This is a genomic window from Butyrivibrio sp. FCS006 (genome assembly GCF_000424525.1).
Taxonomy (GTDB): Bacteria; Bacillota; Clostridia; order Lachnospirales; family Lachnospiraceae; genus Butyrivibrio.
The window spans coordinates 115,343-230,685 of sequence record NZ_AUKB01000008.1 but is presented as its reverse complement, the minus strand read 5'-3'; the positions used below and the strand labels follow the sequence as shown (position 1 = coordinate 230,685).

Sequence of the window (115,343 nt, the reverse complement as noted above, 5' to 3'; positions counted from 1 at the left end):
ATGTCTGTGGATCCAAAGAGCTGCCATGCCATCTCTTCATCAATGACAATGCCATCCTTCATCAGGTCATCTCCTGAGAAATAGGATCCGGACACAAAGGTCATGGGATGGAACAAAAAGAAATCTCCTCCCACTCCGATTGCAGAAGCTCTGTCAGCTGTTCTGTTCTCAAACTTCAGGTTCACCTTGCCCTGGGCGCAGTACGCGATGTCGTAAAGCTCTTGAAGAGGTGTCTTTTGAGGCATACTCTGCTCTTCTTCCTCTTCTTTGTTCATATCATCGATATTTATTGTATCAATGATCTGAGGATTTTTACCTTGCTCTGCATCTTCGTCCTCTTCACTCACAACACCGGATTCCACGAGCTTTTTTTCAAGAAGATAGGTGAATTTCTTCAGGTCTTCTTCCTTAACAAGCTGATCTTGTGTCACAAAGATACTAACCTGAGCCATATTCATCTCATCCGACCATCTATCTGCAAGTTGCTGTTCAGGAAGACCATTTATTATATGAGTTGAAACAAGTCCCATGAGCATGTATATGACAAGCAATACAGCACTCAGTATTATGATGAAAGCTTTTTTCTTTATAAAGTTAACTGTTTGTTCTTTTAATCCGTCAAAACTCATTACTCGTTTGAAAGCCTCACCTGATCTCCGGCCTTTATAAGTGTTGTAGCAGTTGTGATGACATACTCATCTCCTTCTACCGCAGCAGCAATGGCTGTATTGTTGTCATCAGAAGCTTTGACTGTGACGTCAACTCTTGATGCCATGTATCTGTTGCCCAAAGGGCTTGATTTGCTCTTTACTACAAGAATGAACTTACCATTACTGTCTGTCTTGATCGCACTGTTTGGAACGATGAGATCGTACTCAACAGCTCTTTCGCCGATGGCAAGTGATATGCTCTGTCCGGGAGCAATGTCCTTACTCTCAAGCTTGAAGGTAAGAAGCTTCTTATTTCCCGGATCTGTTTTATCATTTCTGATGGAAGTGAGAGTTGCCTTAAAGTCATCCCCGTACTGCCAGATATTCTGAGGCTTCGCAGCATCACCGACCTTAAGCTTCTGAGCCTGGGCATTGGTAACTGAAAAGCTTGTTGTCATGTCTTTTCCGTCAACCTGGACAACTGCTATTGTCTCATCAGCTGAAGTTGACTCACCGGAAACCTTTGAAAGACTTGATACAGTTCCGGCAACAGGAGTCTTAACGGATGCTCCGACTGACTCAGCTTCAAGCTTTGCAACCAGGTCTCTTTGCTCACTGATCTTGTCTCTCATCTGGCAGAGACTTATCTCGGTATTGATGCTCTTTAAAAGATTTGTTTTCTCCAGTTCAGCAGCCTTAAGCTCTGCTGCGGTCTTAGCCTTTGTCTGGAAAAGCTGGGCAAGCTTCTGATCATAGCTAAGATTCTGCTGTGTTCCGTAGTTTTGAAGCTGTGAGCTGTCTTTTGTCAGCTCTGCGATCTGATTCTCAAGTTCCTGTACTCTGTCGTCATTTCCTTCGTTCTGAGCCTTTGTAAGCTCATAGTTGAGCTGCGCAATGCTGTAGCCCGGTGTTGCAGCATTATAAGAATTGCCGGCTGAATCATAGTTATCCTTCTGGGTAACATAATCTATGTCTGCCTGAGCAGCATTGTCCGCATTTAAGGCATTGTTGTATCTGTCTGTTGCAGCTGCAAGCTCAGCCTGATATGTATCATAAGTGGTTTTCCTGCCACTTCTTACGTTTGTGATGACATCATTTGGAACATCACCGGAGAACAGCGACTGCTCATATGAAAGCTCGAGTTCATCGAGTTTGTCCTTGGCATCCATAAGCTCCTGTGACTCCTTGTCCTCAAGATAGTAGATGACATCTCCCATCTCCACGTGAGCACCTTCCTTGACCGCCACTCCCGATATTTTTCTTGTCTCTTTTACCGTGATATTATAAGGATCCTCGGCAGATACGGTTCCTGTACCTCTGATCTGAGGAGAAATGGTTCCGCTTGTTATCTGCTGGGTCGCCACCTGAGGCAGCGAATAATTCATGATGGTGTTGGAGAAAAATGTAAGGATAAGCATGATTGACAAAAAAGCTATGGCAAAGTTCTTCACCATGTCCTTTCTGTTTCTGCCGGAATCCTTTTTATCATCTCCGGACTCACCCATATTTTCTCTTATTACAAATTCTTCTGACATAACAAAACTCTCCCGTAAACTAAATTAACCCTTGATTCCTCCCTGGTAAGAAATTCCCTCTACCAGATAATCTTCTCCATATAAAAATATCAGAAGCGGCGGAATGAGATATATCACCGCCACAGCAAATGCCAGGCTTATCTCCCCTGTGTTTATCCTGGACAAAAATACCGAGAGCGGATGCATATCCGAATCCGGTAAAAGAACCAGTGGCTGTTCCACCATATTCCAATAATCAAAAAATATCAGAATGGCTATGGATGCCAGACCTCCCTTACACAGCGGAAGGCATATCCTGGAAAAGATCATCCACTCGCCTGCACCGTCGACCCTTGCTGCCTCCATAACTTCAGTAGGTATCCTTCTCATGAATTTCGTAAGAAGGTAGACAGCGAAGGGACTAAAGAATCCCGGAAGCAGTATAGCCCATTTGGTGCCGTAAAGCCCCAAAGATTTTGATACCAGAAAGTTTGGTACCAGTGTAACCTGATAAGGCATGAGCATGATAATGATATAAGCAAAAAATATCGCTCTTTTAGCCTTAGAGTCGTACCTTGAAAAGCCGTAGGCAGAAAGCGCTGCAATAGCCAGCTGCACTACTACAATGGGAAGTGTGTAGAACACTGAATTCCAAAACTTTAAAAGATACTGTGGACTCTTGAAAAGAACTGAAATGTACTGCGCAAAGGTTATCATGTCGGGTATGAGCTTTAGGTTTACTTTGTTTGACACAAATACTTTCCCGCCCTTTTCAGTAGTCGCAAATATACTTCCATAGTTTGAAGCTATCTCCGATGCCGACATAAAGGAGTTTGTAACAGTGAGTATGATTGGCATCAGGAAAATGATAGCAAAAACTATTGCAGCCGTAGTTACAATAACTGTTTTAAGATCATTTATTCTCTTTTTTCGTTTATAGGCTCTAAGTAATGGCCTTGTCAGCTGTCTCATCAGCCTTCAACATCCCTTCCATACAAGTTTTCTACCTTTAACATCACAAAGACCAGGGCTGAGACCACAATAAACATTATGATCGCTGCAGCTGAAAGCTTCTGATAGTCCAGCGAAGCGAAGGTATTATTCATGAAATGCTGAAGCATATATAGCGTTTCGTAAGGGTGATCTCCCGTCATAAGATACACTTCCCTGAATACCTTAAAGGAATTAATAAGGGACATGATGGCCACAAATAAGATCGTGGAGGACATGTATCTCACCTTTATATACCAGAAAATCTGGTATTTATTGGCATGCTCCAAGGCCGCCACCTCCAAAAGGTCCTTGGGGATACTGGCCAGAGCTGCCATAAACAGGATCATGTTATATCCAAGATTCTTCCACAGGAAAAGAGCTAAGATAACGTACATAGCTTTGTCCGACTTAAGGAAATCTGTCTTGGCTATTCCGAATTTCCCGAGGAAATCATTGACCAGTCCGTTATAGTTAAACAGCACCTGCCAGATAAGTACTACCGATGCGATAGGAACCATAAGAGGGCTTAAGAAGCTCGTTCTGAAATAGCTCTTTCCCGGTATTCTTGATTCCATCACCGCCGCCAAAAACAGTGATAGCACAACTGCCAAAGGCACTGCCACTACAGAAAACTGCAACGTGTTCAGTCCTGCCTGTTTAAATGCTGCATTGTTCCATACATTGACGTAGTTCTTAAGTCCCACAAAGTTCATCCTGATCGGGTTATCTATCACCGAATAAAAGATGACCACTATGAAGGGAGCTACAAAAAACAGAAGTACTCCAAGCAGGGATGGCAACAAGAATGCCCATGAAACCAGTCTTCTTTTCCTGTTTGCGGAAAGGCTTTTAAATTTAGTTGGTATCTTCTTTAACAAACTGCGGAACCTTCCCTTTTAGAATTGAGCAATACAAGCTCGAATACTGGTAATTACCGTCTCTTAGTATTTCAACCGAATACTGATCATTAAACAGACGATAGTCAAACCAGGGATTATATGTATTACTGTACACCGATGCCTCCAAAAGCTCTTTTATCTGCTCAGGATCCGTATAGGTCGCGTGAGAAGTCTCAACGTTTGGATCCGGGTCGCTGATTGATTCGGTTTCCAGGTCATATCCCGGGTAGTAGTTGTTAACCTTGATCTCTCTTATATCTGAGGCATCAATCTTATAGTCGATATAAATGCCAAGCTTTTTAAGATAAGCTATTGTATTGGTATAAGTCTCAAACACATCCATGCTTCCGTATACGTAATTCTCGCTGTTGCCTTCATAGTTCACGCATCCTATAGGCATGTTCTTACTTGCGTATTCAAAACTGTAGTTGTCCAGAATGTCTTTTCTATAAGCTTCACTAAACTCTTCATAAGAGAAATTCTTGGTGCTCTCTGATGCGCCCATAGAATCGTATACAAGATTATGGAGAGAAGGAACATCAAGCTCTCTTACAAGTCCATCGTTAAAGATATCAAAATATCCTCTCTTAAACTCTTCACTGTCAACTATCCTTGCCAGTTCTTCGTTTACTGTGTCATAGGGAACGGTAATGTATCTGTAAACCTTTCTGCCGTTCTTCAATCTATAAAGGATTTCAAGCTCATAGCCCATGGAATCGTAAATATTGTCATCATAATTCTTTTTCTGAAGCTTTCTGTTTTCCATTCCGGCGGATGCGATCTTTACGAAATCTTCCGTATTGGTTATGGTCATCAGTTCTTCATCATAAATACTGCCGTTAGCCAATACATTTAAAAGATTAAATGACCTTGCATTGTTTACGATAGCGCAGCTCTCAATCTTGTCAGCAGCAGGTACATAGCTGTCAAATCCAAGAAGGTCTCCTCTGTAGATAGTGAATATCAAAAGAACTATTGCCAAAGCCATAATAGTCTGGGCCTTGCCCTTAAATACTCTCCTGATATTTCCCTCAAGGATTACTTCAGCAATGCATCCGGTAACGATTGTAGTCAGAGCCATGATCAGACACATCTGAGTAAAGAGCCTCTGTGACCATACAGTCTCATAGACAAGATATACGATGTAGCCCACTCCAAGACCTGCTGCAACACAGACTACGATCTTAACAAGCCATCTGAAGGGCCTTATAACAATACCCTTTCCTGCCCACTCTGCCTGTCTCATTTTTGCAAAGATAAGAGCAAAAACAAATGCAATAAGTCCGGTTACAAGGGTGTCGATCTCCTTAGGAAGTATCCTGGCAATAACACCGCTTATATACTCATGACTAATAAGCGCATATGATGATCGTTGTTCATCAACAAGAGTCAGATAAATTCCGAATCTGTCATACAAAGGAGAAAACCATGCTTTAAATGGCTGCATTGAGCTATGAGTAGCAAAAAACATGCCGTTAAAGAAGTAAAGCTCTCCTGCAAAAAGTATTGATATAAAAGCAAAGCATCCGGTAAGCAGAATTGCGATCGGAAGGCTTCCACTTAACATCACTGCCAGAACTGTTATGTTGTAAAAGGCAAAGAACAGATTAAATGCTCTTATAGTCTCAATAAGAACCGACAGATACAGGTACTTACCTACTGCTCCCATACATGCTGCGATAACAAGCGCAATGATCTCGCATCCAACATACATTATCAGGAATGATGTGATCGCATTGAAATAATTCTTGGCAATCCTCTGTGCCTTGGTAGTAGGCTGGCTTAAGTAAAAGTCCAGCTTGCTGGTATCAAAGACATATGAAAAGCCCTGAAGAGCGAACATAACAGCTATACCGATGACAATAACAAATCCAAACTGTTCAACGCCGAGTACTCTTGATACTGCTCTTAGCTTCTCCTGATACAGCACAGCATCACTCTGGTTATATCTTGCTGCATAATTGATGGTCCTTGAGATCATCATGATAACACCAAGAATAAAATATGCTGCCAAAAAAGGAAGCGCAATATATCCGGACCAAAGGGTCCTGTTTAAATATGTTCTGTGATTCTTAAGTTTCTCATCCAAGGACAAATTTGCGGATGTCATACCCAACTACCTCCGTTTCACTGATAAAGATTTCTTCCAATGAAAGTGCCAGAACTTCAAAGAAGATTGGATTACCTCTGCCAAAGGCCCTCTCTATCTCTTCTCTCTCACCTCTTATTGTGATGGTGTGAAGTCTTCCCCTGGTCTCATGAAGAAGAACGTTGAGGCCTTCAAGTGCTTTCTTTTCATCTTCCTCTGAAGCAAATACACACTGTACCTTCTGCATCTTGATCTTCATATCCTCAATGTCTTCCGAGAGGATCACTCCGCCCTGATGAAGAAGACCTATGTGATCGCAGATATCTTCAAGCTCTCTTAAGTTGTGGGAAGCGATAACCGGTGTCAGTCCTCTATCTGCCATCTCTCCTGCAAAAAGACTCTTAACCCCCTGCCTTACAACCGGATCAAGGCCATCAAAGGTCTCATCGCACAAAAGATACTTTGTACCCGCACAGATTCCAAGAAGAATTGAAACCTGCTTCTTCATACCCTTTGAGAAAGTGTTTATCCTTCTCTTTACATCCAGTCCAAAGCCGCTGCAGAGCTTGTAAAATCTCAGCTTATCAAAGCTCCGGTAGATATTCTCGTAATATACTGCCATCTCTTCGGGCGTTGAATTCGGAAGAAAGTACTGATCGTCTGATATGTAAAAGACATCTCTCTTAACCTCAGGGTTATCGTAAACAGGTCTCTTATCCACCAGCACAATTCCTTCATCAGGCTTTATGACTCCTGATATGATCCTGAGTATTGTACTCTTTCCTGCCCCGTTGGTTCCGACCAGCCCAAAGACCTCGCCGTCTAAGATGTTTAGTGAAACACGATTGACAGCTTTTATGTCGTCAAATGATTTTTCAAGATTCAGTAATTCAATCATGCTTACCCTCCCCAAGCTTATCCAAATGCTTTTTTATCTCCTCAACAAGCTCATCCAATGAAAGCCCTATCTCATGGGCTTCTGTAAAGAGCTCAACTATCTCTTTAACCAGTTCAGACTTCTTGCCTTCTAAAAGAATGTCCCCTCCTTTGACAAAGTTACCCCTGCCTTTCACTGTATAGATAAATCCCTGTCTCTCAAGCTCAGCATAGGCTTTCTGGACCGTGTTGGGATTGGTGGAAAGCTCCACAGCAAGGTTTCTTACTGAGGGCATCTGGTCCCCCTCCTGAAGGATTCCTTTGTAGATCTGCATTTTGAAGTTTTCAACAATTTGTTCGTAGATAGGCCTGCTATCCTGGTAGTCGATCAAATTCATGGTAACCTCCACGTTTTGCTTATCCCCGACATGAGCTCTGCTTGTGCTCTGCACAAAAAAATACAAGGTGTACTATCTGAACTAGTACACCTTGTATTCTATTCCTATCACATAAAAGTTGCAATAGCTTTTTTTAAATTGCTTCTACATTTCTTGTAGCAACTACGTCAACGCCTGTTCCGGCAACATCTTTTATAAGAACATCACCGATGTGGGCAGGAGCCTTAGCCTCTGCTGCATCAATGTCTTTCATTACCTCAAAGATCTTGCTCTTTGGAATGTCGTTTGCAGTCTTAACAGAAACTCTTTCCTTGTCACCGCCTACGATCTTAACAGTGCTGGTAACAATTCTTGTGGGATTGACCACTTCTTTTCTGGCGTAAATATCGCCCTTGGCACATGTGTTACCTGTTACCTCTTTAACTTCTCCATTATCCAAAGTAACTGTAACAAGGCACCCCATAGGACATCCGATACATGTTAATTCTCTGGTTTCCATAAGCCTTACTCCTTTTCTATCTTTACAGTTATCTTCTTAAGATTTGGATACTCATCGAGTTTCTTTTTCTGAAGAATGATCTGCTCCATCTCACCGGGTGCCAGGATTCTCTTTTCGTTGTGCATTACTCTCTCATCATCGAAGTATACACTTACGAAGGAATTCTTATAAACATCACCTACTCTGAATCTTACTGTGAGAAGGTCATCCATTCTGTCTTTGTTGATGGTGCTTGGTACTGTATATCTTGCGCCGTCTGTTGCACACAGCTCAATAACATTTGCACCCTCAGCTTCCTTACATCCGTCTGCGATGTACTTAACAGCATTCTGTCCGGCTCTCTTAGCTTCCTCAGATACGTAGTCAACAAGGTCATGTACATGAAGAACGTTACCGCAGGCAAATACACCGGGGATGTTGGTCTCAAGAGACTCGTTAACAACAGGTCCTGATGTAACAGGGTTCATTGTTACGCCGGCTGATCTTGAGAGCTCATTCTCAGGAATAAGTCCGCAGGAAAGAAGGAGTGTATCACAGGTATATCTCTCTTCTGTTCCGGGGATAGGCTTTCTGTCAGGTCCGACCTCAGCGATTGTAACGGCTGTTACATGGTCTTTTCCCTCTATATCAACAACGGTATGTGAAAGCTTAAGAGGAATTCCGTAATCATCAAGACACTGAACGATGTTTCTCTTAAGTCCGCCTGAGTAAGGCATAAGCTCTGCTACAACCTTAACCTTGGCGCCTTCGAAGGTCATTCTGCGGGCCATGATAAGTCCGATATCACCGGATCCAAGGATTACAACCTCACGACCGGGCATGTAGCCTTCTATATTTACAAGTCTCTGTGCAGTACCTGCTGAGAAAATACCTGCAGGACGATATCCCGGAATGTTCAGGGCTCCACGAGGTCTTTCTCTGCAGCCCATTGCAAGGATAACTGCCTTGGCAGGAATCTGGAACATTCCGTCTTCTCTGTTCATGGCTGTTACAGTCTTGTCTGCAGCGATGTCCATAACCATGGTATTTAGCTTATACTCAATACCAAGATCAAGAACCTGCTTGATAAAACGATATGCATACTCGGGACCTGTGAGCTCTTCCTTAAAGGTATGAAGTCCGAATCCGTTGTGGATACACTGATTTAAGATTCCACCAAGCTCATGGTCTCTCTCGAGAATAAGGATGCTGTCATTGCCGGCTTCCTTGGCTGCTACAGCTGCTGCGAGTCCGGCAGGGCCGCCGCCTACTATTACGATATCATATGTCTTCATGACCCGCTTACCTCCCCTTTTGTTCTCTCAAGGACAATGTTTGACTTACCGCCGCTCTTTGTGATCTTCTCATAAGGAATACCCAGTTCGCGGTGAAGGATTTCCATTGTTCTCGGTGAGCAGAAACCAGCTTGGCATCTTCCCATGCCCGCTCTTGTTCTGCGCTTTACGCCATCAAGGCTTCTTGCGCCAAGTGGTCTGTGGATCGCATCAAGGATCTCACCCTCTGTGATGGATTCGCATCTGCAGATGATGGTACCATATGCGGGATTCTCTTTAATAAGAGCATTTCTCTCTTCTACTGAGAGGCCTTCAGTCTTCTTAACACCCTTACGAGTGCTGATCCAGTTAGCCTTCTCCTTAAGTCCCATCATATCCTTCATCATGTTGCCGACCATCTCGCCGATAGCAGGGCTACTTGTAAGTCCGGGAGACTCAATGCCTGCGCAGTCAATAAAGTGTGGCGCATCGTCAACTTCCTTGATGATGAACTCGTGATGTGATTCGTGGGCACGAAGTCCAGCAAAGGATGTGATGACATTTCTGATAGGAAGATTTCTTACATGATCACCGGCCTTAGCAATAAGATCATCGATGCCGGCTGCTGTTGTGTTGTTGCCTTCCTTGTTCTCAATATCCACAGCTGTAGGTCCAACAATAAGGTTGCCATGGATTGTAGGTGAAACAAGAACACCCTTACCAAGATTTGTGGGCTGAGGGAAGATCGTGTGTTTAACATGTCCGCCAACAGTCTTATCAAGAAGACAATAGTCTCCTCTTCTTGGTGTAATATGGATCTTGTCTGCACTTACCATATTATGTATTGTATCAGCATATACACCTGCAGCATTAACAACGTATCTTGCAACATACTCGCCGTTGTTAGTCCTTAAGTGCCAATTGCCGTCTTCACCTTTTTTAATATCTTCAACTTCTGTATTGAAACGGAAATCAACGCCATTCATGTTGGCATTCTCTGCCATAGCAATATTGAGCTCGAAAGGACAGATGATTCCGCTTGTAGGAGCCCAGAGTGCTCCCTCAACGTTCTCAGAAAGGTTTGGCTCCATCTCAAGAGCTTCCTCTCTGTTAAGGATCTTAAGTTCCTTAACTCCGTTGGCAATACCTCTGTTATAGAGGTCTTTAAGTCCATCAAGAGCTTCCTTGTGGATACATACGACCATTGCTCCGTTTCTCTTAAACGGAATATCAAGGTCTTTTGCAAGATCACCCATCATTTCATTGCCTCTGACATTGAGCTTGGCCATAAGCGAGCCTTCAGCTGCATCAAATCCGGCATGAACGATAGCGGAATTGGCTTTTGATGTTCCCTCACAAACATCTTCGCATTTCTCCAGTACGCAGACATTTGTCTCATAACGGGACAGCTCTCTTGCGACTGCAGACCCGGTAACACCGGCTCCGATTACGATCACATCGTACAACATAATAATCTCCTTTTTTCATTGGGCATGGGATACACCCTAAACTTGAAAAAGGCGAGAGAAAGCAAACTGTGTTCCCCACAGTATATGTGCTCACTCTCGCCTCCCGTTCAATATAAAGTTAATTCTATGATACTACTATTTGGTCTTTGTTCAAGCACAAATCCTATTCGATTAGCATTTAAATCAGCCAAACATTCCAGCGCCTGCAAGAACGTTGTAAAGAAGAGATGCAACGATACCGCCGCAGATAGGAGCTACTGCAGGGATCCAGCCATAACCCCAGTTGCCGTTCTTCTTGCCGAAGTTAGGAGCAAGGAGCTGATAAGCAATACGAGGAGCTGTATCTCTTGCTGCGTTCATAGCGTATCCTGTAAGTCCACCGAAGGAAGCGCCGCATGCAACGATTACGCCGTATACGAGAACCCATACAGTGCGGTCTGAGCCAGCAGGGATCAGAGCCAGTGTGAATACAAGGATGAATGTAGCGCAGAACTCTGAAAGGAAGTTCAGAACCTGGTTAGGAATTGAAGGTGCTGTGCAGAAGCATCCGCGAACAACATCATCATTAGCTGTAGCCTTGATGTGATCTCCGTAGAGAACCATAAGGATAGCTGCGCCGCAGAAGCCGCCGAGCATCTGAGCAATAATCTGTCCTGCAACTGTTGACCAGTCACCGCTTCTGATAGCGATACCAATTGTAACTGCAGGGTTGAATGCTGAAGGGCATCCTGTGAAGTTGCTCATTGCAAATGCCGGAACCATAACTGCCATTCCCCATCCGATAAGGATGTGAACAGCTCCGCCGCCCTTAAATCCTGACTTCTCAAGTGATACGTTACAGCAAACGCCATCTCCGAGGAGTACCAGAATAAGTGTTCCGATAAACTCGCCTAAATAAATGCTCATAATAAATACCCCCTTTTATATGTGATTTTTTCCTCACTTAAGTTAATATGTATCAGCCCTTAGCCCATCCAAGAGTTGCTTTAACAGCCTGCTTCCAGCCTTTAAGCTTCTCAGCACGAGCCTCTTCTGTCATTGAAGGCTCAAACTCTCTGTCGATAGCCCAGTTCTTGATAACATCTTCCTTGCTTGACCAGAAGCCAACTGCAAGACCTGCCAGGTAAGATGCGCCCATAGCTGTTGTCTCAACACATACAGGACGATGTACAGGAGCATTGATAATATCTGACTGGAACTGCATAAGGAAGTTATTCTTGCAGGCACCACCGTCAACCTTAAGAGCTGCAAGCTTGATTCCTGAACCCTCTTCCATTGCTCCGAGAACGTCGTTGGTCTGAAGAGCAAGTGACTCAAGAGTTGCACGAATAATATGTTTCTTGTTAACACCACGTGTAAGTCCTGTGATAGCTCCACGTGCGTAAGGATCCCAATAAGGAGCACCAAGTCCTGTAAATGCAGGAACTACGTAGCATCCGTTTGTATCTGGAACCTGAGTTGCGAAGTACTCAGAATCAGGTGATGTATCAACGAGCTTAACCTCATCACGAAGCCACTGGATAGCTGCGCCTGCTACGAAGATTGAACCCTCGAGAGCGTACTCAACCTTTCCGTCGAGACCCCAAGCGATAGTAGTAAGAAGTCCGTTGTTAGGGAACTGAGGCTTTGTGCCGATGTTCATCAACATGAAGCATCCTGTTCCGTATGTGTTCTTAGCCATTCCTGACTCGAAGCAGGTCTGTCCGAACAGAGCTGCCTGCTGGTCACCTGCTACACCGGCGATCTTGATAGGTCCGCCGAAGAACTCAGGATCTGACTCACCATACTCTGTGCTGCTGGAAGGAAGTGCCTTTGGAAGCATGCTCATAGGAACTTCGAGCTGGTCGCAAAGTTCTTTATCCCAGTCAACAGTGTTGATGTTGAACATCATTGTTCTTGATGCGTTTGAGTAATCAGTAGCGTGTACTTTACCCTTTGTAAGTTTGAAGATAAGCCAGGAATCAACAGTACCGAAGCACAGCTCACCCTTTTCAGCCTTCTCACGAACACCTTCTACGTTGTTAAGGATCCAACGAAGCTTTGTTCCTGAGAAATAAGGATCGAATACAAGACCTGTCTTGTTGTAAGCTGCATTGTCGATTCCGGGATACTTTCCATAAGTTCCTGCTTCATATCAGCTGTTCTACGGCACTGCCATACGATAGCATGATATACAGGCTTACCTGTAGCTCTTTCCCAAACGATTGTTGTTTCACGCTGGTTTGTGATACCGATTGCTGCGATGTCTGTGTAGGTTGCCCCAACCTTAGCCATAGCCTCACGAGCAACTGAAAGCTGTGTCTGCCAGATTTCATTAGCATCATGCTCTACCCAACCGGGCTGAGGATAATACTGTGTGAATTCCTTCTGAGCAACAGAGCACATCTCACCCTTCTCGTTGAACAGGATACATCTGTTACTTGTTGTACCTGCATCCAGCGCCATAACGTACTTTGCCATTACTTAACCCTCCTTTTTCTTGTGAAAGAAATAATATTATTAAAGCCCCTTCGCTTTAACTTCTCTTTAAAGCTCCCACACATCATGATTGGTTGTGGAAATTGCAAGTGCCCCGGCATCCAGTGCGTTCATCACATCTTCCTTGTCCGCTATTAACCCCCCGGCTATAATCGGAACTCTGCTGACCTTGTTGATCCGCTTTATCATCTTCGGAAGAACTATGCCCGGTAAAAACTCGATAATATCAGGTTTTATTCCGGGGCTTCTTGCTTGCTTTTCTATGTTCTGCAGTGCCAGAGAATCCAGTATGAAGTATCTCAGCACTGTATTTAGCTCAAGTTCTCTTGCATGTTGGATGAGATTGCTCTTTGTGGTGATGATCCCATCTGCTTTTGTGTTGTTCTTAATAAAGTCAAGGCATACGTCCTTGGAGTTATTAAGTCCTGTTATCAGATCCACATGTACCATTGCAACCTTACCGGCTTTCTTGATCTTGTCGACTATGGTAGGTATGCTGCATATGTCTCCGTATAATACAAATATGATCTCTATGTCTTCTGTCAGAGCCACTTCAAGGCCGTCATCATCTTTAACTGCCGCGATGATAGGGTTGGACTCTATTTTGTTAATAAATTCTCGGTTTTTCATTTCTATTTTGATAAATAAAAAAAGAGCAAACAAAGTAAAATGAGGTTCCCCCTCATTTAACCCTTACTCTTTTCTCAAGGCTCTCTATAAATTTTAATGTACACCAGGATGTCTCGTTCATTCTGTCACCGTTTCAAACAATACCAAAAATCAAAACTCTTCGAATCGACTGTCGGTCAGTTCTTTACGACAAAATCATCATATCTCTTATTTGTGCAAATTGCAATAGCCCTATTTATACTTTTTTTATTTTTTGTACTATTTAACAAATATATTGTACAATTTTCGGCATAATACAATACAAAAAGTATAAATTATGCACAACACGCTTTAAAGCATTAAAGCATTTAGTTGACAAAATGCGCATAAGCGTCAATAATTGACACTATTGTCAGAAATATCGACAGGCAAAATAAAAACCTCAGGTATTAAACCTGAGGTCTGTCTGCTGATGTATTTGTGTTATCAACCATCATATTTATGGCTTCAACTGCCACTTCATAGAGCATAGCCATTTCCTTGGCTCCCTCGTCATCTTTTTCAGCGATCTTTCTATATTGATTTGTAAAATATACCTTAGCCTGCTCTATGGTTCCTCTGGGAATCGCATGACCGTTGGCATACATTGCACCTGTTTCAGTGTTGAACTTATTGGAAGTATACTTCGCTTTCTGTGCATCCCCCACTCCCATAGATTTCGCCAGTGAGTGTATCAGATCTTCTCTTTCCTGTGCCATAGTCTCCTCCTGATGGTCATCGTAATAATATCTAGGTTTATTATAGTATAACGAGCAGTATATTTAAATCTTTTATTCTCCTACAGCCTCATAAGCCGTATAAAACGTCTCTACATGATCAAACCTGTAATAGGCATCACCTTTAATGGAAGCTGCACTTCCCGGCTCAAGGCACACTTCATCGGTGTTCTGGGGAATCATCCACATGCAGTCCACAAGCTCTTTTCCATCAAAGAAAAGAACATAAGCATCCACTTTGACCTTTTTGTCAGACTTATTCTCCGCCGTAAGAATTGCAGAGTTGCCTTCTACCGCGGTATAGACTGCCACGTCTGTCGACATGTCTTTTTCATAAGGATCACGTTTTGATATAGAGAACTCAAAGGCATCGGGAATGCCTCCGCCAAGGTCCTTTTTGTCAAATCTTCCCTCGAAGACAAAGACACTTCCGTTCCTTACAACCTCCACGGTCTTCTCGGAGATTGCCATCTCATTTCCATCCTTGTCTCTGGCCGTAAAGATACACTCATATCTGCACAAATCTCCTGATTTGTTCTGCAAAACCAGGATCGGATTGGCATTGTGATCATCCTCCCTGAAATACTGGGCTACTATAAGGGTACCCACCGGAAGTCCGCCGTAGGATGGCATGTCATCATCAGATGGCGCGATGGAGATTATTCCTCCTTTATTCCTTTCAGCAGGAGCAATACTGTCAAGACTTTCAAATATCTCCGGAAGCTTTTCGGAAGATGCTAAAGCGCCGGCACTATTTGCCGCCTCTTCGCTGTGAGTCTTGGGAGTATTGGTGTAATAGGTCATCTCCTCGCCGGCAGAATCACTTACGTTTCCTTCTGCAAGAAGCGTATTCTCTTCCTTAATGATCCCCAGGCCTTTGGCAAGATTTGAATAATTGTTTATCATTATCTGCTGATAAAAATTTCTGCCGCCCTCATCCGGTGTCGGAAGATGCAGTCCAAAGGTGTTCAGATACATGACAATTGGAAGCAGAATTCCCGCAAAGGAAATCGCCAGGATCCTTACTATATCTATGGACTTTTCCTCAATGATCAGTCTTATGCCCATAATAAATGACACCAGTGACGGAATTATCCCCACCAGAAAAAACGAGCTGATAAGCCCAATAATTGAGGTTATAAGTGCAATTGTAGTTATATGCATGAAAGTCCCCTCAAGTTTCTGTGCATATTTTACAAAAGTAACTCAAATCTAAATGTCAATACTTGTATATAGAATATTTTATACTACAATATATGGTAGTTAAAGTGTTATGTAAAAGTATTGTGAGGAGGTAGAGATATGACAACAGCTGCGACATTGGAAGCGCTTGATCTTAGTGTCATCCGCAACATTCTTCGTTCGATGATTAATGAGCACTGGTCAGTTACAGAGGCTCTTGATGAATATGATATTCCTGAATCTCTTCGTGAGGAGTATGAAGCTCTTATCGAGAAGTGCTTTATTGATTAAGAGTTTTTAAGAAGGTCAAGTCCCACATCATAGACTTTTCCTTCAACTGCATCTTTAAGCCAGTCAGCCATAGAGATCCCGTTTTGAGTAAACAGCGTAAAATGAGGTTCTCTCACACTGCAATGTACAGTCCCGCCCATGGTAATGAGCGGGATTTTCCATTCATTCAAGAAAATCCCAAAATGAGGTGTTATCTCTTTTAACTGGCGAACCATCTCACAGAGCTGATCGTAATATTCCTTCTGCACATCAGCATCCGTCTCGTACTTCTTGTTTATTATGTCGTTATAATAAGCACTCAGAAGATAGTCATGAATTGAGCTCGAATACAAAAGAGTAAATCTATCGCCGTATTTGCTGTAGAGGTCCTTATACCATTCCAGAGTGATATTGTCCCCATGGATAGGCTTCCAGAAGCTCTCTTTTGCCTGCCATATATTTTTGGCCGTAGAGCGCCATTTCTTGTAAAGGAGCTGTCCACTGTCTGAAAAGAGTGTGATGTTTCTTGCGTTCGGATAATAGTTATCCACCACTTCTCCCGCAAGAGCAGGTACAGCAAAAGCACCGGCGGAATTGCCGGCTATAAGAAGGTGTGATGGCGCAGGAAAAAGCTCTTTTGCCACCTTCATGCTCTCAAGGAAATTCATATAGCCATGGAAATGGAGTATCTCATCGCTTCCGTCCTCTGCCTTATATGGGTAGTCGTGGTTACCGATGTGGAAGTCTCCCGTTGCATAGGTTATGACAACAAAGCTCCAGTCCCTGAAGGGATTGGCCTCGTTCTTAATATCGGTGATACCGACATTTATATTCATAAGCTGGGTAAAAGGCCTTAGATTGTTCCAGTAAAAGTTCGGCTGTCTTGCTGCCACTTTTCCGCCGGTAACAGGTCTTGCAGCGGTATATTCATTCCAGGCCACACCTCCACCCGAGAAAAAAACGCACAGCTTGTCAGGATCAGCCAGTTTTACATAGATGTAATACTCTGACCCATCCCCCGAAAGTCCTTTTTCAAGCGGTACTCTGTACCATGTCATCTTTTCGGGATCCTTTGGAAGATCCTCTGCCTTTCTTCCGGAATTCTCAATGGCTCTGCTTATGGAATTCTCTACAAAATCCCCGGCTCTGGAGGCAAATACAAGACCTCTTTTGATGTTGTTTTTATTAAGTCTGTTCTTGATGCTCATATATTAAACATCTTCTCCGATGCGTTCTTAAGATCTCTGAATCTGAAAATTATCAGGGCCGCGATGAGTATCATATAGGTGATAATACTTGCTACTGCCGGCCATGGGAAAGTATTCATGCCGTTTCTGATAAAAATGATCTGAACAAGTGCCATTACAAAATCAAGGACAATGTACAGGATATACTCGTCAAGACGAAGTTTAAGCACCCACGCAATGATGTTGGTTGCGATGGCAAGTCCTATCAGTGTCATTGGGATCATCCAATTGACACTCCAGCCATGGAAGCCGGTCTTTATATCGATATAGAGATCAACTACAATTGCGACGACAACCTCAAAAGTTATGACCTTGATAAGGTTATTTCTGAGGTACATGGTTGCAATGACATCAATCCAGGCAACAAAAAGCCCCAACATAACAGGGCCTATAAAAGAGAACTCTCCTTTTGTCATTATGTTGATAGCCCCAAAGATTATCTCCGATGCTATAAACAAAAAAGTACACATCTTAAGGAAAGTGATATTGCTGATCTTTCTCTTTTCAAGAATTGGGAATGATGGGTTGTCATCTCCCTCGACTTCCTTAAGTCTTCCCTGGCACAGAGGGCAGCATTCCTTTCTGCCTCTTATTTTCACATTACATTTCTGACAAATCTGCATTTACTCTTTTTCCTCGTACATATCGTAATCATTGGTTCCAAGCTCAATTTCAATTCCCTCCTCAGAGAGACATCTGAAGAAATTAAGCATGGTCTTATGAGTCTTGAAGGGCGAAACCTCGCCGAATACCATCTTGTCCTTGAAGGTGCATACACACACCTGCTGAGACGAAGCAGTCATAAAGGCGCTGAACCTGTCGATATAATCGGCAACTTCCGGAGGCATCTTGATCTGTCCAAGGTTAGACATTGATGTTGTAACACCTCTCTTGGCGGCTCTGTCGAATCTTCCGATGGTGAAGTCCTTGATCGGAAGCGGAACCATCTTGATTGCCAGGTTGTGCTCCAAAGAGGAGTAGGAATTCATGGTCTTTTCTATATTTTCAGTTGAGAGCTTCTCCTTAAAGTCCTTGGCAACAGGCTCTATTATGCTCTTAAGTTCACCATCATAATTCTTCGGATCATAGTCAATATTGATGACACCAAAGAAGTTTCTTGCTGTTCCGCTCTTATAGAACTGACGTAGGTTAACAGGTACGCTGACTACGATATGTCTTCTCATCTGATGTCTGTTCATGCCCTGTATTACGGCCTTTATGTACAGCGCGACACACAAAACGCCTACCGTTGACTCATACTTGTGGGCAAGATCAAGGAACTTGGACGCAGATACAGTGCCCTCAAGAAGGTGTGGCAAAAGATTGTCATCCACTTCTCCCGTTACCTGATAAGCCTTAACGGATCTCATCTCTCCCAGCTGCTTAAGACCTTTTTGCTTGGAGTAGTTGTCCGTGAAGGCATCCACATTCTTCTCTTCCACAGAAAAATCATCGGAGGGTTTAATATCCTCGCTGAGGTTGTGCTTTATCTGGAGGTACCTTGTAACAAGGTTTTTGAAAAACATGAAAGCTCCGGTACCGTCTGCCAGTACGTGGAACATCTCAAGATTTATCCTCTTGTTAAAGTAGTTGACCCTATATAAAAGATTCTTTTTACCGGGAATGTAAAGAGGAAGGCAGGCAGGAGTATGTTCCTGTTCCACCTTGGCCATCAAATTGCTGTCCTCGAGATAATACCAGAAAATCCCCCTGTGAAGAACACAGTTAAAGAACGGGAATTCCTCTATCGTATCATCCAGCGCCTGCTGAAGGATTTCGGGATTAACCTCCTCCTTCAGCTCGCATGTAAGTCTGAATACTCTGGTATTGGCTCCCTTTGCAGTTGAAGGTACAATCTTCGCAGCATTGTCGAGCTTATACCAGTTTGCTCTTCTCTCCATAAACGTTAATTACCTTTTTTCTTTATTCTGATCAGAGTTTTTCAAGTCTCTCTGTGACTATATCCATATTGCCCTTGCTCATCCTGTAGATAACATCCTCCAGGGATATGAACTTCTTGTTCCTGATGAACTTCAAGTACTTAGGGGTAAAGCGCATCTTGATACCTTTACTCTCAATTCCGGAGTTGACCTTATCCTGAATTGTAGCACAGGTATCTGCAGGGTCATGGGCCATGCTCTTATTCAGGATGCAAAGGAGCGTTCCGGCTGTGCGAACAAAGCCTTCACAGTTAGGGTCATCCGATACATCGATGGACTGCAGAGCACCCACAGACCACTTCTTTAAAGTATGATAAATTCCGTACTCACAGTCAAGCTCTACCAGCTTATCATTTACGCCGTCGTACAGCCAGACTTCATTGCCCTTAACAAACATATCTCTTACCTGGAACAGGCTTCCTTCGAAGGGAAAAGAGATCCCGGCGCCATCGCACCCTGTGAGCATAATGTTGGAATTGATCTCCTCGACAAAGGACTCGGGTTCAGGAATGTCTTCTCTCTCCGTTTCTGTCTCAGGCACTTCTTCAGAAACTGCAGGCTCTACATCTTCCCTCAGCTCCTCATCCTCTCTGACATCTTCAAATTCATCTTTTTTGCCTTCGATCCTGGGTCTTTCGGCATGTTTGATCCTGTATGGTCCAAAGCCTGATGTCTGAACGGTAAACCTGTCGGTATTGCACTCCTCAAAAGGTCCTGCAACAGGGAATCTTCCGCGCTTTCTTCCGAAGTAGTCCATATCAAACATAATGGCACTGCCATCGGGATTTTCAAATCTCTGCTCAGGCTCAAAAGCTATTCCAAGAGCCTCGGTGTTCATTGGCATAGTAAAGGATCTTGGCAGATACTCGTAGAGGTTTGTGTGAAGAGTATATCTTCCATCCTCCTCATCAAGGTATAAGCTGATCTTGTGATCCTTATCAACGTGGGCAGCAAGCTCGCCATCGCAGGGTCTTGCACCGTTGTAGTAGGCATTGCCTCCGGTATATACCGGCAGATATGAATAGTAGATATCATTTCCTACTTCCCAGGCCGGTATCTTAGTGAATTTGGCAAAATACTCTGATGCCGTCGGGAACTTATTGTACGGGCAGGTTCCGCAGATAAAGTTGTGCTGGTCCATGGTATCGCTGTTTTCTGAAATGCAGAAATCCAAAAGATCCTGCCTGACCTTCTGCTGAATAAAGATATTGTTGTAGAACCTTGCATCTCCGTGCTGGATTGTCATAAATCCTGCAATCTTTGTGGAGTGAGGAACATGGTAAGGCGTAAACCTTGATGTGGTCATCTTTCTGGTTCCATCATCAGTTCCCTGTCCAACATAAGAAAATGATCCGGCGATCAGGTTGTGTATAAACGCAAGGCCCTGTGTGCTCAGTCTGCAGGAAATCTGTGACAGAAGCAGGTTATGATCTATAAGTGTAGGGCCGTGTGAAACCTCAACAAAAATATCCTCGCCAAGTGAGAGGCTGTTATCAATGATAGCACCCTCCGGAGGAACATTGTCATGCATAAAGTTCTGAGTGACCCTTGTGCCCTGAGCCTGCCAGTCAAGCCAGAGTCCTCTGGTACAATGGTCAATGTGGTTGCGCCTTATTATGGTGTCAATGGCTGCATGAAGCTTGATACCACCTATCTCAGCACCTGCGAGATTATGCTTATTGTTAATATGATGGATATGGTTGTCCTCAATGATACTGAAAACACCGCCAAGATGTCCTACAATACCTGTCTGACCACAGTCATGGATATCGCAGCGTCTAACGATATGCGAGCCGACACTCTCTTTATCCCATCCTTCATTTACAGCCTGACATATGCAATCTCTCTCAGTCTGGCTTCCGATCTTTACAAAGGTAGTGGACCACTTGTTGTTATTGCCTCTCTGGAAGTACTTGCCAAGAGATATTCCGCTGCACTTTGATTCATAGATCTCGCAGTCCTCGATGATCCATCCCTTGGACCAGTGAGGACCTACCATACCTTCCTGGTAAGCAGTCGGCGGAGCCCACTGGGTGGCAGCACATCTTACGGTAAATCCGCATAGTGTTATATAGTTTATACCTGTCTTTTCCGGATAGAAGCATGCCTTCCTGACAGAGAGCTCTACATTTTCTTCATTCGGGTCTTTTCCCTGGAAGTTAGCGTAGATTACGGTATTACCGTCCTCCTGGGCTGTAAACCATACATAAGTTGAAAAATCGGGATCCCAGGACCTCTTATCCTTATGTGGATGCATGCAAAGAGAGAGGTCAAAGACCTCGTACATAGACTTTCCGTCTAAATATATATCGCCTGTGTGTGGATTGTGTTCAAAAGGGAAGAACCAGTCCCCTCTGACTTCATCGATATAGGGATTGTAATCCCCAAAGAAGCTGTTTGGAATCCTGACACGCCATACATTCTCAAAGCTCTCCCACCCCGAAAGGCGCTCAGCGCCGGTGATGATTGCTTCCCCACGTGACGTGCTGATATATTGTATCCTGTCCTTCTCAGTTCCTGAGTTTACAGGTTTTACCCATTCTCTGTATATACCGGGAGCCACAAATACAGTATCTCCCGCTTTAGCTGCCTGAGCGGCCTCCTGTATTGTTTTGAAAGGATGATCAATGGAACCGTCACCGCTTCTAAGTACACTGCCGGATACATAAATCTGCATACCTATGCCCCTCCAATCTGATATACTATTATAAGTATATCACGTTTTAACATAACCATCTAAGGAGAAGACCTATGGGACGCATGAAATTCATCTATGCCATTTCAATACTTGCAGCATTTATTCTTACAGGAGTCATAATAAGTCTGATAAGCTCTTTATTTTAAGCATTGTTCATCTTTTTGTTCTGATACAGATCAGAATCAGCCCTGGCAATAAAGGCCTGGAGTGAAACAGGAGCCTTGTAGTCATACTGTGCTATTCCTATGCTTACGCTTACATCATAGGGTGCTCCTTCAATATCAGATAATCTTCTGATATTGTTTTTTATCTGCTCCGCAAGATATGTAGCTTCTGCCCTATAAGCCATCTCAGCCACGATCACAAATTCATCTCCGCCGTATCTGGACACAAACATTCTTCCTCTCGGGCCCTGACAGGCGTCCTTAATAGCACTTGCAACTCTGATGAGTGCTCTGTCACCCTCAGTGTGTCCAAAGGCGTCATTTATTGTTCTAAGCTTATCCACATCAACCATGAGAAGGAACAGACTCATTCCGCTCTCTTCATTTCTCATTTTCTTAATCAGGAATTTATACATCTGATTTCTGTTATTGGTCTGAGTCAGCGGATCAATGGAAATCATATTGTCCTGGATAGTTGTATATACATAAAGCACTGCAACTACCGCTCCATAGCAAAGGAAGGGCACTCTCCAGAAACTAGCCTGAAGGATTCCACATACAATAGGAGCAAATGGGAAGATACCTATCATCAGATAGATTCCTCTCTCGGCGTACTTATCCTTATTGGCAAATCTGGAAAAAGCTTTTATGGATGATGCGATCATATATCCAAAAGGAATGATGACCAGAATCACATAAAATCTTCCGTTTACCAGTGTTCCACTGTCATCGACATAATAAAGAAGCCCTGTCCAAAATGCTGTTATGCAGAGAACTGCAGATATGATAACAGGTATAAAGACAAGACGCCTCTTTTTCCTGTCCTCTACAATACCGTCTCCCTGAAGCGACTCGGAGACAATAAACCAGTTGTAAGTTACCATCGTTATTAAAATGTAAGTGAAAACATTGGACAAATATGTCAGTGTTATCGAATATTTTATGACCCGTCCATCAACCAGCACCCAGAATATCTCCGCTAAAAAGTAAAGCATCAGTATTCCGATAAGTCTGGCTATATAGATAGAAGATGCCTGTTTATTAACTGCTTTTACGATCTTATAGTAGATCAGAGCAAGAATGAAAAAACAGGCAAGATGTGCTTCTATATAATAAAAAACGTAATCCAAAATTTATGCCTCCAGAAAAGACGTAGTAGTATTATCAGGCTCCACCGGCAATTGCCTTAAGAGCTTCAAATTCAGAGTCGTATACTCCGCCCATAGCCTCAACTTCTTCCCATGTATACCATGAGCCCGAGAGCTGGACGCCCCTGATTGATATGTCGGTTGCTATAACCATAAACGGCTTATGATTCACAACAATATAACAGGTCCTGTTTAGTCCAAAAGGAGTGACAAAAACATGCCCTGTATCTATCAGATGATTCAATTGATCAATTGATAATGCCTTAGATAAAGGAACTGTTCTGAGCATAGATGCCTTCCTGATTAACTGCAAATAAAAAGCCAAAACGTATACAAATTTATTATACTATCTGGCTTTTTTAGTGTAAATTCGTTTATATTTATTTAATAATATGTGTATAGTCCCTCTCTCCGAAAATTCCTGTTCCAACCCTGACAAATGTGGCTCCTTCCTCGATTGCCACCTGGTAATCTCCTGTCATTCCCATTGAGAGAGTATCCATTTTTACACCCGGGATATTCATTTCGTTAATTCTGTCTTTTAACTCTCTAAGGCCCTTAAAATATACTCTGTTACTCTCAGCATCCTCAGTGTATGGTGCTATTGTCATAAGGCCTCTTATGTTAAGGTGAGGGTACTGTGAAATCTCTTTTACAAAATCAGGCACTTCCTCTGCAGATAAACCGAACTTGCTCTCCTCCTGCGCCATGTTTACTTCGATCAGAACATCAATTACCTCATCAGTCTTTGCAAACTGCTTCTCTATCTCGGCAGCCAGCTTAACATTGTCAACCGAGTGGATCATGCACACTCTGCCGGGAAGATATTTTACCTTGTTGGCCTGAAGATGGCCTATCATATGCCAGGAAAGCGGCTCTTTTATCTCCTCTGTCTTGTCCTTGATCTCCTGGACCTTATTCTCGCCAAAAACTGTAATACCACAGTCCATTGCCTGTCTTATGTCACTTACGGGCTTGGTCTTACTTACAGCGATCAGTGTCACTTCACTCCTGTCTCTGCCGGCTTTCTCGCAGGCAGATACTATATTTTTCTCGACTAATTCAAGATTCTCTTTGATCATAATCGCTCCTGATGCTAGATTTTTTACTCTGTTCAGTATATCATAATCTTAGATTCATGTAATGGGGGTTGTTCCAATGAAAGTCAGTGAAATTTCCAACGGTTCAGAAGTAAAGATCCACGCAGCCATCAACGGGCACAGCATAGTTCTTATGACTGAGGCTATTTTTGGCGTGGCTGCAGGACTTTTGGTTAAGCCCATGGAATACTTTGGAAAATACATGCAGTTTTTGGAGCCATCAAGCGTAGAGATCAGGAATAAGCGCGACGGACGTGTTTACAAATTCATGTCCACCACCATTACTCCTGTAAAGACCAGATATGGTAACTTCCATCTCATAAAGAGTTCTTCCAAATTAGAGCCTGAGAACTCCAGAAAAGCTGAGAGATTCTATATTGATAAGCTGGGTCTTATCTCAATTAACGGCAACAATATGGATCTGAAGAACTGCATTGTACACGATATCTCAATGCGAGGAATTTCTATTCTTGTTGATGATTCAACCATTCTTAAGATTGGTGACAATATAGATGTAATGTTCAGATACGGTGATACTCTCCACAACTATGAAATCTCCACCAAGGTAGTAAGGAACTTCGAGATTGGAGGCAAAAGAGCTGTCGGCTGCAGCATTTCAAATCTGAATGTGGATCTTATTGGTCTTTTGGTGTCCAAGAAGAGTGAAGGTCATCCTGTACTTGATAATGTACCCGAGACCAACCTCAATCCTGAGATTTCCGAGAAACAGCAGATCAAGGAAGTTGACGAGGATATTGCAAAAGAGCTTATCCCGGAGAGACCAAAAACTCTCACAATATCATCCGGTGGCACAAATCCCTTTGATCCAAAGAATCTTGAACACATAACCGACAAGACGCTGCGCCAGGCCAAACAGGAAGAGAGGCTGGCCAAACAGGCCAAGGATATTGAAAATCTGTTAGACCTTAGAGACATCTAAACACATAAATAATAAAAGCCCTGAGTCGTATGACCCGGGGCTTATTTGTTTGCTATCAGAATCTCATCTGCTTCTCAACCATTCTTACAAACTCAACATTGTTGCGAGTCTTGGAGAAGAGGTTGATGCACTGATCTACTGCCTCATCAGCCTTCATGCTGTTAAAGCCTTTTCTAAGGCTGTTGATAGCTGTGAGCTCTTCCTGTGTAAGAAGAAGATCCTCTCTTCTTGTACTGGACTTAGGAATATTGATGGCAGGGAAGATTCTCTTTTCCTGAAGCTTTCTGTCGAGAACCATTTCCATGTTACCTGTACCCTTGAACTCCTCGTAGATAACGTCGTCCATCTTGGAACCTGTCTCAATAAGAGCTGTTGCAAGGATTGTAAGGCTTCCGCCCTCTCTCATGTTTCTGGCTGCACCAAAGAATCTCTTAGGCATATGAAGAGCTGCCGGATCAAGACCACCGGAAAGAGTTCTTCCTGAAGGTGGAACTACGATGTTATAAGCTCTTGTAAGTCTTGTGATGGAATCAAGAAGGATAACCACATCCTTGCCGTGCTCAACAAGTCTCTTGGCTCTCTCCATAACCATCTCAGCAACTCTCTTGTGGTGCTCGGGAAGCTCATCGAAGGTTGAATAGATAACCTCTGCATTAGGTCCCTCGATAGACTCCTTGATATCTGTAACTTCCTCAGGTCTCTCATCGATAAGAAGGATGATGAGATGAATATCTCTGCTGCTCTTTAAGATTGACTTGGCAACATCCTTAAGAAGTGTTGTCTTACCTGCCTTAGGGGGTGATACGATCATACCTCTCTGTCCCTTACCGATTGGGCTGATAAGATCCATAATTCTCATGGCTACGCTGCATCCGGGCTGCTCAAGAGGAATCTTGACATTGGGGAATATAGGAGTCATCTTCTCAAAATCCCATCTGCCCATAGCAACTTCAGGTTTGTATCCGTTTACTGTATCAAGACGAAGAAGAGCTGCGAACTTATCGTTCTCTTTCTTGGCTCTGCAAATACCCTTTAAGATATCTCCCGTCTTAAGATTAAATTTCCTTATAAGGCTTGGCGCAACATAAACGTCGTTCTCACCCGGAAGGTAATTCTCGCATCTGATGAATCCATATCCATCCTGCATTACCTCGAGGATTCCATCTGCACTGTCGCCATCTTCAACCTCCTGAGGCTGCTGCTCTTCTTCCTTGGCAGGCTCCTCAGCAGATGTATTTGTTTTGTTAGTTGTTACAACTACCTTTTTCTTGTGAACAGGTGCCTTCTCTTTAGGCTGTTCATTTTCAGTCTTCTCAGCCTTCTTGGCAGGAGCTGCCTTAGCTGCTTCCTTCTCATCAAGTTCGCACATAAGATCAATTATCTCAGACTTCTTCATTCCGGATGCGCCCTTGATTCCACGCTTCTTCGCAATATCACGAAGATCACCGAGTTTTAATGTCTCATATTTTTCTCTCAAAATAACTCCATTTCTGCGCTATATGCGCCTATTATTACATATATCTTGTCATTACAATTACTAGTCACTGGGATTTGTAAACGACTGCATCAAAATGCGTTTGTTTAAAGAATTGCTAATAAATCTGAAATTCATAAGATAAAATACATCATCTCGAGGAAAAAATCAACACCTTTTATGAAAAAATAATAAAAGGCCCGCTGCTACACACAGCGGGCCTATAAAAAACTAAATTCGAATTACTGGAAATTTGTTACCAGAGCTGCAATTCTGAGAACAAACAAAACAAATACGCACCACATAACAGGGCTAACGTCCTTAGCTTTCTTAGTGCAAACCTTAAGGATTACCCATGCAATAACTGCGAACATGATACCTGTAGCGATTGAGTATGCAAGAGGCATCATAACGATTGCAAGGTAAGCACCTACTGAATCAGCGATGTCGCCGTCAAATTTGATCTTAGCAGCACTCATGAGCATGAGCATTCCTACATAGATAAGTGCAGGAGCTGTAGCAAATGAAGGGATTGCAAGGAAGATAGGGCTAAGTACAAGTGATACAAGGAAGAGTACACCTGTTGTAAGAGCTGTAAGACCTGTTCTTCCGCCTGCTGCTACACCGGCACTTGACTCAACAAAGCTTGTGATTGTTGATGTACCAAGGAGTGAACCTGCTGTTGTACCAACAGCATCTGCAAGGAATACCTTACCAACTCTTGGAAGGTTTCCGTCCTTGTCAAGGAGTCCTGCCTTATCAGCAACACCTACTACTGTTCCTACTGTATCAAAGAGGTCAACATAGAGGAAGCTGAATGTGATTGCCAGGAACTGAATAAGATGGCTTGCTGCCCATCCGAAGTTAAGCTTAAATGCTGTATCCTTGATTGCTCCAAGCTGAAGGCCGTTTGAGAAATCAGGGAATACATTAGCGCCTGTGTAGATACCGGCTGCCTGAAGGATCATGCCTACGATCCAGATAGCGATGATTCCGATAAGAACACCACCGGTTATGTTGTAGTGAACCAGAATTGCAATAACAATAAGTCCGATAAGTGCAAGGACCATATCAAGGTCTGAGAAGCTTCCGAGGCCTACTACTGTTGCATCGTTAGCAACGATGATACGGGCATTCTGCATTCCGATAAAAGCAATGAACAGACCGATTCCGGCTGAAATACCATATTTAAGGTTCTGTGGAATACTGTTGATGATCTGCTCACGGAACTTGAAGAATGAAAGTACAATAAAGAGAATACCTTCTACAAATACCGCTGTAAGAGCGATTCTGAAAGGATCTTCCTCAGCTGCAAGTTCTCCAAGACATACTGTATATGCGAAATACGCATTCAGTCCAAGTCCTGCAGAAAGACCGATAGGGTAATTGGCAAGAAATGCCATAATGAATGTAGCAATTGCAGACGCAAGGGCTGTTGCTACAAAGACACCGTTAGCATTCATAACTGTTCCCAAAATGTTAGGGTTAACAGCAAGAATGTAGGCCATGGTCAGGAACGTGGTAGCACCGGCAATGATCTCCTTTTTGACGGTAGTATCATGCTCCTTTAGTTTGAATAACTTCTCCAACATACGTTTCTCCTCTTTTCTCCTCTTGTGAAAGTTATTAGGGGCTTATTTTTACATAAATTGCAAGGTTATCTGTTAAATATCCTGGCAATAGTGTAAACAACTGAATATATGTTGTCATAGAACTCAAAAAGGACATGTGCCATCAGGGAAATATAGATATTCCTTGTAGCGACATATGCTATGGTAACAGGCAGCGCCATAAGTACCCACTCTGCTATCCCCAAAAGTCCGTGGGCACGTGTCAGTGCACACAGTAGCAGAGAAAGAACCGTAAAGGCGAATACCTTTTTCTTGCTTCCAAACTTGATAAGAGCCTTTCTGAAAAAGAGCTCTTCAGCAACGGGCTTAAGTACGATCATCATGATGGCATACATCAGTGTCGGCAAAAGCTCATTGTGATAGATTATCTGGACCACACCGGGCTTGGCTGTAGGAAACAGCTCCGGTACGACGTCAGTCTTAAGATAATCAGCAATGTAGAGGCCGATAAATGTAAGCACAACAGGAATCCAGAAAGTGATTATCCTGCCGAAATTCTTATGTAATTTTCTAAATGAAAACTGCTTATAAAAATAATAAAAATAATAAAGAATACCCAGGTAGAATACAAAGAACAGGTACAGCGTCTGCTTGGGCAAGAATGCAGTGGAAACAATGAGCAGCAGCTCCCATAACAATGGAATATATAACTGATTCAACGCTATCTCCTTAGTTTAAACCAAATCAAATTTATTATATATTCGCTGGGATATGAGGTCAATCGGAAATTGTGCATCAGAGAGAGAGCTCTTCCCATTCATCGTAGAGTCTTTGAAGGTTTTGTTGTAAATCGCTCTGCTCATCCGAGAGTTTACGGAGCCTTCCCAGATCTGTTCCAATTGAAGGATCCGATAAAAGCTCAGTGATCTCGGCATCTCTTGCCTCCAGCTTTTCTATTTCCTCTTCACACTTTTTAAGAGCAGCTTCCTGCTTTCTCTTTCTGGCCTGAGCCTCCTTCTGGGCTTTCCAGTCGTCAGCTCCCGATGATAGCTTTGCTTCATCTGTGCTTTCAGCCTCGCTTGCTGCAGCAGAGTCTTCATACTTATAAGCGCTGTCTGCAAATCCCGGTCCGGAAAGGTTCTTTTCACCAAAGAGTCTCTCCATACGCTCATCTACATGCTCAAGGTAATAGTCGTAATTTCCTATGTATCCCACCAGTTTTCCTCTGGTGAGGTCCAAAATCCTGGTGGCTGTCTTGTTGATAAAATATCTGTCGTGGCTTACATACAAAACAGTACCCTCGTAGCCGGAAATAGCCGACTCCAGGATCTCTTTGCTGGTGATGTCAAGGTGGTTTGTAGGCTCATCCAGGATAAGGAAGTTGGCATCAGAGAGCATGAGCTTAGCAAGACTCACTCTTCCCTTCTCGCCGCCGGATAAATCTCCGATTCTCTTAAACACATCATCTCCTGTAAAAAGAAATGCAGCCAGAGTGTTCCTTATCTGAGTATTGTTAAGTGTCGGATAAGCGTCTGATATTTCTTCAAAAAGAGTCTTCTCATCATGAAGTACATGGTGCTCCTGGTCGTAGTAGCCCACGTGAACCTTGACGCCGTAGGTAATCTTGCCGGCATCAATGGGTTCTGCCTGATTTATCATCTTAAGCAGTGTTGTCTTACCGGTTCCGTTGTCGCCGATGATTGCCACATGCTCACCCTTCTTGATCTCAAAATCCAGTCCTTCAAATAGCTTCTCGTTACCAAAGGACTTAGAGAGCCCTTCTACAGTAAGGACATCTCCTCCGCTCTCGCAATTGGGCTTTAGCGTGATCTTCATGCTGTCGTTAACGTCCACAGGTTTGTCGAGGACTTCGATCTTATCCAGCATCTTTTCCCTGCTCTCAGCTCTTTTTATGGATTTCTCCCTGTTAAAGGACTTAAGCTTGGCAATAACTTCTTCCTGATGCTTAATCTCCGCCTGCTGTTTGATGTAGGCGTTCCATTCGATAGCTCTTTTCTGCTCTTTCTTGATGGCATAATCGGAGTAGTTTCCCGTAAATGAGGAAACTCTGCAATTCTCCACTTCTATCACCTTATCTGCTATCTTATCAAGGAAATATCTGTCATGGGATACGATGATGACCGCTCCCTTATAGTTGAGCAAATAGTTTTCAAGCCATCTGATTGAATTCATATCCAGATGGTTGGTGGGCTCATCCAGGATAATGAGATCGGGATTTTGTAAAAGAAGCTTACCCAGAGCCACTCTCGTCTTCTGACCTCCGGAGAGAGTGCTTATCTTTTTATCAAACTCCTCCTCCAAAAAGCCAAGACCTCTTGCAACGCCTGTGACTTCACTCTTCCAGGCATAGCCTGACTTTCTCTGGAACTCCTCATTCATCTTGGTGTATCTGTCAAGAAGCGCAGTAAGCTCATCACCTTCAAGGTGCTTCATCTGCTCCTCAGCGTTTCTGATGCTATCCTCAAGCTCCCAAACCTCTCTCTTTACCTCTTTGAATTCCTCATAGATGGTATTTTCCGTGTCGATGTTCTGATTTTGGGCAAGGTAACCGACGGTCACGTCCTTTGCAAAAGTAACGTCACCGTCATCGGGAGACAGCTCCCCAAGTATAAGCTTAAGAAGGGTTGTCTTGCCGGCTCCGTTAATACCGACAATGGCAACCTTCTCATTGTTTTCCACATGAAAAGAGGCATCCCTAAGGATGTCCTTTCCATCAAAGCTCTTATATAATCCGTGTACCGAAAGAATCATCTTAAAACTCCAAAACTATGTCAAGTCATTTACGTCTCAAAGTATAGCATATTCTTCCGCAATTGCATCTAAAAATTCTTCACTTCCGAGTTTTTCAGGATTTGGAAGTGACGTGATGAGGGCAAGATCTCCTGTCATACGTCCTGACTCAATAACAGAAAGTGTTGCCTTCTCCATCTTGTCTGCCCAGTCGCAAAGCTCTTTTATTCCGTCGAGCTCTCCCCTCTTTCTGAGTGCTCCTGTCCAGGCAAATATTGTTGCTACAGGGTTTGTTGATGTAGGCTCACCCTTTAAGTACTTGTAGTAATGTCTCTGAACGGTTCCGTGAGCAGCCTCGTACTCATAAACACCTGTGGGTGATACCAGTACAGAAGTCATCATGGCAAGTGAACCAAAGGCTGATGAAACCATGTCACTCATAACGTCTCCGTCATAGTTCTTGCAAGCCCAGATAAATCCGCCCTTTGACTTCATAACGCGGGCAACAGCGTCATCAATAAGTGTGTAGAAATATGTGATTCCTGCTTCCTCGAAATCCTTCTTGAACTCAGTCTCATATACTTCATCAAAGATCTCTCTGAATCTTCTGTCGTAGGTCTTGCTGATGGTATCCTTTGTTCCGAGCCAGAGCTCTTTCTTCTCAGCCAGAGCATATTTAAAGCATGCTCTTGCGAAGCTCCTGATTGAAGCGTCCTTGTTGTGGATACCCTGAATGATTCCGGGCTCCTTGAACTCCTCGATGGTCTCTCTTATTACTTTTCCGTCATCGCCAGTAAATACAAGCTCTGCTTTACCCGGTCCGGGGACTCTGATCTCTACATTCTTGTAAACATCGCCGTAAGCGTGTCTTGCAAGAGTAATAGGCTTCTCCCAGGTTCTTACATTGGGCTCTATTCCCTTAACCATGATAGGTGTGCGGAAAACAGTACCGTCAAGGATTGCCCTTATGGTTCCGTTAGGGCTCTTCCACATCTTCTTAAGGTCGTATTCCTTAACTCTCTCGTTATTTGGAGTAATGGTTGCGCATTTAACAGCAACTCCGTATTTGAGGGTTGCATTGGCTGAATCTACCGTAACCTGGTCATCAGTCTCATCTCTGTGCTTAAGACCAAGGTCGTAGTACTCGCTCTTTAAATCAATGTGTGGGAGAATAAGCTTGTCCTTGATCATCTGCCAAAGGACTCTTGTCATCTCATCTCCATCCATCTCAACAATGGGTGTTGTCATCTGAATCTTGCTCATTAGGCTAATCTCCTTTTTGTTTTATTCATACATATCAAGAAGCCCGTGATCAACCATGTTGTCATAGGCGTTGATCATGTGCTGGTTTGCAAGCTCCTCTGCCTTATCGGGATTTTTCTCCCTGATAGCTTCCATTATATACTTGTGCTCGACATTAGAAACTGCACCACGGCTGCTGGAAAGGGTCTTTTGCCTTACTCTCCAGACATACTGATGGTAGTCCTTAAGGAGGTGCTCAAGCATCTTAGAGCCTGATGCCTCGTAGAGGATTGTGTGGAATCTGTTATCGAGCTCTGCCATCTGCTCCATGTGGCCTCTGGCAGCATGGAATTCAGCAAGATAGATGTTCTCCTCCATCTCCTCAAGCTGTTCCTTGGTTATGTTCTCACATGCCCATCTTGCACATAATCCCTCAAGCTTGGACCTGATCATATAGATGTCCTGGATGTCTTTTACCTTGATACCGGTAACGTAGGCTCCTCTGTTGGGGATGATCGTGATGAGTCCCTCAAGCTCAAGCTGTCTGAAGGCCTCTCTTACAGGAGTTCTTGATACACCAAGCTCCTGACCGATGGCAACTTCCTTAAGTTCCTCATGATCCTTGTATTTACCGTTTAAGATATCTTCCCTGATCCTGTGAAATACACGGCCTCTAAGTGAGTACTTATCCGTGACTTCCTGCTTTAAATCATGATTCTCCATATCTTTTTGTGATCACGCTTTTGCGACCACTTCTCCTTCCTTAACAACTATACCGAGCTCATTTCCAACTTCTTCTATCTTCTTTACAAGCTCACCATCAGTCATAACAGTTACTCTTCCGCCTGCATACTCTGCATCAACCCATTCCTTGACCTTCAGAACAAGTGGTGACTGCTTATTAAGAGCATGGTCATCCTTGAGCTTGTAGTGAATGTTGATCCAGTGGGCGATTCCTGCAAGACCGGAAGTATTGGAAACAGCACTTACAGGAGGTCTTCTGAGGAACTTCTCGGTATCGAATATGTTGTAGATCTCCTCGTTCTTTAAAAGACCGTCTGCATGAATTCCGGCTCTTGTAACATTGAAGTTCTTGCCTACAAAAGGAGTGTTGGCAGGAACTGTAAAGCCTATCTCTTTCTCATAATACTCAGCAAGGTCTGTGATGACCTGAGTGTTCATACCATTTAAGTGACCCTTGAGCTGTGCATACTCAAATACCATAGCCTCAAGAGGTGTGTTACCTGTTCTCTCACCGATACCAAACAGTGAAGTGTTGACTGAGCAGCAGCCATAGAGCCAGGCTGTTGTGGAGTTTGTAACGGCCTTATAGAAGTCGTTGTGTCCGTGCCACTCGATGAGCTCACTTGGAACCGAAGCGTTGGTATTGATGGCATAGATGATACCCTGTACGCTTCTTGGAATAACAGCACCGGGATAGTTTACGCCATAGCCCATGGTATCGCAGGCTCTTACCTTGATAGGAATCTGATACTCATCCTTGAGCTTCATAAGCTCGATACAGAAAGGCACAACAAAGCCGTAGATATCAGCTCTTGTGATATCCTCCAGATGGCATCTTGGGCTTATACCCTCTTCAAGACAGCTCTTTACAATACTAAGATAATGGTCTAGCGCCTGTCTTCTAGTCATTTTAAGTTTAAGGAAAATGTGATAGTCAGAGCAGGATACCAGGATTCCTGTTTCCTTCATGCCGATCTCTTTTACCAGCTTGAAGTCCTCCTGGCTGGCACGGATCCAGCTGGTTACCTCAGGGAACTTATATCCCCTCTCCATACACTTAACAGCTGCATCTCTGTCGCTCTTACTATATAAAAAGAACTCGCTCTGCCTTATCATTCCGTTAGGGCCGCCCAGTTCATGAAAATAGTCATATATTCTTACAATCTGCTCAGTGGTATAAGGAGCTCTTGACTGCTGTCCATCACGGAAAGTAGTGTCTGTGATCCATATATCCTTGGGCATATTATGGGGAACAATTCTGTCGTTGAAAGGAATCTTCGGAACTTCCTCATAAGGGAACATGTTTCTGAAAACATTCGGCTTTGCTACATCGTCAAGAATATACATGTGCTCCTCGATCTGAAGCAGATTATTCTTGTCATTCATAGTTACCGGCCGATTTTGGAAAGTACTCTGATCACTCATAACAAAACCTCACATGCAAATTGTCTTTTGCGTATAATTGTATACAATCATACCATCCATGTCAAGATTTCGTACACTGCAATAAAAAAGCGGCTTCCATATGGAAACCGCTTGAATTCTGATAATTTTAAAATGCATTCTTTCTGGCAAAGTACTTTTTGAGATCCTCGATAGGGCCGGGTTTAGCGTAGTGATAGCCCTGTATATACTCAAAACCTCTGTTAACGGAATATTGATTCTGCGACTCGTCTTCTACACCCTCTATCAGTGTGATAAAGCCATTTTTTTTGAGAACTTCTATCATATAAGAAAGAATATCATCCATTCTGTCATCATCAAGTGACTTGTAGAGAATTGTCTTATCGAATTTAATGGTCTTAACCGGGCAGTTCATGATTCTCTCAAGAGATGAATAGCCTGTTCCAAAGTCGTCAAGATAGAGCTGGATTCCTTCCTGATTGAGTATCCTCATGTTGTCATTTGCCTTTTCGTAATTCTCGAACATGGCCGTCTCGGTGATTTCCATCCTGATCTTTGAGGTATCAATGTCGTATCTTTCAATAATCTCCAGGTAGTCCTGATACATTGTACTGTGAGAAAGCTCTTTTGACGAAACATTGATGGAAATGGCATCGAAATCGTAGTACTCGGAGAGACTCTCAATCACCTTGCAGACCTTGTTAAGGATAATACAGGTCAAGGCATGTACACATCCGCCGTTCTCGGCAATCGGAATGAACTTATCAGGTGTGTATATCTTATCGCCGACTTTAAGCCTCATTAGAGCTTCAGCTACTCTGAATGCCCCATCTTCAACACTGTAAATGGGCTGCGCATATACCATTACTCTCTCATCATCCAGATCAAACCTGTTTCTGATATCCTTAAGAGCACTGGTTACCTGATATACTTCCTCAAAGTTGAGGAAATCCTCAGGTTTAACTACATAGAAGTAGCTGTTGTTCTGCTCATGGAATTTCACATTTATAATGTGCTCATTCATCTCCCTGATCTTCATTGGACTATCAAATTCAGGCGAAATTTCCTCAGTGATCAGTATGTAATTAAATGGCACCTTGATCTCAGCCTTTACACCATCATAGACCCCACGGATCTGATCAGCATATTTTAAGGCCTGCTTTTCATCGCTGCAGTCGATGACGTTTACGAACTTTTCATTTTCAAGCCTGTACATTGTCACTTTAGGACTTATTCCCTCAATAGCTCTGCATGCATTAAGCCCTATGTACATGATCTCATCGTCATCCTCGTTGATGAAATTATCGGCAGTAGGCATTCTGAATTCTGCGTACATGAGGTAGAACTTCTTTCTACCGATATTCTTCTTAAGGAATTCATCAAGAGCATTTACACTGTTGCATCCACTCTGCTCGTCATAAGGAATGTTATGGAACAAGAGAAATGCCAGGGTAAATACAGGAACATAAGTCAGTCCGCTGAATACCGTATGGTTAGTACTTATGCAGAATATCTGTGCGCACAGAATAATGATCTCCACCGGCACGATAATACATACCGTGTGCCAGATAACCCTCGAAATATGACTCCTGTTAGTTACCGAAGCATAAAAGCAGATGATACATGTTACCATTCCGGCCACACAGTAAAACCTTGTGAAATGCGAAATATCAACGCCTTCAAGTGTCATTTCATAAAGTCCGCTAGCGACAATATCAACAATAAGAGCAATGACATAAACAGCAGACAGAGCCGTATACATCAGTATAAACTCTTTACGCTGCCTACGCCTTAGGATAGACATCATATTTACATATGAAAAGATATGATACAAAACCCCGTTATATATCAGCGTAAATAGAATGAGAAGCGACATAAAAAGCGTTGGGTTAAAAGATTCTCCCGCTTTATTTGCCAATCTCAGGATAGTTATCTGCAGAATAATAGCAACGATTGACCAGATATTGCCCCTGAAAATATACCTGTAAACATAGGTTTTTCTGGGCTTGGTATAGAGCATGACAAACAAAAGAAGGCCTGCCAGAAGCAGACTTGCATATTCACCTATTGCATTATAGATAATGATCGAATCCGTATACATGTTATAATTTTATCACAAATTCGTATATCGTTTAATTAAACTATTATTAAATATAAGAAAAAACTCCTCCGGAAATCCGGAGGAGTTTAATAGTTTTATGCTTATTACTCTTCTGAGTTTGCTGCTGCAACCTTATCTGCTCTGTCGGCAACTTCCTTAGCCTGAACATCTGAAGGAGCCTGCTCATATCTTGCGAATTCATACTCGAAATCGCCTGCGCCACCGGTCATGGAGCGGAGCTGTGTGCAGTATCCGTAGAGTTCCATCATAGGAACCTCAGCCTCGATAACCTGCTTGCCTGTAAGGGAAGGATTCATTCCAAGAACTCTTCCTCTTCTCTTGTTGAGGTCACCCATAACGTCGCCGGTGAAGCTGTCAGGTACTGTAACCTTAAGAGAAACGATAGGCTCAAGGAGAACAGGTGATGCTTCCATGAAGCCCTTCTTGAAGGCACCTGAAGCTGCAACCTTAAATGCCATTTCGGAAGAATCTACAGGGTGATATGATCCGTCGTAGAGAACAGCCTTAACGCCTACTACAGGGTAAGCTGCCAGAGGTCCTCTAAGAACTGACTCTGCAAGACCTTTCTCAACTGCAGGGAAGTAGTTCTTCGGAACTGCTCCACCTACAACTTCCTGCTCGAATACATAAGGTGTAAGCGGATCGCCTGATGGCTCAAAGCGCATCTTAACGTGTCCGTACTGTCCGTGTCCACCGGTCTGCTTCTTGTACTTGTACTCTACGTCAGAGTTCTTGCGGATAGTCTCTCTGAAAGCTACCTTAGGCTTGGTGAGGTCGATGTTAACCTTGTATACATTAGCCAGCTTGGACTGGATAACTTCCAGGTGCATATCGCCCATACCATAAAGGAGAGTCTGACGGTTCTCAGCATCGTTGACAACCTTAAGTGTCTGATCCTCAGCTGAAAGCTTAGCCAGTGACTGTGCGATCTTGTCGATATCAGCCTTGTTCTGAGCGTGGTATCTCATGTATGTGTAAGGCTGTGAAATATCCATCTTAGCGTACTGAATAGGATTTGCTTTTGTTGAAAGAGTATCACCTGTTGCAATATCAAGCTTCTGGAGAGCTCCGAGGTCACCTGCGTGAAGCTCTGAAACTTCAGTTGCCTTGTTGCCCTGAAGCACATAGAGCTTACCAAGCTTAACATCTACGTCCTTGCCTGCGATGAACATCTGATCATCGGGCTTAAGGACACCTGAACGAACCTTGATAAGTGAGTACTTACCGATGAAAGGATCGATCATGGTCTTGAATACGAAGGCTGTCTTAGGCTTACTGAAGTCGAAGTCAGCTTCGAAAATCTCATTTGTATTGGTATTGATGCCGGCCATCTTGCGGTTCTCAGGGCTAGGCATGTACTTAACGATATCATCAAGGACTGTGTAGATACCCTGGCAGAGAGTGGAGGATCCCATCTCGATAGGAACGATTGATCCGTCGCAAACGTTACTTCTTGCTGCTGCTCTGATCTCAGCCTCAGAGAATGTATCTCCGTTGAAGTATCTGTCCATGAATTCCTCAGATGTCTCAGCAACGGTCTCAATAAGAGTATCTCTAAAGAGCTTAAGGTTAGCCTCGTTGTACTCGGGAACAGGACACTCAACAACTTCCTTACCTTCCCATCTAAAGCCCTTCTCCTGTATTACGTTAACATATCCGACAAATTTCTCGTTCTCACGGATAGGGAGATTGAAAGGAGCCATCTTCTTGCCATACTTGTCAGTGAGGTCCTGTACAACCTGTCTGTAAGAAACATCGTCGATATCCATATCTGCTACAAAGAACATACGCGGAATCTTATACTTCTCACAAAGATCCCATGCTCTCTCTGTTCCAACTTCTATTCCGGCCTTACCTGATACAACGATGATAGCTGCATCGGCAACGCTGATAGCCTCTTCTACTTCACCAACGAAGTCGAAGAATCCGGGAGTATCCAGCAAATTGATCTTGTGTCCGTCCCACTCCAGAGGAATGGTTGTTGTGCTGATAGAAAAATGTCTCTTCTGCTCTTCCTTATCAAAGTCGCTTAAGGTGTTTCCGTCCTCAACCTTTCCCATACGGGAAGTGATTCCTGCAAGATAAGCCATTGCTTCTGCGAGTGTGGTCTTACCTGCACCGCCATGCCCCAACAGCACCACGTTACGAATCTTGTCAGTAGTGTAAACGTTCATATCTAATCCTCCAGTCTGGATATTTTGGGTAAAATGTATGAGATATGATACAGGTCCCCAAGAAAATCATATAACCATTTTACTAAAAAAGTGTTTCCAAAACAAGTATAATAGGCAGTTTTGCACAAATATAATTGAGTTGATTTTCTCGCTTTAAAGTGATATAGTGTTAAGCGAACTCTATTTATAATAGGAGGACTTTTTTCATGGACTTTAAGACCTATGGATTCATAGGACTGGGCCTTATAGGCGGTTCAATCGCACGTGCAATTAAGGCTAACACTCCGGAATCCAGGATCATGGCATATACACCCCACAGGGCAACTGTGGATGCAGCTTTTGATGAAGGCATCGTGGATCTTCCACTGGATGCCATAGGAGAAGACTTCCGCAGCTGCGATTACATCTTTTTATGCGCTCCCGTCGAAGTAAATAACTGGAATCTCGAATCTCTTTTACCCTATATTGACCCTAAGACTACCATCACAGATATTGGAAGCGTCAAGACCAGTATTCATGAGAAGGTAAAAGAGCTCTCGCTGGAGGCTCAGTTTATCGGCGGACATCCCATGGCCGGAACAGAGCGAATAGGCTACGGCAATTCAAAGGCATCTCTTTTGGAAAATGCCTACTACATTCTTACAAAAACTGATAAGACAGATGAAAAGAGATTATCCGACTACGTTGAGCTTGTAAGGACAATCGGTGCCATTCCGCTGGTAGTGCCCTATCTTCAGCACGACTACGCAACAGCTGCGATCAGCCACGTTCCGCATGTCATCTCAGCGTCACTTGTCAATCTGGTAAAAGACAACGACACTGAGGATCACCTGCTTAAGACCATAGCAGCCGGAGGATTTAAGGATATTACAAGAATATCCTCATCATCTCCTGTCATGTGGAATCAGATCTGTACCACCAACAAGGAGAATATTTCATCACTGCTTAGCAGCTATATTGATGCCCTCTGCGATATCAAGCTTGCCATAGATGAAAAGGACGAGGACAAGATCCTTGACTTCTTTACATCCGCAAGAGAATACAGAGAGTCCTTCAGTGACCTATCATCAGGTCCTATCAAGAAGGTATATCGCATCAAGGTGGAAATCGACGATAAGCCCGGTAACCTTGCCCGGGTTGCTACTCTTTTGTCCGATAACAACATCAATATTAAGAACATCGGTATCGTACACAACAGAGAATATGAACGCGGTACTCTTCGCATAGAGTTCCACGATGAAGCCGGCCTTGATAAAGCCCAGGAAATACTTGCAAAAGGCGGCTATACCATTTACACCAAGTAGAGAGCACACTTACACGGAGAGAACAGACTATGATAGCATTGGAAAAAGCTACAAAGCCCTTAAAAGGTGATATTTTCGTTCCCGGGGACAAATCCATTTCCCACAGGAGCATCATGTTTGGTGCCATATCAAAAGGCACAACTGAGGTAACAGGCTTTCTTGAAAGCGCTGACTGCCTCTCAACAATCGATTGTTTTAAAAAGCTGGGTGTCGAGATTGAGCATACCGTAAGGCCTACCCACGGAGTTCCTACCATAACCGTTCACGGAAAAGGACTTCACGGTCTTAAGAAGCCCGACTCCACTCTCTATACAGGAAACAGCGGAACCACAACAAGACTCATGTCAGGAATTTTAGCTGCTCAGCCCTTCGACTCCATGATCACCGGAGATATGTCCATAGAGAAAAGACCTATGGCCAGGATCATGAAGCCTTTGACCAGCATGGGCGCTGAAGTTGTTTCCGTCATGGGAAACGGCTGCGCTCCTCTTGCCTTCACAGGCGGGAAAACGCTGCGCGGTATAAACTACCACAGCCCCGTTGCTTCAGCCCAGATCAAATCCTGCATCATGCTTGCAGGTCTTTACGCTGAGGGCGACAGTGTCGTATATGAGCCTGCTCTTTCCAGAAACCACACGGAAATAATGCTCGCTTCCTTCGGTGCAGACATCCACAACGAAGTCGCAAGAGACGGAAGTGCTGTAGCAATACTCCACCCCGGAATGCCACTTGTCGGACGAAAGGTAAACGTACCGGGAGATATTTCCTCCGCTGCTTACTTTATCGTTGCAGCTCTTATGGTTCCCGGATCAGAAATCCTCATTAGAAATGTTGGAATAAACAAGACAAGGGCAGGTATTCTGAATGTCCTTGATCAGATGGGTGCTGATATTACTCTTCTCAATGTGGATGAGTCCTCAGAGCCCAAGGCAGATATCCTTATCAAATACTCGGAGCTCCATGGCAATGAGAACAATCAGTTCATCATCAGTGGAAAAGAGATCCCGACCATGATAGACGAACTTCCTATAGTCGCAGTACTTGCTGCTACCGGAAACTTCGACACCATAATAAAAGATGCTGCCGAGCTTAAGGTTAAGGAATCAAACAGAATTGACACTGTGGTAGAGGGACTTCGTAGCATGGGATGTGACATAGAAGCCACAGATGACGGAATGATAATCCACGGAGGTAAGCCACTTAAGGGAGCAGATATAAACTGTCACAGCGACCACAGGATTGCAATGAGTTTTGCCATCGCATCTCTTGCAGCAACCGGAACCACCAGGATATTGGATGATGAATGCGTCGGCATTTCTTATCCGACCTTCTTTAAAGACTTACAGGGACTGCTTTAAAAGCAGCCCCTGTTTTTTATTACTGTATTTATGTCTATCAATGATTCATGTAGAACATTCTTGCAAGCTCTGAGTTCTTATCAAGGATAATGGTCTTTTCACCATTTCCGAGAGACTCCTTGAATGCATCAAGTGATCTTACATAGTTGTAGAACTCTGACTTCTCGGGTGTGTTGTATGCCTCGGAGAGAGTCTTCATATACTCAGCTTCTCCTTCACCGGCAAGCTTAGCTGCGCTCTTCTCGGCATCTGCCTTAAGGATTGCAACCTTCTTGTCTGTCTCGTTCTTGATCTTCTGAGCTTCAGCTGCACCTTCAGCCTGATAGGAAGCTGCGATGTTGTTACGCTCTGAGATCATTCTTTCGTATACTGCTGCCCTGTTATCATCAGGAAGGTCAAGTGCCTTGATCTCAGCCTTTACGATCTCGATACCATATCCTGACATATCTGAATTGGCATCAGCTGTAATAAGGTTTGTAAGAACCTCACCTCTTGACTCAATAACTTCGTCCTGAGTCATGGATGAAATAGCAGTCTTGGTTGCGTTGTAAACTGCTGCCTCAATTCTCTCCTGAGCTCTTGCATCAAGAGCATTTAGTGACTGAATGTACTTAACCGGGTCAACAACCTTCCAAAGTACATATGTATCTGTGATCATGGACTTTTTGTCCTTGGTGATAACATCGGATGCAGGAATATCATAGATCTTGGTAGCAGCACTGATGCGCTGTGTTGTCTGTACAAACGGTGTTATCATGTTAAGTCCGGGCTGTGATTCAACCTTTACGATCTTACCGAACTGTCTTACTGCAACATATTCTTTCTGGTGAACTGTGTATAATGAGTTGCCCAGAATGATAAGTGCAGCAATTATTATAATAGTAATAATTGTTCCTGTTACTTTCTTCTTCATAGTCTTTTCCCTCAACTTTCACATGCTCTATCAGTTACCGGTGCTCTCTGAACTATCAGCTGTTACTGTAGTCGTTGTTCCTGCTACACCTGTGGTAAAACTCTCAAGCGGAAGCATCTGCTGAGTGCTGCCGTCTGTAATGATTACCTTGGCGCCCGGAAGAACATTTTCCATAGCCTCATAGAACATTCTCTGTTTGGTGATCAGAGGGTATTTGCTGTATTCTTCAAAAATGCTGTTAAACTTGGCTGCCTCACCTTCTGCTTCTGCAATTCTGGCTGCCTTCTGTGCTTCTGCATTCTGAATGATCCTGTCCGCCTCAGCCTCTGCTGCCGGAACCTGCTCACTCTGGTACTTCTTGGCATTGTTAACAGCTGTCTCTTTTCCCTGCTTAGCAGTCTCAACGGCCTTGAAAGCCTGCTTGATCTCATCTGTCGGAGGCTCAGCATCCTGTACTGTAAGGTTTACTACAGTAAGTCCGACCTCTTCTTCCTGAAGAGCCTTGGCAAGTCTTTCTTTTGCCTCTGCCTGGATCTGGCCTTTGGCTGTTGTAATGACTTCATCTACAGGATAGTCAATTACGGTTGAACGAATGCTTGCAAGAGCAATGTTCTTCATAATGCTCTCAGGACTGTTGGTGTTGTAGATATATGCCACAGGATCGCTGACTTTGTATTCGAGATAGAAATCAATATCAACGAAGTTAAAGTCCGATGTGATCATTATTCCCTCATCGTCGATAGTGATGTTCTGTCCGTTTCCATCCAGCGCATATCCGATTCCGATACCGTGGGTTGTCATATCAACCTTGTGTACTTTCTGGATAAACGGAATCTTGAAGTAGAGTCCTGCGGAGTTGGTCTGTACAACCTTGCCGAACTGTGTGACAACAGCCTGCTCCTGCTCACTTACGTTGTAGAAAGAACCCATAACTACCGAAAGAATAAATATTATCAGTATTCCCAGTAATATGTTCTTTCCAAGTTTGGATGCATCAAATTCTCTTTTTGGTTTAAGATTCATAACACTTCCTCCTCTATATAAAACATCCATCTGAATATAGCATAATGATAGCACCCGTGCCAAGCCTGATACAGAACGTTGTTGGCGAATTAGTATGTGCTATCTTGCAGTTTTGTTATTTATTTCGCAATCCTTTTTTGATATACTAAGTCCTGAAAATAAGTATTTCGAAAGGGGATTAATTATGTTTAATGGACTTGGTCTTATTACAGGACTTATTGTTGGAGCAATCGCAGGATGGCTTGCAGGCAAAATCATGAATAACGAGGGCAGCCTTCTCAGAAACATCATTCTTGGTGTTGTGGGTGGTTTTGTAGGAAACCTCGTACTTGGTCTTCTGAATATTCATGGATCAGGAATCCTTGCAGGTTTAATATTCGCTGTTATCGGATCCTGCATCGTTATCTTTGCCGGTTCTAAGCTCCTTAAGTAAAAAACATAAAGCAGCCCGGAAGTCACTTGGCTTTCGGGCTGTTTTTTATGTTATCTGATCGTATTTATCATGTAGTTAAATCTTCTTCCCTTCATACATTTCGCCTCTTTTATCCCTTAAAGTTGGGGCCAAGCCATATACGGCAGATCAGATCCACAATAAACAGCGCAAATACCGCAATAAAGATAATATTATGGATGCGATTGTCTTTGTACTTGTTCTGAAACTTTACAATAGCCGGATGTATAACGCATATTGCCAGGCAGATGAGCAGGCCAAACATCAGACTTGGAACCAGCGCAACCCTTCCTTTATAATTCATGAAGTATGTGGAATAGTTCCAGGTGAATCCGCCAACAGTCTTGTCCATGATGTAGCTTGCGATCAATTCTGCTATCGTAGCTATCAGGCCTCCGACAATAAATACCGTCCAGGGCTTTTTGATCTTAAGCAGTCTGAATATGCCAAGGATAATGAAGAATCCGATTCCGTAAATAGGAAGCCACGGCCCAAATAATGTTCCTCTGTTCAGGAATCCTCTGCGATGATATATCACATCGCACCATATAGACTCATACAGCCATCCTCCGAAGCAATATATCAGAAAGTATTCAATATAGTCCCGAATAACATACCGGTTTCTGATCCAGTCCTTCATATCTTCCTCACCCCCGACTATTAGCCATTACACATTCTACTATGATAGCATTTTCTACGCCCATCGAGTACTTTTTCTGATATATATAGAAAATCGCATGCATAACATTTCTCAGACATAACAACTACCTGTCAATGCGTCTTTTGTGATGCCCCCCAACCCCCAGGGGCGATGGCTGATTACAGGATATCTATATACTCTCCGGCAAGCGCCTTGTTCATGCTTCGTACAGCGCAGAACTTACCGCACATGCTGCAGGTATCGCTGTGGTCATCCTCAGGCGCTCTGCTATCTCTTATAGCCTTGGCTGTAGCTGGGTCAAGTGCCTCCAGCCACTGTGCATCCCAGTCAAGGTTTCTTCTGGCCTTAGCCATGCGATCATCTCTGTCTCTTGCTCCGGGGATTCCTTTTGCAATATCCGCTGCGTGGGCTGCAATCTTACTGGCTATGATTCCCTGATGTACGTCATCCACGTTAGGCAGAGCAAGGTGCTCTGCGGGAGTTACATAGCACAAAAATGCTGCTCCGGAAGCAGCTGCGATAGCTCCGCCAATTGCTGCCGTGATGTGATCATATCCCGGTGCTATGTCTGTCACAAGAGGTCCAAGAACATAGAAAGGAGCTCCCTTGCAGATAGTCTGCTGTATCTTCATGTTAGCTTCTATTTGATCCATAGGCACATGTCCCGGACCTTCCACCATAACCTGAACATCTCTTGCCCATGCCCTCTCTGTAAGTTCGCCAAGCCTTATAAGTTCCTCTATCTGACATCTGTCTGTTGCATCGGCAAGACATCCCGGACGGCATGCATCGCCAAGGCTTATGGTCACATCGTGTTCTCTGCATATCTCAAGAATCTCATCATAATACTCGTAGAATGGATTCTCCTGTCCTGTCATTGCCATCCATGCAAATACAAGACTTCCTCCACGGCTTACAATGTTCATCTCTCTCTTGCCGTTTTTTATCTGCTCTATGGTATTTCTGCTTATTCCGCAGTGAAGGGTAACAAAATCTACACCATCCTCTGCATGGAGTCTGACAACGTCCACAAAATCCTTTGCTGTCAGGGTTGCAAGATCTCTTTTGTAATGTATGACTGAATCATAGATAGGCACAGTACCTATCATCGCAGGGCATGATGAACAAAGCTTTTGTCTAAATGGCTGTGTGTCGCCGTGGCTTGAGAGATCCATGATAGCCTCAGCCCCCATGTCTACTGCCTTCATTACCTTCTTCATCTCTACGTCCAAGTCCTTACAGTCTCTGCTCACGCCAAGATTTACGTTGATCTTGGTCTTTAGCATACTTCCGACTCCGTTGGGATCAAGGCCTTTATGATTCGGATTTGCGGGGATAACTACTTTCCCCTCCGCAACCATCTGCCTGATAAATTCAGTATCTCTGTTTTCCTTTTCTGCCACCACCTTCATTTCAGGCGTCACTATGCCTTTTCTGGCAGCCTCCATCTGTGTGGAATAAGGTCTTTCATTAACTAAGTTCATACGCTCTCTCCTGATTGTTTTTTATACAAATACATGCCAAAGCGGCCCATGACCGGTTCCTAGATCAAGCCCCTCTCTTATGGATTTATCAAGGTACTGCTTGGCATTTTTTATGCTGCCACAAATGTCACAGCCAAATGCCAGGTAAGAAGCAATCGCACTGGATAATGTACAGCCTGTTCCGTGGGTGTTTGGATTATCAACCCTCTCAGACTCGTACCAATAAAGCTTCCCTCCTGTTGTTGCAAGCACGTCACAGGACAACCTTTCGCTTACCATATGACCGCCTTTAACAAGGCAGTTGCAGCCATAAATCTCAGCAATCTTCACGGCTGCTCTTTCCATATCTTCCCTGCTTTTTATCTCTCCTGCCCCCAGAAGAACTTCTGCCTCAGGGATATTCGGTGTAATAAGATCTGCAAGCGGAATAAGTTTCTTGCAGAGCGCAGTTATCCCGTCTTCTTCCATGAGCCTTGCTCCGCTGGTTGCGACCATAACGGGATCAAGAACGATGTTTTTTGCATTATAGAACTCAAGCCTGTCGGCGATAGACTCTATAAGGTCACTCTGAAAGGTCATTCCGATCTTGACCGCATCCGGGAAGATATCAGAAAATACCATATCCAGCTGATCCGAGAGCACCTCTTTACTAACCTTCATGATACTCTTTACTCCGGTGGTATTCTGGGCCGTAACGGCTGTAATGGCACTCATTCCATATACTCCGCAGCCGTGCATGGTCTTAAGGTCGGCCTGGATTCCTGCTCCGCCGCTTGAATCACTTCCTGCTATCGTAAGCGCACACTTCTTTTTCATCTTGCTATCCTGCCCTCTTTTACCAGTGTCTGCAGTTTCTCAAGGACATGATTCTGCTTGAGTACCGTGATAAGGACTGCTGCAATCAGCGTTCCGCCTACCGTGCTCACAAGGAAAGGTACTACATATACGAAAAGAGCTACCTCTTTTCCCATAACAAAAGCAGCAACCGGGTAAGCAAGTAAGCCTCCGATGATACCCGTTCCTATGATCTCAGCTACATATGTGAATGTGAGCTTACCTGTGTATTTGTAAACAAGTCCGCAGCAAAGAGCTCCGATCATGCTCCCCGGGAAAGCAAGAAGTGTTCCTGTCCCCAACAAATTTCTGATAAGTGAGGTGCAGAAGGCAATTCCAACGCCATACCATGGTCCTAAGAATACCGCAGAGAGAACATTTACCATGTGCTGGATTGGAAAGCACTTTGAGCCTCCAACCGGTATCGAAAATGTCGAGAGTACAACCGCCAGTGCCACAAACATTCCCGATAATACAAGCTTAACTACTGATTCTTTCTTCATCCTAAAATCTCCTCCTTAGCCTTTTCCTTAAGGCTTTTTGTGTTTTCTTTTATATCAGAAGCACCAAAGATGCTTGATATCACTGCAATTCCGGAAAGACCAAGTCCCGACAAATGATGCAGGTTTTCACCTGTTATTCCGCCGATGGCGACCACCGGAATCGACATACTTGATGTGATGTCCCTATAGGTTTCAAGGTTCATCATAGGCTTTGCGTCCTTCTTTGTGTCTGACCCAAAGGCTGCACCAACGCCAAGATAGTCAGCTCCTTGTAAAAGAGCTCTTTTTGCCTCTCCAAGATTGTGGGCCGTTGCACCGATTATGAAGTCCCTTCCAAGAACCTCCCTTGCCTTTTCTATCGACTCATCTTCAAGCCCTAAATGGACGCCTGCTGCCCCTACCACTCGGCATACTTCCACGTTGTCATTGATGATAAGAGGAATATCATAGTTCTCACATATCTGATTGACCTTGACCGCCGTTTTTATGTATTCAGTTGTGGTCATGTTTTTCTCCCGGAGCTGTATCATTGTTGCTCCGCCCAGAATAGCCTGTTCAACAGCCTCCGACAGACTTATTTCCCCCTGTAGGATATCTCTGTTAGTTATTGCATACAGAAACGTATCAAGTCTTCTAAAACGCCCTCTCCTGCTAAGCCTTGTAAGACTCAGCTGATCGATGAGAGCATTCTTGTACTCCATAGTCCCGAGTCTTTTTTCTTTTTGGCAAAAGAGCTCTGCCCTGGCGGCGTTTATCTGATAAAGTAAAACACCTTCCCTGATGGCATTTACATAATCATCTGTCTCATCTTCTTTTTTTGCAGCACCAAGGTATGAGCCGATTATGGCGCTCATCATACATCCTGCTCCGGTAAAGAGCTTTTGCATGCTGCTGCCACCGGGTAGTTTATAGATCAGATTTGAAGAAGCATCTGCTATCAACACGTTTTCTCCGCTTACAACGACCACAGCCTTTGTTGCTTTGGAGAGACTTAGCAAATCTTTTTTAGGCAAACGGCTCCCAATATCTTCCACACCGGCAAATACCTGCGTAACTTTCTCTCCTTTAGAGATGCCGAGTATTTCGCATATCGCCTTAATTTCCGATGCATTTCCTCTGATGCAGGCAAAGCGAACTTTTGCCAAAAGCTCTTTTAACATATCTCTTCGAAAGTCAGTTGCACCGGCGCCTACCGGATCCAGCACGACCGGTATATCCAGTTCGTTAGCTCTTTTGCCTGATGCTAAAAAGACCTTTAGCCTCTCAGGTGATGGAGTTCCTGTGTTGATGACAAGGCCATCGCAGTTCTCTGTTATCTGCGCACACTCGCACAGGGCATCTCCTCCTATTGCCGTAGCTCCTACGGAAAGACATGCATTTACCACGTCACAAGCAGTAATGTAGTTGGTTAAGATGTGTATTTGTGGGTGAATATCCCAAAGATCATAAGTCATATCAATTACGTTTGATCATGACTGAGAGAGTTTTAGCACATTCTGTCAGATGGACATAAAAAAGCGCCATCTGATACAGATGACGCTAATTACGCATACTAATTGACGATTCCTACGTTGGCATTATCCAAATCAGGTTTAGGGTCGTGCTCATGCACCTCTCAGCCATTATCAGCTCCCCTTGTCCGGTATTTTGTTGTGTTTGCAGGTCTTTGCGACCTTCAGTTATAGAATATATCACGCATTGTCGGCATATGCAATAGCGCTTTCACAGATATTCAGCAATATCTCTACATTTTTTACCATAGACTGTATTGGTACATACTCAAATCTTCCGTGGGCGTTTTCATAACCTGCTGAGAGATTCGGGCACGGAAGGCCTCTGAATGAGAGGGCTGCTCCGTCGGTTCCTCCCCTGAAGGGTTCGCAGACAGGCTCTATACCTGCTTTCTTTATCGCATCCTTTAAGATGTCTATCATGAACGGAACATCTTTCAGAACTTCCTTCATGTTGCTGTACTGATGGATGATCGTAAGCTTCACACGCTCATCACCATAGTCTGCTCTCAGCTTATCTGCACACTCCTTAAGGAAGTCTTCGCGCCTTTTGAAGTTGTCGTGGTCAAAGTCACGAATGAGCAGCCTTATCCTTGCATGCTCACAGTCGCTCTCGCAGGAGATCAGATGATAAAAGCCTTCCACTCCTTCGGTATACTGGGGCTTTTCTTTCTTTGGCAACATAGCCATTAACTCAGCTGCCATATCCACTGCATTTATCATGATGCCTTTGGCTGTGCCTGTATGTACGCTTCTGCCCGTAAAGTCAAACACCGCTTCCGATGCATTGAAGGTCTCATCCTCATACCAGCCGAGGTGGTCGCCGTCCAAAGTGTAGGCCACCTTTGCTCCAAACCTCTCAAAATCCAGGTCCCTTGCAAGTCCTCCCACTTCCTCATCGGGAGTAAAGGCAATGCAAATGTCTCCATGCTTTACATCGCCGTGGTCAACCAGATACTGGGCAAAAGACATGATGGCTGCAATCGAAGCCTTGTCATCCCCTCCAAGCAGTGTTGTTCCGTCCGTCAGTATAAGGTCCTGTCCTATGTACATACTAAGGTTTGAATAGTCTGAAGCCTTCATTACGATGTTCTTCTCTTTATTAAGAACTATGTCTCCGCCATCGTAGTTTTCCAAAACCCAGGGCTTAACATTTGTTCCGCTGGCATCGGGAGCTGTATCAATATGGGCAATGAATCCTATAGGCATTACCTGACTATCCTGCACATTTGAAGGAATTCTGCCATATACAACGCATCCTTTTTCATCCATATAAACATCGGATACGCCTATGCTTATAAGCTCATCCTTAAGCACACGTGCAAGGTCTTTTTGCTTCTCTGTTGTTGGCCAGTGCCCGGTATATTCCGCCGACTGAGTATCGATCTTTGCATATCTGATCAGTCTTTCTTTTACCTGCTCATAAACTTCATTATTGTTCATATGTTACGCCATTTCTCCTGCTACATTTATAGAATAATTATCACGTATTTCTTTTACATCCTCAGTCAGTCCAAGTATCCACATGAGCTTTGTAAGGGCTGCTTCTGTTGTCATGTCGTGAGCTTCAAGTGCACCGATTTCAAGAGCTCTTTTACCTGTTTCATAGACATCCATCTTGGTGCCTTCGTACCGGCACTGGGTTCCGACAACCACTGTGATTCCGCTCTGAATAAGCTTGTCCAATGCTCCTATGAAGTCATGCTTGATAAAAGGCATTCCTCCGATTCCATAGGCTTCGATATATATTCCCTTATATCCCTGATCAGCAATTGATTCGATGAAGCTCCTGTGTATTCCGGGGAACATTTTGATCATGCAGACCTTGTCTGAATAGGTATCTGTAAGTTTGAAAATCCCTGTTCTCTCCGGAACTGCCGACGTATCAATCTTCATTCCAAGTGAGCTTATAGTAGCGATGTTAGGATAATTGATACTTTCAAACGCATCGAAACTAAGTGACCTTACTTTTGAAGCCCTGCATCCGAGCATTACTTTTCTGTTAAATGCCACAAAAACACCCGGTATCTGGCTGGCTGCCATATGAATGGCGCATCTGCAATTTTCCATCGCATCAGCAACAGGATTAGTGATAGAAAGCTGCGAGCCCGTTATTACAACGGGAATATTTATGTTCCTCAGCATATATGAGAGCATAGACGAGGTATATGCCAGTGTATCCGTGCCATGGATCACTACAATTCCATCATAGTCGTTACGGCACTGGCTTATTCTTTTTGCCAGCAAGCTCCAGTCTTCCGGGAAAATATTTGCACTGTCCACTGAGCAAAAGTCCTCAATCTCAATATCAGTATCTCCCGATACCATCTGAAGCTCTTTTTGCATGTCATGGATTGAAAGTCCCGGTATAAGGCCGTTACTCTTCATTACGGCAGACAATGTTCCGCCTGTATTTATGATCAATATTTTTCTACTCATTTTTACTCCTCAGCATTACTCTAAATATGCGCCTTTCATTGGACTTACGGCGTGATTGGCAAAGAGCTTTAATACGCCTTTGGTGTATCTTCTCTTTCGTGGCATCCAGCTCTCTCTGCGCTTTTTAAGGATTTCTTCTATCTCTTCAGGAGTTTTTCTCTCTCCCTTGATGCCAACGATATTTAGCTTTCGCTCCATCACATCAAGTTCTATGAGATCTCCCTCCTCGACAAGAGCAATAGGTCCACCCGATGCTGCTTCCGGAGAACAGTGACCAATTACAGGGCCTGTAGATGCTCCGGAGAATCTTCCGTCAGTTATAAGCGCTATGGACCTTCCCAGCTCTTTATCCGAGCTGATGGCTTCAGATGTATAGAACATCTCAGGCATTCCGCTGCCTTTAGGTCCTTCATATCTTATAAATACCGCATCATTTTTCTGCACCTTGTGGTGAAGCACTGCATCAAGACATTCCTCTTCAGAATCAAAAGGTCTGGCATAAAGAACAGCCTTCATCATCTCTCTTGGACATGCTGTATGCTTTATTACGGCGCCTTCGGGTGCGAGATTTCCTTTGAGAATCACGATGCTTCCATCCGTACCTATGGGATCAGTATATGGTCTTATTATATCTTCTCTTGAAACTGTAATGCCATAACGTCTACAAAAGTCTGAAAGGCCAAGTTCGCACTTCTCATAATAGCCGTTTTTCTTTAGTTCTTCCAGATTTTCTAAAAGAGTCTTACCTGAAATGGTCATTACATCAAGATGAAGTTGGTCTTTGATTTCCTCCATGATCCTCGGAACACCGCCTGCATAGTGGAAGCACTCAGCCGGCCAATGGCCTGCAGGTCTTATATTCAATATGTAATGGGCTCCCCTGTGAAGCCTGTCAAAAGTATCACCGTCTATCTCAATACCAAGTTCATGTGCAATTGCCGGCAGATGCATCAGAGCGTTTGTGGATCCTGAAATAGCAGCATGGACCAGAATAGCATTTTCAAAGCTCTTTAGGCTTAAGATATTCGATGGACGCATATCATTAGAGCCTGCCATTTCTACTGCTCGCTGTCCTGATCTGTAAGCGCAGCTTCTTATCTCTTCTCCGTCCGCAGGTAAAAGTGCACTTCCCGGAAGAGCAAGTCCAAGCGCTTCTGCCATTATCTGCATGGTTGATGCTGTTCCTATAAAAGAGCATGCTCCGCACCCGGGACATGCATTTAATTTAGCCCAGTCAAGCTCATCCCTTCCTATCTCGCCTCTCTCAAACTTTGCACTGTACATACCGAGCTGTTCCAGAGTCAGCATCTTAGGTCCGGCCTTCATTACACCTCCCGGTACAAAAACCGAAGGTATATCAACTCTGAGCATACCCATCAGATTTCCCGGAACCGACTTATCACAGCTTGCCAGAAAAACTCCTGCATCAAAGGGCGTAGCATTTGCTTGGATCTCAATCATGTTTGCCATCATCTCCCTGCTGGCAAGGCTGTAATTGATCCCGTCCGTACCCTGGCTCTCTCCGTCACACATATCGGTGCAGAAATACCTGGCTCCATGGCCGCCTTTGCTCTCAATTCCCTTAATAACTTCAGCAGTGAGATTGTTAAGATGTACACTGCCCGGATGACTATCTCCGAAGCTGCTCTCTACATATATCTGAGGCTTTGAAAGATCCTCCGTTTTCCATCCCGTTCCAATACGCAGCGGATCAAGCTCCGGCGCAAGTTCTCTCATTTTCTGGCTCTGAAGATTCATTTTTTTCATCTCCTGTCGTCCTTATGTCTATCGATGTAAGTTCCATGCATTAAAAAAGATTTTCCATATATGGCTTTAGCATATCCATAAGAAGATCTGTAGCTTCCTCAGGAGAAGTGTCCGGATAGCTTCTTATCCACAGGTCCATTACTCCAAGAAAACCTGACACCAGAAATCTTATCAGGATATCTGCTTCTTTTCCTTTCTTAGCAGATGTATGATCAACTGCAATCTTAACCTGTTCCTCAACAGCAGACTCCATCTTTTTTAGGAAAGCCCCGTTCTTATCGTTTTCCAGAAGCAGTTTATATATCTCTTTATTCTCTCCAAGATAATTAAAGATCATCTGAAGAGAGTCTCTTTTTATCTTTATCTCTTCGCTTCCACTGCACTGTGTAAGCATCTCATCCACATAACTGTCGATGCAATAGTCCATCAGGTGATACTTATCCTCAAAGTGCAGATACACTGTGCCTCTGTTAATATCCGCTTCATCAGCTATATCCTGAATTGTGATCTTCTCGAAACCTTTTTCCTTAAGCAGCTTTAGAAACGCATTTAATATGAGCTTTCTTGTCTTTGCAACTCTTCTGTCCATATTTCCTCTTTCTGAACAATTTGACTCTATCTGTTGATTATCCAACATTTACAGGAACAATAGCTATTGCAGGTGCTATTTATCAGCTATATGATGACGATAACACACAGATGTCTATAAATCAACAAATGTTCACAAAAGGAGTTTTAGTTATGAAAATACTTATTTTAGGAAGAGGCGTGATCGGTAGTCAATATGGCTGGGCGTTTCAAAATGCAGGAAACACGGTAGATTTCTTTGTAAGAAAAAGCAGCCGTCACACTTACGCTGACTATATAGAGCTGCACAACTATGATGGCAGAACCAAAAAGAATATAGATACAAAATGGAATATCAATTTAAAGTATGAAATATCTCCGGATGAGAAGTATGATCTGATCCTCATCAGCGTAAATCCTGAACAGGTGACGAATGCTGTAGAGAGCGTAAAAGACTTTGCAGGTGATTCCACAATCCTTCTTATGGGAAACCATGGCGGAAATCCTGTGGATAATATCGATATTCTCCCCAAAGATCAGTTCGTTATCAGCTTCCCCAGTGCCGGCGGCGGAATCACTGATAATGTCCTGAACGGAATCTTATATGGGTCCGTGCAGATAGGAGCTTCTTCTGATACCCTCTCAAGTAGGGAGCAGATGGTAAAAGAGCTCTTTGAGTCCGCAGGTTTTAAGGTATCTGTCCACAAGGATATAAATGCATTTCTCTGGAATCACTACGTGCTCAACGCCGCCATGGAAACAGAGGTTTTAAAGCGCGGCAGTTTTGAAGCTGTGATCACATCTAAAGTTGGCCTTGCAAGTATGCTGTAGGCTACAGTGTAAGAGAGATCTGCGAAGATGCCCGTAAACTGGGAGTTTCACTTCCTCGCATAGAAAGTGCGCTGTAAGTCATTTATGAGAATTCATATTTCTCTCATAGCACCATCTTGATAAGTCTTTTATAAGATCAAGCGGCAGTTCTTTATTATTAGGCAATTGTATAGCGCCCTTACTTGTTTTATAGTCCTGCAATCGATCAGCAAAAAACTCAATAGCTTCAGGCCCTGGATACAATCCAATATGCTTTTTGGCAGCGGCAAAATGGATAATATTTCTTCCTTCCCAAAAAGTTGGCATCCCCCACGATATGCGTTCTTCTGCATTTGGCATTGCATCACTGATTACTTTGTAAACGTCTTCCAAACGAGGACGAATCGTTTCATCTTGTTCAGCTATATATTTCTTTATTGGATTCATATTTGTATGTATATCCTTTTGATCGTTAGTTTGAACAGCCATAGAATTGATACCTTCGCTTTGCTTCATAACTAATTTCAGCTATGCCCTGTGTTCCCATATGTTCTACAACAACAGATGATACAGCACATCCATACTTGCAACAATCCTGCAGGCTAAGTCCTTTTGAAAGGCCATGGATGAATCCGGCAACAAAGCTGTCTCCTGCGCCAGTAGTATCGACAACTTTTACATCTGGGCAAGCGGGGATGTGTCCTTCCTCAAAAGAATTTTTGTAGATACATCCCTCTTTCCCGCATTTGATGATCACAGTGTTTGCTCCGTGTTCAATAAAAATCCCTGCGCTTTTTACAGGGTCACTCTCACCGGTTAAGATCGCTGCTTCCTTCTCATTTGGAATTATATAATCGATATTCTTAAGGATCGGTTCAAGGTCTTTTATCGTCTCACCATTCTTGGCTGTTGTCATGTCCGCAACGAGGACACGGCCGGGAGTTCCTTTAATTTGTCTAAAGACCTCTTCCATATCACTTACAGTTAGCCTTGGAGATACAAATATGCTGGCAAAACTTACAATATCTCCGGCATCATCAAGATGAGGAAGTATATGCTCCTTGGAGAGTTTCCTTAAAGAGCTTCTAGGATTTGTGATGAAGTATCTCTCACCATCACTGTCCACAAGAACTATATTTGTCGCTGTCGGAATGTCTGCGCTTGTAGTTATTTTTCGGGTATCAACCTTGTTTCCATCAAGACATTTTTTCACAATCCCGCCGGCTTCATCATCTCCTAAAAGGGATATTATCTCAGTATCATTCCCAAGTCCGGACAATGTAACTGCCTCATTAAGAGCATCCCCGCCACAGGACATTCCTATGTCCCGGGCAGGCACTGATCCCTTTGTGAAAATCTCTTTATCTACTGCACCAGCGAATATATCTACTATGGCTGCTCCAATAACCGTGACCTTACAACTCATACATAAACTCCTGTTACAAAAGTGGTAGTACCTTCTCTTCTATAAACTCTACCCTGTCAAAAATCCGAGGCTTGAACGTACCTGTTATACCCACTGATACATTATCCTCTTTACTTACATAGATAATGTTTCCACTATCTCCGATAGCTGCGTATACTTCTCTGTCGTCAAATGGTTTGTACCAGAGGTATCCGTAGCTCATATATCCCATTCTCTCACCGAGCTTAAGATGTGGCATCAGCATATCTTTCAGATACTCCTCGGAGATGATCCTTCTTCCGTTAAAAGAGCCGTTCTCAAGAACCATCTCTCCGATCACCGCCATGTCTTTTGCCGACATACATAGTCCCCAGCCTGCTGTAACGCACCCCTTAGGATCTGTGTACCACTCATATCTTCTGGGATTCTTGTTCATAAAGAAATCAAACTGGTCTTCCTTGGAGCTGTCTCCGTGAGGGATCCTGGAAGGAAGTCCCAATGGGAAAAAGAGCTCTCTGTTTGCGAAATCGATGCACTTCTCTCCCGATGCTCTTTCAATAATACCGGCCAGAATCTGGATTCCAAGAGTCGCGTACCGAAACTCTCCTGTGATACCACCACGGCCTCCGAGGTTATCCAGAATCGCAAGCGTGAAGTCCTGAGATGTGCATACCTTTTTCCAGGGCTCTGACTTTCCTTTATATGGAGCTGTCATCGTAAGCAGATGCCTTATCGTCACATCATAGATTGTCTTCTCCCCGCGCTTAACAGTATAGTCAGGAAAAAAATCCATCACCTTCTGATCCACGTCTTTGATACAGCCCTTATCCAGTGCAATTCCCGCAAGCAGCGACATAATGCCTTTGGTGACCGAATTGACGTTCATGGCATCTTCTGTCTTAAAACCGTGCCAACAATCGTCATAAGCCACCTCGCCATCTTTTATAGCATATATCTGGCATATATTGCTCTCATTACCGGTACTAGCTGTAACAAACTCATGAAACTCTTCTTTATTCATCAAAAAAGCCTCCTCTTAGGTAAGATTCGGACGTCCTAAGAAAAGGCTAATATGATTAAAAATTGTTTTCAAGAAAAATCTTAAAATTATTTTATTACAGGTTCAATTCTCTTTGAAATTACTACAGCCAAAGCCAGCTTGAGAAGGTCGGGAATGATGAACGGGAATACACACCATCCGAGTACTGTAAGAAGTCCTACTTCTCCGCTGCTCTTCATATAGACATGCATAAACCATGCTGTTCCAAATGCGTAGCATACTGCAAGTCCAATAACCAGCGCTACTACCTTCATAACGATGCTCTTCTTAAAAAACTTAGTAAAAAGAATGTATATAAGACCTGTAAATAAGAATCCAATAATATATCCGCCTGTATTTCCGAGAAGAACTCCTATTCCTCCGGAAAAGCCTGCAAATACAGGAACTCCGACTGCTCCAAGGAGTACATAAACAAGTGTTGCAAGCGTTCCTCTCTCTCCGCCCAATGCCAGCAGAACAAAGAATACTGCGAATGTCTGAAGTGTAAATGGTACTGCTGTAGGAATACTGATCCAGGAACATATAGCTATAAGCGCTGCTCCGATCGCGATATATACCAGATCCAAAACCTTTGAATTATCTCTTGCCTTTACTGCGTTTGCACTACTCATGATGTCAAATCCTCCAACAAATATTTTCATTAAATACCTAAATGAAGGTAACACACGATAAAAAGATTGTCAACCTGAAGCATGATTCAAGTTGACAATCGAGCACCCCTATGTGAAATAAGGTTGTTCCGTAGGCACATCAGTATTACCATTGTTTAGAAATCCAATATTTTCTCAATTATTCTTGCTATCAGCTTGTTTTTGGTAATCGTGGCTTTTCCACTATCAAAAAGGCTGGATGCTCTTTTCTTCACATCTTCAGGAAAGCTGTTTATATCCGAATCAAAGTTAATTCCTATCCCTGCAACAATCCACTGCAGAGTGCCACTGTCAAACTCACTTCCCGACTCAAGAAGGATTCCGCATATCTTTTTACCATCGACATACAGATCATTGATCCCATCTATATATGACTCTATCCCGGTCAGTTCTTTAATAGCGCTTATTACGGAGTTTCCGACAAAAGAGGTAACTTCCTTATAGTCAGTACTGAACAAAAAGTCAGGCCTTAGGACAATACTCATATAGAGCCCTCCTTCAGGAGAAAAGAAAGTATGGTCCTTCCTGCCCCTTCCACCTGTCTGGGTCGCAGCAACTATGACTGTTCCGTGAGATGCTCCATTCACCGCAAGCTCTTTTGCCTTATCGCTTGTGGATTTCAGGCTGTCATAGACGTATATATCTGCCATGTCTGTGCCTTCAGACAGAACAGCCTTTATCCCCCAGGCAGAAATAATATCGTTGTTCCCGGTAAGCTTATATCCTTTATTGCTGACTGCCTCAATGCAATAACCTTTTTCGCGAAGGTCTTTTATGGCTTTCCAGATTGCATTTCTTGAAACGCCGCACTGACCGGCTATCTCTTCTCCGGATGTATATTTAGTTTTGTTGGATTCAAGTATAAACAGAACTTTTTCTGATGTACTCATTTTGCCTCATTCTTTATTCAAGTGATTCAAGAAACCTTTGAATCTTATTATACCTCTCATTCATCGCCTTATGTGCAGGATCCGGAATCCAGCTTCCGTTGTGATGATGCACAGTATAGCTTAAGTCCGAGCTGTAGATAATACCTGTGTCGAAGCTTTTTCCGGTCAGCACCTCAAAGGGATAAACCGTGATGTCCTCTACAAACTGAAAGCCTCCGTCTTTTTTTAGGCCATGCTTTTCTATTACCTGCGTGTAACGCACCGGGCAGGTGGAATTATCCCAGGTTCCATCCTCCTTAAGGTAGGGTCTTTTTTCATAACTCTCACAGATTTCCTTAATAATCGGATGCCCGGGCCTTGAGCCCATTCCTGAACCGCATTCTATTCTATCCAATGACTCGAAGCTCATATAGGCATCATTATAAAGCAGATCATCAATTGGACGGAGCATCTCAACATCAAGGTCCATATAAATGCCACCGTATCTGTAGAGCAGATCCGCTCTTGCATAGTCCGACGCAAATGCCCAGTTTTTGTGCTCTATTGCCTGCTCAAAGAAAAGGCACCGATCAGGCTTATAGGTCTCCATGTTCCAGATTTTTATCTCGTAGTCAGGTGCATATTTTTTCCAGGACTCAAGACATCTAAGATAGAGCTCCGGCATCGGATCGCCCGAAAACCAGATTGCGTGAATTAGCTTTGGAATAACCGGCTTTTCTTCCTTCCGATAATTCAATGGTGGCTTATTAACCGATAAAAGAAGCATATCCTCATAAAGAGATTCCAGATAAATGGACGGAACAGCTTCGAACCCGGAAAGCCTCTCATCCGCCTTCAGCTGGCCAAGAATCTCATCATACCCGGTAACTGCAATCAGAATAACAGTTTTATTCCTATCCATCTGCGCCAGTTTATCTTTATCTGAAGCATCTGCAAATCCCTTTAGATTTTCAATCAGACCACTCTTTTGCAAAAAAGGATAAGTGATATTTCTGTAATGCTTTCCATTTCCCCAGCAGATTATATCTTTAGTCTTCAGCTTTTCAAAATATCTTTCGATTTTATTCATGTTACCGACTTAATTGACTTTCTCCATTTAACTCTGGCACCGATCTTGAAATTATCGAAATTCCCCGTGCCGTCTATTATGTCCGCAAGTGCCTGCATTGCAAGATAGCCCCTCTCATAGTTGGGAACGCTCACTGTTGTAAGCCCCAGATACTTGGACATTATCACATCATCAAATCCGCAAACAGAGATATCTTCGGGAACTCTTATACCGTTTTCCTGAAACTTTCTTATGGCACCTATGGCCATCAGGTCGTTGGCACACACTAACACCTCAGGCATCTTAGGCTGCAGCATTATCAGCCTCGCAGCAGCTGCTCCGCTCTTCTCTGTCCAGTCCCCTTCATATAAGAGATTTCTGTTAAAAGAGATATCGTTTTCCTTTAATACGTCTCTAAATGCCCTGTATCTCTCCCTGTTGTCATCCGAATCTATACCACCCAGAAAGGCAAAAGACCTAAAGTCCGAATCCACAAGCTTTTCAACAAGTGTTCTCTCACTCTCATAGTTTCCGGTCACCATGTTTTTTATCAGCTTATGGGGCATCTGACGGTCAAGCGTGACCATTGGAATTCCTTTGTCGGCAATCTTTAGGATTGTCGCATCATCCGTACTCCAGTCCATGATTATACAGCCGCAGATACTGTCTGAATCAGCATATTTTGAGAAGTTCTCTTTCGTACATATCAGGAGGTTGAAATCTTTTTTAACTGCATAATCACTTATGCCGTGAAGAACATCAAAGTAAAACTGTGCGTCAAAGTCACTGAAGTTGATAGCAACTGTATTCTTCTTTCTTTTGTGGATTGTCTCCTCTGCTCTTTTGGGGACATACCCAAGTTCTCTGGCAGCTTCAAGGATCCTGTCCCGTGTCTGCCTCCCCACGTTATTTTTGTTGTTTAGAACATTTGATACCGTAGTCGGAGAAACGCCGCATCTGTCTGCTATGTCCTTTATCCCCACCATTTTATCTCTACTCATACAAAACTCCCGAAAAAAAAGCCTCTTCTTAGGAAAAACGTCCTAAGAAAAGGCTAATATGACTGCAAACTGTTTTCAAGAACTTTTTACTTTTAAACCTCAATTACTGTGAATGTATCCCTGCTCTTTTTTGATTCATAAAGAGCTTTATCCGCAGTTGCGATCAGATTATTTACAAGCTCTGTTCCGTAAGCGCCGCCAAAGCTCATAGTAATTTTAACATCAGGGTTATTATCAATCCTTATCTCTTTTACTGCTGACCTCAGATATGACAGCTTATTCTCAAGATCCTCCTTGGAAATATCAAAGAATACCATCATAAACTCGTCACCGCCGTAGCGGATCACCACATCATCTTTTCGAACCGATTGTTCCAGAATCCTGGCAACTTTTTTGATTGCTTCATCACCACTTCTGTGGCCTGCTGTGTCATTGACTTCCTTGAATAAATCGATGTCTGCCATAACCACTGCATGACATGGCTCATAGATGAGCTTTTCATCCAAAAATCTTCTGTTACGGACTTTAGAAAGAGAATCTACATATATCTCAGCTTCAAATTCAGATATCTTCTTCTGCTGGGCAAGACTCTGCAGTTTATTATCCGTTGTATCCATACAGCCATAAACAAGGTGAGCCAGACTTCCGTCCTCATTCCTGTCTCCCACCATAAAGACTCCGTTGAACCAGCGATTTGCGCTTTCGCTGTAAAACTCCATGGTAGTAGATCCATGTTCTTCAACGGCTGCAAGGATTTTATCCTTATCAAGCCAATCATATAAGTCTTTGTGGAAGCTCTCTGCAACTGATGAATCAACATTGTTTTTAAGGAACTGCAGAGCATCCGAATCCTTTGAAACCATATCAACATATTCATTGCTGCTGATCATGCGATAGCTCATATCCCGTACATCAATAAACAGTGAGAAATTGAAGACTTTGCCAATAGCCTCAATGATCTTTATATGTTCCTCTCTCTCCTGTTGTGCTGTGATATCGCGATAGCATCCCATATAAATTTCAAGAGAGCCGTCATCAGGACGCCTTATAAATCTTCCCGCTCCGGTAACCCATATGATACTGCCGTCTTTCTTTTGCATACGGTAGGTAGCATGTGTAATGTCTGGAAGCTCACGATGCATTTTTACTGAGTCCCAGAACAGCTTGACAATGCCATCTCTTTCTGCCGGAACAAGGGTCTTAACCCAGCTGTCGAACTCATTGGGCAGATCTTCCAGTCCGTCGTATCCAAGCATTTGTCTGGTCTCATCATTGAACTCAAAGCTCAGCAGATTCTCATCGCGGTCGAAAGTACAGAAATACATACCGGCTTTTAGGCCTTTTGCAAACATATCCTCTCTGAATTTCGCGATTCGATATTTGTTGTTGGCCTCATCTATCCTTCGATTACACTCATTTATAAGTTCACGCTGATCTTCAGGATATTCAGAAACATCAAATAAGGGTGTCACATCAGTTACATCAATGCTTGCTTCAGCGACAAACTGACCTACACCTTTATCTAAATTATTCACTGCTGCAGAATTATCCATATGGCTCCTTCAAATCAATCATCAATTTAAAGTAATATTTTAACCCATATATCAATAATACCACATTTTTAACCAAATGACTGACTTTTTAAGTGCCTCAATGGTCTTAGTTTCAAGAACGCATCTTGCATTTCTCTGCCCAGCGAGGCTTAGCCTTTCATTCAGATCAATTTCTCCGTCTCCAAGAGCCAGATGGTTCCTGTGCGGATTCTCTGAGCCATCATGGATATGGAAATGGATCAAATGATCCTGATGGCTCATTATGAAGGGAACATCTTTTTCGCCGATTGCTTTTGAATGACCTATATCCCAGGTAAGCCCAAACTTTGAACTCTCAAGCAAAAACTCGATTGCCTTCTTTTCGTATTCTCTGAATCCGTCTGTATTTTCTACAGCGATCCTGATGTCACTGTCCCCGATCCACTCCTCACATTTTTCGCGGAATACAGAAAAACCCTTCATGTAGGTGTCAAAATCACGGTCATACATCTGTACTTTTCGATCAGGTAAAGTGATATAAATCCCATGATGCATGTGCATGTTAAGGGTAAGGGGCTGACTCGCGTCGCCATAAAGGTCACGCAGCGGTAAAAGAGCTTTTGTCACCTCGATAGAGCGCCTGACCGTTTCAAGATATGCTTCCGAAACCAGACGGTTAAAATCTGCAATGTTCAGGTTTTCATCAAGATGAATGGTATAGTAGATTCCTGCTTTATCCGCAAGTTCAATAAGGCGATCAGTCTGCTCCAATTCGTCAACCTGATATTCAGGAAAGTTCATGTTTAGTTCTATAAAATTTAGGCCAAGACTACTGCATAGATTTATGTTATCTTCCAGAGTTTTGTTCTCAATAAGTGTCGGCATGCCAAACTGAATCATACATTGCTCCTCATTTAATCATGCATGCGTTATAGCCTGCATCATATATTCATCGTCGCAACTATTCTCAAAAAATTTTCCCTGAACAAAAAATGTAGTATCTTCCTCATGAAGCTCGCTTTTTTCAAAACCACCGGTGTTCTTCGGAGTAAAGCAAAGGATAACTTTTTTCACCTGAGATCCAAATGCCCTGATTACCTCATCTACTGCCCCATTCCCGATGATGGTATGTAAGATAAGTGTATCATCCTCCATTTCAGCAATGGCATAGCTGTCACACTCCTCAATATAGAACAAGTCTTCCGTCATAAACTGTGAAAGATAGAACATATATAGTCCGGAATTCCCTACCATATACAACTGTGCGTTCTGCTCATTTGTATCAAGGATCTTAATAGCCCTGTCAAAATCAACCTTACCATTAAGCGGAATATTTTGGGCTTTGTATTCACCGGATATTGTCACTTCTTTTGTGTACTGATATTCCTTTGCTTCCTTAAAACCAAATTTAGGATAAAACTCAAGTACAGAATCATTGGCGAAGAGGTACATTCCATCAACTTTTCCGTCATAATCTTTAATAACCTCTTCCATCAAGACTCTGGCATACCCTTTTCCCCTGTGGTCATTGTCCGTCATGATTGTACCAAGTTGGATCAGCTTTACAATTCTCCCCTTATAGTTCATGTTGCAGGCGTTGACTGAAACATTTGAAACAACCTCTCCATCTATTACCACAGAATATGGAATGTAGTTGTCCTTCCAAAAACCGTTTTGGTACCAGTTCTCGAAGTTAAGCCCAAAGGTCTTTTCAGCAAGTCTGTTGAATGATGCCCTAAGCGCGTCATTGTTTCTGTAATTCTTTTCTATACAATAATTCATAATTTCATTCTCCATTAATTCCACCTTCAACTCTTCTTATCATAACATACCCCCTCGCCTTTCTTCCTGTAACTGTAAGTGTATATGTTCCTTCAGTGTCAATTCCAACCTGAAACTTCGCAGACTTAATCTTATTTCCCTGATAGATTGGCTTATTATCATCCTTTTGGATCAGCAAAGACAGATTCCCGGATTCATCATCTACCGTTACTTCAAGAGCCTCCCCCTCTTTCATCTCCAGTTCATGAGAATAAGACGTATTAAGAATTTCAAAGGTCATATCAAAATGATCTTCATCTTCGGTTATGCTTCCATCAAAAGCCGCTCCTTGCATGCATGCACAAAGCAGCATCGAAACAATCAACACTGTAACAGTTGTTAAAACATATCGCTTTATCTCATATTTTTGCTTTCTCATAATATTGTTTTATCACTAAATAAAAACAACCCCCTCTCATACACTGAAAAGGAGCTGTTTTACATTGATTTATCTAATATTTAAAGGATCGGCCATAAATAAGCCATCACGATTACAGTAAAAGAGAATTCGTCTGACTCCAAGGATCTTAAACCGCGCCTCTGCGCATCCTTCCGGATAGAGCTTTACTATTTGAATATTATCGGATGAAGCCGCCGCCACAAACGAAATGTAATGCTCCTTCGTCATGCTGTGATCAATCCGCACATAATACTCATCCTCAATGCGCTCAATAACTGCCATGTGGTTCTCGTCTGCAGGTTCTGCCTCCAGCGGTGTAAGCTGTATGCCATGGCAATGAATAGCCGCTTCTCCCATACTGTGTATTACGTTTCCGCAGACCGGGCAGACATAAAACTTCGATCTCAGCATATTTGCAGATATGTTTTCGTTATGAATGGTATTTCCGGATATAAGTTCTGTTACCGAAATTCTAAATGCCTCCGCTATTGGTTCTAACAGTGTAATATCCGGATACCCTTTGGCAGTTTCCCATTTTGATATTGTCTTATCACTAACTCCAAGCTTTTCCGCCAGCTGAAGCTGTGTCATCTTATTCTTTTCCCTAAGCTGTTTAATTACTGTGCCTGTAACATATTGATTCATTTTTCCTTATCTCCATGCACAGATTGTAATATGGAATGAAAGAATATTGTACCTACGGAAAGTAGAGTCACTGCCTTCATTACCTGAAGGTGATTTTTATGATCTGCATCTTAACAAAACTATCACAGAATTTGATCATCATTTTGTGGAAAAGGCTGACATCTTATCATACGTTGACAGCATCCGTTTTTAATGATAAGATTTCTCATATTTCCCATGAGGGAGTAGCAAGCGTTTTAACGTAGCAAGTCAACATACTGGCTTTGGCCTGGCTTGTTTTAAATTGCGAGACTCATGTATAGTTGTTTAAGGAAAACTATGCATGCTGTCATTTTTCGAAGGAACGACCAAGTATAGTTTTCTGTACTTGGTCTTTTTATTATTCATTTTAGGAGATGGATTATGGGCTTATTTGAAGTACTGCTTTTGGCAGTAGGTTTGGCGATGGATGCGTTCGCGGTTTCTATTTGTAAAGGTCTTGCAGCAGGCAAGGTCACAAAGAAAGAGTATCTCTTGTGTGGCGTATGGTTTGGAACATTTCAGGGAGTTATGCCTCTTATAGGTTATCTGGTGGGTTCCAATTTTGTTAAGCTGATCAGCATGGTTGCGCCTTGGGTAGCTTTTATTCTACTGTCACTGATTGGTGGCAATATGATCAAGGAAGCGCTTGGTCCGGATGAGGAAGTTTCGCCGGGATTCGATGTCAAGACGATGTTTATGATGGCTGTAGCCACAAGTATTGATGCTTTGGCGGTCGGCATCACTTTTGTAGCTGTACCGGTTGAGATCATTGATTCAGGAAGACTTATCAATGTTGTGATTGCAGTAATCATTATCGGAGTCATTACTTGTATCATTTCAATGGCAGGAGTTAAGATAGGCAGCGTTTTCGGGGATCGCTACAAGGCAGGATCCGAGATCATGGGCGGAACAATTCTTTTGTTCATTGGATTCCGAGCACTTATAACACATTTGGACAGCGCTAATACCCTCTCCGACACCGAGACAATCTTTGGAATGCTGATTCCTCTTGTCGGAACACTCCTGGGCTCGCTGATCATCTATGCTCAGAAGGCTCAGCTCTCGGACAAGATGAGGGCTGTACTGGTTGGATTCAGTTCAGGTATTATGCTCTCAGCTGCAGTCTGGGCTATGATAGAGCCTGCAGTTAAAGGTTTTGACACCAATGTACATAAGGGAATCATTCCTGTAACCATATTCTTTTGTGTAGGCGTGCTCTTCCAGATTCTTCTTGATAAATTCATACCACACACACATGTTTATTCCGATATAACCGAAGGTCCGGAAAGTGAATTAAGCCCCAAAATAAAGGCTGTGCTAAAGGAAGTGATCCATCATGTTCCCGAAGGAATAGCACTTGGAACTATTTACGCGGCTCACTTCATGGAGACTGAATGGATATCATCATCGGTTGCACTTGTTCTGGCTATTGCCATTGCACTACAGAATATCCCGGAAGCGCTCAACGTTTCTCTTTGGCTTAGAGAAGCAGGAACAAAAACCGGCAAGGCATTTCTTATGGGAGTTGTATCCGGTGCGCCAATACCGCTTCTCGGTATTATCACTGTTGTACTGGTTGTTTTATTCCCCGGCCTTCTGCCTTATATAATGTCAGTTTCCGGTGGAGCTCTTGTTTACACTACCATTGAGGAAATTCCTCAGATAGCCCTTAAACAAGACAATGACAGAGGTGCACTTACCTTCGCAGTAGGCTTTGCAATCGTTATGCTTATGATATTTCTTTAAATAAAACGTAAAAAAGGTACGTTCTTCACGTACCTTTTTTGATTAACCTTTAATTCACCTTATTTTTCAGCAGCTTTTTCGCCTTTGTGCACCACTTAAGGTACGCCTCATAGGTATCAATTCCAAATGTCACAGTCAGATAGTAGAAAACATGGTCTTCTTCATCAAGCACTTTTTCCAGATTTTCTTTGTACATATTAAGCACCGCCAGATTTCGCTTAATATCTTCCTCAAAAATCTCAATGTTCCTGATCGTGATGCTCCTATCCGCAGCTCCGCCAAAATACAGCTTAAGCAGAGTTTCATATTTAAGCTCATTGGAAACCTGTGTTTCCTCCAGCCATGTTCTCAAAGCCTTGGTTCCCTTGCTAGTTATATGGTAAGGAATCCTCTCGCGTCCACCTGTCTTAGAGTTCTTCTTTTTGGAAATGAGCCCCTCTTCTTCCATTGAGCTCAGCGCAGGATAAATGTTCCCAAAGCTTCCTTTCCAGAAAAAGCCTATCGCTCCGTCCAGCCTCTTTTTTATATCATATCCGGTCAGATCTTCATGGGATAAAAGACCTAAGATCACAACGTCTATTTTCCTATCCTTAGCCATATTTCTTTCTCCTGATTACTTCCAAGTAAACTTATATTGCAGGACTGATTTAGGACATTCATCGACGCATGCTCCACACTGGATACACTCAGTGCATTTGGCATTTTTGTCGGCTTTAACAAGCTCTTTTACATCAAGTCCCATTGGACATACTCTGCTGCACTTTCCGCAAGAAATGCATTTATCCCTGTCTGCTTCAATATGAAGCTGCGGCAGATGGAGAAGCCTTCCGATACTGCTTCCAATTACCATAAATGGCGCCATCCAGCAGATATAATGGCACGCTGCTCTTCTACCGTGGATAAGTGCCGGTATCAACAATAATAATATGACGCCATAGTAGATCACATAATTGTATATGCTTGCAATAGATATGCCATGGTCTGTCATGTAAAAAGGATTTATGCGCACGTCATTCTTACCCATCACGAATGTAGCGATTACTGTGCATATCCAGATGATCCATATCACATATTTGATTTTATCACGTTTCCCCTGCTTTGCAGGATTGTCATTTATCCGAAGTGCACATTCCTGTAGTCCTCCTGCCGGGCAAAGGTATCCACACCACACTCTTCCGAAAAACATTGAAAAGACAAGCATCGCTGCAAAAACTATAAAACTGCCGTTAATAACGTGTTCCATAGCTGCATTAATGATCAGGTACGGCGAGAAATACCACATTGTAATTGGGAAAAGAAGTAATGATATCAATAGGATTGTTTTTCTTATTCTTTGTCGCATAACTGTAATCTCCTTTTGAATGAAGCATATATCAATTAGATATATCTGTTTGATATATTATATCTATTGTCATATTATGTCAACAAAGAAAAACAGACCCGAATTTCACTTATTCGGATCTGTTTTACACTCTATAACAATCGCAGATGCAATTATTACCGCGAATATGATTACTATCGCAAAAAGAGTCTTAAACAGCTTTCTCATTGTCTTTTCCCTCAAGGTAGGCCACAATAGGCTCTATGAACTTTATGTCAGATATATCATAGGATGATGCCATCTTCTCAGCCATTCCCTTTTCCTTCTCAGTAGCATCTTTCTTATTCTTAAGGGTTGATACAAACATCTTCATTGCAAGCCTTGAAGGAGCCTTCATCTTTTCATAGTTAAAGCCGCCCTGGCAATAGAATGCTTTTACGTACTTCTTCTGCTCATCCGTTAATACATTCTGAAGAAACACATCAACATCCGGATTGTCATTAGGGCTACCACCTACGCAGAACATAGCAAGACGCTTATCCTTCCAGTTACCAGCCTTTTCAAAGAACCATTTCACCTTAACAACATTTCCTGCCATAGCCCATCCACCATAGCAGATTGAATCATAGTTTTCAAAGTAATCAGAGCTCTTCTTCTGAGCATCCTTAAGATCAAGCAGATCTCCGCCTGTTCTGTCTGCGAGCCACTGTGCATATCTCTTTGTAAATCCTGTCTGGGATGTGTAGATTATAAGTGTTTTCATAATTCACTCAGATTCCTTTCCATTTTCATTATTGTCTGTATGGTAGTCTGCAGGCTCTTTTCATCGATTCCTTCAAAGATACGGCCAATCACATACCGGCTCTGTTGACCGTTATTGTCATTCTGTTCCAAAAAAGCCCTGCATTTATCAGTGACGAATATGCGCTGCTTTCTCTTGTCTTTTTCATCAGGTGTAGCTGAAACAAAGCCTTTTTTCTCAAGCTTTAACAGAATCTGCTTAACATTCTGATGCGAGCTGCCCATTACGTCTGAAAGTTCATTAAGCGTAGGTGGCTCCTTGCATAAGTTTATGCAGATTATGGCAAAGAACTGCTTCCAGGTGATCTCCTTGAAATACGCATCAGCAGCTGCCTGATACCTATTGTCAAATGCACTTAGAAGTCCCAGTAAAAAAGGCTGTGGAGGCATATCACCGAACTTCACCTTCTCAATATTCATCACTTCATCGTAGTTCATAAAAGTACCTCATTAAAATATGTAATATATTACCTATGTAAATAATGTAATATGTTACATATTTTTTGTCAACTATTTTTCTAAGATAAAAGTCATCTCTTCTTAGAGGCAGGTAATTCTTCATATATAGCCTCTACAAGTTCTCTGAGAAACTCCCTGTCATCAACATCGTCCACAAGGATCATCTCTTTTGCTCCTTCATACGGAAGCTCCATATCCGCATCGGGCATCATGGCTTTGGCGGATTTTGTGGGCTTTACCAGAAAGCGATCATCATAGATACCGCCAAACACCTTGCCTCGATAATACAGGATATATTCTCCCATCATTGAACGATGCGTTATCTCATTAAGACCGGATAGCTGCTCTAATATGAATTCCAAATAATCTTTACTTGATGCCATCTGCTAACCTCTTTATCTTCCAATTTAACTTTATAAGTTTTTTGCAATTTCAAATACTTTTCTTAGATACTTACCAGCGTTTTTATCCCGGTTAGCATCATTACCATAGCCTCTGGTCATCTCATCAAAAGCATATACTTCGCAGGTTTTTGCTCTATTTCTGATCCGGTCACCCACCATAACTGTCTTCATTGCTTCCAACTGATCTCTTCTTACCTTATCTTTTAATGACCCACCCATGGTAATCAAAAATAAAGCTTTTTCCAGACATTTCATAGATGTTTTATCCCCATATGCAAATCCGTAAGTCCATACCCGTTGAAACCATCCCTCTAACATAGCAGGAGACGAAGTCCAAAAATCAGGGTAAATAAAAGCTATCGCATCTGCTTCATTTATCTTTTTCTGCTCAAAAAGAACATCCTCCGATACAGGACTATCCAAATTATAAAATCCTTCTCTTATATACTCTTTTTCCGACATCACGGGATTGAATCCATCTGCATACAGATCAGAAATCTCATATGAATGTCCTGCACTCTCCAGTCCTTTGATAAAAGCTTCTTTCACTTCGTATGTAAAACTGTTTTTACTTGGATGACAATATACAATGAATACCTTCATTTCATACTCCTTTACCTATGGCTACTTATCCATCCCTATCCACTGTATGAAAGCTGTCTTATCACTGCTGTTATACCCAGCCTTCTCATAGAAATGCATAGTCTCCGGCTTCTTTGATCCTGTCAGTAGCATCATTTTGTAACAGTTTTCCTTCTCCGCAATCTTCTTTGCATAATCCAGACATTCACCTGCATATCCGTTTCCTCTGAAATCCGCATGTGTTACCACATTTTCAACAAAAGCATATGGTCTTATATTTCTTGTTAAATTCGGGATGATCACACAAACACAGGAAGATATAATCTGACCATCAATCTCATTTACGATCAGATGGTGATTCGGATCTTCAATGATCTGATTCCATATTTTTTCAAGATGTTCATCATGCTTGGGAATACTGTCTTCATGTAAGTAAAGATACAGTTCCAAAAGTGCTTCCAAATCTTCTTTTTTTGCTTCTCGTATCATCAGCTGATAATCCTTACCTCCCTAACCCGGTATAAATTCCGAAATAACAATCTAAACATCATATTCCAAAAATGTTCTAAATGGTTTAAATCCTTCAGCTTCATAGAACGTCGCAGCGTCATTAAACGCCCATACATCCAATTCTATTTTGCTCAGTCCACGTTTTTGAGTCTCTTCTTTGACACGTTCTATAAGTGAATGAGCAATACCTCTTCGCCTGTATTCTTTATCCACGCATATTTCAGCAATATGACAGAAGTCTCTTGCGAAGCCGTATGGGGATTCAGGTTTTGAAATATAATCAACCATTACCATTCCAGCTATTTTCCCCTCTTGTTCATCGACAAAAATATCACTATTATCAGAGGATAAATACCGTTCGGCATGATCTTCCAATTCCTTACAAAATCCAGGTTTGAATATATCCGGCCTGCCATTAACGTGAATATCATTGACTTGTCTTCTAAGTTCATTTATGGCTTCTAAATCTTTGTTATCTGCTAATCTAATCATATATTCTCCTATGAAACTTATCCGCTGATCTATATTTCTGACAATATCACTATCTATGTCTTTGTGCATTCTACTGTTAATATATACCGTTCAACATTGTATTCCGGTTTAATGGCATTTCCACGGTCTTGCTTTTCCAATCCAGCCATTTTCATTCCAATACTTAAAATCTGTATATTCAGGGTTCTGTTTACCAAGACTTGTCTGCAGCATCCTAACGGCATAAAACTTTGCCTTCACCACAACACCTGTGTGGCCTGGTCTACTATAATCGATGGCTCGCATTTTCTGTGCAATACTGTCCAGCTTCTTTTTGAAGGATGCTTTCCTCTTGTCCTCGATCTTGTCCCAGTCAATTTCAGACATAAGCTTAAAACTTACGACTTTGATGGTTGAGATGCCCCACCAGGAAAGGCTGTCTTTAATATCCTTTGCTGCGGATTTCCCACCTTCTCCCAGGCACTGTGTGATTATCACCGCACGTTTCCCGAACATTTCCTTTGCCGGGCGGTGAGGCATCCACCTGTAACCGAAATGATCAAGCATAGCCTTCATTGCGCCGGTTGTATGGAAAACATATGCAGGTGATGTAAAAACAAGCAGATCCGCTTCAAGCATTGACTTCTCGATCTTCTGAACCTTTTCGGAGTCCTTGCAACGAATCTGATCATTCCTGAAACAAGCAGTACATCCCATACAGAAACCCGGACCATCTTTGGGAAGATAATATTCCGTGATTTCCGAATCGTCTCTGAACTGCTCTAAAAAAATTTCCTTCATTCTGTATGTAACACCGCGTTTTTCGGTTCCATTGATAACCGCAATTTTCACGTTCCTGTTCCTCCGAATAATCTGTTATGCCTGATTATTTTCCAATATAAAACGCTAAGCTTTGGTTATTACAGCAATAGCGCATGGCATGCGCCCGTCGACCACATAATACTCTACTCCGGTATATCCCTTGTCTTCAAAAAATGCCTTATATGAATCCAGATCAAACTGCCTTTTGAAATCTGCTCCGAGAAGAGTAATGAACTTAACTGTTGCTGTTCCCGTTTCCTTTGACATATTGATATAAGTCGGAATGATGATCTCACCTCCCGGCTTAACTACCCTTTCCAATTCATGAAGTGCCTTCTCCGGGTCAGGCAACAAATGGATCACGTTACCTGCAACCACTTTATCAAAGCGGGCATCTTTGCATTTGATATTTGTAATATCAGCTTTCTTGAACACAGCATTCGGGTAATTTCGGCATTTCTTTGCTGCTCTCCGAAGCATCCCGGTTGCAAAGTCTGTTGCGATCAACTTTTTACACTTCTGCGCAATATATATACTGATAGCACCTGTTCCACATGCGCATTCCAATACTTCATCCGACGAATCTATAAGTTCTGCAACCTTTTCCCCGGTACCGGTATATACCTTGCCGTTATAAATATTTTCAAATATGTCATATAAAGGTGAAATCTTGTCCCAAAACATGTCTTTAATCTCCTCAACACCTAGTAGCAAATTATCTTCCAATTTAATCTATCATCCGTTTATCTTGTAGAACCTATACAGTTCTTCCTTCTCATCATCAATATCTTTGTACATCTTGGTTGCCGCCAACTCAAATCCGCATTTTTCTGCCGTCTTCCATGATGGAATGTTTATATCTTTAATTGTGGCTATGATTTCTTTCTCGTTGTAATGGTCAAAGAAATAGAAAACGTATGCCTGAACTGCTTCACTAACATATCCATGTCCTCGATATTCCATTCCGGCAAAATAACAAATACCTATCCTATCCGTATCCTCATAGTATGTACATCCAACGTTTCCGATTACTTCCCCTGTGTCTTTGAGCACTATGGTGCAAGGTATATAATCAGCTCTTGGATCATCCTTTTCAGTAAGTGCAACTGCTTCGTTTATCCAATCCTCTGCCCAATCTGAAAAGTTTTCATCAAACCCTATTTCAGCCAGGCTTCCATCCTTAGCCATCTCGGCATACGCTTTTTCATCTCCGCGTTGGATTGATCTTATAATGATTCTTTCTGTTTCTATATTCATAGTCACTTTTCCTTATTCCGATATAACTTATCATCGGAATGAGATTTTCTTATTGATATAATTTGGCAAATTTGCAAAATTGACTAATGTATAGTATTTTGCATGCTTTAGTCACTTTAATCAGACAATTTGCACTTTCAATTTGAAGAAAATTTGACTAAATCAGCTGAAATCCATCACCTGAGTCACTCAAGCATCATTAGAAGCTCCAAAAAGGGTGACTAACGTAGGAAATTATTGATGGTTTAGTCAAAAATTGAAAATATTCCAATGTATGCCTTATAGAAGAAAAAATATAGCTATAGGGCATACATTTTGGTGCCAGTGAAGGTTTTCCATACGCAATGTATGCCTTTGATAGATAAAACGAGCTACTTAAGGCATACAAATGCAAATCAAAGATCAATAATATTAGAAAAAATATGCCTTCAGAAAACAAAAACACCTTGTTAAGGCATATTTCTAAAATTCCGTGTCATCGTACATAATTCTGAAATTTAAATGTTCTTACAAAAATCAATTATTTCAAATTTCCTCGGCTCAACATTCTCCTTATACTCAATCGAAGTAAGTCCAAGATGGCCTGAACATTCAATATGTAAATGTCCATAGAAATGCTCAATACTCTGAATTATCCTTTCGCACTCATGCATACCGGGGCCTGTTCTGAGAGCAATCGTATATCCCTTTTTCCCTTCCCTGATTGATGCATGCGGTTCATGCGTATCACACCATGGAGTGCATCTGTCTATGAATGCCTTATACTGTCCCGGGATATCTGCCCAGTATGATGGAGAAACGGAGACAATAATATCCGCTGCATCATACTCATCCATTATATTTTCGATTACCGTCGCATCACTCATAACACATTTCGCTGTATTGTGGCATGAACGACAACCTCTACAAAATGCATAGGCATAATCATCTATGCAAATACATTTAACGCTGTATCTGGTCGATAGCTGTTCTGAAACTAATTTAACTATTTCAGCAGTTGCCCCTGTCCGAACAGGGCTGCAGTTAATGATCAATGCTTTCATTTCATGCTCCTTTACCTATGGATCTTGATTATCTCATCAAAACAAGCATCTCCATCGGACAGATCGGAATGGCGAACAAACTTCACATGCCTCGTTAATCCGGAGTATGCTATCCGATCTGTATTGCAGAATATCTTGCAAAGCGGCCTGATACCGTAACTTGAGAACATATCTACATACATGCATTTGCTGATATAGTATTCAACTTTTTCTTTTCCAAGCTCAAAGTGATCGTATGTAACGCTTCCATCTTTTACCCTGTCTGCGTGATCGGATTTGTTCCACTTGCGTACAGCAGAAAAGCAGAATGGAAAAAGGTCAATGAATTTGAGAATCTTAACAAAAGCATCCCACCTGCTTGCCATGCATTTTTCAACTACAGGAACGATTCTTTCATCCGCATAACCTGCTTTCTTTAGTTCAAGACACATCGCTATAACGGCGTATACAAAAGAAACATTTGTTGAAGGATAGACATTGTGAGCCTTGAACTCTTTGGAGTTATACATCTCCTTGAGTCTCTTTTCATATGATGACATCCTCTCGTCAACATCTTTTATTCCCTCGTTTACCAATAGATTCTCATAATATTTTGAATAAGCCTTGTATTTTTTATCAATTTCTTTTGTGTTCATTTTCATTCCCTTTTTCGATATTCATCCAGAAATATCTTCAGCGATATCATTTCAAAGACATCACATAGATCTGGCAAGGATTTGCCTCATCCCAAAGGAGTGAGAATACTTCGAACTCCTTGAAGCCACAGCTTTGGTAAAACAGATTTGTCCTGTCATAATCCTCATAAACGCCCATCTTCACAGTTTTAACCTGCAAGAACTCATATCCCTGAGCCTTAGCAGCTTCTTTTGCCCTTTCCACCAGCTGCCGTCCAACTCCGCTCCTGTGATGGTCTTTTAAAACTCCCATAACTGCCAGTTCAACAGTAGCCTTTCCTGTTTCTTTCAGGCAAAGGAAACCTACATAATCCTCTTCTTCCTTCGCCGCAAAAAATGTCCAGTCGGCACTGCCCGAGATGTATTCCTCTCTGCTCTCTTCTATCCCGAACCAGTCAGTGAGAGCTTCCAGCACTTTTCTTGCGATAGCCTGTTTTTCATTTGGATCTATAATCTCAACAATCATATTGCCTCTCCTTTTTACCCTTTTAAAATCCCATTGCAATGGCAACAATCCCGGCCTTTTCCTTACCAACAAGCATTTCCAGTAATGTAATTGCAACATGCGGAGCTGTTTCAGGGCAAAAACTTGTTATTATGTTCTGATCAATCACAACGCTCTGGTCAGGTATCACATCTGCCCCAAACTCAGCAAGCTGCTTCTGTCTTCTGCCATCTCCCAGATGATATGTTGTAGCTTTTCTTCCCTTGAGCATACCACTTGCTCCAACCGGAAGCGCCCCAACACAGATAGAAGCTATATATTTGTGAGCACTGTCAAATTCTCGAATGAGATCTAAGAAACGTTCATCATATGCATCTTCGTAAAATCCGAATTCTTCGAATCCACCGGGAATTGCAAGTGCATCGTATTCGGAGATATCTATCTCATCATAGGTCTTATCAACAATAACCGGGATTCCAAAAGTAGATACAACAGTCTTAGTAAAACCTGCAGTAACCACTTCAACCTTCATGCCATGATCATTTCTTGCCCATCCCATCACATCGACAAATGGCGCAAACTCCATGGTTTCAAATCCCTTACAACAAAACAACAATACTTTCATACGTCTTCTCCTATCGCAGACCACTTTTCAAGAACCGAATATAGTTCGTCAAAAGAGACAGCCACATAATCTATTTCATATTCAATCATAGATTTCTCAATGTCCCCTGAAGGCATAAACCAGATTGAATCTATGGAAGCATTTTTCGCCCCCAGCATATCTGACGAGAGTGAATCTCCAATCATAATGCATGATGATTTTGGTTCCGCAATCCTCTCCAAGCAAATTTCGAAGAATGCTGCATCCGGCTTTGTTACTCCCATATCTTCGCTGATAAACAAATAATCTATATACTTATCAAGCCCCGTAGAAGCTATTCTGCCCTTGGCATTTATGGTTGCACCGTTGGAGGCGATATAGATCCTGGCATCCGGAATATTGTCTTTTACCCTTCTGACAAGCTCCAATGCGCCATCCATTAAGACTCCATTTACTGACATGGTCCTGATGAAATCATCGTTAATCTTCAGAAGATCAATGTTCGTCGCATCTCCTTCGCACAGCGAAAAGATGTATTGAAATCTTTTAGTAAAGAGCTCCGGCCTTGTGATGGTTCCTTTTTCCAGTTCCAGCCAAAGGGCTTTGTTATAATCCTTAAACGCTTGATATATCTTTTCTGAAAAAGACAATCCATTAGCCCTTAATACTATTCCGAGTGCTTTATGTTCAGAAGCATGGAAATCCAGCAATGTCTGATCCAAATCAAAAAGAAAGTTATGATGCATTTATCTACTCCTGCTTTGCAAAGTAATGTTCCTTGGCGTAAGCAAACATCTCATTAAAATTCTTTATTGCCTCTTTACCTGTAGGATGCTCCGGTTCGCTCATATCAAATGCATGATACATTCCTTCGTATACATCAACCTTCGCCTCTACGCCTGCAGCCTTAAGATCATCTATGTACTTCAGTGCCTCACAATAGAAGGGCTCTGCTGTACATACAAACGTATAAGCAGGTGGAAGGTTTGAATAATCCGTTTGCCTTGAAGGAGCTGCATATGGAGACACCTCTTTCTTAGCGTCTTTTCTCAAATATACAGCCCAGGCCTGATGGTTTCTTTTGGTGTTCCAGACCTTGGCGTGATTATCTCTGGAGCTTTCTGTATCGAAATTGTCGATCATTGGATACAGTGGCATTTGAAAAGCGATTTTCACTTCGCCCTTATCTCTTGCCAGCATTGAGATAGCAGCAGCAAGTCCTCCGCCGGCGCTTTCTCCGCCAACCATTATCTGGTCCGGGTTTATTCCCAGCTCTTTTGCATGGTCCTTGATGTACAAGAGCGTGGCATAGCAATCGTTAAGTGCTGTCGGATAAGGATGAAACAGCGACAGATGATAACCCGGAGCTATCACAACCGCGCCGTGATTTCTCACAAGGTCTGCTGCCCTTCCGACATAAACCATCTCCTTCATGCCTGTCATGTATCCGCCGCCATGGATCCACATAACCCCTGGAGCATTTTCCGGCTCAGATAAGGGCTTTAATATCAAAAGAGGAATCCTAAGCCCGTTTGCATCGATATGAATTCGCTTACTGCGAATCCCTTTAGTGCTAAAACTGTACATTCGGCAATTCACCTTTCTGCCATTTTTCTATATAGTCTGACTGCAATAACTACACTTACCACAGTCCAGAATGCAGACCAGACTTCAACTGACCAAAGCGGAACAACGCCCCTTTGATATAGCGCAGCAAAAGTATCCATCAGCATATGCAAGACAATTGCCAGTGGAAGATATCTCTTTTCCTCACTAACCACACCGTAAAATACAATGACAGTGAGCGAAATGTGTAAAAGCATTGCAAGTAATCTCTCGATAACATTCATGGCCATCATGCCGTAATCAAAGGCCGCAGCAGCCTTAACTGTAGGAAGCGCAGCTGCAGCGGTTTCTTCTGTGATATTAAGTGAAGCCAGCGCTACATCTAAAGGTCCATTAGTGAACATTACTGCAACCACAAGACATGTAATTATTGAAGGAAGAATGACTCCCAATATCTCTATACCGCCATGACCTATGCCGTACAAAACCGCATTTTCACGGGTGCGATTCTTTTTCATAACATATTTGAGAACAATATGCCTACCGCACTCTTCAAAGACGCCTGCCATCGTGACTCCGTAAAGTACGTATGCAGCTGTGCTTCCGCTGATAAACCTTGAAACAGGATTGTCCATGATGATGCAGAAATAGTGCACTCCAAGCTCCAAGACACGTGCCGAAACCATAAAGCCGAGAGCTCCGGCTATAAGATAACTGATATTCGTCTTCTGCTTATTTTTTAATAGCCAATAAATGCAAAAAACAACGGTCATCGCAACCATCAGGATGATAGTGATGCTAAGAGCAGGAATGCTGCTCTTCCCTATTATGACATTCTCAAATTCTTTCATCATTTTTTCCTCCCCTTAAACAAACTCATATCTCTCCAAAAAAACATCTATATGCTTCTCAATTGTCAAAAGAGCCTCTTTCTTTTTTCTTGGCTCTCTATCCAGGAGCTGTACCATGATCGTGATCGGGGATATAAATTCAAGCGCAATAATATCTGCATCCCCTTGCATCATCTGTCCTCGCTCCATCATCTTTTTGAAAATGGATGCATAGACACTCTGAAGGTACGTGAGCTGATGCCTGGTTGTGAGCTTCGCCAATGTGGCATTTCTATACTGTTCCATGGTTATGAGCCTTCGCATCTTTTTGGCCGTGTCATTTTTCAGCGTGAACTGCAAAGCTTTCAAAACATATGCCTTAAGCTCAGCTCCTGAATTAATCATGTCAGGCAATTTTTCGTTTATTCCCATGCCTTTTTTGTACTCATCTTCCGAACAGTCAATAACTGCTTTTAAGAGATCCTCTTTATTCTTGAAGTATTTATATATGGTCGGTCCCTTAATACCGATGGACTCAGCGATCTCATCAACACCTGTCCCGTCGTATCCCTTTTCAGAGAAAAGATCTCTGGCTGCCCGAATCAAAGGTTCTCTAGCGTTAGTTCTTGCCATATAGCCCCCTTTATTACCCCGTGTTTTCTAACTATCGTTACCAATTATATTCTAACGCTCGTTAACTGTCAAACAACTCGACACGTTTAGCCATCCCTCATAACAAAAAAGTCCGCAGCTCTTTAAAAGAACTGCGAACTTTATCAGTCCAGTATTCTTCCAATGAAATCCAAAATGCATTTCTCTTTGCCGGAAGGATCCATTTTATTAAATGCTTCTGAATGAATAGTCGCGGACAATCCAAATAAAACCTGCCCTGCCAGGATTTCAGAATCGGCCTTGTTTCCTACATTCCACTTTTCTATAAGAGACCTTATAGCAGGTTTCAGTGCTAAAAGTGTTCCTTCATGCATCGCAGACTGAACCGTCCAGTGGATGTTTCCCTTAAGCTTATCAAAATCCTCCATGGATTTCTCGTAAATCGGAGTCAGCATCTTCACCAGATCCTCACGCGTGTTACATGTCAAAAGAGCTGTTTCAAACTTTTCACGATATTCCTTAAAAAATCGTTCGACGACCATGTCAAACAACATGTCTTTTGACTTGAAATAGTGATAGAACATTCCTATCTCGCCGCCGACCTCATTCATTATCATCCTTACTGAAGTCGCTTCGTATCCATGTTCAAAAAACAGTTTCATTGCGGTCATTATAATCTCATCTCGTTTGCCGCCTTCAAGTACTGCTTTCCTTGCCATCTGTTTTCTCCTCAATCCATCCTGCGATGGTATCAAGCAAAAGCCCCATGTTGCCAATCTGACAATGGTGGTCTGCCTGATCCTCTTTTGTAAAAAGCCTTCCCCTTACACTGCGTGCATTAACCAGTGCATCCAGCTGATCCTGATAGAATACGGTATAGAGATCAGCTTCACCTGCCAGTACCAGTGTATCCTGAGTGATCAGCTTAGATATTTCTCTCGTGTTATAGAGCTTTATATGATTGAAATACTCACAAGGCGTATGCACATTCTCATAGATAGCATAGCCCTGTAAGAGAAGCCATTTGGTAAAGTATTTCTGATCAAACTTCTTGTTCAGTGACTTCCATAAAATATTCTTTGGATGCCTTGTCAGATAATCAAAGAGCTTCGCAAAGTTCCCCATCTTGCTTAGAATTGCGCCGTAAAAATCATATATGAGGTCATACATTACGAGGCGGGTAATTCTCTTTTCATAAGCAGCTGCTCTTGTTGCAAGATATCCCCCAAGCGAAACGCCAATTAGCGTTACATCATCCAATCCAAAATAGTCAAGAACTGCGCCGGTGCAATGTTCCCATTCCGGTGTCATTCTGACATCATGGTGCATCAGAACTTCACCCTGCCCAGGTCCTTCAAAGAAATATACGTTATATGACAATTCATAGAAGTACGGAAGCATAGCCAATAGGTCCTGTGCTATGCTGTCATATCCGCCATGGATCACGATGGTCCCCTTGGAATGCTCACACTCTGCATAATATACCGGCAGTTCATAGTTCTTGTACGGAATCCTTACCACCTTAAGATAAGGGATCTGCTCATAGTACTCATTATAAAGTTTCATGCATTTGTCGTACAGCACATGTTTAAGGTTTCTACCCTCAGAGTCCTTCTCCCCGCTTAGTGTGTAAAACTGAGCTGCCCGATAACATGTGGCTGCCTTAAGAAGTTGGCCTTCTTGTTCCGCCTTTTCTCCGGTTTCCATGAAAATAGAAATCCACTTCTCGAAGCTGTCTATCCTGCTTCCAATATCCATCAGCTCATCCTTGGAAAAGACTCCGTAGGTATAGAATCTGTTGAGCTGGAAGTTCAGCCCTGCGTCCTTGTTAAACTCGTAGTATCCTGCCTGAAACAGTACTTTTTCATTTGCCATTTTCTCCACCTCCATAAACCGAATATCGTTCTGTTAATTCAATATAACCTTATAATGAATCTGATGTCAAGAATAAAAAGAACATTATTCGGTTTATTTAGTGGTGAGTCACTGGGGACGTTTCAGATTGACTCAAAATGAGTCAGTCTGAAACGTCCCCAGTGACTCATTTTAATTTTGCAATCATACCGGCTAGTGACAAAAAGCTTTCGGCTTTGACTAAGGCAATTCCCTGTCCTTCATCTCCGAGAACAACCAGCTGATCTCCGGCAGATATATCAAACAGCTTTCTGGCCTTGACCGGAATTACTATCTGTCCCTTGTCTCCCACTGTTACAAGGCCAAAGAGGTGCTTGCCCTTAGGTGGAACAGCAAATCCCATATTGTCATCAGGCTCGTAATTGGCCAGGTCGTCCAGCGACACTCCGAAAATATCAGCAAGCTGCTTGCATTTATCAAGATCAGGAATGCTATCTCCCGCTTCCCATTTAGCAACGGATTGCCTCGTGACGCCAAGCTTTTCTGCAACATCTTCCTGAGTCATCTGTGAGAATTTTCGTAACTGAACCAGATTATCCTTGAACATATCTTATTTCTCCTTCTTAATTCCCAGCACTGCCCATCTGAAAAACGGAATCCGTGAAATGATGGCATAAAGGCCATATCCGAAAACGAATCCTGCCACAAGGCTTAAAATGTAGCATACAGGAGCAGGTAAGAGCCCCGGTTTTGCAATGATCAGAGCAACGGAAGAGATTCCAAGGTAATGGAATACGTATAGTCCGAAGCTATGAGCCGACATCCATTTGGTAAAAGAGCTGTAAGAGTCGCCAAAGCGTGCCATTCCGGCCAGCATTGCCAGTGATCCCACATACGCATCAAGCACATATAAGAAGCCTCTGTTGATCGGCTTATCTGCATAGTTATCACCAAAATACAAAGCAGCAAAAGCCACACATATCACCACAGCTGCCACTATCAAAGGTATAGCCATCTTCTTCAGTCTTTCGATCAACTCATCATTTGAAAACACGAAATAACCAAGCATAAAGAAAACAAAATAAAATGCGATTCTGTAAACTGAAACAATAGGAGTATTAAGAATCTGCGCTGCACCCCAGATTGGAAAAACAAACAGTGCAATCAGCCACAAAGGAGCCTTAGCCCCGGCTGCCAATAACTTGCCTTTTTCAATTTTTCTGATAAGCACAAGTATCACGCAGTAAACCCACAGAAGATGCATAAACCAGAGCACTCCGCTTCCTGAGGCAACCATGATCAAATAGATAATCGGCTTCGGAACTCCCTCAGACACAAGTCCGTCAAATCCTCCACCAAGTGACATGCTCACATACCCTTGTATGAATTGAAATGCAAAAAGACCTATCGTAGATGGTACCAGAAGTTTTAAAGTTCTGGACTTTATGAACTCCTTATCCGAATGTGAATCCAAAGATAATCTGGCGCTTATTCCGGAAACTACAAAAAGAACCGGCATAAACCACGGATAAACCAGATACTGATATATGTCGTAATACTGAACCGAAAGATTTGTGATCTTTCCAAGACCGCCAAGAACACCCTCAGCGTTATACATATAAAACACATGATAGATCACAACGATAACAACTGTGATCCAGCGAATGTTGTCCAAATAGTGTTTTCTCATACTAATCCCACCTTTGCAATTTATTTTAACATAATTCTATTGCTCTAATAAGTATGAGTCCACCAATCAAAATTCACATTTAAGAAGCATTTGTGTTAAGAATTGTTGCTTTAGTTTTCCTTCAGATTGTATCTCCATCTGAATACAGCAACTCCGATGATCACAGCATAACCGATGAAAGATAGAACCGTCGGAACTTCACCGAGAAACAGCATTCCGAGTATTGCTGCAAAAATCACCTGTGTATAATCGAACACCGAAATCTCTTTTGCCGGAGCATACTTATATGCTGATGTTATTCCAAACTGTCCGACGGTCGCTGAAAGCCCTGCCATAACAAGGCATAGAAGCTGCCATGGCTTTAGGACCACAAAATTCATTGCAATAAAAGGAATGGTTACAATAGTTGAGAAAGCTGAAAAGCAGAGAACAATGATCGGTGTTCTCTCGCCTTTCTTGCCAAGTCTTCTGACAAATACGTAAGCTGTTCCAGCGCCGAAGCCTCCATATAATCCTAACAGTCCCGGAACAAGCTGCATGTTATTTCCCGACGGTCTTACAATCAGCATGGCACCGAGGAAAGCTATTATTACTGCCGCTATGTCTATCTTCTTTGGTTTTTCTTTTAATATCGGTATAGAAATGAGAATCGCGAAAAAGGGCGATAGTTTATTGAGCATATTCGCATCTGCAATGTTGAGTCTGTCTATCGCATAGAAATTTGCTATTAGTCCGCTTGTACCAAACAGGCACCTGAAAAAGATATCTCCGCCACAGCCTTTCTTTATGCTGATCTTCTCTTTTGTCCTCACAAGCATAAAAAGAGAAACGACGATAGCAACAGCATTCCTGAAGAATGCCTTTTCCATCGTCGGTATATCTCCTGATATTCTGACAAAAAACGTCATAAACGAAAAGCCAAGTGCGGCAAATAAAATGCAAATTATGCCTTTTGATTTATTACTGATGGCGTTTAATCTCTTGAAGTCCATTGTTTTTCCTTATCTCTTCCAAATTCTTCAAACAAGTATACTCCAAGAACAACATTAATTCCATTGCATCAATTAATGCTTAATGTGATAGTAACATCGCCTTTGGATAAAAGAGCTTCTATCTCCGCATCAGTTTTATCGGAAATATGTCCAAGTCTTGTGTATGCCCAGCTGTTAGAGCCATAGAATACCACCAGCTGATTACCGGAATAAAGAACAATGTCTCCGGATGCAGTCGTGGTCTGCTTATCTTCCCTTGGTAGACTCTGTCCAATTGAGCCCACCTGCTCAAAGCCGCCATACATTGACATGTCTATCGACAGCGGTCCGGAAGAAACAAGCTCTTTTAACGCATCAACAGAACTGTTAGCTTCCCAGTCCACATTTACTTTTGTATCACCGATTGTCATTGTCATAGCTGTTTCTCTAACCTCCATCTTATTCTCTGAACTTTCCACATCAACGTTTTCCGATTGCGATGTTATTGCTTTCATATTCTGATCTTCGTTTGAAGCTTTTCCATCATCCGAACAGGCACTTATGCTCAGCATCATAGCAACACAAATTGCTGATATTATAATGTTCTTCTTCATTGCACATACCCTTTATTTCAAAGCTTTACCAAACTCATAGGCTTCATTTAATTCTTCTGTTTTCTTTGATGCTTCGCCCATATCGCCTATTCCGCCGCAGAACAATGAACCGGTAAACTCAGCCTTACCAAAGCAATCCACCCAGCCTTGAAGTCCACTGACAGCCTTTTCAGGCACGAACTCTTCATCCTCAGCTGCAACAGAGAGCATATAAACATTCCTGAACTTATAATCAGACGGATAGAGAGGATTAAGCCTGTCCAAAAGAGTCTTCATCTGCCCGCTCATCTCATAGTAATATATAGGTGTAGCAAAGACCAAGGTATCTGCGTTCTTTACCTTTTCAGCAATTTCCACTGCATCATCATTTATAACACACTGCTGCGTTTTCTGGCAGGCAAGGCATCCGATGCAAAACCCAATTTTCTTTCCCTTAAGGCTTATGTGCTCAACATCATGTCCTACAGCCTTGGCGATTTTGTTAAGACGCTTCAGAAGCTCTACAAAGATGCTGTAGCCTTCCCGTTATGATATAGTCTTATTCTTCTTCAAAAATGCAACAATCATCAGTATGTAACAGATTGTCTTTGGAAGCATGAGCATTCCAAGCATTGGAACAAGCCCTGCAAACACTGCTACCGGAATGTAGAACAGGAATGACAACAGAATATACAACCACATCAGACCAAATATCCGGTCTTCCGATTTCTTCACGAAGTACAGATAACAGATCACTGCACCCAGGATCACAAAAGGAATATTCCTGATAATGCCCCAAGCCATGCTGCTTTCGTTTTTAAGCCACCCGTTTTGCGGGAACAGACATAGGATTATCCTGACTACAGAAAGCGTCCATACTGCCACAGTCAGTTTCTTATTCTCATTGATCTTATATACACGTATCCATAGGTAATAAACCAGCACATAAAAGACTGTCATGGTAATTGAAGTTACAAGTTTACCAACGCCAAGAGCCACAGTAAAATCACTGTTCACAAAGTAATTCTGCACTCTTGGAACAAGATGGAACGCATCACCACAGCCCAGTATCAGCGCAGCATATCCCATGAGCTTTCCTGTGGCATCTTTAGATCTTTTCAGAATAATGCAGCCACTTATTATCGCGAACAACAGATAGCAAATATCAAATAATGATTCTCCGTATTTCATCTTTCCTCCTTAATTGGCACTTTGATCCATTTTCTCAAATGCCATCCTTGGGTTATCGTCTTCATCTACATGAATGGTTCCGCGATGAACAAATCCGTTCTTCTTGAGCATATTCTGCATAACCTTGTTGTCTCCGTGGGTATCAATCCGTAGATTTTTGCATTTATCAAATGCCCATTTTAAGCAAAAAGAACCTACACCTCTTTCAGAGCCATCGGATGCAATCCTGTGCACAACTCCGTATGTACTGCTGCCGGTCCAGTTGCCATCTTCAATATCAATGTAATTTGGCTCAATCTCTTTTCCCTGGTTAAAAAAGAAAGTTCCTATCACGCTGCCTTTATCGCTCTCGCACACGTAACTACAGCCCTTTTCTATATCTTCCTTAATCAGCCATTCCGGAGGCCAGTTTGTAGGCCCCCACTGATTTGGATTCCCGTGTTCAGCCATGAACTTTCTGGCATAGGCATATATTTCCATTATTCTTGTTAAGTCATTGTTAGTCGAATTTCTTATCTTCATTGCCTTTTGAGTTATCTTTCCTCCACCCAGTTAAAGAACTTATCAACGCTCTTATTTTCTTCCCGTCTCTTGGCAAATACTCCTGCAGTATACCAGGAATGTGTGTTGAGTTCATCAGTCACTTCATAGAGTTCGCACTGCATGCCAAGCCCCAGCGCCTTATCGCGGAAGTCTTCCGCAAACGAGAAATCCACAAGTCCGTCATGCCTGCTCTGTATCAGCAACATAGGGATATGGTTATTTGTCAAAAGAGCTATCGGCTCAGCCTTCTTTCTGTCATACCCCTTTGGGAACAGCTGATTTTCAAGAATTTTGAGTACACGCGAAGATTTATCATTGAAACAATAGGGTCCACCCCAACCGACATAGCCTATAACTCCGGATATATCCACTTTATACTTTTCCTGATCGGCTTTGCTGAAAGTCAGTATCGACGACAGATGCGCGCCTGCACTGGGTCCGCAAATGATGACCTTGGATGTATCAATAGTCTTTTGATTCAAGTACTCAATTGCATGATTGTAACCGGCACATACATCCTCAATCTGCGCCGGGTATTTCTTTTGCGTAGAAAGTCTGTAGCCCATCGATATGAAGCGATAGCCTTCATCAGCAAAACGCTGCCCCATGTAATCAAAATCCTCGGGTGTACCGGCATTCCAGCCACCTCCATGGATCCAGACTATGACCTTATCCGACTTCACCTTATCCGGCTCATAATAGTAGTAATACTGATTTTTATCTGAGCCGTAAGAGATTTTCTCGGGAGTGATTATTTTTGGGACTTTCCCGATCTCTTTATAAATCGCTGAATAGCTGAAGCTTTCTCTCAAAAAATCATTCATAGCTAAGATAGTCCTCTTTGGTAATCTCTAAATGAACAATCCCGTCAGCCCTACCGATTTCCTTAAAGCCGACAGCTTTATGTATGTTATACGCTGCGCTGCGAGTCTCTTCAAAATCATTGTGTAAACAGGATACTCCGTCGACCTTAAACGCGCGATCCAGAAGCAGGCAAAGGCCCTGTTTTCCATAGCCTTTCCCTCTCTCAGGTGCATAGATTACGATTCCCATATCACACCAATCCCGATTCGGATTCTTATGATAATTCACGTCTCCGACAAAAGCACCATCACTCTTTCTTTGAAGAAAAGCATAGAATCTCTCAGGCTCTTTTCCAATCCAGAACTTCTGTAAATCAAGCCACTCGGATTCCGGCTCCGGGATGCATCCGTCAGGCGGAAACCAGGGCGCGTTATAAGCCATAGTCTCCGGGTCGGACATCATTTTCATGTAGAACCATCCGTCTTCCGGACGGGGTATAAATAACTGTAGATCACTGATCAATTTTCTATCTTTCTCCATCTGTGTTATTAAGTTGAATGGTTCTAACCAACTGTCTTTCTACGAGTCATGAATACAATACACGCGCCAATCGCCACGCCAAACGTATTTAATATCAAGTCGTCAACATCTGTATGTCGTCCCAGGCAGAACAGTTGAGTCAATTCGATGAACAGAGTAAAACCGGCTCCGGCCAATATGGTTTTTTCAATCGTATCGAGTTTTTTGAAGCAAATAGGCCACACAATCCCAACAGGAATGAACATTGCTATATTTCCAATTATGTTCATCTGCCAACCATCATACCGATCTACCAGGAAGTAAAATGGAATGACATTAATCATATCATGAATATTATCTTCAAAGCCCAACCCTAAAAGTTGTATCTTTCCATTCACCGTGTGAAATTCGAAATATGTGAACCTGAAGATAACAACGATACAGACGTAAACTAAAAGCAGCTGACTTTCACGTTTTAATGAAAATGACTTTGTTTTAATTGCTGCTACCAAACGGGTAATAATCCATATTATTGTTGTAAAAAGAAATAGTTGAAGAAATGAAATCACAATCATTGTCTAGTATTAGTATTCCTTTTTTATATCTGATATTTTGTATGTTTCCTTAAACTTCTCCAGATCCTTAGCATCTCTGATCAGCATTACCTCGGTGAAATGACCGTCTTCTTTATTCTTAAAACCTGCCACTTGCTCTCCGGTACAGATACTGCACTTAATTACAGCTATCTGTTTGTCGGAGTCGAAAGGAATGTTTTTACTAAGAGATTGCTGTTTCTTACCAAAATGAATGAACCCCATTTTCAAATCCTCACTGATATTTTTCTATTGTTCTTACAACAGCTGACAGGTACGTGCTTCCGAAAAGGTTAAGATGGTTTGTAAGATGATACAAGTTGTATAGGTCCCTTCTGTCGCTATATCCCGGCACCTGATCGATCACACTAAAATACGATTCATAGAACCGTCTGTCGAAACCGCCAAAAAGCTCAGTCATGGCGATGTCGGCTTCATTACATCCTACATAGACCGCCGGATCAATCAGCAGTGGATCACCTTTTTCATCCGTCATGAAATTACCTGACCACAGGTCTCCGTGCAAAAGAGATGGCTTTTCAGGTTCGAACAAGTATCTGTCCAGATTATCAAGAAGCTTGTTTGCAAGCTTTATGGTGTCATTATCAAAATATTTACTTGCCAGCTCAAACTGAGGCCGAAGCCTGCATTCAGAAAAGAACTCTATCCAACCGGATTTAGGAGTGTTCTTCTGTGCTCCTGCTCCGATGTAATTATCACTTTGAAAGCCATACTTTCCTCCAGGCACAAAAGCGGACGCATCTGCCATGTGCATGTTTGCGAGACAGATTCCAAGGTTTTCCCAAAATTCCGGCGCATAATAGGCTCTTTCTATATACTCCATCAGAAGAAATGAATACCCATCATCTGTTCCAACCGCATAGATATCAGGTACACGAACAGCCTTGGTTGACTTTATCGCAGCAATTCCTTCCGCTTCAGCTCTGAAAAAGTCAGCATTTGAAATGCTGTTGGCTTTCAGAAAAAGAGATCCTCCATCCGAAAGTATCAGCCTATATGCTTCATTTGCATCTCCACCATGGACTACCTGCCTGACCACCACAGTAACGTCTTTTCCCCTGGCTAAATGTACAGCTTCTTTTAATGAACTAAACATCGACAAATCAAATAATCCCACAATCATTTACCTTCAATCGCAGTTTATCATCAATTACATACTTTGGAATATATTTCGTTTACAATCTCATCCTTGCTCTTGTCTTCAGTGATGGTAGTTTCTTTTATAAGGTCCAGATAATCCTTTTCTTTCCACCACTTGCGCATCTCATCCGCACCAAACTCAGCTGCTTTGGATCTGGTATTATGCCGTCTAACGGTTTCTTCAAAAGAGATATCGAAATAATACGCATATATGTCAGAACCATACAGTTCGATTGCAGCTTCAAACAGCTCTTGATACCAGTCTGCAATAAATATCCCTTCCAATATGACCACTTCGCAGTGTTCACTTCCGTATTCAAGCATCTGCTTTATCAGTGGCAATGCAGGCGGATCTGTTCCATCCCTCTCTTTGAGCACTTCTCTTCTGATCATATCCTGTGACAGGACCATAGTGCCTCGTCCAAAAAGTTCCTGCAGCGCCTTAGCCACCGTTGTTTTGCCGCTTCCGGAGTTTCCGCGAAGCATGATCAATTTATGCATATTCGTACCTCACGCCCTCCTTGGGCACATAAAATTCCGAGATAACTTATCATCCGTAATTAAATCTCTTATTCGTTAATTTAGCAAATTTGCAAAAAATGACTAGAGTACAGTATTTTGCATGCTTTAGTCACTTGAATCAGACAATTTGCACTTTCAATTTGAAGAAAATTTGACTAAATCAGCTGAAATCCATCACCTGAGTCACTCAAGCATCATTAGAAGCTCCAAAAAGAGTGACTAACGTAGTGAATTATTGATGGTTTAGTCAAAAATTTAAAATATTCCAATGTATGCCTTATAGAAGAAAAAATATAGCTATAGGGCATACATTTTGGTGCCAGTGAAGGTTTTCCATACGCAATGTATGCCTTTGATAGATAAAACGAGCTACTTAAGGCATACAAATGCAAATCAAAGATCAATAATATTAGAAAAAATATGCCTTCAGAAAACAAAAACACCTTGTTAAGGCATATTTCTAAATTCCGCCCCGCGCTTTGTCATCGTACATAATCCTGGAATTTATATTCATTACGAGTTCATAAGAAATTCTATCGTCCGTTTACATACATCTGCCATAGTTTCATCTGACGGCAAATGCTTGCTATCTATTTCTATTGTAGTAATCGGTCCAGCAAAGATTTCTCTGGCCTTTCCGAATACTCTGCCTGCCGGAAAAAAGATATCCTTTTCCGACGCGATAATCAGAAGCGGAGCCTTAAACGATATCATTTCGCTCTTCTTATATTCCCTGGGTGGTCTCATTTCCATCTTGTATGAGGACATCATGATATCGAAGAATTCTCTCCATACCTGATCCCCTTTTCCTCCCATGGACTCAATCACTGCATCAAGTGTTTTCCCGGAAGGACTAAAATAGTATTTCATAAACGGGACGACCATCTTGCCCATCATAGGCAGGATAGAGCCATGTGCTATTCCTGACGGAACCAAAAGCAATGCGCTTCTGACATTCTCCGGATACATCTTGGCAAATGAAAGAAACATAGCTGAACTGTAGGAAGATACAACAAAGGATATTCGTTCTTCTTTGTAATGATCCAGCACTTCCTTGATCCACTGCCCATACTCATCCTTCTTGCTGCTTATGTTCCTATACGGATCACTTTTCCCGGGCATCCCGATCACATCCGGTGCAATGATACAGTATTCCTCCAGCAACGGAAGAAATAGTTTCAGATTCAATGTTGTGATCCCGTTTCCTCCATGTATTGTACATATTCTTGGCTTTTCAGGATCACCAACGAGAAGGCAATGGGTTTTGCCGAATGATGTATCAAAATAATCTTCCGAATATGGTACATCAAGAGATGCAAGGGTCTTATCGTAGAACTCATGCATCTTCTTCATGCTGTCTTCATTTTTGTATACGAACTTCCCAGTCTTCACATTGCTCATACTGTCCATTCTGTCCAATCTATGTGGTTGTACTTCATTACTTCATCAGCCTTTTTCATTCCGATCTTCTCATAAAAACCTACAGCATCCTCATTGGCAATCAAGATATACGGCTATATCCTTTTCACCACCGGCAATTTCATGTGCAGTCTTCATGAGCCTTGTGGCGATGCCTTGCCTCTCATAATTCCTGTCTACACCAAGGTCTGTCACATACAACCAATAGCAGAAATCTGTAAGTCCAAACAAAGCCCCAACAATAAGCCCTTCATCATTACGCGCAATCAGACTGATGGAAACATTCTTAACAAGCTTCCTGATTCGTTCTTCAAAACGCTCTTTTGGATATTGTGACCCCAAATCGGTTCTCTTTAAAAAATCAACATATTCTTCAGCAGTAATGCGTTCTTCCGTAATATGAATCTCATCTTTCTTCATCAAATATCTGTTGCCGTCATCACGAAAAATCTTATAGCCAAGCCTTTCATATAATCGAAATGCATCAGTATTAGATTTTTCAACATGAAAAAGAATGTGCTGTATGCCAATTTCCTGTGCATAGGCCTCTGCATCGTGGATCAAAGAACTGCCGATACCTTGACTGCGATATTTCTCTGTGACAGACAAATCATCAAGGTAAAGATAATCCATTTCATCCTCCCGATGAACTTCCACAGCTAAATATGCAACAACCTCATTATCTTCAGCTACAAAAAGCACATCCTCTCCATTTGTCCAGTATCTGTCCAAATAGCCGGATTCGTAACCCTCCACATCTTCTGTATGATAAATTGTCTTTAGCATCTCTATAAACAATTCACGAATTCTCTGTTCATCTTCCGGAATTGCTTTCCTGATCCTATACCCCATTTCCCCTCCTGCGATAGTAAGCTTTACTGGATCACCACAGCAGCATACGCATTAATACTGTTCCTTCATTGTTCTCAAGTTCCTCAAAACCCATCTTCTTGTAAAGAGCATAACCTATGCTCATAACTTCAGGTTTTGTAGTAAATCTAACCTCTTTGAAATGAAGTTTTCTGCATTTATCAAGCATTGCATTAAGCATATGCCTTGCAAATCCATTCCCTCTATATTCGGGTTTTATATACAATCTCTTAGCCTCTGCACACTCATTATCTATCTTCTTTATGGCTATTGTTGCAACAGGCTCATTCGCCTCATAGCCCAACAATAACGCTCCATCTTTATAAAAGCCTTCCAGATCAGATAACTCTTTATCAAGTGAAACGAAGCAAGCTTCCGCCCCTTTTATTTTTGAATATTCAAGGATCAGCTCTTTTGCCGCCTCATAATCATCACATTCTCTTATTTCAATCATCTCTCCACCTTCTTTTAAAACCGGATAATTCATAATTTAAAGTTCATGATAATAAGGACAGATATTCTCGTAGTGTCCATCCTTCATTCGAAAACCTCCCGGTATGGTTCCGAGCTGCAAAAAGCCCAGGCGCTCATACAGATGCCTTGCATGGATATTGCTCTCAACAACTGCATTGAATTGAAGAACTCGAAATCCAAGTTCTTTTCCCTTATTTAGGCAGTTCAAAACCAATTGCTCTCCAATATGTCTGCCACGTGCATCTGACGATACAGCATAGCTTGCATTACAAATATGCCCACATCTGCCAACATTATTCGGATGCAGTATATATAAGCCAACTATCCGGCCATCATCTTCTGCTACACCGGTATAGCTCTGTGACTCAAAGAACTCTTTTCCTGAGGCAGAATCAAGGAATTCTTCCTGTGGAAATGCTATTCCATCTTCGACAACCTCATTCCAGATGTCTATCATCTGCTGAAGGTCTTTTTCATCATATTTCCGAATTATCATTTAAATGCACCTCGTCAGTATTTGTTCAATTTATCGTTCTATCCTTTTCCCCTTCAGGAAATCCATTCTGACAAAAGCCTTTCCATTGGGAAGCGGGATCCTTGCTTGAAATTTGGTAAATTTGCAAAAATGACTAGAATAGAGTATTTTGCATGCTTTAGTCACTTGAATCAGTCTTTTTTCAACTTCAAACTAATGAAAAAATGACTAAGTCAACCGAAACCTATCACTATAGTCACTTAAGCATCATAAGAATGTTCAAAAAGAGTGACTAATTAGCAGAACCATCGATGGTTTAGTTAAAATATTGTTCACGAACTCAGTAATATGCATTTCTGTATCGTTCATATGATAGAATACCCTTCAACCTCCAATATACTTAACGCCCTGTCAAAGTTTTCTTCTTTTACCAGAACGTAATCGGTGTTGTAAGTTGATACAGCAAAAATGCTAATCTTATGGTCTGCAAGGATCCCGGATATTTTAGCCAGTATACCAACCAGTGAAAAATCCAGTGTTCCCTGAATGCGAAACCCTCTCCATCCATCATCGCGTTCTATCGTATCTGACGGAGTATTTTCCGTAACGCACACCAGCGACAGTTCTTCATCTGTCTTACCGATGAAATAGATCTCTGAATCCATATCTATGTCAGATATATCTTTCACTTTACAAACAGTTAATCTATGCGGAATTTTCTTGAGTTCCATTTTCTTCCCCCATCAGCTTCATTGGTTCTTTAAGCGCCAAATCACTTCCCAACCTCTTTTTTAGCCCTTTCCATGGCCTCTATAACTTTGTCGCAAAAGAGGTCGAATTCAGGATCTTCCTCATATTCATCAGGATGTGCAAGAACATAGTCAAGAGCCATGCGAACGCCTTTGTGGAAAGGAATATTTGTTGTCATCTGAGGTACGAGCCTTTTCAGCTTCGAATTATCAAAGACGACAGAGACTGCCTTATCGCCAAGGAGTCCACCTCTGAAATCATATCCAAAGCCCTCTCCCACATCGCTCAAAAACTCTGAAGACACATGATAGGGTTTAAGCTCTACGCCCAGAGCATCAGCAATTGTCTTGTATATTTGATCCCATGTCAGTATCTCATCTCCGGTGATTTGGAATGCTTCACCGATTGCATGCCTGTTACCCATAAGGCCTGTAAAGCCGATGGCAAAGTCGCTGTTAAAGGTAAGCGCCCAAAGAGATGATCCGTCACCCTGAATAATTACGCGCTTTCCCTCCTGCATACGTCTTATTACCTGATAGAAGCCCTTGTTACCATGTACTCCCAGCGGAATATGTCTCTCATCATAGGTATGGCTGGGCCTTACTATGGTTACAGGAAAACCTTCTTCTCGATATTTCTTTAAAAGAAATTCTTCACAGGCAATCTTGTTTCTCGAATACTCCCAGTATGGATTAGCAAGGGTTGTCCCTTCTGTGATCACATAAGAAGCCGCCGGTTTATTGTATGCGGAAGCTGAACTTATAAAGATATACTGATTTGTCTTTTTATTAAAAAGTCTGTAATCGCGCTCCACTGCTGCCACATCAAATGCAATAAAGTCGCTCACAACATCAAATGTCATGCCCTCAAGTTTACGGCTTACATCTTCTTCATCATTTATGTCCGCAGTTATCTGCTTAACCGACGCAGGAACTTCGCTCTTCCTGTTTCCCCTGTTTAAAAGATATACCTCCCACTGAGGATCCTGTGCCAGTCTCTTAACTATTCCCATGCTTATTGTGCCTGTTCCGCCGATAAAAAGAGCTCTCATGTTATTCCCTCCGTTTGCTTTAATTAACTATACCCACTAGCATTCCTGCTAAAACACAACCTGAACCAAAAACATGTATAACACTGTTCCGACAACTACGCTTAAGATGGAATTTCTTTTCCACAAATACGACCCAATTACAACAGCCATAGCTATGATCTCAGGAAGTGCATGTGGCGCTGAGGTAAAAGAAATATCCCTAAGGCAATACACAATAAGAAGCCCCATGGCCGTGTACGGTACTGTCCTTCCCAAGTACATGATGTAATCAGGAACCTTCTCTCCTCTCCCGAATATAAGCACAGGAACTATCCTTGTAGCCAGGGTTACAAGTCCCATGATCACGATAATTATCAATGCATGTCTGTAATCAACCATTGTGCACCTCCTCCGGCTCAATCTTCCCCCTTGCCAGTGTCAGTGTTCCAATGATTATGATCATCGCCGGGATCAGGAAAAGATCTGTTCCAAATACTATCCTGCAAAGAAGTGTAGTCCCAAGTCCCAGTATTGCCGGAATGTGGTTCTTGGCATCAATCCATTGCTGAACAAATACTGTTGTGAAAAGAGCTGTCATCGAAAAATCAATTCCCGTCGAATCAAAGTTTAAATATGTTCCCATCACTCCGCCGAGGAAAGAACCAATAACCCATGATGACTGATCAAAAAGTGTAACAAGAAGTCTGTGTCCGCTTCTGTTAACGCCTTCAGGACATGCGTCGCTGCTGAGCATCGCATAGGTCTCATCGCAGAGTGCGTAGTAGAGATACCATTTTCTTTTTCCTTCCCTTCGGTATCTTCCGATCATGGATATGCTGAAAAAGGCATGTCTTGCAGATACCATAAATGCTGTTAATGCAGCCATGATAAAAGAGCCTGCGCCAAGCATTGATACGCTTACGAACTGAACGGTTCCACTGAATATGACAATTCCCGACAGCACAGACCACAGAGGTCCGAAGCCGTGCTTTTCCATGAGTATCCCATATCCGCTTCCCAATACCAGGAAAGTTACCATTATGGGAAAAGAGGTCTTCAGCGCTGCCTTAACTTCCTTCCCCGTTATTCTAAATTCCTCAGTTTCCATGTGATCATTCACTCTCCGATTTCATTCTCTTTTATAAACTGATCAAGGATTTCAGCAGCATCTCCTATGATTTCCGGACATGGACGTTTCTTGTAGTACTCTGCTGTCCTTGCTTCCGGGACAGGCACGTCGTGTCGTACATTAAGCCCCAAAAGTTCTCTGCACACAATCGATCCGTGTTGCTCCTCAAATCTGTGAGCCAGCTCCTGTATCCTCGCGTAGTGATTTGCCTTCACCTGTCCTGTCTCCGGTCCATCGTACCCATATAAAAGTCCTGCCACCATGAACATTCCGCTGACAGATCCGCAAACCTCTCTCAGTCTTCCCATTCCGCCGCCGAAGGATGACGACATTTTTAAAAGACTTTTCTCATCAATATCAAGCATATCTGCAAAAGCCAAAACAATTGACTGCGAGCAGTTATATCCCTTCATGAAATTAGCCATTGCTGCTTCTCTTCTTGTCATACCAAAATCTCCTGAATAAACCCTGTATTTACTGCTTTCCATAAAAAAACAGCTTACTTCATTATACACAATCTAAATTGACATTGTACCGCCTATTTGGTACAACAAAGCAATAGGGTATATACAGGAGAAAAGTATGAAAAAAAGAAGCGCCAGCTTAAGACGCATACTAATAACCCCGGAACGTTTCATTCCGGTGAGTTTTCTTATAACGATCATCATAGGAACACTTCTTCTCATGCTTCCTATATCAAGTGCTTCAGGAAAAGAGACAGGTGTTTTGACTGCACTGTTTACCGCGACAACATCCGTTTGTGTCACGGGACTTGTAGTTGTTGACACTTACGCGCATTGGAGTTTCTTCGGACAGCTCGTAATTCTTTTACTTGTTCAGATTGGAGGACTTGGAGTTGTATCTGTAGGCTCCATGCTTCTTCTTGTAAGTAAAAAGAAATTTTCCCTGGGCGACAGGGTTCTTTTGGGCGATGCTCTCAATGTAGATTTAAACCATGGTCTTTTAGGCTTCCTTATCCGAATATTCAAAGGAGTCTTTACCGTAGAAGGTATCGCTGCAGTTCTTTACGCGATCATGTTCATTCCCAGATACGGTTTTGGAAAAGGTCTCTGGTCCGCAATATTCCAGTCAGTTTCAGCCTTCTGTAACGCAGGTATGGATGTTGTCGGTCCAAACAGCATGATAGAATTCAGGGACTCCTATTTCCTGATGAGTCTCACAATGCTGCTTATCATACTTGGTGGACTTGGCTTCGTTGTATGGTTTGACGTTATCGACGGCATCAAAAAGGGAATCAAAAATCATCTCAGTCCTATTGTGACCTTAAGACATCTGCCCGAGCACACAAAACTGGTGCTGTGGGCGACCATAATCCTTATACTGACAGGAACCGGCGTTGTTCTGGCTGCTGAATACAACAATCCCGAAACCATAGGCAACATGAGCCTGTCTTACAAGATTTTGAACAGTATGTTCCAGTCAGTCACCTTCAGAACCGCAGGATTTGCATCCGTGCCTCAGGAGAGCCTGACAGAAATCTCCTGTTCCATCGGCTACATCCTCATGTTCATAGGTGGCTCACCTGTCGGAACAGCAGGCGGTGTAAAGACCGTTACAGCTTTCCTTGTTCTTATGAACGCCTTCTCTTACATAGGTGGCAAACAAGAAACAGTCGTATTCCACAGAAAAGTCTCAACTGAGCTTATGCGAAAGGCTGCTGCCATCGTAACCGTCAGTTTATCATTTGTAATCCTTATGACGCTGCTGCTCCTTGCCTGCGAAGACATTCCGCTGACCGATGCTCTGTACGAGATCACAAGCGCCCTCGGAACAGTGGGACTTACAAGAGGCTTAACGCCGCACCTTGGCGACTACTCAAGAATAATCGTTATCATTTCAATGTATCTTGGAAGAATCGGTCCTATCTCAATGGCATTTTTCTTTGCCAGAGAGGCAGGGATCAAAAATAGGATCAGTCATTCCGAAGGAATGTTCTACGTAGGTTAGGAGGAATAATCATGGGAAAATCAGTTGCAGTACTTGGACTTGGAAAATACGGAAAGAGCCTTGCAGAAAATCTATATATGATGGGCGCCGATGTGCTTGCCGTTGATAAAGATAAAGAGCTTATCAATGAATTTGCAGGAAAATGCACTTCCGCAGTGTGTGCAAACCTTGAGAACGAAGACGAGGTGGAAGCCCTGGGCCTTAAGAACATGGATATTGTTGTTTGTGCTACAGGTAACCTTGCTGCTGCCATCATGAGCGTTGCAGTTGCAAAAGAAAAAGGCGTTCCCCTTATAGTTGCAAAAACCTCCTCTGACAGGATGTCATCTATTCTACTGAAGATCGGTGTAGATAAGATTCTTGATCCCGAGGGAGAAGGTGGTATGCGCTCTGCTCGTATCCTGCTTTCAAAGTCCTTTAAGGATTTCCTTGAAATCGACAGCAACATGTATATTGTCGAGATGTATGTAAAAGATGAGTGGGTTGGTAAAAACCTGATTGAACTGGAGCTTCGCAAAAAGCACAGAATGAATGTCATTGCTGTTCGCAAAAAGGACCAGAAATGGGGCTTCAGCTCACCCAACGAACCACTTGAAAAAGATATGGTTCTCCTTATCGCCATGGAGAAAAAGGATGTAAATAAGTGGCACTGATATCAGCTGCCACTTTTTTCTTACTCTTCGTCTCTTATCTTATCAAGTGCATCGCCTATAATCTTATCGTCATGTAAAAAAACAAGCCTTGTTCCCACCCAGGTACCGGCATAGATAATGACATAGATCACGGAAGTTAAGATAAATCCGAAGGTTCCGCGATACCAGTAAAAGAGATATCCAAATCCCATAATAAGCGCATATAGCAAGATGAAATGCGCTATGAGCTTAATATAGTATTTAACCGGTGACTCATCTTTGTCATCACCTGCATCAGACAAAAGAAATACTGTTACCAGGCTGCAAAAGAAACTCGCAAGCACGATAGATCCCGGAATGTACCATGGAAATCCCGTATCTGTACCTCTGAAGGCCAAAAGCCCCAGAACACTTATATAACACAGGACCATGAAGCTGACCATCATTGTCTGTTCAAAAATAAGCTTTAGTTTATTCATACTTATAACCCCAATTTCTTCTTAAGCTCTTTTACATAACTTCTTGAGATAACCACCACTTCGCCGTTTAAGAGTTCGGCACGCATCCTGGCGTTGCTCTCCGTCTTAACGCTTCTTATCTTACGGAGATTGCAGATCATTGACTTGGAGCACCGAAAGAACCTGAAGTCAAGATTCTGCTCAATCTCATAGAGTCTGCACCTCATATCAAGGCACGCATCCTTGGTATAAGCAAAGCACTTGTCATCAACGCTTTCAAAATAATAGATCTGGGATAATCTGCAAGGAACTTTCTCGCCATCCCGGTAGCCCACTATTATCTGTTCCCCATTTTCCAAAAGCCCTATTGCAGTGTCGATGGAAGATGTGCGCTCGTATGCATTTATTACTGCGCCTTCGCTCTCCTCCTGCGAAATCTTATTGAATGTTACCCTCAAAACTTTTCCCCTTTACTTTCTGCCAAAAACTGCAGGATATACCACTCTCAAAACTCCGATAAATATGACTGTACTAATTATCACGTAAACCCAGGTCAGATTCAATGTCCAAATTTCACCACCTACTACAGTGTTATAAGAAAATACATCAAGCATTGCTTTCATGAAAGCGCCGTTATCAAGACCACCGATGCACTCATCCATGTGACGAAGGATCCCACCTGTAAGGTAGTTTCTGATAAGTACTGTGATTCCTGTTGCAGGAACAAGATTGCATACATTCTGAATTCCCTTGTTAAACTGTGAAAGAGGCATGTAAGCTCCGATCACAAAACCTGATACTGCTGATAAGATTCCCATAAAAGCACCGCAGGTACCCATGCTCTTAAAGAACATCATAACTACCATGAATACAGATGTTGATGATACCGTTCCAAGGAAAACTGCGCCAACGAGCTTAGCAATATCAAGTGCTGTCAGATACATATCTCCGCTCATGCTAAGGATTCCGATTCCAACTGCCAGAACTACCATTGCCTGCATGAAAGCTGAAATAACTGCTGCGCAGAAGTAAGAAAGAATAATCACAAATCTCTTAACAGGTGTTGAAAGCATATCCAGATCAACTCTGTCCTCTCTGTCCCTGACTATGATCTCAAGTGCATTGTAAGGAATGGTTATAAGAGCTGAGCTGATGATACCTGTAAGAAGAAGTCCGTTAACAAACTGCTCCATGTCTTTTGCTGCTACCAGGTTCTCAAGCCCTGTTGCTGCATCCTTAAGGGATGACAGAAGGCTGTTCTTTAAGAAAAGAATGTAAAGAAGAAGTATGATCATTGGTGTGAGCATTGAGAAAAACAGTGTTCCTTTATCTGTAAAGAATACCAGCATATTTCTTTTTGTAAGTCCTAAGAATCCTCTAAGTTTAGCCATTTACGTTCACCATTTCCTTTCCTGTAAGTGTTAAGAATACGTCGTCCATTGTGCCTTTTATAATTTCAAAATCCTTGATAATTCCTTTGTTCTTCCAGATAAATTCTGTAATGCCTTCATTCATGGATATGTTGTAGTGATCAACTTCGTATCTGAACTTTGAGCTTCCTGCATGCTGTATCAACTTGCTGCTTTCTTCACTCTCATCGGTGTACCAGATAAGCTTTTTGCTTGTGTATCTGCTCTTAAGCTCTGCCGGTGTTCCCTCTGCAATTATGTTTCCTTTGTCCATGATCACCACGTTTTCTGCTTCCGCTGTCTCCTCCATGTAATGTGTTGTTAGGAAGATTGTGAGGTTATCATGTTTTCTCAGGTAATTGATGTAGTCCCAGACCATCTTTCTTGACATCGGATCCAGTCCGGTAGTGGGCTCATCCAGGAACAGAATGCTTGGTTTGTGTAAAAGAGCTCTCGCAATATCTATTCGTCTCTTCTGACCACCTGAGAGCTTTTCGTATTTCCTGTTCCAGATGTCTCCAAGATTGAACTCTTCCCAAAGGCCTTCAAGCCTTTTCATGATTTCTTTCTTGTCGTATCCGTAATATGCTCCTCTGGTCATGAGATTCTGTTTAACTGTGAGCTTTCCGTCCAGTACTGAGTTCTGAAATACGATTCCGATCTCTTTTCTTATATTGTCATCATCTCTTCCAAGTTCATGTCCCATCACGTATGCATTTCCGCTTGTCTTTGGAAGGATAGTGCTCAGCATATTTATTGTTGTTGACTTTCCAGCTCCGTTCTCTCCAAGGAATGCAAACAGCTCGCCCTGATTAACTGAGAAGGATATATTATTTACTGCTGTGAAGTCACCATATTTCTTTTGGAGGTTATTTACTTCGATTGCCTTTTTCATTTCGTTCCCCTTTTCTTTATTTGTTGTTTCCTTGCTTCTGAACTGATAATACATGATTTTTCGCACAAAAAAAGCGCAACTGCGGTGAGTTGCACTTTTCATTCGGTGAAATGCAAAAGCTATTCAATTTTTATATCAGCCGTAGTGTTTGGTGGAACGACTATGTCATATTTGTACTTGCCATCTTCCTGAAGGCTCCATGCGCATGACACAGTTCCGTATATGCTGTCATAGCTAAAGGATGCTCGTGTGAAATGTCCTCCGGGCCTTGGTGCAATGACAAAATGATTTTCTCCATCCACCTTAACGCCGCACATCTCAGAGAATATCCATTCGCAGACTGCTCCCTTTGAATAGTGATTAAGAGATGCTATTCCGCCGCCAAGTCCATTGTCAGATGTGGGTCCGTTCCAGTCTTCCCAGATAGTGGTTGCTCCGATCTTCGGCATATAGAGCCATCCCGGTTTTTCTTCATTTTCCAGAAGCTTATATGCGAAGCTTAAATCAATCTGCTGAAGAACATACAGAATAAGGGGCGTTGATAAAAAGCCTGTTCCGACTCTCCAGCCGTATTCATCAAGGGCCTTTATTAGTCTTCTCTTAGCATACCCTTTCTGGGTCTCATTCAAAAGATCAAAGTACAGCGGGCGAACAAGGCGAGCCTGTCTGTTTGTATCAAGAGAGAACTCACTGTTTTCAATCAGCTCCTGATAAGCTCTCTTGCAGCCTTCAGAATACTCCTGATACTCCTTTGCATCCTGCTCTTTTCCAAGAGCCTTTGCAATCTCACTCATAAGCCCTAAAACATAACTTGTGTATGCTGTTGCTTCTTCAGGTTTGGATTTTGAAAAGTCTTTAAAAGACGATTTGTGAACATCGGAAGGCTCTGCCCATTCGCCGTAATGTTGTCCTACATTGTAGAGATATTTACTGTTTTCCTTTGATATCTTGACTTTCTCAGACATAAGAGCTGAGCGCTTACCAAGGCGTCCGATAGCAAATGATGCGTACTTTTTCATGTTGTCATAGTACTTTTCAATAAAAGAAATATCGCCGTATTTCTTCCACAGTCTGTAGGGGATCATGACACCCGCATCAGCCCAGCCTACAGAACCGTCCATGGATTTCATGTAAAAGTCCGTTCCGCCCTCAGGTGCTATCTGTGTAAAAGCGCCGTTCTTACGCTGAAGGTCACAAAGATCTTTTTCATACTTATCAGCAAAAGGTGCATAGTTCACCATATAGCTTGCTGTATTTACAAATATCTGAGCATCTCCGGACCAGCCATGACGCTCTCTTGTAGGGCAGTCTGTAGGAAGATCGGCAGAGTTGTTCTTAAGAGACCAAAGAGTATTCTCAACGAACTTATTAAGAAGTTCATTTGAACTGTCAAAAGAGAATGTGGTCTCAAAATCGGAATAAACAGCAATAGCTGTAATATCCTCCGGACGTATCTCCACATCACTTTCAACAAGGACATACTGGAATCCGAAAATGGCAAATCTGGTCTTGTAATAATTTTCTCCGTCTTTACAGAAATACTCTATCTGCTGAAGCGGAGTCACAAAGTCCTTCTTTACACACTGGATATTAGCCTGGGTAAACTCTCCGTTCTCATCGAGCTTTTCTCCAAATCTCATAAAGATTCTCTGGTCAGCTTTTGCGTTCACTTTAAACTCGATATATCCGGCAATATTTTGTCCGAAGTCAAAGACCTTTTTGCCCCCGGGAGTAATGATGAGTTTTGGGTTTGTAAATCTTTCATGCTCAGTAAGAGCAAAGTTGTCTGAAGCGGTTGGAATCACATTATGCTTTGCAGCCTTTGCTTTTTTCCACACCGCTTTCGAAAAGTCTTCTCTTGTGGCATCGAAAATCTCACCGTCTTTGTTGTCGGCAAATCTGATTGGGCCGTCATTTGTCCATTCAAATTTTTCATCAGAGCAGAGTCTCTTTTTGCTTCCATCAGAAAAATAGACCTCAATCTGTACAAGAAGTTTTGTCTCATTGCCATAGAAGTTCTTTAGTCCCCAGGCTCCGACACTTCCTCTGTACCATCCATCAGCCAGCATAAAAAACAGATCATTGATGCCGGTCCTTATCATAGAGGTAATATCAACTGTCTGGTACTGAACTCTTTTTCTGTAATCTGTGTGTCCCGGTGCAAGGCAGAAGTTTCCGATCTTTTTACCATTTAACTGACCTTCATACAGACCACAGGCAGACATATACGCTCTGGCCTTTTTTACCTCTTTTCCGGATTCCACATTAAAGCTCATTCTGAAGCAGTCTACAGGGTATCTCATCTTTCTTTTTACAAAATAATTACCTGTAATCCATGTAGCCTTCCAGTCGCTCTCATCAATAAGCCCAAGCTCAAAAGTAGCTTCTTCGCTTGGCTCTCCCTTATTGCCTTCTTCATCCCAAAGCTCAACGCTCCAGTTTATTCTCTGTCTGCTCTTTAAGTCTTCTCCACCCCAGGGAATAAGATGCATCCTTGAGGAATCTGTCTTCTCTGAGTCCCATACAACATTTCCGTCATCATCTTTTGCTATGATCCTGTATGCTGTCTGCTCTTTGCCACCCTCGCAGACCCAGCTAAGTCTTGGTCTTGTGTAATCTATTCCGATAGGATTGGTTAAGTACTCTGTTTTTAGTCTGATTGCTTTCATAGCTTACCTTCACTCTGCACTATAGAATTCATCGATAGTTCTTATCAGTCTGCTTGCGTTAATTTCAAGCTGTTTTCTTGAAAGTGTGCCATCCTTAAGTGCTGTAAGAACTCTCTCATAGTCTTTCTTTGTTCCCGGCATAAACAGCTCTCCGCCGGCCTTAGCTACTTCATTAGAAAGAGCGTTGCGATAAACAGACTTTTTACTTGTCATAACCTCCATTACCCAGTCTGTCATCACTATTCCCTTAAATCCGAATTCAGCTCTGAGGACATCCTCTATAAGTCCTCTGTGCTCGGAAGTATGTGTGCCATTGAGCAGGTTGTAGCTGGTCATGACTGCCTTGGGCTGAGATTTCCTGACGCAGATATCAAAGCCCCTGAGGTATATCTCTCTCATTGCTCTTTCGCTCACCTGAGAGTTATTGCAGTAGCGATTAGTCTCTGCATTATTGGCAGCGTAGTGTTTTATTGTAGTACCGCATCCCTTGTGCTTTTGCACGCCTCTGGTTATGGCTGCTGCCACTTCACCTGATACAAGCGGATCTTCCGAATAGTATTCAAAGTTTCTTCCGCAAAGGATGCTTCTGTGGATGTTAAGAGCAGGTGCAAGCCAGAGATGTACTCCAAACCTCTCCATCTCCTCTCCGACAATATCTCCAAGTGCCTCTGCCAGTTCTGTATTAAAGCTCTGAGCGATAGCTGTACCGATAGGAATCATGGTTGCCGAATGCTCTTTAATAACGGCATTCTTTGGAACTTTCTTTCCGCCCACGATCAGCTTAGCTATAAAAGCTGTTACCGGCCCCATCATCTCAAGCATGCTCTCAGGCATCATACCGTTATTTCCGGCAGAATACTGATTTCCGCCATCTTCGTAATACTTAAGTGAAATCCTGATCCCCGCAGGGCCATCGGCCATGATAAGAGGCTTTATTCCTTTACTCACAAGTTGTGATGTTGTTTCACCCGCAGCTCCTGCAAGATGTGTCGCAGCATTGCCGATAATACTGAGTCCTTTTGCATTCGGATCAAAGTTTCCAATCTGCATGTAAGAAAGCTCTTCATCCGTCAGGTTCTTTATCCTTGGGTCTACAGGAGCCTCGTTGTCAAAAGAGACTTCTCTTTTCTCAAAGTCATCGGCAGTAAGTGTGATGGCTGTGATACCTTCAGGAATTGATTCCGGCTTAAAATGCTCAGACTTTATGTCTGTAAAGTCAGGCTTTCCAAGACAATTCCTGTTCTTTAGAGTTGTAACCGTTTCTTCCAAAGTAGCAACTGCAGCAATTTTTGTATCCACTGAGCTGTTGCCTACCCTGATCACATATCTGCCCTTCTCAAGAACATAGCTTTCAGATTCCTCATCATAGGAAGCAAAATCAGAAAGCCTGAATGATATCTCAAGCTTACATTCTGATCCGCTATCAAGAAGCGAAGTCTTAGCATAGCCTACTAGCTGCTGATATGGCTGATCAAGCTTATCCTCAGGGACTGAGAGATAAAGCTGCACAACCTCTTTTCCGGCGCAGCTTCCTGTATTCTTGACAAGCACCTCACATGTAAAGGTATCCTTCTTAGCCTTTACGCCCAATACCTTAGTCTCAAATGTTGTATAAGACAGCCCAAATCCAAACGGGAACAGAGATGTCTTTTTAAAGGTATCAAAGTAGCGATAGCCCACATAAATACCCTCTTTGTAGCGATTATCATTCCAGTCGCCAAAGGTTCCCTCCGCCGAATACTCTTTAAATTCCGCCCAGGTTGTTGTGAGCTTACCTGAAGGATTCTGTTTTCCAAGAAGGATATCCGCAAGTATAGCTCCGCAGTCAGTTCCAAGCTGGGATAAAAGGAGGATGTCTTTTACCTCCATTACAGGTGAAAGATCTACTACACCTCCGACATTTAAAACAAGTATGAACCTGTCATACATTTTATTCAGAAGAAGGATGTCACGGATCTCAGACTTTGACAGCTTTACATCGCCTTCTAAAACCTCTCTGTCGCTTCCCTCTCCGGAATTTCTGCTGACAACATATACGGCTGTATCGCATACCTTTGTGATCTCAAGATTGTGGTCAGGCTCCTTCATGGTCTTACCCATGGAATACATGATCGCATTCTCATGCTTTGCCTTTGCCTGCGCCTTAAGTTCCTTAAAGAACTGCTTTTTTGCCTGCTTTCTTACCTCATCATAGGCATCAAGCCAGCTCTTTGAAGCGATAATGAATCCTGCCCGTTCAAGTCCCTGCTCTATTGTGAAAGTCTCTTTTGAATTAACCTCTCCCGAACCTGTACCGCCCTTTATGGTGTAGCGAAGTCCGGCGCCGTAAGCTGCAATCTTACCTGATTTTTCTAAAGGAAACTGTCCGCTCTTTTTAAGAAGAACTGTGCACTCCGCTGCATTACTGAGTACAAATGATAATCTGCCTTCGCCTTTTCTTTCCATAGTTATCTCCTTACTTTCTTGCAGCTATCTCTTTCTGAATTTCGGGAAGTCTTTTTTCCAGATCAAATCGCATAGCAAAAGCAAACAATACGATGAACAGAATAAGAGGAATATAGATGCTGAATGTATATATAGCCTGAATAACAGCAGGTGAAACAGTTGTTGCAAGCCCGTCGTAAGCTGCAAGGCCAAGGCACCATCCAATTATTGAAGCGCCGATACCCGATCCAACCTTATTACCAAAGCTGCATGCGCTCTGGGCTGTAGCAACCATTCTTCTGCCATACTTATATTCATTATAATCAATAGCCATGGCAGACATAACCCCCATGAGGCACATCATTGGAATGTTTGCGAAAGTGCCGAAACATGAAAGAGTGGTGTTATAAATAAAATGAGTAGGGTTAAAGAGTCTTAAAGCTGTGCCGATTGCTCCGATCAGGAATGAAACTCTGAGTGTCTTTGTAACTCCGAGTTTTTTAGACATCGGACCAACAGCTACAAAACCAAGGATAGTAGGTATCATGCCAATTGCGCCCTGAATAGCAACCAGGTTATCGTCACCGTATATCCACTTGCAGTAATATGTTCCTGACGCACCACTTATTCCATAAGAGATATTAGCGCAGAAATTCATGATCAGGATCATTACCCAGTACTTATTTCCAAAAAGAGATTTGAGCGCTTCTCCAAAAGGTACCGGAATCTCATCATCATGTATATCTTCAGCCTGTACTCCCTCGCCGACTGCTGTTTCTTTTGCCTTCAGGTAACAAATGATAAGAGCAAGTGCAATAAACAGTCCGAAGACAGCTCCCATCTTGATCCATGCACTCTGATTACCGCCAAGAGCATTGGTGATAGGAATTACAGCTACTGCAATTATCATGCCCGATACATATCCGGAAGCTGCTCTCCATATTCCCATGGTTCCTCGCTCTTCCTGGCTGTTGGTTCTGACAACCAGTATAGATGAATACGGTATGCATATGGCTGTATAAATAACTGCTGAGAGCAAAACATTTGTTATAAGCAGGTATCCAATCTGCATTGTCTCTCCCCAGCCTTTTGGAACCGTAAAGAGAGAAATGATAACAAGAGCAGCAGGTATTGCCATCCTCAGTATCCATGGTCTGTACTTCTCTTTTCCGGGGGCTGTATGATCAACAATGTTCCCCATAAAAATATCTGTAAATGCATCGATCACCTTACAAATAAGAAGCATTGTTGCTATTGCACCGGCAGCAATTCCCACCTTATCTGTGTAAAAGTATGTGAGCTGACCAACAAGTCCGGAAATAATGTTCAGCGAAAACTGTCCCAAACTATCAGCAAAATAGTCACCGGTACGCATAACTTTCTGTACACCATATTTGTCCAACCCTAATGGTTTCTTTGACATAATTTTTTCCTCCGTTTTACATAAATAGCTCTTATGTTGACATTATAAGATTGGAGATAATAGAATTATTGTAGATATGTGAATATTATTGTAACTATGTTGCAAATTTGATTGTGCGGTAAATATATGAAAAACAATATCAAATACGTTATAAACACATTGCAGATAATCTATAACTCCACATTTATGCCGATCCACTTATTTGAGAACGGTAAGTGCATCAGCTCAATTCCGGTTTCCGAACTTCCTGAGGATTTTATAATCACATACAGAAACAGTCTCGTTCTGGGCAAAAAATCTTTACATTATTTTTCTACAAAAGAATTCTTACTTGTGGGAATTATAAAAAGTGATACAAATGATCTGGATATCGTTATGGGTCCTGTATCCACTACAGCTTTGTCTGAAGCAGACATTGACTCGCTGATAGCAAGCTACTCTCTGCCGGTTGATTACAAAGAACAGATTCGGGATTTTTACGACAGGACTCCTCGTTTTACCATGTCGCAGTTTCTGAATATAATGACTCTTATCAATAAAGAATTAAATGGAAATATAATCGATGTTTTCGAGTATTTTGGTTTTACCGATAAGGCAAAAAAACAGAGCGTCGGAAAACATCATTCCCACGCTCTCATAGAAAACAAAGAACAGTCGCAGTTCCACGACACCTATTTTTTTGAGCAGCAATACTATGGCTACATAGAAAGAGGAGACCTTGACGGTCTTCAGCATTTCATTCAGCAAGTACCCTCTTTTACAGAAGGACGTACCTCAAACGATTCACTGCGTCAGGCAAAAAACATTTTCATTTCGACCACTGCAATAATAACCCGTCGGGCAATAGCCGGCGGCCTTGATATCGAAACAGCTTATCAGCTTTCCGATTCCTATATCCAGGAGGCTGAAAAAATGTCCGATCAGGCTTCAATCCTGGCTCTAAACGCAACTGCTGCAATTGACTTTACAAGCCGCGTGGCAGAAGCCAGGATACCAAAAGGCATGCCCGAGGACATCTATCTCGCAATCCAGTTTATTGCAAACCACGTTAATCAAAACATTTCAGTTGAAGATATTGCTAAGCATTTAAACATGGACAGAACCACCCTGTCCAAAAAGTTTAAAAGAGCACTTGGCTTTAATATCAGCTCTTACATCATGCGACGTAAACTGGAAGAAGCAAAGAGTCTTCTCACCTACACTGACAAGACCATCAGCGAGATCAGTGAGTATCTATGCTTCTCTACACAGAGTTACTTTCAGAACGTTTTTAAAGCCAAATACGGCATGACGCCAAAGGAATACAGGAAGAATCAGAAGAAATAATTCCGCTCATAACAGCTTATCTTCTCGCGCTTGCTGCCATACGGTGATAGGTATGACGTATGCCACGTATACTGATGCTGTAGGCCATGATGTTCTTAGGCGCAGCAATACCGGGATGACCGCTGTCTCCAATGTGGTGAATATCGGTTCCTGTCTGCTTACACATAAGAGCAATCTGCTTGATGGTCTCCTCGTCAGTGCCCTCCTGGCTGGTTCCGATGGCAGTCATGGAGAGTCTACCCTTTTTGTGGATATAGCTTACTCTCTCCCTTGCCCATTCCACAGTGATTCCGGGAACAGTTCCCGGCGCAGGAAGAAGAATGATATCAGCACCTGCCTCTGCAAAGGCGTCGATGTCTTCCATAGTCAGGATAGCATCCGCGCCCTCTGTGATGATGCCTGCAGCATGCATCTTGCCGGAGGCGATGATAATATCATCTCCGACAGCTTCTTTTATCTCTCTGATGGCATTAAGAATTCCCTCGTTGGTTACACCGATACCCGGGTTACCGGTTATGAGGATCATGTTGACTCCCATGTCTCTTGCACGAACAGCATTCTCCGCATTTGCTATGCGCCCTTTTGTAAGAGCCCAGGGGTTGTCAGAGCCTTCAATGATCTTGCCCGGCTCCAGATTGATAGCAAGCGGAAGTCCGGTCAGCTCTTTTATCAGGCACGCCGTATCCTCTGCCTTATGCTCAGGAAGGCCCTTAACATCAGGGTTCCAGACATCAAAGATATTGCAGAGAATAAAGTCTGAACCAAAAGCTGCACAGAGCTCGGCATTGGATACGTCCTCGCACTGAGGTGTAAACATACCGATACACTCGGTCATAAGAGTCCTTCCCTCGCTCTCAGCTATAGCGCTAAGGAGATCTTTTTTACCCATCTTCTCAAAATCACTTGCAAAGCTGTTTAAGATTCTTTTACCCATAGTCCATACCCTCACGAATCGCTTATCTGGTCAGATCTTTGACCCATTTATATTTCCTTAGTCTTATCATAACCCACGGAATCTTGCCCACTTCATCAAGGCAGGTGCAGGCGTAAACGGCAAGCGGTGACCAGTGAAATACAAATGCTCCGCACAGCGCCAGAGGAATAGCTATCATCCACATGCTCACTATAAGACTGTAGAGGTCAAATATCGTATCTCCTCCGCCATCAAGAACTCCGTTGATAGTAACTGTGTTGACACATCTTCCGATCATGTAAAAAGACATGATGACCATCATCCAGACAAGATATCCACGGGCTTTGTCAGTAAGAATAACCCCATTAACAACAAGAGGTGTTACGGCCAGTACTATTCCCATGGAAATAAAGCCTATAACAAAAGAAATCTTCGTGAGCCTGATTCCGTATTTTTTGCCCTGTTCAAGGCGACCGGCGCCAAGCTCGTTACCTACAATGATCCCCGCTGCGCTTCCTATACCGTTGCACATGCAGCACACAAGGTCTCTTACTACTGCAGCCACAGAATTGGCAGCTGCTGCGTCAACTCCCATGTGTCCCATGATTGCCGTATATGATGTAAAGCCTACTCCCCAGCACAGGCCACCACCCATAAGAGGCAGACACTGCCTGTAGAAGTCCTTCACAAGCCCACTCGATATACTGAACATACGGCCAAGTGCCGGCCTTATATAGGTATTCTTCGTAGATACTAAAAGACATATAGCCAGCTCTATCACTCTGGCTATTGTGGTCGCAAGCGCTGCTCCCTTGGCTTCCATTGCAGGAATGCCAAAGAGTCCAAAGATGAGAATTGCATTAAATATGATGTTAATTACAACTGCTGCAGAACTGATAAGTGCTCCGGCCTTTACATTCTCGGTGACCTTCATGATAGTAAGATAGCACTGGGAAACTCCGGTTATAAGGTACGACCAGCCGGCTATCCTAAGATATGAACTACCGATGGCAATAAGTTCCTTATCTCCTGCAAATATTGACATCAGCATCCCGGGACAAAACTCGCAAAAGGCAAAGAACAGAACTGATACCATTCCGCAGAACATCAGCATCAGGTCAAATATATCTTCCAGTGTCCTCTTATCGCCCTTGCCCCAGTACTGCGCTCCCAGAATTGCTCCTGCTGCCGTTGCTGCTGAGAGGAACATATTCTGGACAAACTGGATCTGCGTCGCAAGAGAAACTGCCGTCATCTGCGCCTGGGCAACCCGTCCAAGCATAAGGGCATCACAAGCTGCCACCAGCGCCAGCATCAGACTCTGAAGGGCAATTGGCAGCGATATTCTTATTAGATTTCTGTAAAACTGTTTGTTGTCATTCATAGAGCATATCCGATGAGAAGGCGAAGCACGTTCTCAGCACCGTCCCTGTGGCTTCTCTCATAGCCGTGAGAAGCATAAACACCTGCTCCGATAAGGCCGTGCTTAAGATCAACACCGGATCTTAAGGTTGCCTCAACGTCACTTCCGTAGTGAGGGTAGATGTCAACCGCATAGTCGGCACCGCTCTCTTTGGCAGCTGTCACAAGACCTTTTACGATGTCGTAGCTGTAAGGGCCACCACTGTCCTTAGCGCAGATTGATACCTGCTTCTCGGTACATGTAAGTCCATCCCCTACACATCCCATATCCACTGAAATTGCCTCCGTGCAGCCTTCCGGAACACTTCCGCTTCCGCCGTGTCCAACTTCTTCAAACACAGTGATATGAGCATAAAGAGCTCTCTTAGGAGTTACCTTTTTATCCTTGATATATTTGGCAAGTCCCAGAAGAATACCTACGCTGAGCTTATCATCCAGGAATCTTGATTTGATATATCCTGACTTAGTTACTCTCACATTTGGCTCGAAGCATACGATATCGCCAACGGAGATTCCAAGCTTCTCCGTATCCTCTTTCTTCTTCACATCTTCATCAAGAACAACCTCACAGTTCTCCCAGGTTCTCTTGGTATCATCGTACTCGCCGTTTACATGAATTGAGGCGTTGTTGAGCTGGAATGTACCCTCGTAGATTCCGTCAAACTTGGTAACAACTCTGACATTTTCTGTCTCTGCGTTGTTGGGATTCATTCCGCCAAGATTGGTAAGCTGAAGCCTTCCGTTATCTTTGATGGTAGCAACCATTCCGCCAAGGGTATCTGTATGAGCTTCAAGGAGAAGTCCGTTCTTTTTGTCCTTGCCTGTAAGGTCAACTATAATGCCTCCCTTATTTGTGATCTTTGTCTTAAATCCAAGGCTCTCGAATTCCTTTTTTACCCAGGCTGCAGCTTCCTTAGTGTACCCTGTAGGTGAGTCGATATTTAACAGTTCTGTTGTCTTATCAACAATAAAATCCGTGTATTTATTAAGCACTATCTTTTTCATTTAAATTCTCCGTTTCATTTATACTTTGATCAAATGTTTGATCATACGTCACGTAAATACATTCTACACCAGTTTGGTGTTAATATAGAAGTAAGAATATTTCATTTAGGAGGGTCATATGGGAAGAAATCACGAAGTCGTTACAAGTCATCCGCTTTTGGACTCTCAGGGCGAACTTACAGAGCCCGGCTGGTCCAGATCTCTTTTGCAAAAATATGACAGATCGGCTATAAAAGCCCCTAAGTGGCGCATCAAAGAATGGGACTACTATCTTGTCCTCTCCGATAAATTCGCCGGAGCATTCACTATCTCCGATGACGGATACATTGGTCTTCAGTCCGTGTCTCTCCTTACATTTGGAGATAAGCCCAAGGAGCACACCGAGACCATCCTGAATACTTTCCCCATGGGAAAGCTTTCTCTTCCGTCGTCCTCGGAAAGCGGCATTACGGAATATAAAGATGACCGCCTGCAGATGAAGTTTGAAGCACTTGACGGCAAAAGGCATATCACTTGCCACTTCGATAACTTCTATAAGGGAAACGCCTTTGAGTGCGATATATATCTCGAGCAGCCAAAGATGGATTCTATGGTAATCGCAACACCCTGGGATAAAAAACACTGTTTTTACTACAATCAGAAGATCAATTGCATGAGAGCCTCGGGCTATATGAGCTATGGCGGCCATAGATATACCTTCAACCCGGCCACGGATTTTGGAACTCTGGACTGGGGCCGTGGCGTCTGGACCTATGACAACACCTGGAACTGGGGTTCAGGTAACTGCGATGTAAACGGAAAAGCTTTTGGTTTTAATATAGGTTATGGTTTCGGCAACACAAAAGCCGCCACAGAAAACATCATTTTCTATGACGGCGTTGCTCATAAACTGGATGATATCACTTTCCATATCCCGGAAAGCTCATATATGGATCCCTGGAAGTTCACATCTTCCGACGGTCGTTTTGAGATGGATTTCGTTCCCGTCCTGGACAGGGCTGCATGTCTTGACTATAAGGTAATAGTCTCAGACCAGCATCAGGTATTCGGAAGACTGACCGGTACAGCAATCCTTGATAACGGCGAAAAAATCCATGTAAAAGACATGATGTGCTTCGCAGAGAAAGTCCACAACAGATATTAATACTCTCATGCCTTAACAGCCCATCTGAGCTTGGTGGATTTACTCCTGGGGTTTATCCTCTGCTCTTCGGCTGAAGGTCTTGTGACGTCCTCTGAGATCTCGCTGTATATTCCTTCTTTGTAAAGTGCCTTAAAAGACTTCTTGACCAGCCTGTCCTCTCCCGAGTGGAATGTCAGGATGGCTACTCTTGCGCCGGGATTTAGAATACCCGGAAGCTTTTCAAGGAATGAATAGAGCACCTCAAATTCGCTGTTTACATCTATTCTAATGGCTTGGAAAACTCTCGCACAGCTCTTTTTGACAGCGTCCTTTTTCTCCTCCTTAGGGACCTTCCAAAGGGCAGATTCTATAGCTCCTCTCAGGGCTGTTGTCGTATCCATGGCATCGCCCTTTTTCATTAGTGAAAAGACCTTGTCGGCAATCTCTTCAGCATAGGGCTCGTCAGAGTTTTCTATAAGCATACCAACAAACTCATCTCTGGTGATATTGTGAAGTCTCTCTGCAGCAGACTCTCCGTGCTCAGGATCAAGCCGAAGATCAAGAGGGCCATCAATCTTATATGAAAAGCCCCTCTTGGGATCATCTATCTGCATAGAAGAAACGCCAAGGTCAGCCAGAACAAAGTCAAATTTGCCGGTCTCTTCGCAAACTTTATCTATATTGGCGAAATTGATGAGCCTGAACTTAAATATGTCCTCATCAAAGCCTGCATCCCTAAGTCTCTCCACAGTCTTTTTAGACTCTATTGGATCCACGTCAAGGCCATATACACAACCGCTTCCCTTAAGTTCTTCAAGCATCTTCCTGGTATGTCCGCCATAACCAAGAGTACAGTCAAGCCCCTGCTCACCGGGCTCAATCTTAAGAACCTCCAGGATCTCTTTTACCATAATGGAAATGTGCATTCCTGCAGGAGTTGAGCCCTTGGAGATAACGTGTGCCACAGTGTCGGCATACTTCTCAGGGTTCTGCTCTTTATACTTTTCTTCAAACTTCCTGGGGTATTTACCCGAGTAATGAACTCTTCTTTTATGCTTTTCTTCCATTGTCCCATTCATCCAAAAAGCCCCCTTGGTTATCTGCCAAGGAGGCCTTATTCTCTATTATTCGTTTCCAAACAGATCTCTTGTATAAACCTTGTCCACAACATCCTTAAGCTCATCTGTGAGGCGATTTGCGATGATGAAATCACACTCTTTCTTGAACTTATCAAGGTCTCTTTCTACTTTTGAATTGAAGAAATCGTCATCCTTAAGAGTTGGCTCATAAACCACACACTCGATGCCTCTTGACTTGATTCGCTTCATGATGCCCTGAATGGCTGACTGTCTGAAGTTATCAGAACCGGCCTTCATGGTAAGTCTGTATACTCCAACCTTCTTGGGGTGAAGGGCCCAGACTCTGTCGGCGATGAAGTCTTTCCTTGTCCTGTTGGCATCAACGATGGCTGTAATGAGGTTGTTGGGAACATCCTCATAGTTGGCAAGGAGCTGTTTGGTATCCTTGGGCAGGCAATATCCGCCATATCCAAAGGATGGATTGTTATAAAAGTCTCCTACTCTCGGGTCAAGACATACACCCTGGATGATGTTCCTGGTGTTAAGGCCTCTGACCTCAGCGTAGGTATCAAGCTCATTAAAGAAGGATACGCGGAGCGCTAAATAAGTATTGGCAAAGAGCTTAACGGACTCAGCCTCAGTGCTGTTCATAAAAAGAACATCCACCTTCTCTTTAAGTGCTCCCTGCTTAAGAAGGTCTGCAAACATGTGAGCCTTCTCATCAGCTTCCTCGCTCTGTGTGTTGTATCCCACAATTATCCTTGATGGATAAAGGTTATCATACAGTGCATGTCCCTCTCTTAAAAACTCGGGAGAGAACATGATGTGATTTGTGTGATAGGTCTCTGCGAGTTCCTCTGTATATCCTACAGGTATAGTAGACTTGATTATGATGTAAGCATCAGGATTCTCTTTTCTGACCTGATCAACTACGCTTAAAACCGAAGAGGTATCAAAGTAGTTGAGTTTCTCATCGTAGTTGGTAGGAGTTGAAATGATTACAAAGTCTGCATCCTCATAGGCTTCTGAAGCATTGAGTGTCGCATGGAGTCTTAAATCCTTGGTTGAGAGATACTCCTCAATCTCCTTA

119 protein-coding genes, 1 pseudogene and 1 riboswitch (2 of these 121 running past the window's edge) are annotated in these 115,343 nt (G+C 42.7%); of the genes and pseudogenes, 11 read left to right on the top strand and 109 right to left on the bottom strand.

Annotation, left to right across the window (positions count from 1 at the left end; all coding sequences use genetic code 11):
• From G633_RS0101125 to G633_RS0101055, 15 genes and pseudogenes are all read right to left on the bottom strand, one after another.
• Positions 1-551, bottom strand: the 5' end (the start) of a protein-coding gene (locus tag G633_RS0101125) for an ABC transporter permease (RefSeq protein WP_207638096.1). 622 nt of this gene lie to the left of the window's left edge; 551 of the gene's 1,173 nt are visible here — the first part of the coding sequence; the start codon lies at positions 549-551; its stop codon lies beyond the left edge, outside the window.
• Between the two features lie 77 nt (positions 552-628).
• Positions 629-2,185 carry an efflux RND transporter periplasmic adaptor subunit gene (locus G633_RS0101120; protein WP_022768770.1) on the bottom strand — a complete coding sequence of 519 codons (1,557 nt, stop codon included), beginning with the start codon at positions 2,183-2,185 and terminating at the stop codon, positions 629-631.
• Positions 2,186-2,209: 24 nt separating this feature from the next.
• Complete coding sequence (locus G633_RS0101115) at positions 2,210-3,136, bottom strand: carbohydrate ABC transporter permease (RefSeq protein ID WP_022768772.1); 927 nt, start codon at positions 3,134-3,136, stop codon at positions 2,210-2,212.
• The gene (locus G633_RS0101110; RefSeq protein ID WP_022768773.1) at positions 3,136-4,035 is read right to left on the bottom strand and encodes a carbohydrate ABC transporter permease; all 900 of its coding nucleotides are present in this window, start codon (positions 4,033-4,035) and stop codon (positions 3,136-3,138) included. Before G633_RS0101110 ends, G633_RS0101115 begins: the two co-directional genes overlap by 1 nt.
• A complete protein-coding gene (locus tag G633_RS0101105) occupies positions 4,013-6,166 on the bottom strand; it encodes a DUF6449 domain-containing protein (RefSeq protein WP_026518850.1) in 2,154 nt (717 codons plus the stop codon). Before G633_RS0101105 ends, G633_RS0101110 begins: the two co-directional genes overlap by 23 nt.
• A complete protein-coding gene (locus G633_RS0101100) occupies positions 6,138-7,043 on the bottom strand; it encodes an ABC transporter ATP-binding protein (RefSeq protein ID WP_026518849.1) in 906 nt (301 codons plus the stop codon). Before G633_RS0101100 ends, G633_RS0101105 begins: the two co-directional genes overlap by 29 nt.
• Positions 7,036-7,419, bottom strand: a complete 384-nt coding sequence (locus tag G633_RS0101095) for a GntR family transcriptional regulator (protein WP_022768777.1) — start codon at positions 7,417-7,419, stop codon at positions 7,036-7,038. The genes G633_RS0101100 and G633_RS0101095 overlap by 8 nt, the downstream gene beginning before the upstream one ends.
• Positions 7,420-7,552: 133 nt before the next feature.
• Positions 7,553-7,918 (bottom strand): DUF1667 domain-containing protein, encoded by a 366-nt coding sequence (locus G633_RS0101090; RefSeq protein WP_022763714.1) that lies wholly within the window; start codon positions 7,916-7,918, stop codon positions 7,553-7,555.
• Between the two features lie 5 nt (positions 7,919-7,923).
• Positions 7,924-9,192, bottom strand: coding sequence for an NAD(P)/FAD-dependent oxidoreductase (locus tag G633_RS0101085; protein WP_022768779.1), 1,269 nt, complete (start codon positions 9,190-9,192; stop codon positions 7,924-7,926).
• Positions 9,189-10,637, bottom strand: a complete 1,449-nt coding sequence (locus tag G633_RS0101080; protein WP_026512510.1) for an NAD(P)/FAD-dependent oxidoreductase — start codon at positions 10,635-10,637, stop codon at positions 9,189-9,191. Before G633_RS0101080 ends, G633_RS0101085 begins: the two co-directional genes overlap by 4 nt.
• Positions 10,638-10,823: 186 nt before the next feature.
• A complete protein-coding gene (locus G633_RS0101075) occupies positions 10,824-11,546 on the bottom strand; it encodes an MIP/aquaporin family protein (RefSeq protein WP_022768782.1) in 723 nt (240 codons plus the stop codon).
• Between the two features lie 52 nt (positions 11,547-11,598).
• Positions 11,599-13,100: pseudogene (gene glpK, locus G633_RS16960) on the bottom strand (glycerol kinase GlpK).
• A gap of 66 nt (positions 13,101-13,166) precedes the next feature.
• Positions 13,167-13,748 carry a glycerol-3-phosphate responsive antiterminator gene (locus G633_RS0101065; RefSeq protein WP_026518848.1) on the bottom strand — a complete coding sequence of 194 codons (582 nt, stop codon included), beginning with the start codon at positions 13,746-13,748 and terminating at the stop codon, positions 13,167-13,169.
• A gap of 428 nt (positions 13,749-14,176) precedes the next feature.
• Complete coding sequence (locus G633_RS0101060; RefSeq protein ID WP_026518847.1) at positions 14,177-14,485, bottom strand: hypothetical protein; 309 nt, start codon at positions 14,483-14,485, stop codon at positions 14,177-14,179.
• A 72-nt stretch (positions 14,486-14,557) separates the two neighbouring features.
• The gene (locus G633_RS0101055) at positions 14,558-15,571 is read right to left on the bottom strand and encodes a hypothetical protein (protein ID WP_207638095.1); all 1,014 of its coding nucleotides are present in this window, start codon (positions 15,569-15,571) and stop codon (positions 14,558-14,560) included.
• A gap of 234 nt (positions 15,572-15,805) precedes the next feature.
• On the opposite strand from G633_RS0101055, the gene G633_RS19855 reads away from it, so the two are divergent.
• On the top strand, positions 15,806-15,976 hold the full coding sequence (locus G633_RS19855) for a hypothetical protein (protein ID WP_022768789.1): 171 nt from the start codon (positions 15,806-15,808) through the stop codon (positions 15,974-15,976).
• Here the strand turns inward: G633_RS19855 and G633_RS0101045 are convergent.
• The 7 genes from G633_RS0101045 to G633_RS0101010 all read right to left on the bottom strand — a co-directional run bounded on the left by G633_RS0101045 (position 15,973) and on the right by G633_RS0101010 (position 24,234).
• Positions 15,973-17,163, bottom strand: a complete 1,191-nt coding sequence (locus tag G633_RS0101045) for a pectin acetylesterase-family hydrolase (protein WP_026518845.1) — start codon at positions 17,161-17,163, stop codon at positions 15,973-15,975. The genes G633_RS19855 and G633_RS0101045 overlap by 4 nt on opposite strands.
• Complete coding sequence (locus G633_RS0101040) at positions 17,160-17,801, bottom strand: DUF6320 domain-containing protein (protein ID WP_155834898.1); 642 nt, start codon at positions 17,799-17,801, stop codon at positions 17,160-17,162. Before G633_RS0101040 ends, G633_RS0101045 begins: the two co-directional genes overlap by 4 nt.
• A gap of 24 nt (positions 17,802-17,825) precedes the next feature.
• On the bottom strand, positions 17,826-19,103 hold the full coding sequence (locus G633_RS0101035; RefSeq protein ID WP_026518843.1) for a hypothetical protein: 1,278 nt from the start codon (positions 19,101-19,103) through the stop codon (positions 17,826-17,828).
• Positions 19,104-19,134: 31 nt separating this feature from the next.
• A complete protein-coding gene (locus tag G633_RS16955; RefSeq protein WP_081664657.1) occupies positions 19,135-21,819 on the bottom strand; it encodes a right-handed parallel beta-helix repeat-containing protein in 2,685 nt (894 codons plus the stop codon).
• Positions 21,820-21,982: 163 nt separating this feature from the next.
• On the bottom strand, positions 21,983-23,134 hold the full coding sequence (locus G633_RS0101020) for a GGDEF domain-containing protein (RefSeq protein WP_022768797.1): 1,152 nt from the start codon (positions 23,132-23,134) through the stop codon (positions 21,983-21,985).
• Between the two features lie 34 nt (positions 23,135-23,168).
• On the bottom strand, positions 23,169-23,441 hold the full coding sequence (locus tag G633_RS0101015; protein WP_022768799.1) for a hypothetical protein: 273 nt from the start codon (positions 23,439-23,441) through the stop codon (positions 23,169-23,171).
• A gap of 91 nt (positions 23,442-23,532) precedes the next feature.
• Complete coding sequence (locus tag G633_RS0101010) at positions 23,533-24,234, bottom strand: YggS family pyridoxal phosphate-dependent enzyme (RefSeq protein ID WP_022768800.1); 702 nt, start codon at positions 24,232-24,234, stop codon at positions 23,533-23,535.
• 76 nt (positions 24,235-24,310) lie between these two features.
• On the opposite strand from G633_RS0101010, the gene G633_RS0101005 reads away from it, so the two are divergent.
• Positions 24,311-25,192, top strand: a complete 882-nt coding sequence (locus tag G633_RS0101005) for a PilZ domain-containing protein (protein ID WP_022768802.1) — start codon at positions 24,311-24,313, stop codon at positions 25,190-25,192.
• Positions 25,193-25,247: 55 nt separating this feature from the next.
• Here the strand turns inward: G633_RS0101005 and rho are convergent, their stop codons facing one another.
• The 9 genes from rho to G633_RS0100960 all read right to left on the bottom strand — a co-directional run bounded on the left by rho (position 25,248) and on the right by G633_RS0100960 (position 38,674).
• Entirely contained in the window at positions 25,248-26,669 is a 1,422-nt protein-coding gene (gene rho, locus G633_RS0101000; RefSeq protein ID WP_196804209.1) for a transcription termination factor Rho, read from the bottom strand.
• Positions 26,670-26,908: 239 nt separating this feature from the next.
• Positions 26,909-28,258, bottom strand: coding sequence for a solute carrier family 23 protein (locus tag G633_RS0100995; protein ID WP_022768804.1), 1,350 nt, complete (start codon positions 28,256-28,258; stop codon positions 26,909-26,911).
• Between the two features lie 65 nt (positions 28,259-28,323).
• Positions 28,324-28,956, bottom strand: coding sequence for a CPBP family intramembrane glutamic endopeptidase (locus G633_RS0100990; protein ID WP_022768806.1), 633 nt, complete (start codon positions 28,954-28,956; stop codon positions 28,324-28,326).
• A 76-nt stretch (positions 28,957-29,032) separates the two neighbouring features.
• Positions 29,033-31,009, bottom strand: a complete 1,977-nt coding sequence (gene abc-f / locus G633_RS0100985) for a ribosomal protection-like ABC-F family protein (protein ID WP_026518840.1) — start codon at positions 31,007-31,009, stop codon at positions 29,033-29,035.
• Between the two features lie 36 nt (positions 31,010-31,045).
• Entirely contained in the window at positions 31,046-32,251 is a 1,206-nt protein-coding gene (locus G633_RS0100980) for an NADP-dependent isocitrate dehydrogenase (protein WP_026518839.1), read from the bottom strand.
• Between the two features lie 21 nt (positions 32,252-32,272).
• Positions 32,273-32,953 (bottom strand): GntR family transcriptional regulator, encoded by a 681-nt coding sequence (locus tag G633_RS0100975; RefSeq protein WP_022768810.1) that lies wholly within the window; start codon positions 32,951-32,953, stop codon positions 32,273-32,275.
• Between the two features lie 12 nt (positions 32,954-32,965).
• Positions 32,966-34,399 carry a 2-isopropylmalate synthase gene (locus G633_RS0100970; RefSeq protein ID WP_022768811.1) on the bottom strand — a complete coding sequence of 478 codons (1,434 nt, stop codon included), beginning with the start codon at positions 34,397-34,399 and terminating at the stop codon, positions 32,966-32,968.
• Between the two features lie 127 nt (positions 34,400-34,526).
• A complete protein-coding gene (locus G633_RS0100965) occupies positions 34,527-36,479 on the bottom strand; it encodes an EAL domain-containing protein (RefSeq protein WP_026518838.1) in 1,953 nt (650 codons plus the stop codon).
• A 104-nt stretch (positions 36,480-36,583) separates the two neighbouring features.
• Positions 36,584-38,674 carry an elongation factor G gene (locus tag G633_RS0100960; RefSeq protein ID WP_022768814.1) on the bottom strand — a complete coding sequence of 697 codons (2,091 nt, stop codon included), beginning with the start codon at positions 38,672-38,674 and terminating at the stop codon, positions 36,584-36,586.
• Positions 38,675-38,880: 206 nt separating this feature from the next.
• Here G633_RS0100960 and G633_RS0100955 point away from each other — a divergent pair, with 206 nt between their 5' ends.
• The gene (locus G633_RS0100955) at positions 38,881-39,978 is read left to right on the top strand and encodes a prephenate dehydrogenase/arogenate dehydrogenase family protein (RefSeq protein ID WP_026518837.1); all 1,098 of its coding nucleotides are present in this window, start codon (positions 38,881-38,883) and stop codon (positions 39,976-39,978) included.
• Positions 39,979-40,007: 29 nt separating this feature from the next.
• Positions 40,008-41,336 (top strand): 3-phosphoshikimate 1-carboxyvinyltransferase, encoded by a 1,329-nt coding sequence (gene aroA, locus G633_RS0100950; protein WP_026518836.1) that lies wholly within the window; start codon positions 40,008-40,010, stop codon positions 41,334-41,336.
• Positions 41,337-41,373: 37 nt separating this feature from the next.
• Here aroA and hflC read toward each other — a convergent pair whose 3' ends face one another.
• Positions 41,374-42,249 carry a protease modulator HflC gene (gene hflC / locus G633_RS0100945; RefSeq protein WP_022768818.1) on the bottom strand — a complete coding sequence of 292 codons (876 nt, stop codon included), beginning with the start codon at positions 42,247-42,249 and terminating at the stop codon, positions 41,374-41,376.
• Between the two features lie 30 nt (positions 42,250-42,279).
• Positions 42,280-43,272 (bottom strand): FtsH protease activity modulator HflK, encoded by a 993-nt coding sequence (gene hflK, locus G633_RS16950; RefSeq protein WP_022768819.1) that lies wholly within the window; start codon positions 43,270-43,272, stop codon positions 42,280-42,282.
• 184 nt (positions 43,273-43,456) lie between these two features.
• Between hflK and G633_RS0100935 the strand changes: the two genes are divergently transcribed.
• Positions 43,457-43,705 carry a GlsB/YeaQ/YmgE family stress response membrane protein gene (locus tag G633_RS0100935; protein WP_026512513.1) on the top strand — a complete coding sequence of 83 codons (249 nt, stop codon included), beginning with the start codon at positions 43,457-43,459 and terminating at the stop codon, positions 43,703-43,705.
• Between the two features lie 109 nt (positions 43,706-43,814).
• Here G633_RS0100935 and G633_RS0100930 read toward each other — a convergent pair whose 3' ends face one another.
• The 9 genes from G633_RS0100930 to G633_RS0100890 all read right to left on the bottom strand — a co-directional run bounded on the left by G633_RS0100930 (position 43,815) and on the right by G633_RS0100890 (position 53,511).
• Complete coding sequence (locus G633_RS0100930; protein WP_026518835.1) at positions 43,815-44,363, bottom strand: putative ABC transporter permease; 549 nt, start codon at positions 44,361-44,363, stop codon at positions 43,815-43,817.
• Between the two features lie 179 nt (positions 44,364-44,542).
• Entirely contained in the window at positions 44,543-45,868 is a 1,326-nt protein-coding gene (gene thiC / locus G633_RS0100925) for a phosphomethylpyrimidine synthase ThiC (protein ID WP_026518834.1), read from the bottom strand.
• Between the two features lie 21 nt (positions 45,869-45,889).
• Positions 45,890-46,684 carry a bifunctional hydroxymethylpyrimidine kinase/phosphomethylpyrimidine kinase gene (gene thiD, locus G633_RS0100920; protein WP_026518833.1) on the bottom strand — a complete coding sequence of 265 codons (795 nt, stop codon included), beginning with the start codon at positions 46,682-46,684 and terminating at the stop codon, positions 45,890-45,892.
• On the bottom strand, positions 46,681-47,205 hold the full coding sequence (gene thiW / locus G633_RS0100915; protein ID WP_026518832.1) for an energy coupling factor transporter S component ThiW: 525 nt from the start codon (positions 47,203-47,205) through the stop codon (positions 46,681-46,683). The genes thiD and thiW overlap by 4 nt, the downstream gene beginning before the upstream one ends.
• On the bottom strand, positions 47,202-48,659 hold the full coding sequence (gene thiE, locus G633_RS19650) for a thiamine phosphate synthase (protein ID WP_081664656.1): 1,458 nt from the start codon (positions 48,657-48,659) through the stop codon (positions 47,202-47,204). Before thiE ends, thiW begins: the two co-directional genes overlap by 4 nt.
• A 91-nt stretch (positions 48,660-48,750) precedes the next feature.
• Positions 48,751-48,851, bottom strand: a riboswitch (TPP riboswitch).
• A 45-nt stretch (positions 48,852-48,896) separates the two neighbouring features.
• Entirely contained in the window at positions 48,897-50,159 is a 1,263-nt protein-coding gene (gene pepT / locus G633_RS0100905; protein ID WP_026518830.1) for a peptidase T, read from the bottom strand.
• Between the two features lie 3 nt (positions 50,160-50,162).
• Positions 50,163-51,155 carry an asparaginase gene (locus G633_RS0100900; RefSeq protein ID WP_022768830.1) on the bottom strand — a complete coding sequence of 331 codons (993 nt, stop codon included), beginning with the start codon at positions 51,153-51,155 and terminating at the stop codon, positions 50,163-50,165.
• A gap of 15 nt (positions 51,156-51,170) precedes the next feature.
• The gene (gene ilvD / locus G633_RS0100895; RefSeq protein ID WP_026518829.1) at positions 51,171-52,913 is read right to left on the bottom strand and encodes a dihydroxy-acid dehydratase; all 1,743 of its coding nucleotides are present in this window, start codon (positions 52,911-52,913) and stop codon (positions 51,171-51,173) included.
• Positions 52,914-52,962: 49 nt separating this feature from the next.
• The gene (locus G633_RS0100890) at positions 52,963-53,511 is read right to left on the bottom strand and encodes a TetR/AcrR family transcriptional regulator (protein ID WP_026518828.1); all 549 of its coding nucleotides are present in this window, start codon (positions 53,509-53,511) and stop codon (positions 52,963-52,965) included.
• 152 nt (positions 53,512-53,663) lie between these two features.
• Here G633_RS0100890 and G633_RS16945 point away from each other — a divergent pair, with 152 nt between their 5' ends.
• A complete protein-coding gene (locus G633_RS16945) occupies positions 53,664-54,320 on the top strand; it encodes a ketopantoate reductase family protein (protein ID WP_035770460.1) in 657 nt (218 codons plus the stop codon).
• Positions 54,321-54,398: 78 nt separating this feature from the next.
• On the opposite strand, the gene G633_RS16940 is transcribed toward G633_RS16945, so the two are convergent.
• The 12 genes from G633_RS16940 to G633_RS0100825 form a co-directional block, all read right to left on the bottom strand.
• A complete protein-coding gene (locus tag G633_RS16940) occupies positions 54,399-54,815 on the bottom strand; it encodes an iron chaperone (RefSeq protein WP_081664654.1) in 417 nt (138 codons plus the stop codon).
• Complete coding sequence (locus G633_RS16935) at positions 54,772-55,725, bottom strand: carbohydrate kinase family protein (protein ID WP_051199839.1); 954 nt, start codon at positions 55,723-55,725, stop codon at positions 54,772-54,774. The genes G633_RS16940 and G633_RS16935 overlap by 44 nt, the downstream gene beginning before the upstream one ends.
• A gap of 13 nt (positions 55,726-55,738) precedes the next feature.
• On the bottom strand, positions 55,739-56,725 hold the full coding sequence (locus tag G633_RS0100870) for a serine hydrolase domain-containing protein (RefSeq protein WP_026518827.1): 987 nt from the start codon (positions 56,723-56,725) through the stop codon (positions 55,739-55,741).
• A gap of 86 nt (positions 56,726-56,811) precedes the next feature.
• Positions 56,812-57,375: a biotin transporter BioY gene (locus tag G633_RS0100865; protein ID WP_026518826.1), complete on the bottom strand. Its 564-nt coding sequence runs from the start codon at positions 57,373-57,375 to the stop codon at positions 56,812-56,814.
• A 155-nt stretch (positions 57,376-57,530) separates the two neighbouring features.
• Positions 57,531-58,304, bottom strand: coding sequence for a biotin--[acetyl-CoA-carboxylase] ligase (locus G633_RS0100860; protein ID WP_026518825.1), 774 nt, complete (start codon positions 58,302-58,304; stop codon positions 57,531-57,533).
• Positions 58,305-58,317: 13 nt separating this feature from the next.
• Positions 58,318-59,373 (bottom strand): glycosyltransferase family 32 protein, encoded by a 1,056-nt coding sequence (locus G633_RS16930; protein ID WP_051199838.1) that lies wholly within the window; start codon positions 59,371-59,373, stop codon positions 58,318-58,320.
• Positions 59,370-60,353, bottom strand: coding sequence for a LacI family DNA-binding transcriptional regulator (locus G633_RS0100850; RefSeq protein ID WP_081664653.1), 984 nt, complete (start codon positions 60,351-60,353; stop codon positions 59,370-59,372). Before G633_RS0100850 ends, G633_RS16930 begins: the two co-directional genes overlap by 4 nt.
• 92 nt (positions 60,354-60,445) lie before the next feature.
• Positions 60,446-61,906, bottom strand: a complete 1,461-nt coding sequence (locus tag G633_RS18950; protein ID WP_026518823.1) for a sensor domain-containing diguanylate cyclase — start codon at positions 61,904-61,906, stop codon at positions 60,446-60,448.
• Positions 61,907-61,957: 51 nt separating this feature from the next.
• Positions 61,958-62,785, bottom strand: a complete 828-nt coding sequence (locus G633_RS0100840) for a TIM barrel protein (protein WP_242838806.1) — start codon at positions 62,783-62,785, stop codon at positions 61,958-61,960.
• 18 nt (positions 62,786-62,803) lie between these two features.
• The gene (locus G633_RS0100835; protein ID WP_026518821.1) at positions 62,804-63,667 is read right to left on the bottom strand and encodes a GNAT family N-acetyltransferase; all 864 of its coding nucleotides are present in this window, start codon (positions 63,665-63,667) and stop codon (positions 62,804-62,806) included.
• 4 nt (positions 63,668-63,671) lie between these two features.
• Entirely contained in the window at positions 63,672-64,085 is a 414-nt protein-coding gene (locus G633_RS0100830; RefSeq protein WP_026518820.1) for a hypothetical protein, read from the bottom strand.
• Between the two features lie 69 nt (positions 64,086-64,154).
• The gene (locus tag G633_RS0100825) at positions 64,155-64,751 is read right to left on the bottom strand and encodes a helix-turn-helix domain-containing protein (protein WP_026518819.1); all 597 of its coding nucleotides are present in this window, start codon (positions 64,749-64,751) and stop codon (positions 64,155-64,157) included.
• Between the two features lie 402 nt (positions 64,752-65,153).
• On the opposite strand from G633_RS0100825, the gene G633_RS20355 reads away from it, so the two are divergent.
• Positions 65,154-66,518 (top strand): manganese efflux pump, encoded by a 1,365-nt coding sequence (locus tag G633_RS20355; protein WP_081664652.1) that lies wholly within the window; start codon positions 65,154-65,156, stop codon positions 66,516-66,518.
• A 49-nt stretch (positions 66,519-66,567) separates the two neighbouring features.
• Here G633_RS20355 and G633_RS0100815 read toward each other — a convergent pair whose 3' ends face one another.
• The 43 genes from G633_RS0100815 to G633_RS0100600 all read right to left on the bottom strand — a co-directional run bounded on the left by G633_RS0100815 (position 66,568) and on the right by G633_RS0100600 (position 95,953).
• Positions 66,568-67,116, bottom strand: coding sequence for a PadR family transcriptional regulator (locus G633_RS0100815; protein WP_026518818.1), 549 nt, complete (start codon positions 67,114-67,116; stop codon positions 66,568-66,570).
• 15 nt (positions 67,117-67,131) lie between these two features.
• Positions 67,132-67,860, bottom strand: a complete 729-nt coding sequence (locus G633_RS0100810; protein ID WP_035770369.1) for a 4Fe-4S binding protein — start codon at positions 67,858-67,860, stop codon at positions 67,132-67,134.
• A gap of 190 nt (positions 67,861-68,050) precedes the next feature.
• The gene (locus G633_RS0100800) at positions 68,051-68,602 is read right to left on the bottom strand and encodes a flavodoxin domain-containing protein (RefSeq protein WP_026518816.1); all 552 of its coding nucleotides are present in this window, start codon (positions 68,600-68,602) and stop codon (positions 68,051-68,053) included.
• Complete coding sequence (locus G633_RS0100795) at positions 68,599-69,078, bottom strand: MarR family winged helix-turn-helix transcriptional regulator (RefSeq protein WP_022763612.1); 480 nt, start codon at positions 69,076-69,078, stop codon at positions 68,599-68,601. The genes G633_RS0100800 and G633_RS0100795 overlap by 4 nt, the downstream gene beginning before the upstream one ends.
• A 92-nt stretch (positions 69,079-69,170) precedes the next feature.
• Positions 69,171-69,482, bottom strand: a complete 312-nt coding sequence (locus G633_RS0100790) for a TfoX/Sxy family protein (protein ID WP_022768903.1) — start codon at positions 69,480-69,482, stop codon at positions 69,171-69,173.
• 30 nt (positions 69,483-69,512) lie between these two features.
• A complete protein-coding gene (locus G633_RS0100785) occupies positions 69,513-70,106 on the bottom strand; it encodes an NAD(P)H-dependent oxidoreductase (protein WP_022768904.1) in 594 nt (197 codons plus the stop codon).
• Between the two features lie 21 nt (positions 70,107-70,127).
• Positions 70,128-70,574: a GNAT family N-acetyltransferase gene (locus tag G633_RS0100780; RefSeq protein WP_026518815.1), complete on the bottom strand. Its 447-nt coding sequence runs from the start codon at positions 70,572-70,574 to the stop codon at positions 70,128-70,130.
• A 51-nt stretch (positions 70,575-70,625) separates the two neighbouring features.
• Positions 70,626-71,087, bottom strand: a complete 462-nt coding sequence (locus tag G633_RS0100775) for a GNAT family N-acetyltransferase (RefSeq protein ID WP_026518814.1) — start codon at positions 71,085-71,087, stop codon at positions 70,626-70,628.
• 108 nt (positions 71,088-71,195) lie between these two features.
• On the bottom strand, positions 71,196-71,918 hold the full coding sequence (locus G633_RS0100770; protein WP_026518813.1) for a flavodoxin family protein: 723 nt from the start codon (positions 71,916-71,918) through the stop codon (positions 71,196-71,198).
• 54 nt (positions 71,919-71,972) lie between these two features.
• Entirely contained in the window at positions 71,973-72,572 is a 600-nt protein-coding gene (locus G633_RS0100765; RefSeq protein ID WP_026518812.1) for a class I SAM-dependent methyltransferase, read from the bottom strand.
• A gap of 51 nt (positions 72,573-72,623) precedes the next feature.
• Positions 72,624-73,145, bottom strand: a complete 522-nt coding sequence (locus G633_RS0100760) for a GNAT family N-acetyltransferase (protein WP_026518811.1) — start codon at positions 73,143-73,145, stop codon at positions 72,624-72,626.
• Positions 73,146-73,642: 497 nt separating this feature from the next.
• Positions 73,643-74,188, bottom strand: coding sequence for a flavodoxin family protein (locus G633_RS0100755; RefSeq protein ID WP_026518810.1), 546 nt, complete (start codon positions 74,186-74,188; stop codon positions 73,643-73,645).
• Positions 74,189-74,199: 11 nt separating this feature from the next.
• Positions 74,200-74,823: an L-2-amino-thiazoline-4-carboxylic acid hydrolase gene (locus G633_RS0100750; RefSeq protein WP_026518809.1), complete on the bottom strand. Its 624-nt coding sequence runs from the start codon at positions 74,821-74,823 to the stop codon at positions 74,200-74,202.
• 46 nt (positions 74,824-74,869) lie between these two features.
• Positions 74,870-75,328: a GNAT family N-acetyltransferase gene (locus G633_RS0100745; protein WP_026518808.1), complete on the bottom strand. Its 459-nt coding sequence runs from the start codon at positions 75,326-75,328 to the stop codon at positions 74,870-74,872.
• Positions 75,329-75,350: 22 nt separating this feature from the next.
• A complete protein-coding gene (locus tag G633_RS0100740) occupies positions 75,351-75,932 on the bottom strand; it encodes a DJ-1/PfpI family protein (protein WP_026518807.1) in 582 nt (193 codons plus the stop codon).
• Positions 75,929-76,657, bottom strand: a complete 729-nt coding sequence (locus G633_RS0100735; protein ID WP_026518806.1) for a YjjG family noncanonical pyrimidine nucleotidase — start codon at positions 76,655-76,657, stop codon at positions 75,929-75,931. Before G633_RS0100735 ends, G633_RS0100740 begins: the two co-directional genes overlap by 4 nt.
• Positions 76,658-76,661: 4 nt before the next feature.
• Positions 76,662-77,498 (bottom strand): alpha/beta hydrolase, encoded by an 837-nt coding sequence (locus G633_RS16915; RefSeq protein ID WP_035770364.1) that lies wholly within the window; start codon positions 77,496-77,498, stop codon positions 76,662-76,664.
• Between the two features lie 8 nt (positions 77,499-77,506).
• Positions 77,507-78,331 (bottom strand): YhfC family intramembrane metalloprotease, encoded by an 825-nt coding sequence (locus G633_RS0100725; protein ID WP_026518805.1) that lies wholly within the window; start codon positions 78,329-78,331, stop codon positions 77,507-77,509.
• A 12-nt stretch (positions 78,332-78,343) separates the two neighbouring features.
• Complete coding sequence (locus G633_RS0100720) at positions 78,344-78,940, bottom strand: TetR/AcrR family transcriptional regulator (protein WP_026518804.1); 597 nt, start codon at positions 78,938-78,940, stop codon at positions 78,344-78,346.
• Positions 78,941-79,083: 143 nt separating this feature from the next.
• Positions 79,084-79,638 carry a TetR/AcrR family transcriptional regulator gene (locus tag G633_RS18945; protein ID WP_051199836.1) on the bottom strand — a complete coding sequence of 185 codons (555 nt, stop codon included), beginning with the start codon at positions 79,636-79,638 and terminating at the stop codon, positions 79,084-79,086.
• Positions 79,616-80,794, bottom strand: coding sequence for an alpha/beta fold hydrolase (locus tag G633_RS0100710; protein WP_026518803.1), 1,179 nt, complete (start codon positions 80,792-80,794; stop codon positions 79,616-79,618). Before G633_RS0100710 ends, G633_RS18945 begins: the two co-directional genes overlap by 23 nt.
• A 166-nt stretch (positions 80,795-80,960) precedes the next feature.
• Positions 80,961-81,380 carry a helix-turn-helix domain-containing protein gene (locus G633_RS0100705; protein WP_026518802.1) on the bottom strand — a complete coding sequence of 140 codons (420 nt, stop codon included), beginning with the start codon at positions 81,378-81,380 and terminating at the stop codon, positions 80,961-80,963.
• 3 nt (positions 81,381-81,383) lie between these two features.
• The gene (locus G633_RS0100700) at positions 81,384-82,463 is read right to left on the bottom strand and encodes an acyltransferase family protein (protein WP_026518801.1); all 1,080 of its coding nucleotides are present in this window, start codon (positions 82,461-82,463) and stop codon (positions 81,384-81,386) included.
• A 110-nt stretch (positions 82,464-82,573) separates the two neighbouring features.
• Positions 82,574-83,455: a DMT family transporter gene (locus G633_RS0100695; RefSeq protein ID WP_026518800.1), complete on the bottom strand. Its 882-nt coding sequence runs from the start codon at positions 83,453-83,455 to the stop codon at positions 82,574-82,576.
• Positions 83,456-83,523: 68 nt separating this feature from the next.
• The gene (locus G633_RS0100690; protein ID WP_026518799.1) at positions 83,524-84,048 is read right to left on the bottom strand and encodes a cyclophilin-like fold protein; all 525 of its coding nucleotides are present in this window, start codon (positions 84,046-84,048) and stop codon (positions 83,524-83,526) included.
• 12 nt (positions 84,049-84,060) lie between these two features.
• On the bottom strand, positions 84,061-84,543 hold the full coding sequence (locus tag G633_RS16905; protein ID WP_255346135.1) for a flavodoxin family protein: 483 nt from the start codon (positions 84,541-84,543) through the stop codon (positions 84,061-84,063).
• Between the two features lie 30 nt (positions 84,544-84,573).
• Positions 84,574-85,218 (bottom strand): hypothetical protein, encoded by a 645-nt coding sequence (locus tag G633_RS0100680; RefSeq protein WP_026518798.1) that lies wholly within the window; start codon positions 85,216-85,218, stop codon positions 84,574-84,576.
• Positions 85,219-85,227: 9 nt separating this feature from the next.
• Positions 85,228-85,740, bottom strand: a complete 513-nt coding sequence (locus G633_RS0100675) for a GNAT family N-acetyltransferase (RefSeq protein WP_026518797.1) — start codon at positions 85,738-85,740, stop codon at positions 85,228-85,230.
• A gap of 11 nt (positions 85,741-85,751) precedes the next feature.
• A complete protein-coding gene (locus G633_RS16900) occupies positions 85,752-86,585 on the bottom strand; it encodes an alpha/beta hydrolase (RefSeq protein ID WP_051199834.1) in 834 nt (277 codons plus the stop codon).
• A complete protein-coding gene (locus tag G633_RS16895; protein ID WP_051199833.1) occupies positions 86,578-87,087 on the bottom strand; it encodes a GNAT family N-acetyltransferase in 510 nt (169 codons plus the stop codon). The genes G633_RS16900 and G633_RS16895 overlap by 8 nt, the downstream gene beginning before the upstream one ends.
• Positions 87,088-87,128: 41 nt before the next feature.
• The gene (locus tag G633_RS0100660) at positions 87,129-87,659 is read right to left on the bottom strand and encodes a VanZ family protein (RefSeq protein WP_026518796.1); all 531 of its coding nucleotides are present in this window, start codon (positions 87,657-87,659) and stop codon (positions 87,129-87,131) included.
• Between the two features lie 9 nt (positions 87,660-87,668).
• The gene (locus G633_RS0100655) at positions 87,669-87,902 is read right to left on the bottom strand and encodes a hypothetical protein (RefSeq protein WP_035770360.1); all 234 of its coding nucleotides are present in this window, start codon (positions 87,900-87,902) and stop codon (positions 87,669-87,671) included.
• A gap of 10 nt (positions 87,903-87,912) precedes the next feature.
• On the bottom strand, positions 87,913-88,815 hold the full coding sequence (locus G633_RS0100650; RefSeq protein WP_242838804.1) for a fructosamine kinase family protein: 903 nt from the start codon (positions 88,813-88,815) through the stop codon (positions 87,913-87,915).
• A gap of 29 nt (positions 88,816-88,844) precedes the next feature.
• Positions 88,845-89,339, bottom strand: coding sequence for a kinase (locus G633_RS0100645; protein WP_026518793.1), 495 nt, complete (start codon positions 89,337-89,339; stop codon positions 88,845-88,847).
• A 534-nt stretch (positions 89,340-89,873) separates the two neighbouring features.
• Positions 89,874-90,752: an alpha/beta fold hydrolase gene (locus G633_RS0100640; protein WP_196804208.1), complete on the bottom strand. Its 879-nt coding sequence runs from the start codon at positions 90,750-90,752 to the stop codon at positions 89,874-89,876.
• A 99-nt stretch (positions 90,753-90,851) separates the two neighbouring features.
• The gene (locus G633_RS20040; RefSeq protein WP_196804207.1) at positions 90,852-91,631 is read right to left on the bottom strand and encodes a GNAT family N-acetyltransferase; all 780 of its coding nucleotides are present in this window, start codon (positions 91,629-91,631) and stop codon (positions 90,852-90,854) included.
• A 31-nt stretch (positions 91,632-91,662) separates the two neighbouring features.
• The gene (locus G633_RS0100630; protein WP_026518791.1) at positions 91,663-92,136 is read right to left on the bottom strand and encodes a GNAT family N-acetyltransferase; all 474 of its coding nucleotides are present in this window, start codon (positions 92,134-92,136) and stop codon (positions 91,663-91,665) included.
• Positions 92,137-92,139: 3 nt separating this feature from the next.
• Positions 92,140-92,619, bottom strand: a complete 480-nt coding sequence (locus G633_RS0100625; RefSeq protein WP_026518790.1) for a GNAT family N-acetyltransferase — start codon at positions 92,617-92,619, stop codon at positions 92,140-92,142.
• A 344-nt stretch (positions 92,620-92,963) separates the two neighbouring features.
• Positions 92,964-93,329 (bottom strand): ACT domain-containing protein, encoded by a 366-nt coding sequence (locus tag G633_RS0100620; RefSeq protein ID WP_026518789.1) that lies wholly within the window; start codon positions 93,327-93,329, stop codon positions 92,964-92,966.
• Between the two features lie 41 nt (positions 93,330-93,370).
• Positions 93,371-94,399: an NAD-dependent epimerase/dehydratase family protein gene (locus G633_RS0100615; protein ID WP_026518788.1), complete on the bottom strand. Its 1,029-nt coding sequence runs from the start codon at positions 94,397-94,399 to the stop codon at positions 93,371-93,373.
• Positions 94,400-94,447: 48 nt separating this feature from the next.
• Positions 94,448-94,777, bottom strand: coding sequence for a branched-chain amino acid transporter permease (locus G633_RS0100610; RefSeq protein WP_022767321.1), 330 nt, complete (start codon positions 94,775-94,777; stop codon positions 94,448-94,450).
• Positions 94,770-95,486 carry an AzlC family ABC transporter permease gene (locus G633_RS0100605; RefSeq protein ID WP_026518787.1) on the bottom strand — a complete coding sequence of 239 codons (717 nt, stop codon included), beginning with the start codon at positions 95,484-95,486 and terminating at the stop codon, positions 94,770-94,772. The genes G633_RS0100610 and G633_RS0100605 overlap by 8 nt, the downstream gene beginning before the upstream one ends.
• A gap of 8 nt (positions 95,487-95,494) precedes the next feature.
• Positions 95,495-95,953 (bottom strand): C-GCAxxG-C-C family protein, encoded by a 459-nt coding sequence (locus tag G633_RS0100600; protein WP_026518786.1) that lies wholly within the window; start codon positions 95,951-95,953, stop codon positions 95,495-95,497.
• A 136-nt stretch (positions 95,954-96,089) separates the two neighbouring features.
• On the opposite strand from G633_RS0100600, the gene G633_RS0100595 reads away from it, so the two are divergent.
• Positions 96,090-97,475, top strand: coding sequence for a TrkH family potassium uptake protein (locus G633_RS0100595; RefSeq protein ID WP_026518785.1), 1,386 nt, complete (start codon positions 96,090-96,092; stop codon positions 97,473-97,475).
• Positions 97,476-97,486: 11 nt separating this feature from the next.
• Positions 97,487-98,128 carry a potassium channel family protein gene (locus G633_RS0100590; RefSeq protein WP_026518784.1) on the top strand — a complete coding sequence of 214 codons (642 nt, stop codon included), beginning with the start codon at positions 97,487-97,489 and terminating at the stop codon, positions 98,126-98,128.
• A 20-nt stretch (positions 98,129-98,148) separates the two neighbouring features.
• Here G633_RS0100590 and G633_RS0100585 read toward each other — a convergent pair whose 3' ends face one another.
• The 7 genes from G633_RS0100585 to G633_RS0100555 all read right to left on the bottom strand — a co-directional run bounded on the left by G633_RS0100585 (position 98,149) and on the right by G633_RS0100555 (position 107,385).
• On the bottom strand, positions 98,149-98,586 hold the full coding sequence (locus G633_RS0100585; protein WP_026518783.1) for a hypothetical protein: 438 nt from the start codon (positions 98,584-98,586) through the stop codon (positions 98,149-98,151).
• Positions 98,587-98,588: 2 nt separating this feature from the next.
• Positions 98,589-99,023: a LytTR family DNA-binding domain-containing protein gene (locus G633_RS0100580; protein WP_026518782.1), complete on the bottom strand. Its 435-nt coding sequence runs from the start codon at positions 99,021-99,023 to the stop codon at positions 98,589-98,591.
• Between the two features lie 12 nt (positions 99,024-99,035).
• Entirely contained in the window at positions 99,036-99,956 is a 921-nt protein-coding gene (locus tag G633_RS0100575; protein WP_026518781.1) for an ABC transporter permease, read from the bottom strand.
• Positions 99,949-100,869, bottom strand: a complete 921-nt coding sequence (locus G633_RS0100570; RefSeq protein ID WP_026518780.1) for an ABC transporter ATP-binding protein — start codon at positions 100,867-100,869, stop codon at positions 99,949-99,951. The genes G633_RS0100575 and G633_RS0100570 overlap by 8 nt, the downstream gene beginning before the upstream one ends.
• A gap of 119 nt (positions 100,870-100,988) precedes the next feature.
• A complete protein-coding gene (locus G633_RS16885; protein ID WP_051199831.1) occupies positions 100,989-103,538 on the bottom strand; it encodes an alpha-L-rhamnosidase in 2,550 nt (849 codons plus the stop codon).
• Positions 103,539-103,547: 9 nt separating this feature from the next.
• A complete protein-coding gene (locus G633_RS0100560) occupies positions 103,548-105,983 on the bottom strand; it encodes a glycoside hydrolase family 3 protein (RefSeq protein WP_026518779.1) in 2,436 nt (811 codons plus the stop codon).
• A gap of 10 nt (positions 105,984-105,993) precedes the next feature.
• Positions 105,994-107,385: an MFS transporter gene (locus G633_RS0100555; protein ID WP_022767332.1), complete on the bottom strand. Its 1,392-nt coding sequence runs from the start codon at positions 107,383-107,385 to the stop codon at positions 105,994-105,996.
• A gap of 186 nt (positions 107,386-107,571) precedes the next feature.
• Between G633_RS0100555 and G633_RS0100550 the strand changes: the two genes are divergently transcribed.
• Positions 107,572-108,711 carry a helix-turn-helix domain-containing protein gene (locus G633_RS0100550; RefSeq protein ID WP_207638093.1) on the top strand — a complete coding sequence of 380 codons (1,140 nt, stop codon included), beginning with the start codon at positions 107,572-107,574 and terminating at the stop codon, positions 108,709-108,711.
• Between the two features lie 16 nt (positions 108,712-108,727).
• Here the strand turns inward: G633_RS0100550 and G633_RS0100545 are convergent, their stop codons facing one another.
• The 3 genes from G633_RS0100545 to G633_RS0100535 are packed head-to-tail and all read right to left on the bottom strand — an operon-like array spanning position 108,728 to position 112,051.
• Positions 108,728-109,645: a DUF7916 family protein gene (locus tag G633_RS0100545; RefSeq protein ID WP_026518777.1), complete on the bottom strand. Its 918-nt coding sequence runs from the start codon at positions 109,643-109,645 to the stop codon at positions 108,728-108,730.
• Positions 109,646-109,667: 22 nt separating this feature from the next.
• Positions 109,668-111,008, bottom strand: coding sequence for an MATE family efflux transporter (locus tag G633_RS0100540; RefSeq protein ID WP_026518776.1), 1,341 nt, complete (start codon positions 111,006-111,008; stop codon positions 109,668-109,670).
• Positions 111,005-112,051: a M42 family metallopeptidase gene (locus G633_RS0100535; protein ID WP_026518775.1), complete on the bottom strand. Its 1,047-nt coding sequence runs from the start codon at positions 112,049-112,051 to the stop codon at positions 111,005-111,007. Before G633_RS0100535 ends, G633_RS0100540 begins: the two co-directional genes overlap by 4 nt.
• A 118-nt stretch (positions 112,052-112,169) precedes the next feature.
• Here G633_RS0100535 and G633_RS0100530 point away from each other — a divergent pair, with 118 nt between their 5' ends.
• Entirely contained in the window at positions 112,170-113,195 is a 1,026-nt protein-coding gene (locus tag G633_RS0100530; RefSeq protein ID WP_026518774.1) for a DUF2804 domain-containing protein, read from the top strand.
• A gap of 5 nt (positions 113,196-113,200) precedes the next feature.
• On the opposite strand, the gene rsmH is transcribed toward G633_RS0100530, so the two are convergent.
• Together rsmH and G633_RS0100520 are read right to left on the bottom strand one after the other, a co-directional pair.
• Positions 113,201-114,253 carry a 16S rRNA (cytosine(1402)-N(4))-methyltransferase RsmH gene (gene rsmH, locus G633_RS0100525; protein ID WP_035770355.1) on the bottom strand — a complete coding sequence of 351 codons (1,053 nt, stop codon included), beginning with the start codon at positions 114,251-114,253 and terminating at the stop codon, positions 113,201-113,203.
• Positions 114,254-114,298: 45 nt separating this feature from the next.
• Positions 114,299-115,343, bottom strand: partial view of a nucleotide sugar dehydrogenase gene (locus tag G633_RS0100520; RefSeq protein WP_026518772.1) — the 3' portion only. It continues 140 nt past the right edge of the window; only the last 1,045 of its 1,185 coding nucleotides appear in the window; the start codon falls outside the window, past its right edge; it ends in the stop codon at positions 114,299-114,301.

Coding starts and splice junctions, on each gene's coding strand:
- G633_RS0101120 (WP_022768770.1), bottom strand. CDS start 2,185: ATGTCAGAAGAATTTGTAATAAGAGAAAATATGGGTGAGTCCGGAGAT.
- G633_RS0101115 (WP_022768772.1), bottom strand. CDS start 3,136: ATGAGACAGCTGACAAGGCCATTACTTAGAGCCTATAAACGAAAAAAG.
- G633_RS0101105 (WP_026518850.1), bottom strand. CDS start 6,166: ATGACATCCGCAAATTTGTCCTTGGATGAGAAACTTAAGAATCACAGA.
- G633_RS0101100 (WP_026518849.1), bottom strand. CDS start 7,043: ATGATTGAATTACTGAATCTTGAAAAATCATTTGACGACATAAAAGCT.
- G633_RS0101095 (WP_022768777.1), bottom strand. CDS start 7,419: ATGAATTTGATCGACTACCAGGATAGCAGGCCTATCTACGAACAAATT.
- G633_RS0101090 (WP_022763714.1), bottom strand. CDS start 7,918: ATGGAAACCAGAGAATTAACATGTATCGGATGTCCTATGGGGTGCCTT.
- G633_RS0101085 (WP_022768779.1), bottom strand. CDS start 9,192: ATGAAGACATATGATATCGTAATAGTAGGCGGCGGCCCTGCCGGACTC.
- G633_RS0101075 (WP_022768782.1), bottom strand. CDS start 11,546: ATGAGCATTTATTTAGGCGAGTTTATCGGAACACTTATTCTGGTACTC.
- G633_RS0101065 (WP_026518848.1), bottom strand. CDS start 13,748: ATGAAAAACCGAGAATTTATTAACAAAATAGAGTCCAACCCTATCATC.
- G633_RS0101060 (WP_026518847.1), bottom strand. CDS start 14,485: ATGGCACAGGAAAGAGAAGATCTGATACACTCACTGGCGAAATCTATG.
- G633_RS0101055 (WP_207638095.1), bottom strand. CDS start 15,571: ATGGGCATAAGACTGATCATTGAGGAAAAGTCCATAGATATAGTAAGG.
- G633_RS19855 (WP_022768789.1), top strand. CDS start 15,806: ATGACAACAGCTGCGACATTGGAAGCGCTTGATCTTAGTGTCATCCGC.
- G633_RS0101045 (WP_026518845.1), bottom strand. CDS start 17,163: ATGAGCATCAAGAACAGACTTAATAAAAACAACATCAAAAGAGGTCTT.
- G633_RS0101035 (WP_026518843.1), bottom strand. CDS start 19,103: ATGGAGAGAAGAGCAAACTGGTATAAGCTCGACAATGCTGCGAAGATT.
- G633_RS16955 (WP_081664657.1), bottom strand. CDS start 21,819: ATGCAGATTTATGTATCCGGCAGTGTACTTAGAAGCGGTGACGGTTCC.
- G633_RS0101015 (WP_022768799.1), bottom strand. CDS start 23,441: ATGCTCAGAACAGTTCCTTTATCTAAGGCATTATCAATTGATCAATTG.
- G633_RS0101010 (WP_022768800.1), bottom strand. CDS start 24,234: ATGATCAAAGAGAATCTTGAATTAGTCGAGAAAAATATAGTATCTGCC.
- G633_RS0101005 (WP_022768802.1), top strand. CDS start 24,311: ATGAAAGTCAGTGAAATTTCCAACGGTTCAGAAGTAAAGATCCACGCA.
- G633_RS0100995 (WP_022768804.1), bottom strand. CDS start 28,258: ATGTTGGAGAAGTTATTCAAACTAAAGGAGCATGATACTACCGTCAAA.
- abc-f (WP_026518840.1), bottom strand. CDS start 31,009: ATGATTCTTTCGGTACACGGATTATATAAGAGCTTTGATGGAAAGGAC.
- G633_RS0100980 (WP_026518839.1), bottom strand. CDS start 32,251: ATGAGCAAGATTCAGATGACAACACCCATTGTTGAGATGGATGGAGAT.
- G633_RS0100975 (WP_022768810.1), bottom strand. CDS start 32,953: ATGGAGAATCATGATTTAAAGCAGGAAGTCACGGATAAGTACTCACTT.
- G633_RS0100970 (WP_022768811.1), bottom strand. CDS start 34,399: ATGAGTGATCAGAGTACTTTCCAAAATCGGCCGGTAACTATGAATGAC.
- G633_RS0100965 (WP_026518838.1), bottom strand. CDS start 36,479: ATGTATACGGATTCGATCATTATCTATAATGCAATAGGTGAATATGCA.
- G633_RS0100960 (WP_022768814.1), bottom strand. CDS start 38,674: ATGAACGTTTACACTACTGACAAGATTCGTAACGTGGTGCTGTTGGGG.
- G633_RS0100955 (WP_026518837.1), top strand. CDS start 38,881: ATGGACTTTAAGACCTATGGATTCATAGGACTGGGCCTTATAGGCGGT.
- aroA (WP_026518836.1), top strand. CDS start 40,008: ATGATAGCATTGGAAAAAGCTACAAAGCCCTTAAAAGGTGATATTTTC.
- hflC (WP_022768818.1), bottom strand. CDS start 42,249: ATGAAGAAGAAAGTAACAGGAACAATTATTACTATTATAATAATTGCT.
- hflK (WP_022768819.1), bottom strand. CDS start 43,272: ATGAATCTTAAACCAAAAAGAGAATTTGATGCATCCAAACTTGGAAAG.
- G633_RS0100935 (WP_026512513.1), top strand. CDS start 43,457: ATGTTTAATGGACTTGGTCTTATTACAGGACTTATTGTTGGAGCAATC.
- G633_RS0100930 (WP_026518835.1), bottom strand. CDS start 44,363: ATGAAGGACTGGATCAGAAACCGGTATGTTATTCGGGACTATATTGAA.
- thiC (WP_026518834.1), bottom strand. CDS start 45,868: ATGAACTTAGTTAATGAAAGACCTTATTCCACACAGATGGAGGCTGCC.
- thiD (WP_026518833.1), bottom strand. CDS start 46,684: ATGAAAAAGAAGTGTGCGCTTACGATAGCAGGAAGTGATTCAAGCGGC.
- thiW (WP_026518832.1), bottom strand. CDS start 47,205: ATGAAGAAAGAATCAGTAGTTAAGCTTGTATTATCGGGAATGTTTGTG.
- thiE (WP_081664656.1), bottom strand. CDS start 48,659: ATGACTTATGATCTTTGGGATATTCACCCACAAATACACATCTTAACC.
- pepT (WP_026518830.1), bottom strand. CDS start 50,159: ATGAACAATAATGAAGTTTATGAGCAGGTAAAAGAAAGACTGATCAGA.
- G633_RS0100900 (WP_022768830.1), bottom strand. CDS start 51,155: ATGAGTAGAAAAATATTGATCATAAATACAGGCGGAACATTGTCTGCC.
- ilvD (WP_026518829.1), bottom strand. CDS start 52,913: ATGAATCTTCAGAGCCAGAAAATGAGAGAACTTGCGCCGGAGCTTGAT.
- G633_RS0100890 (WP_026518828.1), bottom strand. CDS start 53,511: ATGGACAGAAGAGTTGCAAAGACAAGAAAGCTCATATTAAATGCGTTT.
- G633_RS16945 (WP_035770460.1), top strand. CDS start 53,664: ATGAAAATACTTATTTTAGGAAGAGGCGTGATCGGTAGTCAATATGGC.
- G633_RS16940 (WP_081664654.1), bottom strand. CDS start 54,815: ATGAAGCAAAGCGAAGGTATCAATTCTATGGCTGTTCAAACTAACGAT.
- G633_RS16935 (WP_051199839.1), bottom strand. CDS start 55,725: ATGAGTTGTAAGGTCACGGTTATTGGAGCAGCCATAGTAGATATATTC.
- G633_RS0100870 (WP_026518827.1), bottom strand. CDS start 56,725: ATGAATAAAGAAGAGTTTCATGAGTTTGTTACAGCTAGTACCGGTAAT.
- G633_RS0100865 (WP_026518826.1), bottom strand. CDS start 57,375: ATGAGTAGTGCAAACGCAGTAAAGGCAAGAGATAATTCAAAGGTTTTG.
- G633_RS0100860 (WP_026518825.1), bottom strand. CDS start 58,304: ATGAGTACATCAGAAAAAGTTCTGTTTATACTTGAATCCAACAAAACT.
- G633_RS16930 (WP_051199838.1), bottom strand. CDS start 59,373: ATGAATAAAATCGAAAGATATTTTGAAAAGCTGAAGACTAAAGATATA.
- G633_RS0100850 (WP_081664653.1), bottom strand. CDS start 60,353: ATGAGTAGAGATAAAATGGTGGGGATAAAGGACATAGCAGACAGATGC.
- G633_RS18950 (WP_026518823.1), bottom strand. CDS start 61,906: ATGGATAATTCTGCAGCAGTGAATAATTTAGATAAAGGTGTAGGTCAG.
- G633_RS0100840 (WP_242838806.1), bottom strand. CDS start 62,785: ATGATTCAGTTTGGCATGCCGACACTTATTGAGAACAAAACTCTGGAA.
- G633_RS0100835 (WP_026518821.1), bottom strand. CDS start 63,667: ATGAATTATTGTATAGAAAAGAATTACAGAAACAATGACGCGCTTAGG.
- G633_RS0100830 (WP_026518820.1), bottom strand. CDS start 64,085: ATGAGAAAGCAAAAATATGAGATAAAGCGATATGTTTTAACAACTGTT.
- G633_RS0100825 (WP_026518819.1), bottom strand. CDS start 64,751: ATGAATCAATATGTTACAGGCACAGTAATTAAACAGCTTAGGGAAAAG.
- G633_RS20355 (WP_081664652.1), top strand. CDS start 65,154: ATGGGCTTATTTGAAGTACTGCTTTTGGCAGTAGGTTTGGCGATGGAT.
- G633_RS0100815 (WP_026518818.1), bottom strand. CDS start 67,116: ATGGCTAAGGATAGGAAAATAGACGTTGTGATCTTAGGTCTTTTATCC.
- G633_RS0100810 (WP_035770369.1), bottom strand. CDS start 67,860: ATGCGACAAAGAATAAGAAAAACAATCCTATTGATATCATTACTTCTT.
- G633_RS0100800 (WP_026518816.1), bottom strand. CDS start 68,602: ATGAAAACACTTATAATCTACACATCCCAGACAGGATTTACAAAGAGA.
- G633_RS0100795 (WP_022763612.1), bottom strand. CDS start 69,078: ATGAACTACGATGAAGTGATGAATATTGAGAAGGTGAAGTTCGGTGAT.
- G633_RS0100790 (WP_022768903.1), bottom strand. CDS start 69,482: ATGGCATCAAGTAAAGATTATTTGGAATTCATATTAGAGCAGCTATCC.
- G633_RS0100785 (WP_022768904.1), bottom strand. CDS start 70,106: ATGAAGGTATTCATTGTATATTGTCATCCAAGTAAAAACAGTTTTACA.
- G633_RS0100780 (WP_026518815.1), bottom strand. CDS start 70,574: ATGATACGAGAAGCAAAAAAAGAAGATTTGGAAGCACTTTTGGAACTG.
- G633_RS0100775 (WP_026518814.1), bottom strand. CDS start 71,087: ATGATTAGATTAGCAGATAACAAAGATTTAGAAGCCATAAATGAACTT.
- G633_RS0100765 (WP_026518812.1), bottom strand. CDS start 72,572: ATGTTTTGGGACAAGATTTCACCTTTATATGACATATTTGAAAATATT.
- G633_RS0100760 (WP_026518811.1), bottom strand. CDS start 73,145: ATGAATATAGAAACAGAAAGAATCATTATAAGATCAATCCAACGCGGA.
- G633_RS0100755 (WP_026518810.1), bottom strand. CDS start 74,188: ATGAAAGCATTGATCATTAACTGCAGCCCTGTTCGGACAGGGGCAACT.
- G633_RS0100750 (WP_026518809.1), bottom strand. CDS start 74,823: ATGAACACAAAAGAAATTGATAAAAAATACAAGGCTTATTCAAAATAT.
- G633_RS0100745 (WP_026518808.1), bottom strand. CDS start 75,328: ATGATTGTTGAGATTATAGATCCAAATGAAAAACAGGCTATCGCAAGA.
- G633_RS0100740 (WP_026518807.1), bottom strand. CDS start 75,932: ATGAAAGTATTGTTGTTTTGTTGTAAGGGATTTGAAACCATGGAGTTT.
- G633_RS0100735 (WP_026518806.1), bottom strand. CDS start 76,657: ATGCATCATAACTTTCTTTTTGATTTGGATCAGACATTGCTGGATTTC.
- G633_RS16915 (WP_035770364.1), bottom strand. CDS start 77,498: ATGTACAGTTTTAGCACTAAAGGGATTCGCAGTAAGCGAATTCATATC.
- G633_RS0100725 (WP_026518805.1), bottom strand. CDS start 78,331: ATGATGAAAGAATTTGAGAATGTCATAATAGGGAAGAGCAGCATTCCT.
- G633_RS0100720 (WP_026518804.1), bottom strand. CDS start 78,940: ATGGCAAGAACTAACGCTAGAGAACCTTTGATTCGGGCAGCCAGAGAT.
- G633_RS18945 (WP_051199836.1), bottom strand. CDS start 79,638: ATGGCAAGGAAAGCAGTACTTGAAGGCGGCAAACGAGATGAGATTATA.
- G633_RS0100710 (WP_026518803.1), bottom strand. CDS start 80,794: ATGGCAAATGAAAAAGTACTGTTTCAGGCAGGATACTACGAGTTTAAC.
- G633_RS0100705 (WP_026518802.1), bottom strand. CDS start 81,380: ATGTTCAAGGATAATCTGGTTCAGTTACGAAAATTCTCACAGATGACT.
- G633_RS0100700 (WP_026518801.1), bottom strand. CDS start 82,463: ATGAGAAAACACTATTTGGACAACATTCGCTGGATCACAGTTGTTATC.
- G633_RS0100695 (WP_026518800.1), bottom strand. CDS start 83,455: ATGGACTTCAAGAGATTAAACGCCATCAGTAATAAATCAAAAGGCATA.
- G633_RS0100690 (WP_026518799.1), bottom strand. CDS start 84,048: ATGAAGAAGAACATTATAATATCAGCAATTTGTGTTGCTATGATGCTG.
- G633_RS0100680 (WP_026518798.1), bottom strand. CDS start 85,218: ATGAAATACGGAGAATCATTATTTGATATTTGCTATCTGTTGTTCGCG.
- G633_RS0100675 (WP_026518797.1), bottom strand. CDS start 85,740: ATGAAGATAAGAAATTCGACTAACAATGACTTAACAAGAATAATGGAA.
- G633_RS16900 (WP_051199834.1), bottom strand. CDS start 86,585: ATGAATGATTTTTTGAGAGAAAGCTTCAGCTATTCAGCGATTTATAAA.
- G633_RS0100660 (WP_026518796.1), bottom strand. CDS start 87,659: ATGATTGTGATTTCATTTCTTCAACTATTTCTTTTTACAACAATAATA.
- G633_RS0100655 (WP_035770360.1), bottom strand. CDS start 87,902: ATGGGGTTCATTCATTTTGGTAAGAAACAGCAATCTCTTAGTAAAAAC.
- G633_RS0100645 (WP_026518793.1), bottom strand. CDS start 89,339: ATGCATAAATTGATCATGCTTCGCGGAAACTCCGGAAGCGGCAAAACA.
- G633_RS20040 (WP_196804207.1), bottom strand. CDS start 91,631: ATGGGGTATAGGATCAGGAAAGCAATTCCGGAAGATGAACAGAGAATT.
- G633_RS0100630 (WP_026518791.1), bottom strand. CDS start 92,136: ATGAATTATCCGGTTTTAAAAGAAGGTGGAGAGATGATTGAAATAAGA.
- G633_RS0100625 (WP_026518790.1), bottom strand. CDS start 92,619: ATGATAATTCGGAAATATGATGAAAAAGACCTTCAGCAGATGATAGAC.
- G633_RS0100620 (WP_026518789.1), bottom strand. CDS start 93,329: ATGGAACTCAAGAAAATTCCGCATAGATTAACTGTTTGTAAAGTGAAA.
- G633_RS0100615 (WP_026518788.1), bottom strand. CDS start 94,399: ATGAGAGCTCTTTTTATCGGCGGAACAGGCACAATAAGCATGGGAATA.
- G633_RS0100610 (WP_022767321.1), bottom strand. CDS start 94,777: ATGGTTGATTACAGACATGCATTGATAATTATCGTGATCATGGGACTT.
- G633_RS0100605 (WP_026518787.1), bottom strand. CDS start 95,486: ATGGAAACTGAGGAATTTAGAATAACGGGGAAGGAAGTTAAGGCAGCG.
- G633_RS0100600 (WP_026518786.1), bottom strand. CDS start 95,953: ATGACAAGAAGAGAAGCAGCAATGGCTAATTTCATGAAGGGATATAAC.
- G633_RS0100595 (WP_026518785.1), top strand. CDS start 96,090: ATGAAAAAAAGAAGCGCCAGCTTAAGACGCATACTAATAACCCCGGAA.
- G633_RS0100590 (WP_026518784.1), top strand. CDS start 97,487: ATGGGAAAATCAGTTGCAGTACTTGGACTTGGAAAATACGGAAAGAGC.
- G633_RS0100585 (WP_026518783.1), bottom strand. CDS start 98,586: ATGAATAAACTAAAGCTTATTTTTGAACAGACAATGATGGTCAGCTTC.
- G633_RS0100575 (WP_026518781.1), bottom strand. CDS start 99,956: ATGGCTAAACTTAGAGGATTCTTAGGACTTACAAAAAGAAATATGCTG.
- G633_RS0100570 (WP_026518780.1), bottom strand. CDS start 100,869: ATGAAAAAGGCAATCGAAGTAAATAACCTCCAAAAGAAATATGGTGAC.
- G633_RS16885 (WP_051199831.1), bottom strand. CDS start 103,538: ATGAAAGCAATCAGACTAAAAACAGAGTACTTAACCAATCCTATCGGA.
- G633_RS0100560 (WP_026518779.1), bottom strand. CDS start 105,983: ATGGAAAGAAAAGGCGAAGGCAGATTATCATTTGTACTCAGTAATGCA.
- G633_RS0100555 (WP_022767332.1), bottom strand. CDS start 107,385: ATGTCAAAGAAACCATTAGGGTTGGACAAATATGGTGTACAGAAAGTT.
- G633_RS0100550 (WP_207638093.1), top strand. CDS start 107,572: ATGCCGATCCACTTATTTGAGAACGGTAAGTGCATCAGCTCAATTCCG.
- G633_RS0100545 (WP_026518777.1), bottom strand. CDS start 109,645: ATGGGTAAAAGAATCTTAAACAGCTTTGCAAGTGATTTTGAGAAGATG.
- G633_RS0100540 (WP_026518776.1), bottom strand. CDS start 111,008: ATGAATGACAACAAACAGTTTTACAGAAATCTAATAAGAATATCGCTG.
- G633_RS0100535 (WP_026518775.1), bottom strand. CDS start 112,051: ATGAAAAAGATAGTGCTTAATAAATACACGGATTTTATTGTTGATAAG.
- G633_RS0100530 (WP_026518774.1), top strand. CDS start 112,170: ATGGGAAGAAATCACGAAGTCGTTACAAGTCATCCGCTTTTGGACTCT.
- rsmH (WP_035770355.1), bottom strand. CDS start 114,253: ATGAATGGGACAATGGAAGAAAAGCATAAAAGAAGAGTTCATTACTCG.